The organism is Qingrenia yutianensis (genome assembly GCF_014385105.1).
GTDB lineage: Bacteria > Bacillota > Clostridia > UMGS1810 > UMGS1810 > Qingrenia > Qingrenia yutianensis.
On the sequence record NZ_JACRTE010000007.1, the window covers coordinates 1 to 115,343 of the forward strand.

Here is a 115,343-nt window from a genome sequence, read left to right on the forward strand (position 1 = left end):
CCTGTTGTCTAAATGATTTGATTGTCGTAAGGGGTCTTGGGGTGGAACCCCAAGCCGTTTAGGGGTGCGGGGGAATCGGAACCCCCGCGCTTTTGAGGCACTTTTACTCTAAAAGTGCCCCCGCGGAGCGAAACAGTATAATATCATATTTTATGTTTTTGATATGACACGACAAATCAAAACAACAGATACAACCTTTGGGATTGCAAAGGCGCCCCTTTGCACGCGCCCCCGCAGCGCACGAAAAAAAACGGAGGATAACTCCTCCGTCCGAACACCAAAACAAACCCCTTGCACTCAAGGGGTTCATATAAACAAAATCAATTTTTGCAAAATTCACGCAAAACTACGCGATTTTCGCAAGCTTGCCTGCAAGCTGAGATTTCTTTCTCGATGCTGTGTTTTTGTGCATAACACCTTTTGCAACAGCCTGGTCGAGTTTTTTAACCGCAAGCTTGAAAGCAGCATCGGCATTAGCTTTATCAGCTTCAGCAACATATGCTTCAAAGCTCTTTATGCAAGTTTTGATATTTGTTTTAATCATCTGGTTTCTTAAAGTTTTTGTGTTTATAACTTTAACTCTTTTTTTAGCAGATTTAATATTAGGCAATGTATTTCACCTCCAACCACAATGTAACAAGCTAAAGTATAACACAATTTTTTGCAAAATGCAAGCATTTTTTAAAAAATTTTTTAAATTAGTTTATATTGACACTTTATTGCAAAATTGATACAATAGAAAAGGGTGAGAAAAATGGACGCTTTCGCTTACGATTTACACATTCACACTGCGCTTTCGCCGTGCGGCGACGAAGATATGACGCCCAACAACATTGCAAATATGGCGTATTTAAAAGGTCTTGACGTTATAGCCGTCACCGACCACAACTCCTGCCGAAACGTATCGGCGGTGCAGAAATGCGGTGCAAACGCCGGCGTTACGGTCATTCCGGGTATGGAGGTTGAAACGTCGGAGGAGGTGCATATGGTGTGCCTTTTTAAGTCGCTTGATGACGCGTACGAAATGGAGGAATACGTTCTTTCGCATCTTCCCGAAATAAAAAACAAGCCCGAAATTTTCGGCAGACAGCTTGTTATGGACGAAAACGACCAAATCACCGATATAAAGGAAAATCTTCTCATCACCGCGACTACGCTTTCGGTTTACGACGTTTTCGGCGCGGCGAAACGTATCGGCGCGGTTGTTTTTCCGGCACACATTGACAAGCAGTCGTACAGTATCATTTCAAACCTCGGTTTTATTCCGCCCGAGCTGAAATTTAAGCTTGCGGAAATCAAGGATAAATCGAAAAAAGACGAAATCGTGAAAAAACACCGTCTTGAAAATGTGAAAATTCTGCACAACAGCGACGCGCACTATCTTGAGAACATTGCCGAGCGCGAGAACTTTCTGCACGCAAAAGGCAGGGATTTGCAGTCGTTTTTTGACTGTTTAATATGAAAAACGCATATTTTTAATAAAATTGCATAAAAATTTTAAGTTTTTTAAAAAATATGTAGATTTTTCTGAAATTATATGTTAGAATATATTGTAGATTCATTTTTGATAATTAGGGAAAAGGAGGTCCCACGGCATTGGGAAGGAAAAAAAGACGCAGTGACGCGATAAATATAAGCTCCATAGAAAAGCTGGGCGTTTTTCTGGCTCTTTTAAGCATTGCGGAGCGCATCATAGTTATGATTTTATTTGAAGGCTGATACCTTGCGTTTTCCTTGATACAAATTGAAATATAAGGACTTTACAATTCATATATGTCTGTTTGCCGCCTTTGCTTTTCAGCTTGTTTTTATGCTTTCCGACCTTTCGGAATACGGATTTTTAACATACGGATATTTGACAATTTCCGACATTTTAATCGTCGTGCGGTTTGTCGTGTTTCTTCCGCTCAGCGTTTACGAGGCTTACCTGTCGGCAAAATGCAAGCGTGAGGCAGACGAGGACGACGGTACATCACGGCATCATCACCGCAGACACAAACGCGGTTTAATGTATAAAATCACGCATTTCGGAAAGCCGAAACACAGCAGTCAACATCACCGCCGCGCATACATAAAAGACAGCGACGGCAACGTTATGGACGAGGAATATTCAAAGCGCACGCAGTTTATGGACAAAGAGGCACTGCTCAAAAAGCAGGAGGAAATGCGAAAAAGCCGTGTTCATTGATATAATATTCTGTATAAAATTTAATATTAAAAAATTTCGGGGCGGAGTGAAATTCTCCACCGGCGGTTAAAGCCCGCGAGCCTTTTTGGCAGATTTGGTGCAATTCCAAAGCCGACAGTACAGTCTGGAAGAGAGAAATTTTTGTTTTTGGTGAGATTATTTTCGATTTCATTAAAAAAATTTATTCCGCCTTGGATTTTCATAAATTTAAGGGGGAATTTTTTATGACAAAAACAAGAAGAATTGCAAAAATCGGTATGCTCGCCGCGGCGGCATTTATACTGCAGGTCATCGGCACATACCTCGGAATTAAGGTCGGCGGATTTCTGGACGTTGAAATTTCGGATTTGCCGGCGCTTATCGGCGCGCTTGCGCTCGGGCCGGGCGCAGGCGTTACGATTGAGCTTGTGAAAAATATTTTGCACTGTTTTATGACAAGCACAGGATTTGTGGGCGAGGCGGCAAATTTTATCGTCAACGGAGTTTTTGTTTTCACCGCAGGAATGGTGTATAAATCGAACAAAACAAAGAAAACCGCGCTTATCGGGCTTGTTCTCGGCACACTCGCAATGAGCATTGCAGGGATTTTCGCGAATATGTTTCTTTTGCTTCCGCTCTATGTGCCCGATTGGCCGGCGGCTCAGAGGTTTAAAACCGTTTTCACGCTCATAACGCCGTTTAATATATGCAAAGGCGCGGTTCTCGCGGTTATTACAACCGTAATTTATAAGAAAATTTCGCCGATTTTGAAAGGAAGAAAATAAATAGTTTTTTACGGTTTAACGGGGCGATGCGGGCATCGCCCCCTACAATACAAATTACATTGTAAAATCATACAAAATTTTCTGATACAATTCCATACACAAATTCTCAAAATCTGCACAAAACGCAAAATATACATAAAAAATCCGTCTGCACAAACAGACGGATTTAATTTACATTTTTCTCACAAGCGTATTTTGATACGTCTTAAACACATAATTCACATTGCCGTCGGACTTAAATTCGCTCTCGTCCGCAAGGCGCCACGACGGGTTTTTCGAGATATTGTTAATCGCCCTATCCGCCTCTTTCTCGCCGTCAACCTCGGTGATATAGGCAAATTTGCAATACGGCATAAGCATATTGTAAAGGCTCTCGCCGCCGATTACAAAAATATCGTCGGTGTCGTATGCCTTGATTTTCCCGAAAAGTTCGGGAAACGAACGGCACACTATGCACCCGGGCGCGGAAAAATCCTTATTTGATGACAAAACGATGTTAATCCTGTTTGAAAGCGGTTTTCCGCCGGGCAAAGATTCAAGCGTTTTTCTGCCCATAACCACAACTTTGCCGTCTGTTTTTTCCTTAAAAAACTTCATATCTTCTTTTATGTGATACAAAAGACTGCCTTTGAAGCCAATCGACCAGTTTCTGTCCACTGCAGCAATAAGATTCATATTATGTCCTTTCAATCCCCGTCATTCAGCCACGGGAATTTTTATGTTAAACTCGTGATAATTATAATCTTTCAGCCGCACATTGTCAACAGTAAATTTATAAAAATCGTCAATATCGTCAATTTCAAACGTCGGCGCAGGCAGAGGTTCGCGCTTTATAAGCTCCTCAACAATGGGAATATGGCGGTCGTAAATATGCGCGTCGGCAATGACGTGCACAAGCTCGCCGGCAACAAGTCCCGACACCTTTGCGAACATATGCAGAAGCACAGCATACTGACATACATTCCAGTTGTTGGCAACAAGCATATCCTGCGAACGCTGATTTAATATGCCGTTTAAGCGGTTTCCCGTCACGTTAAACGTCATACTGTACGCGCACGGATACAAATTCATCTCGTGCAAATCCGCGTGATTATAGATATTCGTCATAATTCTTCGGCTTAACGGATTGTGCTTTAAATCGTACAAAACCCTGTCAACCTGGTCAAATTCGCCCTCTTTGTATTTGTGCTTAATGCCCAGCTGATAGCCGTAAGCCTTGCCGATTGAGCCGTTTTCGTCCGCCCACGCGTCCCAGATTTTGCTCTTTAAGTCGTGCGTGTTGTTGGACTTTTTCTGCCAAATCCACAAAAGCTCGTCAACGGCGGATTTAAAAAAGGTTTTCCTCAAAGTTATAACCGGAAATTCCTTTGTCAAATCATATCGGTTAACAATGCAGAATTTCTTTATCGTATGCGCCTTTTCGCCCGTGTCCGCCCAGGCGGGGCGAACGTCGTAACAAACGTCGGAAAAGCCGTTTTCCAGAATATCCTTGCAGTTTTGTATAAATCTTTCGTCCGCAATGCTCATATTTTTATCTCCTTATCTTTTGTCCGCCAAAAATTTTTTAAGCTCGCCGAGCGCCTTTGAACGGTGGCTGACAGTGTTTTTTGTGTCAAGCGGAACGTTTGCCAGCGTGGTTTTGAACTCGGGGAAATAAAACAGCGGGTCATAGCCGAAACCGCCGCCGCCGATTTCCTTTTCGAGAATGTATCCCTCGCACGTTTTTGTGAAAATGTGCTTTTCTCCGCTCGGGTAAACAATGGCAATGGAGCAGACATAACGCGCTGTGCGCTTGTCAAAAGGCACGCCCTCAAGCATAGACAAAAGCTTTGCGTTTCTGTCTTTATCTGTCGCGCCCTCGCCTGCAAAACGCGCGGAATATATTCCCGGCGCGCCGTCCAGAAAATCCACTTCAAGACCCGAATCGTCCGCGATTGTAACCTCGCCGAGGCGGTCACACACATATTTTGCCTTGATGTATGCGTTTTCCTCAAACGTTGTGCCGTTTTCCTCTATTTCGTCGTGTATTCCTGCCTCGGACATCGTTACAATATCGTATTCGGGCAGAATTTCTCTGACCTCTTTGAGCTTGCCTTTATTTGACGTTGCAAGAATAAGTTTCATTTTACTTCGTGTCCCCCGTCACCGATTTCAGATATGTAAAACGACGGTGTAAGCCCTGTTTTTGCGGTGTAGTTTTTGCCGACTTCCTCAATAAATTTATCCACCGCGCCTTCCTCGACAATGCTGACCGTACAGCCTCCGAAGCCTGCGCCCGTCATACGCGAACCGAGAACGCCGTCTATTTTGCGCGCCTCGTATGCAAGCGTGTCAAGCTCATCACCGGTAACTTCATACAGATTTTTGAGCGAATCGTGCGACTCGTTCATAAGCTTGCCGAATTTTACAATATCGCCTTTTTCCAGCGCGTCAACCGACTTTAACACCCTGTCGCACTCGCATATAACGTGTTCCACTCTTTTCTCGACAATCGGGTCGGTGATGAGATTTTTGTGCTGTATAAATTCGTCATACGAAATCTCGCCCAGGCACGTTTTTTCGGGCATTGCTTTTTTGAGCATTTCAAGCCCTCTTTCGCACTCTTCTCTGCGCTCGTTGTATTTCGACGCGCCGAGAGCGTGTTTTTTGTTTGTGTTGGTGAGAATGAGCTTTTTGCCCTCAAAATTTATGGGCGCATATTTGTAATCGAGCGTTTTGCAGTCGAGGAAAATTGCGTGGTCCTTTTTGCCCATTGCAGAGGCAAACTGGTCCATAATTCCGCATTTTACGCCGATGAAATTGTGCTCCGCCTTTTGGCTGATTTTCGCCATTTTTATCATATCAATTTCTTCGTTTATGCCGTTTTTCTCGTTTGAAAACGTTGTAAACATAACGGCTGTGGATACTTCTATCGCCGCCGACGACGAAAGTCCGCCTCCGTGGGGAACGGTGTCGTCATACAAAAGGTCTGCGCCGACAATTTCGTAACCCTCTTTTTTGAGTTCGTCCGCAACGCCGAGCTGATAGTCGCCCCATTTTATGCCCTTGTAATCCTCCAGACGGTCAATATCCGCCTCAACCACAACGTCAAGGTCGGTGGCGCGCATAACAATTTTGCTGTCATTTCTTTTGCGCGCAACGATTGTAGTTTTCATAGTGAGCGCCGCCGGGAAAACATATCCGCCGTTATAGTCGGTATGCTCGCCGATAAGGTTAACGCGCCCGGGCGATGTGAAAATTCTCAAATCGTCCTTTGTACCGCCGTAAATTTCTATAAATTTATCAATAATTTTGCAAAGTTCCATATTTTACTCCTTTGTAGGCATTATATAAATATATTATAAACCAACTTTAAGAATTTTTCAACAAAAATTTATTTATTGTCGTTTTCTGTGTATTTTTTGTGTGCCTCGCGAAGCTCTTTCGCCTTTTCCTCGGGCGCGGTGGGGTTGCAGTGCGCCCACGCACCCGTTTCGCTCGACGCGTTGAATTTCTGCTTGTCGGCACTGCGCATCGGGGGATAAAATTCAATGTGGAAGTGGCAGAAATCCGACATATCACCGCTGTTTACGGGCGACTGCTGAATACACATCATATACGGGAAAGTGTAGCCGAAAAGGTTATCCAGCGTACCTGCCGCCTCACGCACTGCCTTTGCAAGGTTTGTGCGTTCAGTATCGGTGAACTGCGAAATATTGTGTTTATGCGATTTTGACGCGATGTTTATTCCGTACGGATATGCGGAATAGAACGGCAAAAATACAACGAAATCGTCGTTTTCAAAAATAATTCTGTCTTTTGCGGAATACTCGTCCTTTAACATATCGCAGAAAAGGCAGTGACCTGTTTTGTCAAAATGCTCTTTTGACGAATTTACCTCAAGCTCGATTTTCTTGGGGATAAACGAATATCCGTAAATCTGACCGTGAGGGTGAGGCATTGTAACGCCCACAACCTCGCCTCTGTTTTCGAAAATGAAAACGTATTTGATTTTTTCGTCCGCTTTCATAGCCTCATATCGCTCGCACCAGAGGTCTACAAGCTTTCTCACGTGGTCAACCGAAAGTTCGGGCAGTGTCACGGTGTGCTCGGGCGAATACAAAATTACCTCGCATTTGCCGTAGGACGGCGCGGTTTTGTAAATTTCGGTTGCAACGTCGTCGGGCACGGGCGGATTTTGTGAAAGCGCAGGAAAATCGTTGTCGTATTCGTACACGTCGAAGCGGTCGGGCACCTTTCCCGAACCGGGGCAGAACGGACACCAGTCTTTAGGCATCTGCGGTCTGTTCTGACGGTGCGACGCAATCATTACCCAGTCTTTTGTAAGGGGGTTAAATCTTAATTCAGCCATTTTTAAAAACTCCTTTATAACATAAAATATTTTTAAAGTTATTATATCCCACATAATTATATACCTTTTTTATTATACAGCAAATAGAATTATTGAGCGTATTATTGTTAAAAATATGTCACATAATAACATATTTTTGCATATTTGACAAATCGGGCGGAATAAAATATAATATTAGTATAATTTTGATTAGGAGATTTTTATGAATATACAATGGTTTCCGGGGCATATGACAAAAACTATGCGCCTTATCGAAGAAAACATAAAATCGGTGGATATTGTGGTCGAAATTCTCGACGCGCGGATACCGAGAAGCAGTAAAAATCCGCAGATTGACGCGCTTATCGGCGATAAAAAACGGCTTGTGGTGCTCAACAAATCCGACATTGCGGACAGATTAGAAACCGAAAAATGGCTGAAATATTTTGAGAAAAACGGCATTTCGGCTATGGCGGTAAGCTCGGTTCAGGGCAAAAATTTGAACAGCGTTTTGGAAAAATGCCGTGATATTTTGTCCGACAAAATCGAGGCGTGGAAATCGCGCGGAATTGTGAACCGTTCGCTTAAAATGATGATTGTCGGCGTGCCGAACGTCGGAAAATCGTCGTTCATCAACAAGCTTGCCAACAAAAAAAGCGCAAAAACGGGCGACAAACCGGGCATTACGCGCGGAAAACAGTGGGTGCGCATTGCGAGCGGATTTGAGCTTTTGGACACCCCGGGCGTTTTGTGGCCAAAATTCGACGACCAAACCGTGGGTATGCGGCTTGCGTTCACCGGCGCGGTGAAGGATGAAATTATGGACGTTGAGGAACTTGCAATGCACCTCTTGGAACTTTTGCGCGAAAATTATCCCAATTCGCTCACCGAGCGTTACAAAATGACAGATTTTGAAAATCTCGGCGGTTATGAAATGCTTGAACTTTTGGGAAGAAAGCGCGGATTTGTGGTGTCGGGCGGAGAAATCGATACACTGCGCGCGGCGAATGTGCTTTTGGACGAATTCCGCGCGGCAACGCTCGGAAAAATAACGCTGGACAAAGTGGGTGAACAGGAATGAAAACCGAAAAAATGTGCGGTTTTGATAATCTTGAATACGAAAAAAAATACTGGGAAAACGGCTTTGTATACGTCGCGGGCGCGGACGAGGCAGGCAGAGGTCCGCTTGCCGGACCTGTTTATGCGGCGGCGGTGATTTTTCCCAAAGACATACAAATCGACGGTTTGACCGACTCGAAAAAGCTTTCGGAAAAAAAGCGCGATTACTATTTCGACGTGATAAAAGAGAAGGCAACCGCATATTCAATCGCGTCGGTCGACGAGAAAATTATCGACGAAATAAACATCTTGAACGCGGCGCATCTTGCCTTTAAAAAGGCAGTTGAGGGGCTCAACCCCGCGCCCGAGCTTGCGCTTATCGACGGCAACAGTATGAAAAATCTGCCCTGCCCGTTTGAGCTTATCGTAAAGGGCGACCAAAAGAGCCTCACCGTTGCGGCGGCGTCGGTTCTGGCAAAGGTTTCGCGTGACAGATTTATGGACAAAATTGACAAAGAATATCCGCAGTATATGTTTTCAAAGCACAAGGGCTACGGCACAAAACTGCACTACGAAATGCTTGAAAAATACGGTGCCTGCCCGTATCACAGGCAGAGTTTCAGGCTTTTTAAAAATCAGTGACAGAGGGTTTTAAACTTGAACAATATTGACATTTTGGATAAAAACAAATCGGACAAATCCAGCTCGGACAAATTCAGCAAAAAAGCATTCGGCAAATTCGGCGAGGATACGGCGTCGCACTATCTGACGCTTCGTTTTTACAAAATTCTCGAGCGCAACTACCGCAAGCGGAATGCGGAGGTGGACATTATTGCGCAAAAGGGCAAAACGCTCTGTTTTGTCGAGGTGAAAACGCGCTCAAACGACAAATTCGGCACACCTGGCGAGGCGGTGGATTTCAAAAAACAGCAGAAAATCATTCTCGGCGCGCAAAACTATCTTGCACAAACAAACTGGCAGGGCGAGGTTCGTTTTGACGTTGCGGAGGTGTATGCGCGCAAGACGAAATTCGGCTTTAAAACGCACAAAATCAACTACATAAAAAACGCGTTTGACAATTCCGATTAAAATTTTTGCAAAAATTTTTATGATTTTTATAAGGTTGTGATTATTATGAAATATGAAATTTTCGACGCACACTGCGACACCGCATTAAAGCTTTATTTTGACGGCAAAAACCTTTATGACAGTGACTGTATGGTGAGCGCAAAAAAGTGCGAAAATTATAAAAAAGCAACATACACAATGGCAATTTTCAACGATAAAAGCTTAAAATGCGCTGATATTTTTGCGATTATCGAAAAAATCAAAGCCGAAACAAAAGCTTTAAAACACACAAATTTTGACACCGTTATTGCAGTTGAGGGACTGGGAAACACACCCGATTTGGCGCTTGCTGACGTTGAAAAGCTTGCAAAATCGGGCGTCAGAATTATGAGCCTCACCTGGAACGACGACACACCGTTGTGCGGAGGAGTCGGCTATCCGAAAGGCGAGGGCGCGGAGGGCAACACAAAGGGTCTTACCGCGCTCGGCAAAGAATATTTGAAAGAATTTGAGAAAAACGGCATAATTCTTGACACGTCGCACATCAGCGACAAAGGATTTTATGACATTCTGGAAAATTTCGGCGGAAAAGTGTGCACCACGCACTCAAATTCGCGCGCGGTTTGTTCGTACAAACGGAATTTAACCGACGATATGTTTATAAACCTCAAAAACCGCGGAGGCGTTGCCGGCATAAACCTCTGCCCCGATTTTTTGAATGACACGGGGGTTGCGTCAAGCGACGACGCGGTGCGCCACATTGAGCATTTTATGGCGCTCGGCGGTGAGAACAACATCGGTATCGGCGCGGATTTTGACGGCATCGACTCAACTCCTTCCGACATTCCGGACTGCGGATTTCTTTACGTTTTGTTCGACAAGCTCCTTGCCCTCAATTACAGTGAGGATATTATCAACAAAATTTCACATCAAAACTTTGAAAAAATGTTGAAAATATAATAAATTTGCAAAATTTTGAATTTTATCATCAAAAAACTTGCATTTTTCGTGTGTTTATGATAGGATAAAACAGTAATGCAACGCAAAAATGAAATTTTTGCAATAAAAATTATTCAGTATTATAAACGGAGGCAGGTTAAAAATGTATCTTTCCGAGAAGTTTTTGAGCATTTCGCCGTCACCGACACTGTCGATTGACGCGAAATTCAAGCAGATGAAAAAGGACGGTCTTGACGTTGTGGGTTTCGGTGCGGGCGAACCCGATTTTGACACGCCCAAGCACATAAAAGACGCGGCTATCAAGGCAATTTTGGATGGCAAAACAAAATACACGCCGGCTTCCGGTATGCCCGAACTGAAAAAAGCGGTCTGTCAGAAATTTATGCGCGACAATTCGCTTTATTACGAGCCTAATCAGATTGTGGTTTCAAACGGCGCGAAACACTCGCTTGTAAACGTTTTCGGCGCAATTTTAAACGAGGGCGACGAGGTTATTATCCCTGCGCCTTACTGGGTGAGCTACCCCGAAATTGTGAAAATCAATTCGGGCGTTCCCGTCACGGTTTACGCGTCGGAGGACAACGATTTTAAGGTTACTCCCGAGCAGATTGAGGAGAAAATCACCGAAAAAACGCGCGCAATCGTGCTGAACAGTCCGAGCAATCCGACGGGTATGGTTTATACAAAGGAAGAACTTGAAAAAATCGCGGAAATCGCATTAAAGCACAGCTTGTATATCGTTTCGGACGAGATTTACGAGCATCTTATATATGAAGGAAAACATTTTTCAATCGCGCAGATAAGCGACGAGGTGAAAGACATCACGATTATCGTGAACGGCGTATCAAAAACCTACGCTATGACGGGCTGGAGAATAGGCTACACCGCGTCAAATCCGACCATTGCAAAGGTTATGTCAAACGTGCAGAGCCACGCGACGTCCAACCCCAACACAATCGCGCAGATTGCCGCAATAGAGGCGCTTAACGGTCCGCAGGAGGAGCTTGGCGCTATGGTTGCGGAGTTTGCAAAAAGGCGCAATTATATGGCGGACAGAATTAACAAAATCGAGGGCGTTTCGTGCATAAAACCTCACGGTTCGTTCTATATAATGATGAATATCAAAAACATTCTCGGCAAAAAGCTGAACGGAAAAACCATTCATTCGGCGGACGAATTTGCCGAAATGCTCTTGGACGACAAGCTGGTTGCGGTTGTTCCCGGCACAGGTTTTGAGGCGCCCGATTATGTGAGATGGTCGTATGCAACGAGTATGGAAAACATCAAAGAGGGTCTTGACAGGCTGGAGAAATTTTTGTCCGAATTGGAATAAATTTTTGAAAAAAGGCGGGACGGTGTGGTCACCGTCCCCTGCAACATATTACGCAAAAAAACATTCACGGTTGTTAAAAATACATATGAGGTGATATTTTGAATAACATTTACGAAAGTCCGCTCAACACGCGCTACGCAAGCGATGAAATGAAAGAAATTTTTTCGCCCGACAGAAAATTCAAAACGTGGCGCAGGCTTTGGATTGCACTTGCAAAATCGGAAAAAGCGCTCGGTTTGAACATCACCGACGAGCAGATTGCCGAAATGGAAAAATTTAAAGACGATATAAACTACGACGTTGCAAAGGCGCGCGAAAAAGAGGTTCGCCACGACGTTATGTCGCACGTGTATGCGTACGGCGTGCAATGCCCCAAGGCAAAGGCGATTATCCATCTCGGCGCAACAAGCTGTTACGTCGGCGACAACACCGATATTATCATTATGACGGAGGGTTTAAAGCTTATCCGCAAAAAGCTTGTCAACGTTATTTACCGTCTTAAAATTTTTGCGGACGAATACAAAAATCTCCCCACGCTCGGCTTTACGCATTTTCAGCCGGCACAGCTCACCACCGTCGGCAAGCGCGCGTGTCTATGGATTCAGGAGCTTTTGATGGACTTGGAGGACGTGGAATATCAGCTTTCAAAGGCGAAACTTTTAGGCTCGAAAGGCACGACCGGTACACAAGCAAGCTTTTTGGAGCTTTTTGACGGCGACCACGAAAAGGTTAAAAAACTTGACGAAATGATAACGAAAGAAATGGGGTTTGACGCGTATTTTCCCGTTTCGGGACAGACGTATTCAAGAAAACTCGATTCGCAGTTTTTAAACGTTTTAAGCTCAATCGCGCAGAGTGCGTATAAATTCAGCAACGACTTGAGGCTTCTCCAGCATCTCAAAGAGGTGGAGGAACCGTTTGAAAAGAGTCAAATCGGCTCGTCGGCAATGGCATACAAACGCAATCCTATGCGTTCGGAAAGAATTTCGTCGCTCGCGCGTTACGTCATCGCAAACAGTATAAATCCTGCCATTACCGCGTCAACGCAGTGGTTTGAAAGAACACTCGACGACTCGGCGAACAAGCGCATTTCCGTTCCCGAAAGTTTTCTTGCGGCGGACGCGATTTTGAACATTTATCTCAACGTTGCGGCGGGAATGGTGGCTTATCCGAAAGTTATCGAACAGCACATTTTGAAGGAACTTCCGTTTATGGCGACCGAAAACATTATGATGCAGGCGGTTAAAAACGGCGGTGACAGACAGGAACTGCACGAAAAAATAAGAATACATTCAATGGCGGCGGCGAGAGTTGTCAAAGAAGAGGGCAAAGAAAACGACCTTATCGAGAGAATTGTTAAGGACGAAAGTTTCAACCTCAATCTCGACGACATAAACGCGGTTCTCAAACCCGAAAATTTCATCGGCAGAGCGAAAGAGCAGACCGAAGAATTTTTGAGAGATTACGTTTCGCCCGTTTTGGATAAATATAAAGACGTTCTCGGCGAAGAAGCGGAATTATCGGTGTGATGGGAAAAAGACGGTGTTAGCCGCTCCTCAATAAGAAAGCATTGGTTTTGAAGCCGTATTTTAAATTCATACTACGTCAAAAACCTGCCATATGCGTCAGCATAACGGCAGGTTTTATTTCTTGTCTGAATTGTAAAATCCGATATTCAAAACTGCTCCGCACCTTAAAAACAAGATTTTTTGATGAATTTCAAGGCAAAAAAGTGAGTAATCCTGACGGATTGCGAGCTTTTTTAACGCAGAAAGGCGCGAAAAATATGTTTTTAAGGCAATGTTGTCTTATCGAGGAGTGGCTTTAGCCGTCTTTTTTGTTTTTCGGCAACAAAACAAAACGGGGCGATGCAGGTATCGCCCGCGACCCGTGAAATAAATTTCTTCACAATACGGCAAAAAATAAATAAAAAATATCTTGAAAAATGAAAGAATTTATAGTATAATAAAAATCGGTCGTACAACCGGGGCGGTAGCGGTGCCCTGTACTTGCAATCCGCTATAGCAAGGGTTATGTCTTTTATGAGGGTTATTCTTTGTGCGGTCTTGCGCATTGCAAGTGGTGTTGAGAGCAAGGTCTTACGCAATACACAGCTGTGAACCCGGTCAGGTGGGGAACCAAGCAGCCGTAAGCAGTTTTGCTGTATGTGCCGTAAGCGCTCCTTGTTTGAGCTAACTGCAATGCAGCGCGCGGAAAGATAATTCGAATTTAAGACGTACGGCCTTTATTTTTGCATTTTTATTGTTTTTTATAATAAAAAAGGAGGTTTTCACGTGGCATACAAGGCATTATACAGAAAATGGCGTCCGCTCACCTTTGACGACGTTATCGGTCAGACGCACATAACAAAAACTCTCAAAAACGAGATTGCCGAAAACCGTCTTGCTCACGCGTACCTCTTTACCGGCACGCGCGGAACGGGCAAAACGTCTACGGCAAAAATTTTAAGCCGTGCCATAAACTGCGAGCACCCTGTTGACAGCAACCCGTGCAACGAATGTGAAATCTGCAAGGGAATTTTAAACGAAACTGTGATGGATATTATCGAAATCGACGCCGCGTCAAACACGGGCGTTGACAATATCCGTTCGATTATAGAACAGGTGCAGTATACCCCGACGGTGGCAAAATACAAGGTTTATATCATTGACGAGGTGCATATGCTTTCACAGGGCGCGTTCAACGCACTTTTGAAAACGCTTGAAGAACCGCCCAAACACGTTGTTTTTATTCTTGCAACGACGGAAGTTCACAAAATCCCGGCTACGATTTTGTCGCGGTGTCAGCGGTTCGATTTCAAAACCATTTCGCCGTCCGACATAACAAGCCGAATTAAAACCATTCTCGAGGGCGAAAACGTGACCGCGGAGGACTCGGCAATCGAATATGTGGCGTATCTTGCAAACGGCTCAATGCGCGATTCTTTGAGTATTCTCGACCAGTGCCTTGCGTTTAAGCACGACAATCTCACCTATGACGACACGGTGGAAATTCTCGGCGGTCTTGATGACGCGTCGCTGCTTGACATTGCCGATTTTGTCGGCAAAAGCGACGCAAAAGGCGCAATCGGCGCGTTTTATAAAATTCTCGACACGGGCAAAAACATTGACGATTTTGCCGTGCGCGCGCTGGATATTTTTGCGCAGATTATGGTTTGTTCGGTAACGGGCGCGCCGAGCGGCGACGGAAACGCCGAACGGAACGGCAGAATTTTGTCGATTTCAAAAAATTTCACGCACGAACATATTATGTTTTGCATAAATGTTTTGAATGAGCTTGTGAGCAATTTAAAATTTACCAAAAACGCGAAAACGCTTATAGAAGTTGCAATCACGCGTATGAGCGAGCCGGACTTATGCACAGGCGCCGACGCACTTTTGGACAGGATAAAACGTCTTGAAGAAAAGGTCGCGTCTATATCGTCGGGAAATTTTGTGCCCGTTTCAGACACGCAAAGTTTGACGTCACAGGACGGAAAATCGACTGAAAGCACGGAAGTTAAACCCGAAAACCATTCCCGTCCGTCCGACCTCCCTCCGTGGGAGGACGCACCGCAAAACAGTGCAAATTTGCAAGATGAATTTTCCGAAAATTCAAATTCACCCGATTTTGAACCTGCGAAACTAACGGAAAACGCGCAAATTCCGAGCGAGGCAAGCGAACCTGAAAACAGCGGGGAAATTCCCGGGGAAAAGGCGCAAAATCAGACAAACAAAAACGCGTCGCTCAAAAAAATCTCCGCGTCGTGGGGCGAGGTTATAAACCGCGCGATAAAAGACGGTGAGCTGACGGTGTATTTTGCGCTAAAAGACACCTCCGTGCTGGACGGCAACGGCATTTTGACGATAAAAGTCCAGGACGAGGAAAAACGCGCGACAATTCTTACAAACAAAGAAAAAATAAGAGAATTTATTATAAAAATTTTCGGCACAAAAGTTGATATAAAAGCCGAGGTTTCGGGCAAAACGCCCACAAAAAAGGACACCACGGCAGAAGTTTTTGACAAATTGGACGAATTTTCAAAAAAATTTCCACAAAATTTTACCTCCGAACGGCAATAATATTGTTGTTGTTTTAGGCTCTTAAAATTTGACATTTGACGCATTGTATGATATAATTTTGCAATTAAAAAGAGTAAAACTTGCAAAAGAAAAAATTTGCAAAATTCAAATTAACGGAGGCAAGAGATGGTTGGTATAGCAATTTTAGGTTACGGCGTGGTCGGTTCGGGCGTTTACGAAGTTATCAGAAAGAATTCCGACGGCATAACCCGACGCGCAGGAACAAAAATCGACATTAAGCATATACTGGACATAAGAGAATTTAATTCTCACCCTGAAAAAGAGCTTTTCACAAAAAATTATGACGATATACTGACCGACACCGACGTTAGTGTTGTTGTTGAGGTTATGGGCGGAGTAAACCCTGCTTATGAGTTTACAAAACGTGCGCTCATGGCGAAAAAGAGCGTTGTAACCTCAAATAAAGAACTTGTCGCAAAGCACGGGTGCGAGCTTTTGAAGCTTGCGTCCGAAAACAGGGTTCACTACCTTTTTGAGGCGAGCGTCGGGGGCGGTATTCCCATTATAAGACCGCTCAAGCTTTGCCTTGCGGCGAACGAAATTTCCGAAATCACGGGAATTTTGAACGGCACGACAAACTACATCTTAACGCAGATGATAAACAAAGACGAAACTATGGAAAATGCGCTAAAAAAGGCGCAGGACAAGGGATATGCCGAGAAAAATCCGTCGGCGGATATTGACGGAATCGACGCGGTGAGAAAAATTGCAATTCTCACGTCGCTTGCGTTCGGCAAATATGTTGACAGCACAAAAATCCCCGTTACGGGAATAAGAAACGTAACCCTTACCGACGTGGAATACGCAAAAAAGTCGGGTTGCGTAATAAAACTTTGCGGTCATTGCAGAGCGCTTGAAAACGGCAAGCTTGACGTGTACGTTTCGCCCTGCTTTGTGCCGGACGAAAGTCCGCTTGCGAGCGTTGACGGCGTGTTTAACGCGATTTTGGTCAAGGGCAATGCGGTGGGCGACGCGCTTTTCTACGGCAGAGGCGCAGGCAAACTTCCCACGGCAAGCGCAGTTGTATCCGACGTTATAGAAATTGCAAAAAGCGGTGAAAACACCGATTCGCCCGTTTGGGAGGACGTCGGCGGCGGCATTTTGGAAAACAGCGAAAATTCGGTATCAAAGCATTTTGCGCGCGTTAAAGCAGACGATAAAGAAAGCGTTAAAGCGGAGATTGAAAAAATCTTTGACGGCGCACAGATTATCGACGCGGAAGACGGCGAGATCGGCTTTGTAACCGACGAAATGACGGCAAAAGATTTTGAAAATAAATTAAATGAGCTTAACAAAGACATTATAAGTACATTTTTGGTATTATCATAAAAAGGGGGAATGCAAGGTGAGTTTAATCGTTCAGAAATTCGGCGGAAGCTCGGTTGCAGATAAGGAAAGAGTTTTTAATGTTGCTAAAAGAATTATCGAAACCTACAAAAAAGGCAACTCGGTTGTTGTGGTTGTTTCGGCACAGGGCGACACCACCGACGATTTGATTGAAAAAGCGGCGGAAATTTCAAAAAATCCGTCCAAACGCGAAATGGATATGCTTCTTTCCACAGGCGAGCAGATTTCGATTTCTCTGCTTGCAATGGCGATACACGAGCTGGGTTATCCGGCAATTTCGCTCACGGGCTGGCAGGTGGGGCTTACCACCGACACAAGCTATTCAAACGCGAGAATAAGCAAAATCAGCGCGGACAGAATTAAAAAAGAACTGGAACACAAAAACATTGTTGTTGTTGCGGGATTTCAGGGAATTAACAAATATGAGGACATCACAACCCTCGGACGCGGCGGCTCGGACACTTCGGCGGTTGCGCTTGCGGCGGCGCTGGGTGCGGACCTTTGCGAAATTTACACCGACGTTGACGGAGTTTACACCGCAGACCCGAGAATTGTGAAAAATGCCAAGAAAATGGACGTTATTTCGTTTGACGAAATGCTTGAACTTGCAAGTATGGGCGCAAACGTTCTGCACAACCGCTCGGTTGAGATGGCGAAAAAATACAATGTAAACCTTTGCGTAAGGTCGTCGCTTAATAATAATGAAGGAACTGTCGTTAAGGAGGTAAACAATATGGAAAAAATGTTGGTTAAAGGTGTTGCGCACGATTTGGACGTTGCGAGAATTTCGCTTTGCGATATTGAGGATAAACCCGGCGTTGCGTTTAAGGTGTTCTCACTGCTTGCGAAAAACGGCATAAACGTTGATATAATCCTCCAGTCAATCGGCAGAGAAAACAAAAAAGACATCAGCTTTACGGTATCGAAATCGAATATGCAGAAGGCGGTTGAGCTTCTTTGCGCAAACAAAGAGGTTATCGGCTTTGAGGACCTTAAAGCGGCGGACTCGTTCGCCAAGGTTTCAATCGTCGGCGCAGGTATGGTAAACAACCCCGGCGTTGCGTCGTCAATGTTTGAGGCGCTGTGCGAGGCAGGAATTAACATTCATATGATTTCAACATCGGAAATTAAAGTTTCGGTGCTCATCAGCGAGAAAAACGCGGAAAAAGCGGTTAACGCAATCTGCGACAAATTCAATCTCGCGGAATAAAATTTAATAATATTGCAGGCAAGGGGGTCGCGTATGTTGGTTATGCGGTTCCCTTTTAAGCTTAATTTTTGAGGTATTTATAATGAACGAATTTGAAAAAACGTCCAAAATCGAGGGCAGAAATCCCGTGCTGGAAGCTCTCAAATCGGGACGTCAGATTGACAAAATATACATAAAAAAGGGCGAAATCCAAGGCTCGGCAAAAAAAATCTTTGCTCTTGCACGTGCAAACAAAATCATCATATCCGAGGTTGACAAACAAAAACTCGATATGATGAGCGAAACGAAATCGCATCAGGGAGTTATCGCAATCGCGCCCGTGAAAGACTACGCGAGCGTTGACGAAATTCTTGCCGCGGCGGACAAAAAACAAAAACCGCATTTTATCGTCATCGCGGACAGAATTACCGACCCTCACAATCTCGGCGCGATAATAAGGACGGCAAATGCGGCAGGCGCGGACGGCGTTATAATTTCAAAACACAGCAGTGCGTCGCTCACGCCGGTATGCGAAAAATCATCGGCTGGCGCAGTGGAATACACCCCCGTTGCAAAGGTTACAAACCTTGTGCAGACCATTGAAAAATTAAAAAAACAAAACATTTGGGTTATCGGCGCGGATATGGACGGCGAAAACACAATTTACACACAGGATTTTTCGGGAAATATTGCAATAGTTATCGGCAGTGAGGGCGAGGGAATTTCGCCTCTTATCAAGAAAACGTGCGATTTTCTGGTGAAAATCCCGATGTACGGCGAGGTGACGTCGCTCAACGCGTCGGTTGCCGGTGCATTGATGATTTACGAGGCGGTGCGCAAACGTCATGAAATGTAAAAACGGGACGGGTGCCAAAACCGAAACGGGACGATATAGGCATCGTCCCCTACGGGAACACGGTTTGTTTTAATAAATTGTAGGGTGCGATGCCCACAAAAGCACCGCTGAAAATGCACAAACATCTACACAAAAACAAAAAGGAGAAAAATATGAACGCGATTATCACGGTTGTAGGAAAAGACAAGGTCGGCATCATATGCGGTGTCACCACGGTTTTATCGGAATTAAACGTTAATATTCTCGATATTTCACAAACGATTATGGGCGACGTTTTCACAATGGTTATGTCGGTGAGCCTTAAAGATATGAAAGAAAACTTCTCAAATCTTTCGGAATGTCTTACAAAAAAAGGCAAAGAACTTGGCGTTGTGATAAACATTCAGCACGAGGATATTTTCAACTCGATGCACAAAATTTAATAACGAGAGGACAGCGTTATGATAAATCAGAAAGAAATTCTTGAAACCATAAATATGATTGAAAAAGAGAACCTTGACATACGCACAATCACGATGGGAATTTCGCTTCTCGACTGCGCGTCGGAAAGTATTGACAAACTCACATCAAAGTTGTATGATAAGGTGACAAAAAAAGCAGAGAACCTTGTAAAGGTGGGTAAGCAGATTGAGGCGGAATACGGTATTCCCATTATAAACAAGCGTATTTCGGTAACTCCCGTTTCGCTTATCGGGCAGGGACATTCGCCGTCCGATTTTGTTAAAATCGCAAAAACTCTCGACAAGGCGGCGCACACTGTGGGCGTCAACTTTATCGGCGGTTTTTCGGCGCTGGTTCACAAGGGCTTTACCGTCGGCGATACGTCGCTTATTTACGCAATCCCCGAGGCGCTTTCCGAAACCGAGCTTGTTTGCTCGTCGGTAAACATCGGCTCGACAAAAGCCGGCATAAATATGGACGCGGTGAAAAAAATGGGCGAGGTTATAAAGGAAACGGCTAAGCTTACAAAAGACAGCGACGGGTTCGGGTGCGCAAAACTTGTTGTTTTTGCAAACGCGGTTGAGGACAATCCGTTTATGGCAGGCGCGTTCCACGGCGCCGGCGAGGCGGAATGTGTGATAAACGTCGGAGTAAGCGGTCCGGGAGTTGTAAAATGCGCGCTTGAAAAGGTTAAAGGACGCGATTTTCAAACCGTTGCGGAAACCGTCAAAAAAACGGCTTTCAAAATCACGCGTATGGGAAATCTCGTTGCGAAAGAGGCATCAAAACGGCTTAACGTGCCGTTCGGAATAGTGGATTTATCGCTTGCGCCGACACCCGCGGTGGGCGACAGCGTTGCATATATTTTGGAGGAAATGGGTCTTGAAAAATGCGGTGCGCACGGCACAACCGCAGCGCTTGCACTGCTCAACGACGCAGTTAAAAAAGGCGGAATTTTCGCCGCGTCGAACGTGGGCGGATTATCGGGCGCATTTATCCCCGTAAGCGAAGACGCAGGAATGATTGACGCTGTTAAAACGGGCGCGCTCTCGATTGAAAAACTCGAGGCAATGACCTGTGTCTGCTCGGTCGGTCTTGATATGATTGTTATCCCCGGCGACACAAGTGCATCGACCATTTCGGCAATCATCGCGGACGAGGCGGCAATCGGTATGATAAACAACAAAACCACTGCGGTGAGGGTTATCCCGGCGCCCGGCAAAAAGGTGGGCGACATAGTGGAATTCGGCGGACTTCTGGGAACAGGGCCCGTTATGAAAGTAAGCAATCTCGACTCCTCGGAGTTTATCGCGCGCGGAGGAAGAATTCCGGCGCCGATACACAGCTTGAGGAATTAGATAAAAATATTTTTGTTTTTCGTCAGGAAGGTGAGAATATGGCATATGACGCAATCAACGCAATAATCGGCATTGAGAAAAAAGCGCAGGAAATTATCGCGCCGGCATCAAAGGCACAGGCTGAATTTGATGAAAGTTTAAAAGCGGAGAAAGAAAAAATCTATGCGGCAAAAAATGCCGAGTATGAAGAAAGTATTTCCGCTTTCAAAAAAGCCGGGGAGGAAGAAGCCGAAAAGCTTATAAAAGACGCCGATAAATCGGCCGCCGCGGCAAAAGAAAAGCTCGACAAAATGTATGAGCAAAACTGCGGAAAATGGCTTGACGGTTTGCTTAAAAAAGTTTTGGGGCAGGTGTGATTAAAAAATGGCAGTCACGGTTAAACACGCCGCAATGGGCACAAAAATCCGGTCTATGCAAGGCAAAATGCTCGCCAAAAGCGATTATGACCGTCTTTTGAAAATGTCCACCGTTTCGGCGGCGGCGCATTTTTTAAAGGAATTTGAGTCGCTTGACCTTGTGCTTTCGGGCATAAACGACAAAGAGGCGCACCGCGGCGATTTGGAAAAACGGCTCGGCACGCAGATGATTTTGGAGTTTAAAAAGCTTTACAACTTTGCAGACTCGGGCACAAAAAAGTTTTTGAGCATTTATTTTATGCAGTTTGAGCTGGGGCTTTTAAAGCGCATCGCACGTGCGGTAAACGCGGGCGAACAGCAAAAACACGCTGAAAATTCGGACGAATTTTTGAAAAAGCATTTGCATTTCGACTTAAACGAAGCCTACAATTCGCAAAGCATAAAAGACCTTATCGGCTATATTTCAACAGTAAAATGTTTCAGCGTTTTATCGTCTATGCTTAAAGCAAAAGACAAATGCGACGTTTTTACGTTTGAAATGACGCTTGATGTGTATTTTTACAATCTGGTTGCAAAGTCGATAAAACACATTTCGGACAAAACCGAAAAGGAAATTTTCTTAAAATACTTCGGCACAAAGGTTGACCTTTTGAATTTGGAGTGGATTTACCGGTGCAAAGTAAACTTTGAAACCGATAACGAAACAATTTTCAGCTACATCATTCCGATTTACTACAAAATCGGCAAAAAAGACGTGGCAAGCCTTGTAAACGCACGGAAAGACGAATTTTTAAGCCTCGCAAAAAAAACGCGCTACGGCAAAATTTTTAACGGCGGTGAGCTTGAATTTGAAATTCAGGTCTTTTTAAAGGATTTTTACAGAAAACTAAAGGCAAATTATCCTTACAGCGCAACCGCAATTTTGTGTTATCTTCAGCTGCGGCGCATTGAAGCAGGCAACATAATTTCGGTAATCGAGGGCATCAGATACTCGCTCACCGAGGAGGAAACAAGGAAATTTCTTGTAATTTAAAACATATTAAAAAGCGTGGTGTTATAATTGAGCATTGAAAAATTAAGTTTAGTAAGCATCGTCGGTCCCGTTGAACAGTTCGACGACGCGGTTTCGTACATTGTGACAGGCTCTGATATTCACCTTGAAAACGCGCTTAACGTTTTGGAGGGAAACAAGGCGTTAAAGCCGTTTGAGGACGAAAACCCGTATATCGGCGTTCTCGAAAAATTGAGGAGCATCATAAGCACGCACCATCTTGTGCGCGGCACGTCCGTGAAAGATGAAAATTCATACAGCGCCGATGACGCGGACACGCTCATTCAGAAAATCCGGAGCGAAAAAAAGACGCTCACCGAGGAGATAAGAGCGCTGGAGGACAAAAAAGCGCACAACGACGAAATTATCGAGCAGTTGAAACCGCTTTTGGAAATTAACGTAAATCTTGAAGATTTGCTGAGTTTTAAGTTTACCGCACTTCGGTTCGGCAAACTCCCGAAAGCAAGCTATGCAAAGCTTGAAGAATATTTGCAGGAGCTTGAGGCGTTTTTCTTCAAGGGCAGTGAGGACAAAGACTATGTCTGGGGAGTTTATTTCACGCCCCGAACGCTCGCCGAAAAAGTAGACAGAATTTTCTCGTCGCTTTATTTTGAGCGCACAATCATATCAAACGAGGCAAGCGGAACGCCGAAAGACGCGATTTTTAAGCTTGAAAGCGAAAATGACGAGCTTACAGCAAAAATCACAAAGGCGAAGAAAAAACTTGAAGAAATTTACGAAAGCCACAAAGCCGAGATTTTCGGTATGCTTTCGCTTTTGGAAGAAAAAGAAACGGTTTACAAATACCGAAAATTCGGCGCGTTTGCGAAAAATTCTTTCTACATAATCGGCTGGGCAAATAAAAAAACCATTGCCGATTTGAACAAAAAGGTTGAACGGCACAAGGATATTTCGCTGGTAATCGAGGACGCGAAGGACGTTGAAAACTATGTCACACCGCCTACTCTGCTTAAAAACAACGCATTTTTTAAGCCGTTTGAGTTTTTCGTTAAAATGTACGGCTTGCCGTCTTACAACGAAATTGACCCGACTCCGCTCGTTGCACTTTCTTACATACTTATGTTCGGCATAATGTTCGGAGATTTGGGACAGGGCGCGGTTCTTGCAATCGGCGGATTTTTGCTTTACAAATTCAAGAAAATCGACCTTGCGGCGATAATTTCGCTCGCCGGCGTAAGCTCAATGATATTCGGCTGTGTATTCGGCAGTGTGTTCGGCTACGAGGACATTATAAACCTCCCGTTCACCGTCCACCCGATGGAAAACATTATGCCGGTGCTTCTTGCAACTGTGTCGCTCGGCTGTGTTATAATCACAATCGCAATGATTTACAACATTGCAAACGGCATAAAAACCAAGAAATACGGCAAGGTATTTTTTGAGCAGAACGGTCTTGCGGGACTTGTGTTCTACTGGGCGGTTATAATCGGAATTGTGCTTTTGTTTATAAAAGGCATAAACCCGTTCACGGTTGTTTATAACACAATATTTATTGTAATTCCGCTTATACTTGTATTTGCGAAGGAGCCTCTCACAAGGTTTATCCGCAAAAAACGACCCTATCTTACAGGCACAAAGGGCGAGTTTGTTCTGGAAAACTTCTTTGAGCTGTTTGAGATAATTTTGAGCTTTGTCACAAACACGGTATCGTTTGTCAGAGTTGGTGCGTTCGCGCTCAACCACGTCGGAATGATGGGCGTTGTGTTTGTGTTCTCAAAGATGGCGTCGGGCGGTGCAAGCATTGTTGTTGTAATCCTCGGCAATATGCTTGTTATGGGACTTGAAGGTCTTATCGTCGGCATACAGGTTCTGCGTCTTGAATTCTACGAAATATTCAGCAGATTTTTCGAGGGAAGCGGACGCGAGTTTCGAAGTGCAAAAAAAATTAACGCGTAAGTTTATAATGTTTAAAAATTCGGAGGTAAAAAATTATGACTACTTTAATCAGTGTTTTGTTGGTACTTTCAATCGTTGTTCCTTTCGGCATTTATTTTAAGAGCGAAAAAAGCAAAAAAAGCGGAAAAACAGCGCTTTTGTCAAACATCTTCTCGTTCTTCTCAATTCTTGTGGTTTCCACCGTTTGCGTGTTCGCGTCGGCATCTGCGGCACCTGCGGACGCATCTAACACGGCAGGTCTTGCATACATAGCGGCGGCGCTTGTTACAGGTATGGCAACAATCGGTGCAGGTATCGCGGTTGCGTCGGCATCGAGCGCGGCGCTCGGCGCTATCAGCGAAGACCCGAAGGTTATGGGTAAAGCGCTTATCTTCGTTGCTCTTGCAGAAGGTATCGCACTTTACGGACTTCTCGTTTCATTCACAATCTTGAGTAAATTCTAATAATTTGGGGCGTTCTTTATGAAAATGTATTTAATCAGCGACAACGTCGATACCGCCACGGGACTGCGTCTTGCAGGCATTGACGGAGTTGTTGCGCATACCGAGGACGAGGTAAAAAAAGCGCTCGGCTATGCCGTAAACGACGGGGAAATTGCAATACTTCTCATCACGGAAAAACTTACAAAAAGCTTTCCCGAATTTATAAAAGAAGTAAAGCTTGAGCATTACAAACCGCTCATAGTTGAAATTCCCGACCGTCACGGCTCGGGACGCGGAAAAGATTTTATTACAAACTATGTCAGCGAAGCAATAGGCTTAAAGCTTTAGGAGGCTTAACGATATGGCGGATTTTGATGTAAAAATCGAAACCTTTACAAATCTCACCTTAACCCAGGCGGCAAAGGCGAGAGATAAAATATTGGAAAAATGCGAAAACGACAAAAAAACCGCACTTGACGAATATTCAAAAAAATGCGGTGAAAAGTTTTCAAAAATGCTTAAAGAAAATCAGACGAAAATCAGCACCGAAAACCACCGAAACGTTTCAAAAGAAATCACCGAATGCAAAAAGGCGGTTTTCTCGCACCGCGAAATGCTTATAGAAAAGCTTTTTGCCGATTTGAAAGGCAAAATTGCGGATTATAAAAAAAGCGGTGAATACAAAGACTATCTTGAAAAATGCGCCAAAAAAGGCATAGACGAGGTGGGCGGAAAAAACATCACTCTCACTTTCGATACGTCGGACAAAGAAACCGGCGGAGAAATCGCAGAAAAATTAAACGCGAAAGCGGAGTTTAAAGACGGTCTTAGCGGCGGTGTTATCGTATCGGGCGAGGGCAATATTGCGTGCAATATGTCGTTCTCGTCGTGCATTGAAAATTTAAGGGAAACCTTCCTTGAAAACAGCGGTTTTTCAATAGATGTTATATAAGGCAGGTGCGAATAAATGAAAAACGGTTATATTTACGGAATAAACGGTCCTGTCGTTGCGGTTAAAGGCACCGACGAGCTTAAAATGATGGAAATGGTAAAAGTCGGAAAAGATAAGCTTATCGGCGAGGTTATCGGGCTTGAAAGCGACCGCGCGATTGTGCAGGTTTACGAGGAAACGACCTCCGTTGCCGCAGGCGAAGAGGTTGTTGGACTTAAAAATCCTATGAGCGCGCTGTTGGGACCCGGTCTTATCGGCTCAATTTTCGACGGTATTCAGCGTCCTCTCCTTGTTATGGAACAGCAGAGCGGTGCGTTTATCGAGCGCGGAATGGACGTTTCGTCGCTTGACACCGAGAAAAAATGGGACGTACGCATAAGCGCAAAGGTCGGCGACAAGCTTAAAGCCGGCGACATTGTTGCGGAAACCGACGAAACGGAATCCATTGTTCACAAAATTATGGTTCCGCCCGGTTTGAACGGCGAAGTTACATTTGCCGAAAAAGACGGCTCATACACCATAAACGACGTTATTATAAAAATCAAAGACGAAACGGGCGCAGAGCACGATGTTACGCTCTGCCAGAAATGGCCGATACGAAAGGCGCGCCCGTATGCCGAGCGAAAAACTCCCACCGAACCGCTTATCACCGGTCAGAGGGTTATCGACGCGCTTTTCCCCATTGCAAAGGGCGGTGCGGCGGCAATCCCGGGCGGTTTCGGAACGGGAAAAACTATGACACAGCATCAGCTTGCAAAATGGTGCGACGCCGATATTATCGTATATATCGGATGCGGTGAGCGCGGAAACGAAATGACACAGGTGCTTGAAGATTTCACCGCGCTGATTGACCCCCGAACGGGAAAATCGCTTATGAACAGAACAATCCTTATCGCGAACACGTCGAATATGCCTGTTGCGGCGCGTGAGGCGTGCATTTACACAGGCGTTACGCTTGCGGAATACTACCGCGATATGGGTTACAACGTTGCAATTATGGCAGACTCCACCTCGCGATGGGCGGAGGCACTGCGTGAAATTTCGGGACGTTTGGAGGAAATGCCTGCCGAAGAAGGCTTCCCGGCATATCTTCCGTCGCGTCTTTCCACATTCTACGAAAGAGCCGGAATGGTGGACAATTTAAACGGCACAAAAGGCTCGATTTCCATAATCGGCGCGGTTTCGCCCCAGGGCGGCGACTTCTCCGAGCCGGTCACACAGAACACAAAGCGTTTTATACGCTGTTTCTGGGCGCTCGACCGCTCGCTTGCTTATCAGAGGCACTACCCGGCGATAAACTGGCTTACAAGCTATTCGGAATATTCGGACGACTTAAAAGACTGGTTTGACCAAAACGTCAGCGAGGATTTTGACAGCGTTGTTTTGCAGATTAAAAAAATCCTCACCGAAGAAAGTTCGCTTATGGAAATTGTAAAGCTTATCGGTTCGGACGTTCTGCCCGACTCGCAAAGGCTGGTTCTGGAGGTTGCAAAAATCGTCCGTCTGGGATTTTTACAGCAGAATGCTTTCAACCCGACAGATACATACGTACCGCTCAAAAAGCAGTACCTTATGCTGAAAACCTGCCTTACCTACTACGAGGAGGCGAAAAAGCTCATTGCAATGGGCGTTCCCGTTTCGCAAATTCATCAGACGGGACTCACCGAAAAGCTTGTTTCTGTAAAATATGACGTTAAAAACGACGATTTTGCCGCGTTTGACAGATATGCAGACGAAATCAAAACCGAATTTGACAAAATCGGCGCACGATATGCTCCAAAAAAGGCGGTGCAGTAAATGGCAATAGAATATTTGGGTGTTAAAGAAATTTCGGGCCCTTTGGTTGTTTTGGAAAACGTAAAGGGCGCGTCATATGAAGAAATCGTCGAAATCGACGTCGGCGGAAAAGAAAAACGAATGGGACAGATTATCTCAATCGACGGCGACAAGGCGGTTGTTCAGGTTTTCGAGGGCACAGAGGGCATCTCGAAAATAAACACAAAAACACATCTTACGGGCGAGCCGTTAAAACTGCCGTTGTCAAAAGAAATACTCGGCAGAGTGTTCAGCGGTGTGGGAAAACCGATTGACGGACTCGGAAACATTTATCCCGACATCAAGGCAGACGTAAACGGCAAGCCGATAAACCCCGTATCGCGGGAATATCCGCGTAACTACATTGAAACGGGAATTTCGTCAATCGACGCGCTGACAACGCTTATCCGCGGACAGAAACTGCCTATTTTCTCGGGCAACGGACTTCCGCACGACGCGCTTGCGGTGCAGATTGCACGACAGGCGAAAATCGCAGATGACAAAGGCAGTGATTTTGCCATAGTTTTCGCGGCAATCGGTGTTAAAAACGACGTTGCTAACTACTTTAAAAAGGCGTTTTCGGACAGCGGTGTGCTCGAAAAGGTTGTTATGTTTTTAAACCTTTCAAACGACCCCGTTACCGAAAGAATTATCACTCCGCGTGCGGCGCTCACCGCGGCGGAATATTTGGCATTCACGCATAATATGCACATTCTGGTTATTATGACCGATATTTCGTCATATGCCGAGGCACTGCGTGAGGTTTCGTCGTCAAAGGGCGAAATCCCGTCAAGAAAAGGCTACCCGGGCTATCTCTATTCCGACCTTGCGTCACTCTACGAACGCGCAGGTATGGTAAAGGGCAAAAACGGCTCGGTTACGCAGATACCTATTCTTACAATGCCGAATGACGACATAACACACCCTATCCCCGACCTTACGGGCTACATCACAGAGGGTCAGATTGTTATGGACAGAGGACTTTTCCAGCGCGGAATTTATCCGCCGATAAGTGTTCTGCCGTCGCTTTCGCGTCTTATGAAGGACGGTATCGGCGAAGGCTACACGCGCGCCGACCATAACGACGTCGCAAACCAGCTTTTCGCGGCATACGCAAACGTTGCCGAGGTTAAAGCGCTCGCGTCGGTTATCGGCGAGGACGAACTTTCAAAAATCGACAAGCTTTATATAGAATTCGGCAAGCAGTTTGAGGAGAAATTCTTAAGTCAGCAAAAAGACGAGGAGCGAAGCATTACCGAAACGCTCGACCTCGGCTGGGAGCTTTTGAGAATTCTGCCCCGTGAAGAGCTTAACCGAATAGATACCAAAATTCTTGACGAATATTACGATAAAAATTAGCGCGGAGGTGAGAATATGGACGTTACGCTGTTTGCCACAAAAGGCAATCTTATCGCCGCAAAAAATTCGTTAAAGCTTTCAAAACAAGGCTACGATTTGCTCGACAAAAAGAGAAATATTCTCATTAAAGAAATGATGTCGCTCATCGAAAAAGCGCAGAGTATTCAGGGCGAAATTGACGGAAAATACCGCGAGGCTTATGCGTCGCTCCAGCGCGCAAACATCTCAATCGGCATTTCGGAGGTTGAAAAAATCAGCCGATGTACACACATTGAGGACGGAATTGACCTAAAATTCCGCAGTGTTATGGGCGTTGAAATCCCGTCAATCGACTACGAGGAGAAAAAGGCGGCAACCGAATACGACTTTTTCACCACGCCGTCAAGCCTTGATGACGCGTTTTTGAAATTCAACGAGGTGAAAAACCTCACAATCCGTCTTGCGGAAATCGAAAATTCGGTTTACCGTCTTGCGAGCAACATCAAAAAAACGCAGAAAAGGGCAAATTCGCTTAAAAATATTATGATTCCGCGCTACGAAAAAATTTCGTCCGACATTCAGAATGTGCTGGAGGAAAAAGAGCGCGAGGAATTTACACGGCTTAAGGTTATAAAAAACGGCAAAAACAAACAAAAGAATTAACGGAGTTTTTATGAAAACGCTGGGCATTGTGTGCGAATACAACCCGTTTCACAACGGGCACAAATATCACATCGCGGAGTCGAAAAGGCTCCTCGGGTGCGACACGGCGGTTTGCGCAATGAGCGGAAGCCTGGTTCAGCGCGGAGAAATTGCCGTTTTTGATAAATGGACGCGTGCGAAAAACGCAGTGGAAAACGGCGCCGATTTGGTGCTGGAAATCCCTGCGTTTTTTTGCTTGCAGTCGGGTGAAAAATACGCTTACGGCGCGGTGAGCGTACTCAATCTTTTGGGAAACGTCGATTATTTAAGCTTCGGCAGTGAGTGCGGTGATATAGATTTTCTGCAAAAAATCGCCGAAATCAAGCGAAAAAAAAGCTTTAACGATACGGTTAAAACCCTTATGCAAAGCGGAATGAGCTATCCTTCCGCAACCGAAAAGGCAATCGGTAAGTTTTTGGATAATTCATTCGGGGAACGGATTTTCTCACCCAACGACCTTTTGGGGGTTGAGTACATCAGCGCGGTTTACAAAACGAAAAGCAAAATGCGCCCCGTCACGGTAAAGCGTCATTTAACCGAACATTCGGGCGGAAAACCCGTCGGAAATTTCGCGTCGGCAAGCGAAATCCGCAAAATGATTTTTGAAGGTGCGGATTTTGACAAATTTTTGCCGTACTGCGCAAAAAATTACGAAATTTTTGACGAAAACAACGCGGAGAGCCTTATTCTCGGCTATTTCCGCTTAAAATGCGCGGAGAAAAACATTCTCGGCGGTGAACCCGGAATGGCGAACAGGCTTATCAAAAGTGCAAAAATTTCAAACAGTCTTGATGAATTTTACAAAAATGCGCTGTCCAAAAGATACACCGAAAGCAGAATTAAACGTATGTCAAAATGTGCGTTTTTTGATATTAAGAAAAATTCGGTTTTGGATTATATCCGTCCGCTTGCAATGAACGAGCGCGGACGAAAACTTTTGAAAAATTCGCCCGGCAAAAATTTAATCGTCACCAAAACCGCCGACTTTAACGGCAGTAAAAATTCGATGTTTAAATATGATATTCTCGCAACCGACTTTGCGTATCTTTGTGCAAACGATAAGACAAAAAGAATGAGCGGCGCAGATTTTTATACACCGCCCGTTTATATTAAAAATTAGTTTTATGTCAAAATATAACTATTTACAAAAGACAGTTTTGCCGTCTTTCGCCGATTTGTACATCAAATCCATAATGTAATTCACATATGCGCCGTCCGAAAAATTCGGGGTGCATTTTTTGTTTTCGTAAACACAGTTTAAAAAATTGTAAAGACAGTGAACGTGACCGCGGAGCCAGCCGATACTGCTTTTTGAGCTGGGGAAAAGTCCGCCCGGCGCGTCAAAACGCTGAACGCACTCAATTTGTTTAAAACCTCGCTCGCCCCCGAAAACGTCCTCTTTCTGCGTGTTGTCGAAATAATAAAGATAGTTCGCGTCCATAAGATTAAACCGCAGAGCGCCCTTGTCGCCGTAAATTTCAAACGAAAGCTCGTCGTTGGTGCCTGTTGAAATTTTGGAAATCGTCATAACTCCGTTAGCGCCGTTTTTCATCGTCACAAGCGCGTGTGCCTCGTCCTCGGCGGCGATTTTCACCGTATTTCCGTCCTTGTCGGGGCGCTCGGGATAGAGAATTTTCGTCTTGCAGAAAATGTCCGCGTAGTTGCCCAAAAGGTAACGCATAAGGTCGATAACGTGCGAGCCGAGGTCGACAATCACGCCTCCGCCCCCCTTTTCGCCGTCCTGTTTCCAGCCAATCGGCTTGTTTTTGTCAATCGAACCCGAGTGCAGAAACTTTGCCTCAAACGTTAAAATTTTGCCGATTTTGCCCTCGTCAATCATCTTTTTTGCAAGCATTGTTGCAGGGAAAAATCGGTTTTGAAAGGTAATCTGCGTGCATTTTTCGTAATTTTTCTCCAAATCCGCAATTTTTTCCGCGTCCGCAAGCTTCGACACCAGCGGTTTGTCGCAATAAATGTGCTTTTTTGCTTTCACAGCGGAAAAAATCTCGTCCGCGTGCAGATAATTCGGCGTGCAGATGTCCACAATGTCGATACTCTCGTCGTTTATAATATCGTCAAAATTGTCGGTGTAATTTTCGTAACCCATTCGTTCCGCCGCGTTTTTCGCGCTCTCTTTGCCTGACGCGCACACGGTTTTCAAGTTTATTTTAAACGGCAGATTTTCGTAATAAAGCGGAATTGTTTTATAGCCGAAAGTGTGAGTTTTTCCCATAAAACCGCATCCTACAAGCCCTATGTTAAACGTTTTCATAAAAAATCTCTCCCAAATTTTTAAAATTTTTCAACTAAATTATACCCCTTTTTTCGCAATTTGTCTACATAACTCTTGCAAATTTTTATAAATAGTGTTATTATGATTATAATTTGTGAGAAAGGGGGAGCGTTTTTGGACGAAAAATCAATAATTCTTCGCGCGCAGGACGGCGACGACGAAAGTTTTTCCCTGCTCGTCGAAAAATATAATGACGCGGTTTTTACCGTTTGCTATGCGGTTTTGAAAGATTATCACAACGCGAACGACGCCGCCCAGGACACATTTATCAAGGCATATAAAAACATTAAAAAGTTCAAGTTCGACTCCTCGTTTCAGACCTACATAACGAGAATTGCAATAAACACCTGCAAGGACGAATTCAGAAAAATGTCGCGCCAAAACGGGAATTTGAGCATTGACTCGGACGAAAACTTGTGTGAAATAAAGGATACGTCCGACACGCCCGAAAAGGCACTTGAGAAAAAGGAAAGGCGCGATGCCGTGCGGAATGCGATTGCAAGTCTGCCTCAAAAATACCGCGAGGTAATTGTTCTCCGCGATATAAACGGCATATCGTACGAGGAAATCGCAAAAATTCTGAAATCGTCGCAGGGCACGGTAAAATCGCGCATTAACCGCGCCCGGAGCGCATTAAAAGAAATTTTGCAAAAAGACGGAACTTTTTTGTAACTTGAAACGTCTAATAGGTGTAACAGGATAAAAACACGAAAGGAGGGCGCGGTTTATGGACTGCAAAAAGGCAAAAAATTTAATGTCGGCATATGTTGACGGTATGCTTGAAAACGCCGAAAAATCGGCATTTGAGGCGCACATACACACCTGTAAAGACTGCAAACGCGAACTTGATTTGTTAAAAAACACGCTTATTCTTCTCGCCGATGCAAAATACTCTGCGCCCGAAAATTTCACATATGAGGTGCGCGAAAAATTGAAATCCGCTGTTCCCGAAAAAAGACGCGCGTTTGCGCGTTTCGGAAAATTTTCCGCTTGGGCGGCGGCATTTGTCATTCTTGCCGCGGTTGCAATCGGAAACCCCGTCTGGAAAGAATTTAACGACAGAACCGTGAAGAACGCCGTTGAAAAATCCGATAAATTTGTGCAAAACAAAGATGACGGATTTATGGAAAAATCAAGCGCTGATATTACGGAAAATGCCGAAAAAGAAACCGCGGACGAAAAAGAAACGGAAAGCACAAAAAAGACAGACAATCAGGAAAAGTCATTTGACGAAAATAAAATTTACGGTAAACCGACCGAAAAATATAGCGCAAATACGGAAAAAATTCAGCCCGAAACAGGCGGGAAACAGGAAATTCCGCAAGAATCCGGCACCTTAAAAACCGAGGAAACCGAAAAGGCGCAAAACAAAATACAAGCCGGCAACGGCGATACGGCAAGCAAAATTTCGCGGTCGACGGCAGACGAAGCCGACACAATGCCGATTAGCATTTATTCTGACTACACCGCCGAAAACTCTGATACAGACCGGGAATCCGCACCTGACCGGGGAACGTTTAAAATGGCGTCGGGCGCCTCAAACTTTGCATATGAACCCGCAAAAATTACCGTAAATTCCAAGCTTAATTTAGCCGAAACGGAAAAGAAAATCGGCGAAATTCTCGGCTTTGAAATTATGGGTGAAAACGGCGAAATTACCCTTACCGTCACCGCCGAACAGTACCGTCTGCTCGCCAAAAAGCTTGGCAATGACCCCGATTTTGACGGTTTTGATGATATAAATACGGAAAATATTACAGAAATTTCAATTTTTATAAAATAAACCTTTTATTTTTAATAATTTTATGATAAAATATAAGCGTAATAATGCTTATATTTTATTTTTTAGGAGAAAATTATGTCTGCAAAAAACGTACTTTTATCGCTGAACAAATTCTTCCCGCTCCCCGTTCACCCGTTTAACTTACAAAACGAGGGCAAAATGAGTTATGCCGAATGGCAGTTTTTAAAGGGCGCGGACACCATAAAAAACTACACCGCGTTCACCTCGCCCAAGGATATGTTTGAGGGCAAAACGGTTCTCGACATCGGCTGCGGTGCGGCAGGAAAATCGCTTTATTATGCGTCGATGGGCGCAAATAAGGTGTACGGCGTGGACGTTGTGGCGCATTATAAGGAGGAGTCGGAAAAGCTTGCCGAGCAAAAAGGTCTTTCGGACAAGTTTGAATTCCGTCTCTGCGACGCGAAAGAGCTTGCGTTTGACGATAAAACCTTTGACACAATTATTATGAACGACTCGATGGAGCACGTTGCCGAGCCCGAAAAGGTGCTTGCCGAGTGTTACCGCGTGCTCAAAGACAACGGCAGACTGTTTATAAATTTCTGTCCTTATTTCCACCCGTACGGCGCGCATTTATCCGACGTAATCGGCATACCGTGGGTGCATATGATGTTTTCGCAGAAAACTATGATAAGCGCATACAAAGACCTTATTTCCGATATGCCCGACAAGGATATGCGCATAAAATTCCGCTTTTCAAAAGACGAAAACGGCAGCGAAACAATTTCGTACATCAACAAAATGACCATAAAACGTTTCAACCGCATTTTGAAAAGTTCGCCGTTTAAGGTGGTATACCGACGCGAAATTCCGCTTCGCACCGCGTTTGTTCCGCTTGCAAAATGCCCCGGAGCGAAAGAAATGTTTGTGAAAATGGTCGCGGCGGTTCTGGAAAAATAGCAAAATCAAAGGAGCGTTTGTCCGATGGTAAACATTATGATTGTTGACGACGAAACGCCGTCAAGACGGCAGGTTTTGAGCGAGCTTACAAAGCTCGGATACGAGCGGAAAAACATCTGCGAGGCGCAAAACAGCACGGCGGCGCTGAAGCTTATGCAGAATTTCAAGCCCGACATTTTAATCAGCGACATAAGTATGCCCAAAATGCTCGGCACAGACCTTGCACAGAGGGTTTTGGAGATTTATCCGAAATGTAAAATTATATTTTTCACGGGTTACTCCGACAAAGCGTATATGAAAGCGGCAATCAGGCTCAACGTTGTGGATTACCTTGAAAAACCGCTTGACTCCGCGGAATTTGCCGCGGCGGTGAAAAAAGCCGAGGACGAGGCGAAAGAGCTTGCAACGCAGGATATATTTGCCGATGAAACGGGCGCGCGTCTTTTGGAGTATATGTTCAAAAACCAGAGCGTTCCCGATGAACTTAAAAATCTTCCGCAGTACAAGGCGGTGACAAACTCGCGCGTGCTTGCCGCGATTATCGTTCCCGAGGGCGAATACGACCTTGCGTCGGTGGCGAAAAGCCTTATAAACAACGCAAAACAGACGTCGGTGAACGTTATAAACCGCTACAAAAATAACGGCGTGATTGAGGTTTTGTTCTACTCAAACACCATAAATTTAAAACAAGACACAGAAAAAATTTTCCGCGCGCTTTTTTCAAATCTCAAGGACGGCGAAACAGTGAAATGCGCCGCCGGCAGTGTGGAAATGAGCGGAAAAGATACCTACATATCGTACGAAAACGCGGTCTGCGCACTGGACAACGCGTTTTTCCACCAGCCGAACAAGGCAATTTTTTATTCCGAGCAGACGGGCAAAAACGACATTGATAACGACAAAATCACAAAGGAATTTTACAATCTTCTCACCGAGGAAAAGTATGCCGAGGCGAAAACTCTCGCCGAAAATTTATACAAGCATTTATACAAAAGCAACATTATGATGAGCTCGGCGGCAAAAAAGCTTTACTACAACATTTCCGAGATGATTTACAAGTTTTTCAAGAATTATTTTTTCGCCTACAACAACGAATACAGCCTTTTTGACAACGCGTTTGACATTCTCGAGGCAAAGTCGCTGGACGATTTGCACAATCATCTTCTCGGAACGCTCACGCGCATTGAAAAGCTGGTTAACACCGCGGATTTCAACAGCCTTGTGAAATCTGCACTTCTTTATATGGAAAGAAATTTTCAAAATCCAAACCTTTCCATTGTGGATATTGCCACAGGGTGCAGCGTCAACGCGAACTATCTTTGCGGTACGTTTAAGTCGATAACCGGCGAAACAATCAACCATTACGTCAACAATCTGCGCGTTAACAAGGCGAAAAATCTCATTCTCGACACCAACAAAAGCATTGCCGAAATATCCTCGCTGTGCGGTTTTAACGACGCGAAATATTTCTGCAAGGTTTTTGCAAAATACACAAATCACACACCGACAAGCTTTAAGAAAAAATTCAAATAGAGGTGACTTCTTTTGATTATCGGCATTGACATCGGAGGCACGAAATGCGCCGTTATAAAGGGAAATTTGGACGAAAACGGCAAAATTGAAATTATAAAAAAAATTAAAACCGACACAAAAAACATAAAACCCGAAAAGGCGCTTGACCTTTTCTGCAAGCAGATTGACGAGATTGCGGACGGCGAAAAAATCGACGCAATCGGCGTGAGCTGCGGAGGCCCGCTGGACGAAAAAAGGGGCGTTATTATGTCGCCTCCCAATCTGCCAGGCTGGGACGACGTGGAAATTAAAAAATTTTTGGAAAACAAATATCACGTCAGCGTTTCGGTGCGCAACGACGCGAACGCGTGCGCGCTTGCCGAGTGGAAATTCGGCGCGGCGAGAGGATATTCCAACGTTGTTTTTCTCACGTTCGGCACGGGTATGGGCGCCGGTTTGATACTTGACGGCAAGCTTTATTCCGGAACAAACGGTATGGCAGGCGAGGCGGGGCACATTCGTCTTGCGTCCGACGGTCCGCGGGGATTCGGCAAAAACGGCTCGTTTGAGGGTTTTTGCAGCGGCGGCGGAATTGCAAAAATGGGAAAATCCGAGGCGGAAAACGCGCTTAAAAACGGCAAAAGCCTGTCGTACTGCAAAAACATCGGCGAAATTGACGATATAAGCGCGAAAAAAATTGCGGAATGTGCAAACGAGGGTTTTGACGACGCAAAGGAAATTTACCGAAAATGCGCGCAGAAACTCGGTATGGGGCTGTCGATTTTGATTGACGTTTTAAATCCCGAAATTATTGTTATCGGCTCGGTTTTCAAGCGTGCGTACGGTCTTTTGGCGGACGAGATGCAAAAAGTTCTCGAAAAAGAGGCGCTTTCGTATTCGCTGGACGTTTGCAAAATTGTGCCGGCTGAATTTGACGAAAACCTGGGCGACCTTGCCGCGCTCGCGGCGGCGCTTGACAAATAGACAAACATAAGAGAAAGGACAGATGTTATGAAAAATGAATTTTACGAAAGATACCCTATGCTTAAAGAAAACGAGGATAAAATCGAGAAAGTTATCGAGGCGATTATAAATACATACAACAGCGGCGGAACAGTGCTTTTGTGCGGAAACGGCGGTTCAGAGAGCGACTGTGACCACATTGTGGGCGAATTTATGAAAGGTTTTATGCTCAAAAGACCGTTTAAGGGCGAGGACAGGAACGCGATTGTGAAAGCGTTCGGCACGGAGGACGCGGTGAAAAATTTTCAGTACGCGGTGCCTGCCATTTCGCTTCCGTCACTTTCGGCGGTTAACACGGCGTTTATCAACGACGTTGCGCCCGATTTTGTGTATGCACAGCTTATGTACGGCTACGGCAAAAAAGGTGACGTTGCGATAGGAATTTCGACGTCGGGCAACTCGAAAAACGTGGTTAACGCGCTTATCGCGGCAAAGGCAAAAGGAATGTTCACCGTTGCGCTCACGGGCGCAAAACCCAACCGTTCGGAGGAAATCGCCGACGTTTCAATAAAAGTGTGTGAAACCGAAACGTATAAGGTTCAGGAGTTGCATTTGCCGACGTATCATTATATTTGCGCCGAGGTTGAGCGACGTTTGTTTGAGTAAAAAAATTTGTGTTTGTTTGGGCAAAATTCACGAAATAAATATGTACGGGACGATGCCTGCATCGTCCCGTACAACAAAAATCACATATGTTATAATATAAAATTTAACAACACAAAAACCGCTTAAAACGTATGTTTTAAGCGGTTTTACACATCATAAAATAAATTTTAACCGTATAACGGAAAAATTACTTCATCATACTTGCAACTTCGTCAGCGAAATTTTCTTCTTTCTTTTCAAGACCCTCGCCTTTTTCAAATCTAACGAAATCAACAAGTTTAATGCCTTTTTCTGCAAGGTATTTTTCAACTTTGTAGTTGGAATCTTTAACAAATTCCTGCTGATTTAAGCAGTTGAGCTCATAGAATTTGTTAACCTTGCCTGTGAGCATTTTTTCAAGAATGTTTTCGGGTTTGCCGGCATTCTTGGGATCTTCTTTCATCTGCGCAAGAATGATATGCTTTTCTTTTTCAAGGTCTTCAGCCGGAACTGTTGTCTTGTCAAGATAAAGCGGATTCATAGCGGCAATCTGCATTGCAGCGTCTTTAGCGGCAGCTTTTGCGTCGTCTGTGAGGTCGCCCTCAACTTTAACCATAACGCCTATTCTGCCCTCGCCGTGGATATAAGTTACAACGTTTCCTTCAAAACGTGCAAATCTTCTGATTTTCATATTCTCGCCGATTGTGAGGATTTTCTCGCGGAGTTCCTCCTCAACAGTCTTTGTATCGTCGAATTTGAGAGCGTTAAGAGCCTCAAGGTCAGCAGGATTGCTGTCTGCAACAATTTTTGCAAGAGCGCCTACAAACGCTTTAAAATCAGCGTTTTTGCCGACAAAGTCGGTTTCGGAGTTAACCTCGATAATAGCGCCCACGGAAGCGTCGTCGCTTGTGTACGAGCTTACAATACCTTCAGCGGCAATTCTGCCTGCTTTTTTTGTAGCCGCCGCAAGACCTTTTTCTCTCAAAAGCTCCATAGCTTTTTCCATATCGCCGTCAGACTCGGTAAGCGCTTTTTTGCAGTCCATCATACCGCAGCCTGTTTTTTCTCTTAATTCTTTAACGTCTTTAGCTGTAAACATTAAAATTTCTCCTTTCGCAATCCGATATTATTCTTCAGCCGCTTCTTCTTTTTCAGCCTCGGGAGCGAGCTGTTCGCCCTGTCTGCCCTCGATAACCGCGTTAGCGATTGTAGCAGTGATAAGTTTTACGGCTCTGATTGCGTCGTCGTTGCCGGGGATTACATAGTCAACTTCGTCGGGATCGCAGTTTGTATCAACGATAGCAACAACGGGGATACCGAGTTTTTTAGCCTCCGCAACCGCGATTTTCTCTTTTCTCGGGTCAACGATAAAGAGCGCGCCGGGGAGTTTTTTCATATCTTTAATACCGCCGAGGTATTTGTCGAGTTTTTCGATTTCAAGGTTTAATTTGATAACTTCTTTTTTGGGAAGAAGGTCAAATGTGCCGTCCTCCTCCATTTTGCGGAGCTGATTTAATCTTTCAATTCTCTGCTTGATGGTTTTGAAGTTTGTCATCATACCGCCGAGCCATCTTGCGTTAACGTAGTACATACCTACTCTTTCGGCTTCTTCTTTAATAGAATCCTGCGCCTGTTTTTTAGTACCTACGAACAAAATGTCCTGACCGCTTTCTGCGACTTCTTTAACAAACGCATAAGCTTCTTCGATTTTTTTAACGGTTTTCTGAAGATTGATGATGTAGATACCGTTTCTTTCGGTGTAGATGTACTCTGCCATCTTCGGGTTCCATCTTCTCGTCTGGTGACCGAAGTGAACACCTGCTTCGAGAAGCTGTTTCATAGAAATTACTGACATTATAAAATTCCTCCTTTTGTTGTACCTCCGCACAAAATATCAGCCCTGACAAACAAGGCCACACGATTGGAATTTTTTGTGCGTGCGTAATCGTACGGATAATATGTTACCACAAATTACATCAAAAATCAAGAGTTTTTTTAAATTTTTTCAAACCGCAAAACACACAGGATTTTCACCGTGCCGATTTTCCTTTTTATGACGGGAATTTTACGCATCTTATGCTTTTATTTTACATATTTTTACAATTTCCGAGCATTCGGGGGTTATGTAAACCTCAAACTTTTCAACAGATAAATTATGCAAAATTTATGTAAAACTGTGGATAACTTATGTTTAAACCTCAAAATAAGGCTTGTTTTTGTGGATAACTTTGTGGATATGTGGATTATTTGCCTGATTTTATTCAAATATTACATTTGTGTTTCAAGAATTTGCGCATAAAAATTATGTCACCTTTCCGTCAATTCCGATTTCAAAATTTTTATCGCAAAACTGTTGATTTTTGACGCGATTTTTACTATACTGTTCATATCGGCTCAAAATTTTTAATAAAATTTACTGAAAATATTAAAAATGAGGGCGGATTTATGGAATTTATAAAAAGATATTTCAAGCATTTTTGTTTTGCGTTTATTGTGCTTATCGGGCTTTCTGCGGTGATTTTCAATCCCGTCGGACGGCTTGACGCAGACACCGACGCAGGACGGATTAAATTTATTGAAAAATACGGCTGGAAAGTGGAAAAAGTGCCGTATTTATGCGAAAAAGTGCAAATTCCCGTAACGTTTGACAGCGCGCTTGAAAATTATGCGCAAATTCAAAAAAGGTCGGGATTTGACCTTTCAAAGTACCGCGGTGCGGTTGCCGAGCGCTGGTCCTACCGCGTTTTAAACCACGCCGGCGACGAAAAATATGCCTATGCAAATGTTTTTGTGTATCAGGGCAAAATTATAGCCGCGGACATCGTAAGCCCGAAAATCGACGGGTTTATCACGTCGGTAAACGACACCGAATACATTAAAAAGGAGTAAAAAATGCGTCTGGACAAATTTCTGGCGGACTGCGGACAGGGCAGCCGAAAGGACATAAAAAAGATGATTACAAACGGTCTTGTGACGCTTGACGGCGCGGTTTGCAAATCGGCGCAGACGGCGGTTGACGAAAACAGCGACGTTGCGCTTTGCGGAAAAAAGATTGTTTACGAAAAATTTATCTATCTTATGATGAACAAACCGCAGGGATACATCAGCGCAACCGAAGATACGCGCAAAAAGACGGTTTTGGACCTTTTGGGCGATGAATACAAATACTTTTCGCTTTTTCCCGCGGGCAGGCTAGACATCGACACCGAGGGTTTTTTGCTCCTCACCAACGACGGAAATTTTGCGCACAATATTCTCTCGCCCAAAAAGCACGTGGACAAGACGTATTTTGCGAAAATCGACGGGCAAATCACCGATGAACACATAAAAATGTTTGCGGACGGGATTGTACTTGACGACGGCTACAAAACGCTCCCGTCGCGTCTTAAAATTTTAAAATCGGACGAAAATTCGAGCGAAATCGAAATTACCGTCCGCGAGGGCAAATTTCATCAAATAAAGCGTATGTTTGATGCCGTCGGCACGCACGTTGCGTATCTCAAACGCATTGCAATGGGCGGTCTTTATCTTGACGAAAGCCTTGGAAAAGGCGAAGTGAAAAAGCTTACAAAAGAAGAAACCGAAAAAATTACCGGAGGACAAAATGGACATAATCAAAACGCTTTGCAGTGAATTAAACATAAAAAAGGAGCAGGCGGAAAACACAATAAAACTGCTCGACGAGGGTAACACAATCGCGTTTATAGCGCGTTACCGAAAAGAAGTGACAGGCTCTTTGGACGACAAAATTCTGCGCACATTTTACGACCGTCTTAACTATCTTCGGTCGTTTAACGAGCGCAGTGACGAGATTATCCGACTCATAACCGAACAGGGCAAAATGACGGACGAAATTCTCACTGCCGTAAACAACGCGAAAATTTTGCAGGAACTTGAGGACATTTACCGTCCGTATAAGCAGAAAAAGCGCACAAGGGCGACAATCGCAAAAGAAAAAGGGCTTGAACCGCTTGCAAATATCATACTTCTTCAAAAGGAAAATTCGGGCGATTTAAACGAAATTGCGTCGCCGTTTATAAATCCCGAAAAGGGTACGGAAAGCGCGGAGGAGGCGATTTCGGGCGCGTGTGACATCATTGCCGAAATGCTGTCCGACAACGCGGACTGCCGAAAATTTATACGTAATTTCACACAGCGCGAGGGTATTCTGCGCACAAAAAATACAAAGGACGAAGACTCGGTTTACCGTATGTATTACGACTTTTCCGAACCGCTCAAAAAGGTTGCCGACCACCGCATTTTAGCCATAAACCGCGGTGAAAAAGAGGAATTTTTAAGCGTGTCCGTTGAGGTTGACGAGGACAAAATTTTTGCGCGCCTTGAAAAGGAAATTATCAAAAACGAAAATTCGATATACACCGATATTTTGAAAGAAACGGTGCGCGACGCATACAAGCGTCTTATCGCGCCGTCAATCGAGCGCGAGGTGAGGGGATTTTTCACCGAAAACGCGTCGGAAAACGCAATAAAACTGTTTTCAAAAAATCTGGACAGGCTCCTTATGCAGCCGCCGATTAAGGGCAAAACCGTTCTCGGCGTTGACCCCGGATACAGGACAGGCTGTAAGGTCGCTGTTATCGACAAAACGGGAAAGGTGTGCGACACCGGCATAATTTTCTGCACACTTGCGCATCACGATAAGGAAAAATCAAAAAAATACGTGCTTTCGCTCATTGAAAAATACGGCGTTGACCTCATTGCAATCGGCAACGGAACCGCGTCGAAAGAGAGCGAAATGTTCATTGCCGACGTTATAAAAGATGCGGACAGGAAAGTTTATTACCTTATTGTCAACGAGGCGGGCGCGTCGGTTTATTCCGCGTCGAAAGAGGGCGAGGAGGAGTTTCCCGATTTCACGGTTGAACAGCGCAGTGCGGTGTCAATCGCACGCCGCTGCCAGGACCCTCTGGTGGAATTTGTCAAAATCGACCCGAAATCAATCGGCGTGGGACAGTATCAGCACGATATGAACCAAAAACGCTTGAAAGAGGCACTCACGGGCGTTGTGGAAAACTGCGTTAACACCGTCGGCGTTGACCTTAACACCGCATCGTATGCGCTTTTGAGCTACGTTTCGGGCATAAATCAGACAGCGGCGAAAAATATCGTTAAATACCGCGAGGAAAACGGCGAATTTTCGTCGCGCAAAGAACTTTTGAAAGTTGACAAGATCGGGCCGAAAGCATTTTTGCAGTGCGCAGGATTTCTGCGCATTCCCGACGGCGGTGAAATTCTCGACAACACGGGCGTTCACCCCGAATCGTACAAAGCGGCGCGCGCACTTTTGAAAACGCTCGGCTACACCGAAAGCGACGTTGCAAACCGCGCGGTCGGCGACATTAAAGAGCGTATGAAAACCATTGATTTACAGCATTTCTGCGCAGACAACAACGTCGGCGAAATCACCGTTTCGGACATTGCCGATTCGCTTTTAAAGCCGGGCAGAGACGTCCGCGACACATTGCCGAAACCGCTTTTGCTCACCGACGTTTTGAGCATTTCCGACCTTAAAGAAGGTATGATTTTGACCGGCACGGTGCGCAATGTCACCGACTTCGGCGCGTTTGTTGACATCGGCGTTCACCAGGACGGACTTGTGCACATTTCGCAAATCTGCGACCGCTACATCAAAAACCCCACCGAGGTGCTATCGGTCGGCGACATTGTGAAAGTCAAGGTTTTGGAGGCGGACGAGGCGAAAAAGCGCATTTCGCTGTCTATAAAAGAAGCGAAATAGTGTAGCATATGCACAATAATCACAAAAAACAAGCAACGGTTTTTTGCGTTTTCACCAAAAATATTGACAAGTAAAAATCGGCAATATCCAACATAACCAAACAGGGTGCCGAAAATCGCTTTAACCGTTGTGCAAAACCCACTAAAGGCGCGGTGCAAAGGGCAAAAATTTGCCTTAAAAACAGCCTTTTTATGCAATGTTGCTAAATATCTTTTCGGATTTTTGTGCAATTACCTAATTCCATTAAATTGAAATTTGTGGTATCATATTACCGTAAACTGATATAGTGTATTTAAATGCAAAAAATTTTTTTGCAATATAAAATAACTGCCACGGTTGCAAATAATTCATCACACGGGAGGTAATAAAATGGCAAGTCTTAAATTGGATCACATTTATAAAAAATACGCAGGCGGCGTTGTTGCCGTTTCAGATTTCTGCCTCGAAATTGCCGACAAAGAATTTATCGTTCTTGTTGGACCTTCGGGCTGCGGTAAATCCACAACATTGAGAATGATTGCAGGTCTTGAAGAAATTTCGGAAGGTGAACTTTACATAGGCGACAAGCTTATGAACGACGTCGCTCCGAAAGACAGAGATATTGCAATGGTTTTCCAGAACTACGCTTTGTATCCGCATATGACGGTTTACGAAAATATGGCGTTCGGTCTTAAGCTCCGCAAAACACCGAAAGACGAAATTAACAGACGTGTTACCGAAGCTGCAAAAATCCTCGATATCGAACATCTTCTCGACAGAAAGCCGAAGGCTCTCTCAGGCGGACAGAGACAGAGGGTTGCGCTCGGCCGTGCTATCGTTCGTGAGCCTAAAGTATTCCTTATGGACGAACCGCTCTCCAACCTCGACGCGAAACTTCGTGTTCAGATGAGAACGGAAATCGGCAAACTGCATCACAGATTGCAGACAACATTTATCTATGTAACCCACGACCAGACAGAGGCTATGACAATGGGTTCGAGAATTGTTGTTATGAAAGACGGTCTTATGCAGCAGGTTGATTCGCCGATTAACCTTTACAACTATCCTTGCAATATGTTCGTTGCAGGCTTTATCGGAAGCCCGCAGATGAACTTTATCGACGCAGAGGTTGTTTCTAAAGACGGCGGAATTTATCTTACATTCGGCGACCACAGCGTTAAGCTTGAAGAAACAAAAGCTAAAGCTGTTGAAGAAAAAGGCTATGTCGGCAAAACAGTTGTTATGGGCATCCGCCCCGAAGATTTGCACGACGAAGAAGCATTTATCTCGATTGCTAAAGACTGCGTAGTTAAAGCAAACGTAGACCTTACAGAGGTTATGGGTGCTGAAACATATCTGTACCTTACAATCGCAGGAACACCGTTCGTTGCAAGAGTAAGCCCCAGAAGCACAGCACAGAAAGATGACGTTATCGACATCGCGTTCGACGCGCATAAGATACACGTATTCGACAAGGAAACACAGCTTACAATCGTTAACTGATAAACAAGCGTTGTGTTATTAAAACCAACGGAACAGCGTGAGCATCGTTCTATTACAAACATTAAAATCAAAACCTCGGTCATACGGCCGAGGTTTTTTCGTTCTTATGTGTTTTGATAATTATGCAGAAATGTGTCCATTTCTGCAATATATAATTCTATCATAAAATATTGTAGGGGACGATGCGCACATCGTCCCGTTTTGTTTTACGAAATCTATGTTGTATATCGAAATCTATGTTTGTATATTTATAACCTTATGTTTTGCGGTTTATGTTTGCATAACATTGCGGAAATTTTTGTTTTGTATGGATTTTATATATGCGGGACGATGTGGGCATCGTCCCCTGCAATGTAAATTGCACATTTCTCACAAATCGAAATTTAATCATTAAACAATATAATGATTGATATACGAGGGAATGTTTGCAAATACGCAAATAAACACGTACGGTAAATAAGCGCAAAATAAACAAACACGCGGTGCAATAAATAAACATACAAAAAAAGAACCGCTCGAAATGAGCGGTTCTTTTAATTTGCTTATATTTAACTCTGTTAAGAATTAAAGGTCAGCGTCGTCAGCTTTTACAACTGTGTCAGCTGTTTTAACTTCATCTTTGATTTCAGCGCCTACAGTGCCACCAGCAACAACTTTAACTTTGAATGTCAAAGTTTTTATATCTTTGCCATCAACTTTAACTGCAATCTTGTAAACTTTTACAGTTGCATCTGTGTTAGTTGTATCTTCCACAGCATCGCCAAATGTAATACCAGTTGTAACTTCTTTAGCATCTTCATCGTTTACTTTTTTTGTTACTTTGATAGCAGCTTTCGCAGCATCAACATCATCGTAAGTTTTGTCTTCGATTGTTGCATCATAAACGATTTTGTCTTCGCCGCCGAACAATTTAGCGGGTTTAGCCTGTGCTTTACCGTCGAACGAGATGATATCGATCTCATCATCTTCGTATGTTCTGATAAGAACGTAGTAAGCAGCATCTTTGTCAGCATCGTATTTGTCTATATCGCCGTATGTGTAAGAACCAATCGAGAGCGATGTGTTCTTTGCATTACCTGTAACTGTGTACTGGTTAGCTTTAGAAACTGTGAACTGGTCACCGTTCTTGTCAGCTTTGTAGCCTTTGCCTGCAACAGCAGCAGTTACACCAACTGTAACAGTAGCGTCGTTCGATGTCTTATCCATAATGTAACCAAGATAGAATGCGTCACCGTCTTTAACGCTTACTTTGTCACCGTCAGCAGTGTAGTTTTTAGCGAATTTAGCATTGAATGCAAATGTCTTTGTGTTGTTGCTTGCAACAGTTGTCTGACCAACTACTGCGTATTTAGAAACAAGACCTTCTGCATTTGCAGTATACATAAATACTGTACCGATTGCGAAATCTTCAGGAGCTACATCACTGTATTTCTGTGTATACTCATCATCATCGAAGATAAGTTCAACTTTTTCGCCGTCTTTGTATGCAACAACTTTAGTTACTTCTTTGTCGTCAACCATTGTGTCTCTCTTAGATTCAACGATTGCAAGACCTGCGCCGTCTTCAAATACAGCGTCAGCTGCAACGATTGCAACTGCACCGTAATATCCGTCATCATCTTTGTTGTAAAGAAGTGCGGTGTAATCATTATCGTCAACGAAGTAAGATACATCGCTTACTTTTGTGCTCGACGGATTGTCGAAGTCTACATCAAAGATAACTGCATCGTCAGCCAAGAGGTATTTACCAAGTTTCTGACCGTTAGCTTTGTATGTTTCTTTTGTAGCAGTTGTGCTTGCAATACCGAAATCTACATCTTCAGTTGTAACTTTGTCTGTAGAAGCAGGTGTTACTTCAACGATTTCATTGCTCGAGTTGAGTTTGAAAGTGATAAGTCTCTTTGCAACTTCAGCTGAACGATTAGCTTCAGTGATCTCATCAAGCTCATCTGTGAAAGCATCATTAAAGCTGTTTCTGATTTCTTTCGATGTAGACAATACATCTTTCCAAGTTGTTTTTTCGAGGCTCGATACCAAATCGGAAGAAGCTTTGTCTTTTGTATTTTCTTTGATGTATTTGCCTGTGTTCGGGTTAACAAATCTTACAGAAGAAGCGAAGTCATATGTAACCTCTTTGCCTTCTTTTGTCATAATTGTAACCTGAGGAGCAGTAGATTTGTTAGAAGATGTGTAAGCCGAGAGGATTAAGCCATAGTTGTCAGATGTAAGTTTGTCACCCTCAAAACCTACGATATCACCGTTGATACCAATGTAGAAAGTACCTTCAGCCTGAAGATCGATTTTGCTCTTGTTGTATATACCAGCATCGCCTGTAGCAACATCATAGTCTTTACCGTCAACGCTGATTGTAAGGTCAGAACCGTCTGCGTCGTACTCTTTAACTGCGCCTGTTACAGTGCTGTCTTTAAGAACAACGATATCCAAAGCTTCATAGTTAGCTTTTGCATAGTTAAGTTTCGGTCTTACTGCTTTCTCATCTTTAGAAGTGATGAGCAATGCGAGAACGTCGCCGTTAGCGATGTCTGTCATTTCAAGTGCTTTACCGTTTGCATCTTTGATAGAAACGATAGCGTCGTCGTTGTCGATATCAAGGTCAATCTTTGTGCCCTGGAGCGTTTCGATAATACCTTTCTTTTCGTCAACTTTGTCAGCAATCAAGTGCATATACTCGGAAACTTTAACGATATCATATTTGTTATCGTTATCCCAGTCAATGAACTCAACTGTTGCAGAAACGTCAGATGTCAAAGCAGTAAGGTCAGCAATGTTGTTGTTCCAAGCTGCAACGTAGTTACCGTTGAGGTTAACTTTTGTGCCGTCACCGCTTGTAACGCCGTCTTTGTAGTATCTGATGTACGGTTTTGCTTTATCACCCTTTGTCAAATCTTTTTCTGTGTCGTTAAGATCACCAGCTTTGATTACGAGTGTGTTTGTGTTGTCACCGTCGATTTCAGCAGCCTGAACAGTCCATTTGCCCGATACTTTAGAAACGTAAAGGATAACAGATGTAGCAACTAAATCTTCAGCGTCTGTAAGACCAGCCTCAAATGTGTGGTTTCTAACTGTCTGATTGTCGTTTTTGAAAGCAAGTGCGCTTTCGGGGCAATCATAGTCGTCGTCCATTGCAAAGTAGATTTTGCCGGCGTCTGTTTTGTTATTAGAACCGCTGTAGTCTACTTTAGAGTTAGCAAGGATTGTACCGCCTAATTTGTAGATACCCATTTTTGTCAAGAGAGTAGATTTGTCATGGTCATCATTTTTCTTCATGATTTCGTAAGAGATTTCTGTACCGAAACCAACCTGCTCCATAACGGGGATATCAAGTGCGTTGTAAGTCATTGTAGCAACAATGTTTCTTGCAGCGCCTGTGCCCTGTGCAGCGCCGGATACACCGTCAAGAAGACCAATCTGCGAAGCAACTGCGATATAACCTGTGGGGTAACCGCCTTTAGATGTTGCCATCGGCTCATAGCCTAATGCGCAAACGAGCATTTTAACAGCTTCTTCGTATTTAACTGCGTCGTCGGGACCGAAGTTGCCGTCGCCGTAGCCTTTAACGATACCGTACTGGTTAGCCATTTTTATGTAGCCTGTTGCCCAGTGATCAGCAGCGTCTGTGAAGTCGCATTTTCCTGTTGCAGAACCTTCAATACCTAAAAGTCTGCAAACGATTACAGCATATTCTGCTCTTGTGATTGTAGCATCGGGATTAAAGTTGCCGTTGTCGTCACCTTTAAAGAATCCCATTGCTGCGAGTGTTTCGATTGCACTTGCATAATCAGCGTCATCTGCAACGTCCGGGAAAGAACCTGCAAAAGCAACTGTGGAGAGCATCATAGCGAATACTACAACAAGTGCCAAAACCTTTTTGAGATTTTTCATAGTCTCAAATCCTCCTTATAAAATATTTGTTTTGAAAGAGATTAACTTAAGTCGTGCTTAAGCCGCCTCTTTCATTTACAGCTTAATCACTTTATCGGAAAAGGATCTTCATATACATTCAAAATACATTTAATATGTACTTAAAGGCACACTAAAGACACCTTCACCAAGCTTGTGTTCATTATAGCACCCGTTTAAAATGCCGTCAAGAACAATTTATTGTTGTAACAAAAATGTAAAAATAGCGAAATATTAGTTACATTTTTGATAAACACTTTGTAACATTTCTATTATTTTTTACGCTTTTTTAAGCTATTTTTATTTATTTTTCACTGCCGCCTCGATAAAGCTTGCAAAGAGCGGGTGAGGTTTGTTCGGTCTGGACTTAAACTCGGGGTGGAACTGCACTCCGATATGCCATTTATTCTGCGGAAGCTCAACTATTTCGACAAGTTTTTCGTCGGGCGAAAGTCCCGAAATAAGCATACCGCCGTTTTTGAAGTCCTCACGGAACGCATTGCCGAACTCATAGCGGTGGCGGTGGCGCTCGTAGATTAAATCTTCATTATATAATGCACGGCATTTTCCGTTTTCGTTAAGCTTGCAGGGATAAAGTCCCAAACGCATTGTGCCGCCCATATCCGAAATTTCTTTCTGCTCGTCCATAATGTCGATTACGGGGTGGGCTGTGTCCGGTGCAAACTCGGTTGAATGCGCGTCGGCATAGCCTAAAACGTTTCGCGCGTATTCAACAACGGCGAGCTGCATTCCGAGGCAAATGCCGAAGAACGGAACGTCATTTTTTCTTGCATATTCAATCGCCGCGATTTTGCCGTCAATTCCTCTGTCGCCGAAACCGCCCGGAACCAAAATTCCGTTTGCGTTTTTAAGCTTTTCCGCCGCGTTTTCTCGCGTTACTTCTTCGGAATCAATCCAGTCTATTTCAACATTTACGTCGTTTGCAATTCCGCCGTGTTTAAGCGACTCGGCAACGCTGATATATGCGTCGTGCAGGGCAACATATTTGCCGACAAGCGCGATGCGCACACTGCCTTTCAAATTTTTAATTTTATCGACCATTGCTTTCCATTTTGTGAGGTCGGGTTCTTTATCTGTAAGTTTTAATCTGTCGCACACAACGCGCGCAAGGCCTGCTTCTTCAAGCATAAGCGGAACTTCGTAAATTACCGATGCGTTTTTGTTTTCTATAACCGCGTCGGGGCGGATATTGCAGAAAAGGCTGATTTTGTTTTTAACCTCTTCGTCAATGCCGATTTCGGTTCTGCACACGATAATATCGGGCTGGATACCAAGGCCGAGAAGCTCTTTTACGCTGTGCTGCGTGGGTTTTGACTTCTGCTCGCCCGACTGCGAAAGGTAGGGAAGAAGCGTGAGATGAATGTAAAGACAGTTTTCTTTGCCCACTTCAACCGCAACCTGACGGATTGCCTCAAGATAAGGAAGGCTTTCGATATCGCCCACCGTTCCGCCGATTTCGGTAATTACCACGTCGACGTTTTTGTTTTTTGCAACTCTGTATACTTTTTCTTTAATTTCGTTTGTGATGTGCGGAATAACCTGCACCGTTCCGCCGAGGAAATCCCCTCTGCGCTCTTTTGTGATTACCGACCAGTAAATTTTACCCGTGGTAACGTTGCTGTCAACGCTCAAATTTTCGTTGACAAATCTCTCGTAATGACCGAGGTCAAGGTCTGTTTCGGCGCCGTCGTCGGTAACGAAAACCTCGCCGTGCTGATACGGACTCATTGTGCCGGGGTCAACATTTATATAAGGGTCGAATTTCTGAATTGTCACCTTTAACCCTCTCGATTTTAACAATCTGCCGAGCGACGCGGCGGTAATTCCTTTACCTAAACCCGATACTACTCCGCCGGTTACAAAGATATATTTAACTGCCATTTTTCCACCCCTTATTCTAATCTTTTGTCGAACATAAAACACATACCTATTTATTTTATTATTTTATCGGTCAAATGTCAAGATTATTTGCGCTTATTTTTTAAAATTTTATATTTTTATACATTTTTTATCAAAAAACTGTAAAAATTTACAATCGTTTTGAAAAATCTGCAATTTTTTCTTCTTTGAATTTTGCAAATCTGCCCTCTTCGATTGCGGTGCGGATATCCTCCATAAGATGATTGTAAAAATAGAGGTTGTGCAGTACGCAAAGGCGCATTGCAAGCATTTCTTTCGCCTTGAAAAGGTGTCTGATGTAGGCGCGCGAGTAGTTTCTGCACGCGGGACACCCGCAGTTTTCGTCAATCGGGCGCATATCGCGCTCGTATTTTGCGTTGTTGAGGTTCATATAGCCGTTATTCGTGAACAAATTTGCGTGGCGCGCGTTGCGCGACGCGATAACGCAGTCGAAAAAGTCAATTCCGCGGTCAACCGCCTCAAGAATGTTAACCGGCGTGCCGACGCCCATAAGATAGCGCGGTTTGTCCTCGGGCGCAAAGGGGAGAGTAACATCCAGAATATGATACATTTCCTCGTGCGTTTCGCCCACCGCAAGACCGCCTATCGCATAGCCGTCAAGGTCAAGCTTTGCGATTTCTTTCATATTGTTTATGCGCAGATCGTCAAACGTTGCGCCCTGGTTTATGCCGAAAAGCATTTGTTTTTTGTTGATTGTGCGCTCGGACGCGTTTAACTTTTTCATTTCGTCTTTGCACCTTACAAGCCAGCGCGCGGTACGCTCCGCCGACTGCTTTGCATAGCCGTATTCCGCAGGGAGAGCCACACATTCGTCAAATGCCATTGCGATTGTGGACGCAAGATTTGACTGAATTTGCATACTTTCCTCGGGCCCCATAAAAATTTTTCTGCCGTCTATGTGCGACGCGAAATATACGCCTTCTTCTTTGATTTTACGGAGCTGTGCGAGAGAAAACACCTGAAATCCGCCCGAGTCGGTGAGAATGGGTCTGTCCCAGTTCATAAACTTGTGAAGTCCGCCCAAATCGTGAACAACCCCGTCGCCCGGACGAAGATGCAGATGGTATGTGTTTGAAAGTTCCACCTGACAGCCGACTTCCTTTAAATCCATTGTCGAAACCGCGCCTTTTATCGCGCCGAGAGTGCCGACATTCATAAAAACGGGCGTCTGCACCGTGCCGTGAATTGTGGCAAATTCACCGCGCCTTGCCCTGTTTTCGGTTGCTTTTATTTTAAACATCAAAAAATTCCTTTCATTATAAAAGAGGTTTATTCTATAAACATTGCGTCGCCGAAACTGAAAAATCGGTATTTCATCTCCACCGCCTGTTTATATGCCCTGGCGATATTTTCCTTGCCGGCAAGCGCGCTCACAAGCATAAGGAGCGTCGATTCGGGAAGATGAAAATTCGTAATCAGCGCGTCCACGATTTTATATTTATAGGGCGGATAGATGAAAATTTTCGTTTCGCCCGATTTCGCCGTCATATGCCCGTTTTCGTCCGCGACGGTTTCAAGCACGCGCGTTGACGTTGTGCCGACCGAAATAATCCGTCCGCCGTTTTTCTTCGCATTGTTGATAATTTCGGCGTTTTCTTCGTCTATTTTGTAATACTCCGAGTGCATAACGTGCGACTCCACGTCGTCAACCTTTACGGGACGGAACGTGCCCAGTCCGACGTGCAGAGTAAGCTCTGCGATATACACACCCATTTCCTTGATTTCCGTCAAAAGTTCTTTCGTAAAATGCAGTCCGGCGGTGGGCGCGGCGGCTGAACCGTCGTTTTTCGCATACACCGTCTGATAGCGGTTTTTGTCCTTTAACGCGTGGGTGATATACGGAGGCAAGGGCATTTGACCGAGCTTGTCAAGCACATTTTCAAACACGCCGTCGTAGAAAAATTTCACAATTCTGTTGCCGTCGGGCAGAACCTCAATAACCTCGGCGGTCAAAAGTCCGCCGCCGAACGACACACGCGCACCCCCGCGCGCTTTTTTGCCCGGTTTTACGATGATTTCCCACGTGTCGAGCGAGATTTTTTTCAGCAGAAGAAATTCAACTTTTCCTCCGCTCCCCTCTTTTTCGCCGATAAGACGCGCCGGAATAACTTTTGTATTGTTAATTACAAGGCAGTCGCCCTTTTTAAGGTGATTTTTAATGTTTTTAAATATCGTATGCTCGATTTCGCCCGTTTTTTTGTTCAGCACCAAAAGGCGCGACGACGCTCTGTCCTCGAGAGGGTCCTGTGCGATAAGCTCCTCGGGCAAATCGTAGTAAAAATCGCTTGTTTTCATAAAAAAGTTCCTTTCAAATATATCGGAATACGCAGTTTATTATTCAACCACCGTACCCGTATAGTAAAAATCGAGAATTTTGTACGCGCTGAAGCCCATAAGCGCCATATCGCGCGCACCGCACTGGCTCATTCCGACCCTGTGGCCGTATCCGCGCCCGCTGAACGTAAAACTTCCTGCGGACGGCAGACCGTCGGCAAAAATGCCGAAATCGCCGTTTACATAATATTCATACGCATTTTTTCTGAACAAACTCCAGTTTTCCGCGATAGTTCCCGAATTTCCGCCCTTTGCATCTATGGTAAAATACTGGCTTTTCAATCCGAAAACGGTACGTACGCTGTCGTTTTTGACACTGTATGTTCCGTTGTCGCCGATAATTTCAACCTCGTAAACGGTGTGATTGTCCTCGCCCGTCACTCTTACGTTTTTAATTCTTCCTATATTTATGCTCCTGTCAAGCAGTTTCTGCGCAACCTCCTCCGCAGAAAGCGTCACCGTCCACGTTCCGTACGACGCGGTTGAATTGACCTCGTAGGGGTCCTCTTTCGCGGTGAGATAAGGCACACTTCCGCCCCAAACGTATTTTGCGTCCGCGGTATAACCGCCGTCCGACGCGAAGAAAAGCGCCTCGGCAACCTGACCGTTGTATTTCAAAAGCTGACCGCGCGTCTGATTTACCGCGTCTATCGTGCGCTCCGATTCGGTTGCAATTCCGCCGTAAACCTGGCTTACTGTGGTGGTGCAGAGGTTAAATCCGTAGGACGAAAACTTATTCCAGTTGCGCACCGCATATGTGCGCGCACATATTGCCTGTGCCTTGAGTGCCTCGATAGGCCAGGACGGGCTCATCTCCTTGCCGAGAACCGAATACAAATATTCCTCGGTGGGAAGTTTATTTATAACCGTCATTTTTCCGTCCTTCAAAACAAGCTGACAGTCACCGCGGTAGGCATTGCCCTCGATTTTCAAAAATCCCGCGCCCGGCTTTATTGTCATATCTCCCTCAAACGCCGAAACGCCTTCGATTTCAATTTGACCGTCGCCGTTTACAAACGCTCTCACCGACGGAAGCTCAACCGCCATTGTTTGAATAAATTCGCCGTTTTGCTCGTATCCCACAAAAAAACCGCCGTCACACGAAAGGTTGACGCTGTTTTTTGCGGTTTGTCCGAAAAACAATCCGAGTTTTATTGTGTCAAACGCGCCGTTTGACGCATAGCATATGGTAGAAAAGGATATAAAAATTATGACAAAGCATATCAAACATACGATTTTTTTCAAAACTAACACCTTCAATTTATGTAAAAATTTAATTTCCGATAATATGCAATATATATTAAGCATAAAATAATACGCAAAATAAGTCAAGCATTTTCACAAAATTTTAATATAAATGTTGACTTATCTTCTTTAAAATGGTATGATATGCTAAAGACATATAAGATTTTTTAATACAATTTCAAGAGGTGTTTAAAAATTATGAAAAAGTACAAAATCGCAGTTGTCGGCGCAACGGGTATGGTAGGCAGAACGTTCTTAAAAGTGCTTGAAGAAGTAAAGCTTCCGGCTGAAAGCTACACACTTTTCTCGTCGGCTCGCTCGGCAGGCACACATCTCACCTTTATGGGCAAAGATTACGTTGTAAAAGAGCTTACCGAAACCTCGTTTGACGAAGGCTTTGACATTGCGCTTTTCTCGGCAGGCGGTTCGACAAGCGAAAAATTTGCACCTATCGCCGCAAAAAAAGGCTGTGTTGTTATAGATAATTCCAGCGCGTGGAGAATGGACGACAATGTTCCGCTGGTTGTTCCCGAGGTTAACCCCGACGATATTAAATGGAACAAGGGCATTATCGCAAACCCCAACTGCTCCACAATTCAGGCAATGGTTGCGTTAAAACCTTTGCACGACAAATATAAAATCAAACGTGTGGTTTACTCCACATATCAGGCAGTGTCGGGCGCGGGTCTTGCCGGCTACAAAGACCTTGAAAACGGCTTAAAAGGCGAGGCTCCCAAGAAATTTCCGCATCAGATTGCCGGAAACTGTCTGCCTCATATAGACGTATTTCTTCCCAACGGTTACACCAAAGAAGAAATGAAAATGGTCAACGAAACACGCAAAATTCTCGGCGACCAAAGCATAAAAATCACCGCGACAACCGTTCGCGTGCCTGTGTTTAACAGTCACTCCGAGTCTATCAACGTTGAATTTTACAATCAGTTTGATTTGGACGATTTGCGCAAAACGCTTGAAAACGCACCCGGCGTTGTCGTTCAGGACGACGTTGAGCACGACGTTTATCCTCTCGCGCTCGACGCGGCAGGCAAAAACGAAACGTTTGTCGGCAGAATAAGACGCGACGAAAGCGTTGAGTCGGGCGTAAACCTCTGGGTTGTTGCCGACAACATAAGAAAAGGCGCGGCGACAAACGCGGTTCAGATTGCTCAAAAGCTTATCGAGCAGTGGGAAAATAAATAAATTTTAATTTTAATGGAGGGGTTTTAAGTGAAAAAACCGATTTTCACCGGCTCGGGAGTTGCCATTATAACTCCGTTTGCAAAAGACGGCTCAATAGATTTTGAAGAACTCGGAAAAATTCTGGAATTTCAGATAGAAAACGAAACCGACGCAATAATCATCTGCGGTACGACGGGCGAAAGCGCGGCAATGCCCGACAGCGAGCATTTGTCGGTTATCGACTATACGGTTAAAAAGGTTAACGGCAGAATACCCGTTATTGCAGGCACGGGAAGCAACGACACCGCGCACGGCATAAACCTTTGCAAAGCCGCGGAAAAACTCGGCGTTGACGGACTTTTGACAGTTACGCCTTACTACAACAAAACAACACAGCGCGGACTTGTAAAGCATTTTACGGCGCTTGCAAATTCCGTTAAAATTCCGCTTATTTTATACAACGTTCCGTCGAGAACAGGGCTTAACATCAAGCCCGACACGCTTTTGGAGCTGTCGAAAGTTGAAAACATCATCGGCATAAAAGAAGCGAGCGGAAACATCACACAGGTTGCGCATATGGCGGCAAAATGCCCCGATATGGTTATTTATTCGGGCAACGACGACCAGATTATCCCCATTATGTCGGTGGGCGGACTGGGCGTTATTTCGGTGCTTGCAAACATCGAGCCGAAAAAAACGCACGATATGTGCCAAAAATTCCTCGACAAAGACACCGAGGGCGCTATGAAACTTCAGCTTGAGGCAATGGAGGTTATCGACGCACTTTTCTGCGAAGTCAACCCCATTCCCGTAAAAAAAGCTATGAGCCTTATGGGCTACAATACCGACACTTTAAGACTTCCGCTTTGCGAAATCTCGCCCGAAAACGAGAAATATCTGCGTCGGGCGCTTGTAAATTACGGTATAAAATTAGTTAAATAACAGGAGTTTTTACAAATGATTAACGTTATTTTAAGCGGCTGCAACGGCAAAATGGGAAAGGTTATTTCAAACGCCGTCAAAGACGGCGGAACGGTGAAAATCGTTGCCGGATTTGACATAAACACCGAGAAAAATTTCGATTATCCCGTTTTTGACGATTTTGACAAAATAACCGTTCCGGCAAATGTTGTGATAGATTTTTCGCACCCGGCAAACCTTGAAAAAGTGCTTTGTTACTGCACGAAAAACAACGTTTCGGCGGTGATTGCCACAACAGGTTTTGACGGTGCGCAGACCGAAAAAATATTTGACGCGGCGAAAAAAATTCCCGTTTTTTACACGGCGAATATGTCGATCGGCGTAAATCTCATCACTGCGCTTGCACGTCAGGCGGCAAGAGTTTTGCAGGGCAATTTTGATATTGAAATCATCGAAAAGCACCATAATCAGAAAATCGACGCGCCCAGCGGAACGGCGCTGATGATTGCGGATGAGATTAAAAAGGAGCTTGACGAAACGCCCGAATACGTTTACGACCGTCATTCGGTGCGCAAAAAGCGTGATAAAAACGAAATCGGTTTACATTCGGTGCGCGGAGGAAATATTGTCGGCGAGCACACCGTTATTTTTGCCGGCAATGACGAGGTTGTGGAAATCACACACAAAGCTGCGAGCAAGGAGATTTTCGCGCTCGGCAGCATCAAAGCGGCAAAATTTTTGTCGGGCAAAAGCGCCGGATTATACAATATGCAAGACATTATGAATATGTAAATTTTTGAAAAATACCAATGAGAACCGCTCAAATGAGCGGTTCTTTTTTTGCGGAAAATTAGAACGGACGATTGGGCAAACAAAACGGGACGATGCGGACATCTTTCCCTACGATTTGCGAAATATTAACAAACAAAAAATGTTGTCAATCACAAATCGTCAGCAAACAAAAATCAAAACGGGAGGTTAATATGGAAACAACGGTAATAAACAAAATCACCGTCACCGACAACGTGGCGCTTGCCGCGCTTTTACCGCCTCGAAAAATGCCTCACCTTGCGTACACCGTCATAAACACGCTCGCCGAGAACAAAATCCGCCTGCTTATGATGGGCGCGACGCACTCTGACGGCGGTATTATGCTTGCGGTGAGCGAAGATGCAATTCCCAAAATTCTAAAAATCACGGGCGCGGAAAAGGGCATTTTAACCGCCGTATACGGCGAAAATTCAAAAATTTCACTTCTCGGCGCAAACCTCGACAACACAGAGTTTATCATTAAAAACATTCTCGACCCGCTGTCGGAATACAACGCGGACGTGCGCCTTATCACCGCGTCGCTGTACGAAATTTCGCTTGTTATGCCGTCGTGCAAAACCGCGCCGTTTCTTTTTGAAATTACAAAATTTGCGCACGGCATTTGAATTTTTTTGAATTTTATCATTGTTTTTTGCGTTTTCTCCTTGTTTTATGCCAAAAAAGGGCGAAAGATTATATCGTTTTGCGCCCTTTTTTTGACATATTTTTTTGCAATTTTTCCATTATAATAAAGCAAGGCTACCAAGGAGGAATAAATATGCAAAAACTAAATTTTTTAACGTCCGCAAAAGCACTGCGGTTAAATTTCCCGTCGGCAAAGGAATTTTCACCGCACAGGGACGAAATTTTAACCGTAATTTTCGGCGCGCTCTGCTCGTTTTCAACAGTTTTCGGCAGTTGTATACCGTTTTGCGCGTCATTTTATGCAAGCGGAGAATTTTCGCAAAACACCGTTTTGAAATTTTTGACCCTTGCCGTGTCCGCGGTAATGTCGCTCGGATTTAAACAGGGCATAAAATACATAGCGCCGATGCTGATTTTTACCGCGGTAAACCTCACGTTTCCGCTGAAACGGACAAGCGCAAAGGCAGGAGTGATGAGCTCGCTTTTGCTTTTGTCGGGCGTCGCCGCGGCGTATTTCGACTCGTTTCTTTTGTACGATTTGGTGCTGTGCGTAACCGAAGCGTTCGTCGCATTTGTGGGCGTTTTCGTGCTGGACAAGGCGCTTCCGCTGATTAAAGAATACAAAAAACGCACCGCCGTGTCGCAGGACGAATTTGTGTGCATAACCGCATTTTTCGCCGTTTGCGTGTTTGCATTTTCGCGTATTCCGCCTGTTTTCGGCATAAGATTGAGCAACATTTTGTGCATACTTTTAATTCTCGTCACCGACAAAAGCGGTGAAATGGGAATAGGCGCGGCAATCGGCGTAATTTGCGGAGTTGCCGGCGGTATGAACAATTTCAATTTGAGCGCGACGGTGGGCGCGTTTGCGTTTTCGTCTATGGTTGCCGGATTTTTCAAAAATTACGGCAAAATCGGCGTGAGCCTCGGGTTTATCCTCGCAAACACCGTGATAACAATATTTCTAAACTCGTCGGGCGAGGTGCTTATAAGCATTTACGAAATTTTAGCCGCTGTACTTCTTCTTTTTGCTCTGCCGAACAAGGTTTTTGACGCTGCATATGCGTTTTCGGGCAAAATTTCGGCGGCGGACGTAAACGAAAAAGCGCGCGCAGCGCAGTTTAAAACGGTGGTGAAATCCAAAATTTACGCAATGGCAATGTCGCTCGAGCATCTTGCGAATATGTATTTTACGTCGGAAAAGGTGAGCGCCGACCTGGAGAAAAAAGACCTTATCGCGTTTTTTGACACCGCGTCGAAAAAGGTGTGCGCCGACTGCTCGATGCGTTTCAACTGCTGGCAGCACAACTATCAGACCACCTATCAGCATATGCTGAAAATGTTTTCAATCGCCAAACTGAACGGAAAAATTCTTGAAAAACAGCTTCCCGACGGTTTCAAAGAAACGTGCGTCCGTCAGGAGGAATTTTGCACTGCATTCAACAATATGTACGAGCTTTTTTCGATGTCAAAATTCTGGAAGGGCAAAATTGTTGAGAGCAAAAACGCCGCGGCAATGCAGCTTAAAGACTTGTCAAAAATAATCAAAAGCACGCTCGACACCACGGACATTGCCATAGACCCGTCCACGCAGAGCGAAATTAAAGTTGCGCTTGACAAGCGCGGTATCAGCTCAAAATACGTGTGGGCGGTGACGGGAATGAAGAATGACAATTTTGAAATTACCGTCTGCCTTAAAGGAAATGCCGAGATTTCGGCAGTGAAAGAGAGCGTGGAGGAGGTTTTGTGCAAAAAGGTGCGCCTCGGCAGAATTTTGAGCGACAACGGCGATATGATGATTAAATTCTATCCGTCAATGAAATATTCGGTCACGTCGGCGTCGGCGTCAATACCCAAAGACGGCGAGGAAATCTGCGGTGACGCGTGCGTGTCGGTACCGCTTTGCGGAGGGCATATGCTCGCAGTGAGCGACGGAATGGGCTCGGGCGAGAATGCATCAAATATGAGCACAAGCGCTGTCAGCCTGTTAAAGCGGTTTTTCGAGGCGGGCTTTGACGCAGGGGCGGCGCTCAACATCATAAACTCGGCGCTTATGCTCAAAAGCAACTCCGAAATTTTTGCTACGCTCGACCTTTGCGCCGTTGATATGGAACGCGGAATTGCGCATTTTATAAAAGTCGGCGGTTCGGCAAGCTACATTAAAAACGGCAAAAATGTGGAAAAAGTGGAATTTTCGTCACTGCCCGTCGGCATTCTGATGAACGTTGAAAAGAAAGCGTGCGTGAAAAATCTTAACCGTCAAAGCGCTGTGATTATGCTTACCGACGGGGTTTCCGACGCGTTTGAAAGCGAGGAAAAACTCATCTCGGCGATAAAAGATGCGGACGGCTCCGACGCAAAAGAGCTTGCGCAGACGATTTTAAAATCGGCGCTTAATAAACAAAACGGCGCACCAAAAGACGATATGACGGTTTTGTGCGCGCTGGTTAGCTGAAAAAGTATAAATAGTAAAAATTTGGTTATTATAATTATATAGAAAATTATGTAATTATATGTTACGGGAGGATAAAATATGCCGTTTAACAATCAAGCGGATTTCGGGAAATTTAATGTACCGAAAAGCAAAAAGAACAGCGCAAAACAGCGCAAAACCGCCGATATAATTTCGCAGGCGGAGGAAATTGTAAACGCGTTTGCGTTAAAAAGTGAAAATTTATATAAAAAAGACAAACGGCGGATTTTCCCGTTTGCCGTCGGCGCGCTTGTTATTTTCGGCATAACGGCGCTGATTATGAAGTTTTTGTAAATTTAAAAGGCACTTGCTTTTGCAAGTGCCTTTTGTGCTATTCTCTATTGTTTCAGTGCTTCCGCGAACACGCCGAGAGTTGTGGCGGGATTGTTTTTTTCGGGCCAATAGAAATTATTGCCCATAAATGTCATAACCTTCACGCTGTAATCGCCCGAACCGAGGTTAAATTCCTCCTCGCACCGCAAATTCGCGCCTGCATTAAATGCCGAATTAACATAGAAATAATCAAGCATAAAGTTATTTACGCGGACATCTTTAAGCTCGCCGTTATCCTTATCGTAAACCGAGAAAACAACCGAAACGGGGAGTTTATTCTGCGCGTTGTCATTGGTATTAACGCCGTTTTCAAATATTATTCTGTCAATGCTCTCGATATAATATTCAACCGTGAATTTTCCGTCAACGGGAGGCTCGGAAACAAGTTTTTTGTTTTTGTCGAGCACATTCACGCCGTACGTGCAAAGGCGTGCGTCGTAGCTTTTGTTCTGCGCCGCGTTGACGTTTATGTTTTCACTGCGCAAAATTCCGCCGGCAACCGTGAGCAGACCGCCGTTAAATTCCATAACGTGCGAAAGGGGCGCGTCATAGGTTTTGACGGGCGAATACGTTCCGCCCTCCGCTATGAGATAAAGCGTGTTTCCGCCTCCGAAGCCGACAAGACACCTTTCACTGCCGATTGTGATAACGCTGATATTTTTAATAAATCTTCCGTCTATATCGGCATATTTTACATATGTTCCGCTTGCCGGTTCGTCCGACCGTCTGCCTGTTTTAACGCGGTAAACCGCCTTGTTTGTGAGAAGATACACATACTGTCCCTCGGCAAAAAGCTTTACATATTCCTCACCGCTTGCAAGCGCGGGCGGAGCAGGTTCCTGCAAAAACTTAAAACTGCCGTCGGACTCCTTTTTCATCTCCGAAAAATAAATATACTGCGCGCCCTGCGTGTCACGTCCGACAAAAGCGTAATATTTACACTTTTCGTGCGGAATGTAAACCGCGTCGGTGACAAAAACGGTTTTTTTGTCTGCGTTTATAATTTTTGTATTCTCAAAACCGGCGTGCGCCTGTGCACTTGCCGGCGGAGTAATATATGTAATATTTCCGGTGGACGAACATATTACGGCATTTTTTCCGTCAACCGCAGCCGCGGTATACGTCGGATTGTACTCGTCGGTGTCCGGATTGTAATAAGCATTTTTCATCTCGGGACCGTCTGTATAATAAAATTTATGGTCAAATTTTCTCGCAAGAACATACGTACAACCGCCGGCATTTGCACTGCTTGCGTTCTGCCAAAGATACTCGCAAAACTCGTAAGGCAGACCCACACTCCGCGCCGCACTTACAACCGTTTCGCCCGACGTATTCTTTTTGACGCTCCAGATTTTGCCGTCCGCATACATTGCAAACTCGCCGTTTGAAGTATTGCGCGGAAACGTTGCACTGCCGATATTTTCTTCAATTTTACCGTCCGGCTCAATTCCCGGCGCAACAACCACACTGCAATAAAACGGATTTCCGTCCGCGTCGGTTGTAAACGACGGGTCAAAATCGGCTGTGATTAAAATTTTAACCGTGCCGGGCGACACGCCGAACACAACGCCGTTGTTTGACACAGTTGCAACGCTCTCGTCGGCAGACTCGAATTTCAAAATTTTATTATTCGTGTTCTTCGGCAGAATTACCGTTTGAATTTGCGTATATTCGCCTACGTTTAAATTAAGATTTTTGCTGTATTCAAGGCTTGTCATTTCAATATACGCATCCTCGGCGCTTTTTACCGCCGCCGCAAGGTCGAGCGCACCGAAGCCGTAAAACAAATCGTATCCGCTCTTGCCCAAATCGCTTGCCGTGTTTTTGATGACGTTTGATGCCTGAACCGCGCTGATTTTGGGATTTGCAATTCTCAAAAGCGCCGCCGCGGCAGACACTATCGGCGCGGAAAACGACGTTCCGCTTGACGAAACGCAGTTGAAACTTCCGTTTGTATAATGAGTCGGGAGCACTATGCTCTGACCGGGCGCGGTGACGTCAACATAGTCGTTATACTGCGAAAAACCCGCCCTCTCGCGCGGCGTATTGTATGCCCCCACCGAAATTACGTTGTCGTAGCTTGCCGGATAAAGCGGAAAGTTTGAATAATAGTTTCCTGCCGACGCAACCACAATGCACCCTGCCTTGGTTGCCTTGTTGATTGCCTCCTGCATAGTTTCGATTTTCCCGTCCGTACCCGACGCGTTCTGCTCGGCATAGCTTGTGAGCGACATATTTATAACGTCGGCTTTATGCTCAACCGCCTTGTTTATCGCGCTTATCAGAACAGATGCCGACGGGTTATTATTTGAAAACACCTTTAAGGGCAGAATTTTAACGTCAAACCCGCCCGAAACACCGCATATTCCGACACCGTTGTCCGCCTGTGCCGAAATAACCGACGCAACACGCGTGCCGTGGTATGAGTTGTGTGAATCGTCCTCAAAGCTTGACGGCGACTTATCTATAAGATTGTAACCTACCATCTCGCCGGCGGAATTTTTGTAAATTCTGTCTGCAAGGTCGGGATTTTTCGTGTCAATTCCGCTGTCGATAACCGCGACGAGCGCACTGTTTTTGTCCGCGCCGTCGTATTCTTTCAGCGCGTCCCAGGCGTCTGGCGCGTTTATATCGTCAAGATACCAGCTGTTTTTATAAAGATTATAATCGTTGTAATAATCAGCCGTTTCGGCGTCGGCAGGCGATATTCCGCCTTCGTCCGCCTCGGTGACAACCTCCTCATTTTCGGGTATGCCGAGGTCAAATTCCTGAACGGTGTCATAATCAGCCGTGCGCGCGTTTTCGTCTTTTTTAAGCTTTATAAAAGCATTTTCCGCACTTTGCGCGTCGGTGAAATCAATTCTCCAAATTCCCTCCATAAGCATTTCTTTTCCGCTTACGTTTGCAAGGGTTGCAATGGTTTTTTCCGCATTGTTTCCGAAACTTGCAACGAGTGACTTAACTCCGCTTTTGTTTCTGTAACTGTCCGGCACCGTTTCCTCCGCCGCGGTAGTTATTTTCGGAATATCGTCCTCCAGGGTCTTTGCAAATTCGGTTTTTGAGGGGATTGTTTTTATTGTCCCCGTAATTTCGTGTGCGTCAGCGCCGCCGAGGCTTTCTGCAAACGCAAAATTCGGCAAAAGAGAAAATATCAGAAGCACACAAAGAAGTTTTTTCATAATTCTATCAACTCCGTTTTACTGTTTTACCGCCGCAAGCGCCGAGTCAACGTCGTCGGAAACCGCGATATATTCGCCTTTTCCGCTCACTCTTGCAAGCAGTCTGCGCGGCTCCAGCGTGAAAAATTCAACGCGCAAATCCGAGCCGCCGTTCATATGGTAAACAATTTCGCATATTTTTTCGTTTCCGTTTCTGCCGAACGCGAAATCGTCCGATTTTACCGCGATAATTTTTTGGTACATATCCTTAAATTTCTCGCTTGTAACCTCAACGCCGTCTTTTTTATACGTTTCGTTATCGCCGTTACGCTCAATCGTGAGTTTATACGTTTTGCCGTTTTTAACGTCGGTAATGTCAAGTCCCGTGATGTCTTTTATGTTTGTAAGGCACACAAAACCGTCGGTGAAATTCACCGCCTTAAGATTTATATACGAAAGCGAATCGTAGGGCGCGGTGTAAACATTTTTACTGTTTTCCGTCATAATGTAGTAATTTTCGCCGTTTTTCGCACCCACGAAAATCTTTTGTTTTTTGCCGTCCGAGTCCTCAAAATAAACGTATTTTCCGCTTGAAAATCCGTATTTTGCGGTATCCTCCGCATTGTCCTCAACAAAATCGGCAATGCTGATGTTGCCTGCTTTTGCAAGAATATTTTCGCTCACCGAGCCGAGATAAGCGTCGGCATTGACGGGGGAGGTGATTTTCCATTCCTCGCCGTTTTTAACAAGAGTAACCGTGTCGTTGTCGCCCGAAAATGCGATATGCGTAAGTTTTTCAGTGTCAACGTTCAAAATTTTTGTATTTCTGTAATACGAAAGCGGATTTGCAAACAGTTCGCCCTTTGACGTGCTGACGATATAAACGTCGCTGTCAACCGAGAAAAAGTACGAACCCGCGGACGTTTGACCGCCCGTTTTAAAGGTGACGTCGCCGTCCGAAAAATGCGCAACCGCGGTGCATTTCGGGGTGTTTAAACTGTATTTCGACAAATCCTCCGCATTTTTTTCGACCTCTTTTTCGGCAGTCACCGAGCAGATTTCGTCAAACAAAAAGCTTACGCGCGTTTTGCTGATTTCAATGCCTTTATCGCCGTTTGCGATGTATTCGTCGCCTGATTTTTCCAGCGTAAACGTGCCGTTTTCGTTGGTGATTTCCACGCTCTCAAGAAGCGAAACGTCTTTTTCAAACGCGGTGACGATATTGCTTTCGCCCGTATTTTCGGTTTCGTCGTCCGTTTTGTTAAACGTGAGCGCAAAATATATGCCTGCGCAAAGCACCAAAACAACGGCGACAAGCGCGATAATCGTCTTTTTTCCGGTTATCATAAGCTCCTCCTTTTGCGCCATACGAAAAATCCTGCCGCAAGAATGATGAGCGGAAGAACAACCACCGTAAGCGCAATTACAATTCTCACCTGCGACGCGGGAATGTCAAGATACGTCGGCGACAAATCTTTCGGGCCGATTGAAATTACACCGCCGTTCTGCGCGAGATATTTTATTGAATTTTTGGTAAAATCTTTGTTGCCGAAGCCCGAACCGTCCATATAATAAGCCGAGAAAATATCCTTTGTGCCAAAAAACATTACCTTGCCTTTTTCGCCTATTTCGCTGATAACGGCAACGTTCTGCGTGCCGTTTTCAATAGTCTGACCGCTCGGCGCGTCCATAAGAAAGCCTTTGTCCGACGTGGTGAGCACGGGTTTTGCATAGTTTTCGTTTGTGATTTCTATTGCAAGCGACAAAGGCGACGCTACGCGCGCACCGCCCGACACAAGCTTTGCGTCGTCGGCAAACTGCGCCGTTTTTGCAATGAGATAAAACGGGTTCTGGCTGAAATAGTTGTCGGAATTTGAGTCCGCCGCAATGCCGTTTTTATAGGCAACTCCGCGCTCGGCAAAATATGCGTTGAGCTTTTCAAACGACGCAATGCCGTTTTGCGCGTCGGGCAAAAACATCACACTTCCGCCTTTTAAAAGATACGCGTTAAGGTTTGCGATTTCCTCGTCGGTGAAATCGGTCTGCGGTGCGAAAATCATAAGCGCCGACGCGTCGTCGGGAACGGCGGAATTCATAAGGTTTACGCCCTCATACGAAAAATATTCGCCGGGGAAAATTTTAGGCATATAGTCGCCGAGCGCAAACTCGCCGCTGCCGTAGATATACATTTTTTCGCCGTGATTTTCGGTGTAATAAATTTTTGTGGTTTTTCCGCTTGTCAGGTTTTCAAGCGCCGCGGTAATTTTCTGCTCCGCGGAAAGGAAAGTGTATTTGTCGCTCATCGACACCATATCGTTTAAATCAACAACGCGGTAGTCGTTTGCGTTTTCAACAAAAACATAGTAATCGGACGTTATCGCCGAGCCGTCGGAAAGCTTGTACTTCTGCGTGAAAGCAGGGTTTTTCGCCGTGTCAACAACGGTGTATTTGATTTTGTCCGACTCGGTATCGTATTTTTTTAGTATCATACGAAGCGACGACATAACGCCGTAAGAATCGTTAACGCTTTCGGGGACGATTGAAATTATGTTTACGTCCTCTTTAAGATTTTTTATAACCTCCTCGGTGAGCGGAGAAAACTGCAAAACCTTATCCTGCGTTAAATCTATGGTAAAATCGGTTTTGGACGCGATAATTCCCGAAAGAACGTTTACCGCGATTATCGCGATTATAACAAGCACCGCCGACGCGGACGCGGTGATTTTTTGAGTTGTTCGTATGTTTTTCATAAAATTTCCTTCCCTCCTACTTTTTAAATCTGCGTTTTTCAAGCTGATTGCAGGTTAAAAATACAAACAGCGCCGAAACGCTCAAATAATAGATTACCGAATCAATCCGCACAATACCGTCGGTGAAATCCGCATAACGGTTTGTGATGGAGAGGTAGGATATAATTTTTGTGATTATCGGGTTTGTGATAACGGCAGAAAGCATATCAATAAGATTGAGCACAAAGAGAATTGCAAAGGTTGCAACCGCCGAAATAATTTGATTTTCGGTGAGCGACGATATGAAAACGCCGATTGAGATATAGGAAATTCCCATAAGGAAAAAGCCGATATAAACCGCAAAAAGCTCGCTTACGGGCGGTTTTGAGTAAATCGAAACGATTATCGGATAAACCAGCGACAGAACAAGCGTAATCAAAAACACGCAGAACGCGGAAAAAACTTTTCCGAGCACGATTTTCGATATGCCTATCGGCGCGGTGAGCAAAAGCTGGTCGGTTTTTGTATTTTTTTCCTCCGAAATGAGCCTCATTGTGAGAACGGGCACCAAAAACATAAACACTATGGTTAAATTTCCGAAAAGCGACGACAAATCTCCGCTTGCCGAAAATATGTTTGTATAGGAAAAAATCCACGACGTGAGGAACATAAAAAATCCCACAAAAACGTAGCCTATCGGTGTGTAGAAATATTCTTTAAGTTCACGCTTTAATATTGCGGTCATCGTCATTTTCCCCCTTTTCTTCGGTTTCGTCCGTTTCGGACGGCTCTGCCGTTACGTCGGTTTCCGGCTTAGCCGCGTCCATTGCTTTTATAGCGTTTTCGCGTTTTTTCTCCTGCTTTTTCTGCATTGCCAAAAACGCCTCTTCGCTTGTGAGTTTTAAGAAAATCTGTTCAAGCGTAAGCTTGTTTGATTTTAATTCCAAAATCGGCATACCTGCCTCGGACAATGCGAAAAACATATCTTTTCTGACGTCAATGCCGTCGTCAAACGTAACCTTGAAATCGTACGCGCCGTTTTCGGTGCTCGACACCGCCTCCGCGCTTGTTATACCGTCGATTTTCATAAGTTCTTCTTTTATTTCGGGCAGGCTTCCCATAATGCGCACCGAAAGCGTATTCGCCGCCGAAAGCTTTTCGGAAAGCTCCTCTTTCGTGCCCTGCGCCATAAGTTTGCCTCGGTTTATGATGATAACTTTTTTGCAGATTGCCTCGATTTCGGCGAGAATGTGCGAGCTTACGATAACCGTTCTGTCTTTGCCGAGTTTTGCTATAACACTGCGGATTTCTTTAATCTGTTTCGGGTCGAGTCCTACCGTCGGCTCGTCCAGGATGAGAATTTCGGGGTCGCCGACAAGCGCCTGCGCAATGCCGACTCTCTGCCTGTATCCTTTGGAAAGGTTTTTTATAAGTCTGTCTTTCACGTCGTCGATTTTGACAAGTTCCATAATTTCTGCCAAATGCTCTTTTTTGGGCAGTTTAACACTCTTGATTTCATACACGAAATCAAGGTATTCTTCAACCGTCATATCAAGATAAAGAGGCGGTTTTTCGGGAAGATAGCCGATTTTTTTCTTCACCTTGTCCGGCTCTTTTGAAATGTCAATTCCATCCACAGTAACCGTTCCGAGCGTTGACGATATGTATCCCGTTATGATGTTCATAGTTGTGGTTTTTCCTGCGCCGTTGGGTCCCAAAAAGCCTACAACGTCGCCTTTTTCTATGGTCAGCGAAATATTATCGACCGCTCTTTTTGTGCCGTAAAGCTTAAAAAGATTTTTTATTTCTATCATTTTTAAAGTTCCTTTCAAAACTTTTCACATATTTTTATGCGTATTTTAATGACATTTTATCATATATTTATAAATAATGTGTTAATAATTTGTGAATTTAAATAGGCGCGGAAAAACGACCGCGCCTTTTCGGCATCGGGTGTTATCTCCCTAATGCCTTTAATTTAGTTTTCTTCTTTTTCGTCCTTTTTAACAAGCTCAATGCCGAGTTCTTCAAGCTGCTTTGCGTCTACAACGTCGGGTGCGTTTGTCATAAGCTCCGACGCATTCTGCACTTTCGGGAACGCGATAACGTCCCTTATGCTTGCGCTCTTTGTGAGGAGCATAACAAACCTGTCAAAGCCGTACGCCATACCGCCGTGCGGAGGCGCGCCGTATTTAAACGCCTCAACGAGAAATCCGAATTTGCTCTCCGCCTCTTCTTTTGTAAGACCGAGAACCTCAAACATTTTCTCCTGCAAATCGCTGTTGTAAATTCTTATGCTTCCGCCGCCAAGCTCTACGCCGTTCAAGATGATGTCATACGCCTTTGCGCGGACATTCTGCGGTTCGGTGTCAAGCTTGTCCAAATCCTCGTCGGCAGGGTGAGTAAACGGGTGGTGCATTGCAACATAGCGTCCCTCCTCCTCGCTGTATTCAAGGAGCGGAAAATCGGTAACCCACAAAAGGTTGAATTTATTTTCGTCTATAAGGTCATAACGTTTTGCAACCTCACAGCGGAGTGCGCCGAGAGTGTCGAAAACAACCTTATTTTTATCCGCAACAAAAAGCAAAACGTCGTTTTCTTCGCAGTTTGCGCGTTCCAGAATTTTGTTCATTTCATCTTCGGAGAAGAATTTTGCGATAGGCGACTGAATACCCTCCGCGGTGTGTTTCACCCACGCAAGACCTTTCGCCTTGTAGGTTTTCGCAAATTCGCCGAGCGCGTCTATATTTTTACGCGAAATTTTATCCGCAAGATTTTTTGCGTTGATTAAGCGAACGCTTCCGCCGTTTGCAACCGCGTCGGAAAACACCTTAAATCCGCAGTCTTTCACAAGGTCGGAAACGTCGGTAAGTTCCATACCGAAACGCGTGTCGGGCTTATCCGAACCGTAGCGCGACATTGCCTCGGAATAAGGCATACGCAAAAACGGGGTTTTAACCTCAACGCCGAGAATTTCTTTAAACACGCGCGCAATGAATTTTTCGTTCACGTTCATAACGTCGTCCTGCTCAACGAACGACATTTCTATGTCAATCTGCGTAAATTCGGGCTGTCTGTCGGCACGAAGGTCCTCGTCCCTGAAACAGCGCGCAATCTGGAAATATCTGTCCATACCCGAAAGCATAAGAAGCTGTTTGTAGAGCTGGGGCGACTGCGGAAGTGCATAGAAACAACCGTTTTTCACACGGCTGGGAACGAGATAATCTCTCGCGCCCTCGGGTGTGCTTTTGTTGAGCATAGGCGTTTCAATTTCCAAAAATCCGTTTTCGTCAAAGAAATCGCGTGCGATTTTCGCAACTTTATGCCTTAAAATAAGCTTTCTCTGCATATCGGGACGGCGGAGGTCGAGGTAGCGGTATTTTAAGCGCAGTTCCTCTTTAACGTCGCTGTTTTCCACAATGTAGAACGGCGGAGTTTTCGCCTTGTTGAGTATGCGCAGTTCGCTCACGTTTATCTCAATTTCGCCGGTGGGCATATTTTTATTTACCGCGCCCTCACCGCGTGCGCACACAACACCGCGCGCCGCAAGCACAAATTCGCTTCTCACCGTTGACGCTTTTTTAACAAGCTCCTCGTTCGCGGTGTCGAAAAAAAGCTGAACAATGCCCGAAATATCGCGCAAATTCACAAAAAGCAGACCGCCGAGGTTTCGCTCGGAATCGACAAATCCCATAACGGTGACCTCTCTGCCAATATCTTTCGCGGAAAGCGTTCCGCATCTGTCGGTTCTTTTTAAGCCGTGCAAATTTTCAAATTTTTCTAACATTTTATAAAAAATCTCCCTTATTCAGCCGAAAGAAAACAATCCGAACTCCGATTTTGAGAGGCGGATTTTCGCTTTCGGCTATGTTTTGTCGTTCGTTAAATTTTAAGCGCGTTTTTAATGCTCTGCGCGTCAAGACTGCACTCTGTCTGGGTGCCGTCCGCCATATTTTTGATGTGCGCCCTGTTTTCGTTCATCTCGTTTTCGCCCACGATAACCGAGTTTTTCGCGCCTATCTTGTTTGCGAATTTCATCTGCGCCTTAACGCTCCTCGAAAGGTGGTCGATTTCGCATTTCACGCCGTTTTCGCGCAGTTTAAACGCAAGCCCCTGCACAAACGTACTCGCTTTGTCGCCCATCGAACCGATAAAAATATCGGGAACGTCCGCATCGGGGAATTTTATGCCCTGTTCCTCCATTGTGAGGATAAGCCTTTCAATTCCGAGCGCAAATCCGCTTGCCGGAGTGGGCGTATGACCGAGCTGTTCAACCAGTCCGTCGTAGCGTCCGCCGCCGCAGATTGTGCTGTTTGAATTTTTGTTGTCCGCTATAATTTCAAACACGGTTTTTGTGTAATAATCAAGTCCGCGCACGATATACGGGTCGATAAAATATTCAATTCCCATATTTTCAAGCGCGCTTTTAACCGCGTCAAAATGCTCTCTGCACTCGCCGCAGATACAGTCCAAAAACATAGGCGCGCCCTTTGAAAGCTCCTTGCACACTTTCGACTTGCAGTCGAGAATACGAAGCGGATTTTTTTCAAATCTGCTTTTGCAGGTGTCACAAAGTTCGTCATACTTCGGACGCAGAAAATCCCTTAATTTTTCGTTATATTCCTTACGGCATTTCGGACAGCCGATACTGTTGATGTTAAGCTTTAAATTCGTAAGCCCGAGCCTTTTATACAAAAGCATCGGAAGGCTCATAAGCTCCGCGTCGACGCTCGGATTTTTACTGCCGATAACCTCCGCGCCGAACTGGTGAAATTCGCGGTATCTGCCGGCCTGGTTTTTCTCGTAGCGGTAGCAGGTGATGTTATAAAAAAGCTTGGACGGCTGAGGAGTGTTGAAAAGTCCGTTTTCAATATAGCTTCTCGATGCCGACGCGGTGCCCTCGGGGCGCAGGGTAATACTTCGTCCGCCCTTGTCCTCAAAGGTATACATTTCCTTTTCCACAACGTCGGTAGTGTCGCCCACACCGCGCTCAAACAGTTCTGTATGTTCAAAAACGGGAGTTCTTATTTCTTTAAAATTGTATTCATCGCAGATTTTTAAAATTTCTCTTTCGATATACTGCCAAATATGCGCTTTTTCGGGCAGAATATCGTTTGTGCCTTTCGGCGCTCTCGTTAGCATTAAATCACTTCCCAAAACGATAATTTCATACATATATTACTCTTTATTGTAAAATATTAAGACTGTGTTTGTCAAGCGTTTTGCAATATTTTTTGAAATTTTTGTCAGAGGCATATTTTTACCAAAATGATGTCACAGCTTATTTTTGTGATGCAGTTCCACGGTATGCATACTTTTTCGCATTTTGAAAAAATTCCGAATTTAGACCTTCCCGGCACGACGATTGCGAGAATCTGCCCCGAACACTCGTCAATTTCGAGGTCGCAAACGTAGCCGAGCCTCTCGCCCGTGACGAGGTTTATCACCTCACGGCATTTGAAATCCGACGCTCTGAACATATAATTTCCCCCTTTTTTTGAGTTTATGACGCGGTGAAAAATTTATGTGTATTTTTTATAAAAACGGCAAACAATAAGACAAAAAGGAAAGGGTGATTTTTGATGATGAAAGGTTTTTCGTGCGGACTCATTGCAGGTGCGCTGATAGGCGCGGCGGCAGGTATGCTTGCCGACCCGATAAAAGACCGCCAGCACGCAAAGATGTCGCGAAAAAAACGCGAGATGTTCAAAGCCGTCGGCAATGTTATCGACAACGTGATGGATATGTTTTAAGGGCGCAGGGGTTGCAAGGGACGTTTCCCTTACAATCCCTCTTTTTTTGTTTTCAAAATTAACCTATCATATCAAAAACAGGTTATCGTAATTTTTCCTTTGCTCCGCAGGCACCGCTTTTACTCTAAAAGTGCCATAAGCGGAGCGAAACAGTAAGATAACAAATTTTATGTTTTTGATATGACACAGCAAACCCAAACTCGGCAAAAAGGTCAAAAATTGTAACAAAAATGTCGTTTTTATGTATTGAAAACTTGCAAAAAATACTATATAATGGAATAAATCAAACCACTCTTACAAGGAGAAAAGCTATGACTAATCCTATTGCGAACAAAAACGCGGTGATACGCGGTGACAAATACCGTTTCACCGTTTTGACCGACCGTCTTTTGCGTCTTGAATACGACGAGGACGGAATTTTTGAAGACCGCGCGACACAATGCGTTGTAAACCGCAATTTCCCCGTCCCCGAATTTTCGGTTAAGGAAAAGGACGGCGTTCTCACCATAGAAACCAACTGTCTGCGCCTTGAATACCGAGGCGGAAAATTCACGCGAAACACGCTTAACATTACATACTGCGGACGTATGGGAAAAATCGTCGGCACGGGCGGTGCGTACTACTTCGGCGACGAAAACATCACGCCGTTTCGCGGAACAATCCGCACGCTCGACGGCGTAAACGGCGCAAAAGAGCTTCCGCCGAGCATTATGTCAAACCGCCGTATGACGCATTTTGACGACAGCGAAAGCCTCGCGCTCACCGACGATTTTGTAAAGGTGCGCAAAAAGGGCATTGTCGATACATACGTTTTCGGATATTCAAACGCGCTGACCGACTGCCTTGACGCGTACTATGAGCTGACGGGCAAAACTCCGCTCTTACCGCGTTTTGCACTCGGTAACTGGTGGAGCAAATATTTCAAATACACCGAAAAAACCTATCTTGACCTTATGAACCGTTTTAAAGAGGAAAATATTCCGATTTCGGTTGCGGTTATAGATATGGACTGGCACAAGGTTGACATCGACCCGAAATACGGTTCGGGCTGGACGGGCTTCAGCTGGAACACCGACTTTTTCCCCGACCCCAAGAGGTTTTTGGACGCTCTGCATGCTCTCAACACAAAAACTTCGCTCAACCTGCATCCTGCCGGCGGAATTTCCGCACACGAGGACTGCTATGAGGAAACCGCAAAAGCTATGGGCGTTGACCCCAAAACCGAGGAAAATATTCCGTTTGACATTGCGGAGAAGAAATTTATCGACGTGTATTTTGACAAGGTTTTGAAACCGCTTGAGGATATGGGCGTCGATTTTTGGTGGATGGACTGGCAGCAGGGCAACACCAGCAAAACCGAGGGGCTCGACCCCCTTTGGATGCTCAATCACTATCATTATAATTACGCGCGCAAAGACGGCAAACGCGGAATTTTGTTCTCGCGTTTTTCGGGTTACGGCTCACAGCGCTATCCCGTCGGATTTTCGGGCGACACACACGTTACGTGGGAAAGCCTTGATTTTCAGCCGTATTTCACAAGCAGTGCGACAAACGTCGGATACGGCTGGTGGAGCCACGACATAGGCGGTCATATGATGGGTGTTCGCGACGACGACCTTATGAACCGCTGGACACAGCTGGGCGTATTTTCGCCGATTATGCGTCTGCACTCGTCAAACAGCGAATTTATCTCGCGCGAACCGTGGAATTTCTCGTACGAAACGCATCAGAGTATGCGCAAATTTATGCGTCTGCGATGCGAGATGATACCGTATCTTTACACAATGAACTACCGCGCAAGTGCACTGAACCGTCCGCTTGTTATGCCGCTTTACTATTTTTATAACAATGCGGAATCGCAGGAAATCAAAAACGAATATTTCTTCGGCACCGAGCTTATCGTAAGCCCGGTTACTCACCCGAAAGACGGCGTTACAAATATGGGAAAAGCGAAGGTTTATCTGCCCGAAGGCGAATGGTTTGACTTTTTTAATAAGTACAGATATTCGGGCAACCGCACATTTACGGCATACAGAAAATACGACGAAATGCCTGTTTTTGCAAAGGCGGGCGCGATTATCCCGATGAGTGCGGCGGAGGTTAACCCCGACAAAAACCCAGACGAGATTATTTTGAACATTTTCCCCGGCGCGGACAACACGTTCACGCTCTACGAAGACGACAACCTTACGGAAAGCTATCTTGACGGAAAATTTGCGAAAACCGAAATTAAACTCGACTGGACGGGCAAAAAAATCACAATCGGCGCGCCGACGGGCGATTTGAGCGTTATTCCCGAAAACAGACGTTACAAAATTGTGCTCAACTGTGTTGACGACTGCAATGTTTCGGTTAACGGCAAATTTGAAAAACGTTACGAAAACGGCGCGGTTATCGTTGAAATCAGCGGTGCGGACGGAGCGGAAATTTCGTTTGACAGCCTTAATATCACCGAAAACGATTATGTTAAAAAGGTGTTTGACATAATTTATCCCGCAACCGCGGAACATAATCTCAAAGCGAGAATTATTAAATCGGTGCGCGAAAAATCCAAAGCCGAGGCATTGTCCGACGTTATCGCAACCGATATGGACGAAAACCTCAAATCAGCAGTTATCGAAGTTTTAATGTAGGAATTTTAATTTGACGGAAACGTTGAATTGATACGAAATTGTTGATTTATTTTAACGGGGCGATGTGGGCATCGCCCCGTATATTTTATCCGAAAACACACAAACCCCCGATACAAAAAACGTATCGGGGTTTAAATTTACTGTAAACATCGGCGAATTTGCTCACCGTCGGGAAAATTAGTCCCGAACATTTAATCAATAAAAAATCCTAATCATCGAGGTGCAATTTCACACCGTTCTGCGTTAATTTTTCCTGCAATTTTGAAACGTCGAGCGACGCAAAATCGTCCGACATTGCCGCGGCACACCCTGCCGCCTCACCGCTCACCGCGCAGACGGGAATAACACGCGACAAATCCCACAGATTATCTTTAACGCCGAAACATCTGCCGGCAACGGCGAGGTTTTTCACTTTGCCGTTATAGAGCGAACGGAACGGAATTTCAAAAACAGGCCCTGCCTTGCGCCAGCTTGAAAACATTCCCACGCTGTCGTCAAACTTTTTGTGGTCGTCCGCAAGGTCGAGGTCATATTCCGCAGCAATTCTGCGCGTCATTCTCACCTGCGGAATTGTCGCGAGCGACGTTAACGCATACGACTTATCTTTCTCCCAATGTTTTACGAAATCCGAATAAATCGAACCGTGCGAAAGGTATGTCATTTCGCAAAGCTCGTCGTTTTCCACCGCCTCAAACGTTTTATCCACAAGTTTTTCGACGGGATTATCCGCTTCGTCCGCCACACCGCGCATTTTAAGGTGAAAACCGCCGTTTTTATCGGTATAATAATACCACGCCGCAAGGATATTTTTATAACTGTATTTTGCACACTCCGCGCCGGCAAGATATGCAACGTCCGCGTCGCCCGTGCAGTCGACAACGCTTTTTACTTCAACCGCACTTCTGCCCGATTTATTTTCAATCACGATATTTTTAATTTTTCCGCCGTCACACACCGCACTGCACGCCGACGTGCCGTACATAATTTCGACGCCCTCTTTTAAAAGAAGTTTTTCTGCCAGAATTGCAAAAAGATACGGATTATACTGCACCTCAAAGCGTCTTTTCGCCTTTTCCTCTTTTGTGCCGTTCTCCAGCCACGGTTTGGGATATTTTGCGTCCGCGCCGTGCTTTATCGACATCAGCAAAAGCTCCTCGGCAATGCCGAAACTCACCTGATTTCCGAGTCCGTCGCAAAGCGGAAGATAAATTGTAACAAGTCCGCAGGTGCCGAGTCCTCCGAGCATAAACTGCTTTTCCAAAAGTATGGTTTTTGCGCCCGAACGAGCCGCCGCAAGCGCTGCGCTTATGCCTGCAATTCCGCCTCCGGCAACCAAAACATCACACTTTTTCGCAATCGGAGTTTTAAGATTTTCGCTGATATATTCCATAACGTCCCCCAAAATTAAAAATACTTATTTTCCACTATTTTAGCACATCTTTCTATGTATTTCAACCCGAAAAGCTTTAATTTTTATGCTTTTTCAAAAAAATTTTAAAAAAACTATTGACAAACAAAAAATTATGCGTTATTATGTAACCACAGCGTACTAATGCACAATAGTACACAATAGTAAGGGGTGATACAATGCTGGGTATAAGCTTAAACAATTCGGCGCCGATTTACGAACAGCTTATTAACAAAATCGAAAATCTGGTGCTGGCAGGACTGCTCGAACCCAACGAGAGCCTTCCGTCGGTGCGCGAGCTTGCAACGAGCCTTGCGGTAAATCCGAACACCGTTCAGAAAGCGTATACATATCTCGAGCAGATAGGCGTGACGTATTCCGTGAGCGGAAAGGGAAGATTTGTGACGGGCGACGTTGAGGTTTTAAGGCAGAGAAAGGTCACCGACGCGTATTTTGAACTGCAAAAAACGGTGGAAAAATTAAAGGATCTCGGCGAGGACGAAAAAAACGTGTCGGAAAAAGTTAACTCTTTTTATAAGGAGGACAAAAAATGATAGCAATAGAAAATCTAACAAAAACGTTTGACGGAAATATTATTCTCGATCATATAACGTCAAACATCAAAAAGGGCAGTATTTACGGACTTATCGGCACAAACGGCGCAGGAAAATCCACGCTTTTGAACCTTATTTCGGGCATATATTTTCCCGACGGCGGAAAGGTTTTCATAGCCGACGAAGATTTATCGGAAAACGTTGCGTTAAAAGACAAAATTTCCTACATAAGCGACGAGCCGTTTTTCTTTAATTCGTACACAATGACCGATATGGCAAAATACTACGAAAAGGCTTATCCGTCGTTTTCAATGGAAAAATTCATTGAGATTTCGTCGTATTTTCCGCTGGACGTAAACAAAAAGCTCAACACATTTTCAAAGGGTATGAAACGTCAGGCGGCGATTGTTACGGCGCTTTCGAGAAATCCCGAAATTCTTTTGTGCGACGAAAGTTTTGACGGACTTGACCCCGTGATAAGACAGCTTGTGAAAAGGATTATTATAAAGGAAGTTACCGAGCGCGGAATGACGGTTATAGTGTCGTCGCACAACCTCGGCGAGCTTGAAAATTTCTGCGATGTTATCGGCATACTCCACGAAAACAAGATTATTATCGAAAAAAATCTTGATGACATAAAAGAAAACATACACAAAATCCAGGTTGCGTTCAAACCTATGATTGACGTGTCGTGCTTAAATGGCATAGACATTGTGAAATCGACGGTGAGAAAAAGCATTATGGAAATCGTGGCACGCGGACGTCTTGACGATGTTTTGAGAAAAATAGAGGAGAAAAATCCTATTCTCATCGACGTTATAGACATCTCGCTTGAAGATATTTTCATTTACGAAATGGAGGTTACAGGCTATGATGCATCAAAAATCCTTATTTAACCCGAAACTCGCGTTTGAGGATATGAAACAAAACAAGCACGTTATAATTTTATACACGGTTGCTTTGCTTTTATGCACGCTTTTCCCTGCGTCGCTTGAATATTCAAACTACTTTAACGATACGGTGAACAACGCATACTCTCTGCGAAGCGCCGCGGAAATTCTCGCGCTTTCAAATCCGTTTGTTATGATGCTCACCTTTGCGGCGGCGTTTATAATTGTTATTTTGCAGTTTAACTATCTGTATAAGCAAAGCTCGGTGATTTTTGTTCACTCAATGCCGTACACGCGCGCAAACATTATTGTGACAAAATACATATCGGGGCTTTTGGCGGCAGTTCTGCCGATTTTGCTGGTTGGAATCATAAATATGTTCGCCGCAAAAACTATGGGTATCGACTATCTTATGTCATACACCGATTACAACAAGGTTATGATATACTGCATACTTTCGACCGCTTTTTGTTACAGCGTTATGGTTATGGCGCAAACCGTTTCATCGGGCATATTTTCACTGCTTATCGCAACATCTTTCGTGTTTTTGCTCTACCCCATAACAAAGGGTGTTCTTGCGGGAATGGTATCAACATATCTTAGAACCTACAATATCGAAACGCTTTTCAGCCGCGAGATTGACTATATCTTCCCGTTCTGGAAAATTGCTTCGGCCGAGGATGCGTCGGAGGCGCTCACTTGGGGATTTTCGGCATACCTTGTCATTTCGTCAATCGTTATGCTCGCAATCTCCGCGCTTGTTTACTCGAAACGCAAAAGTGAAAATTCAAACAAATTCTTTGCGTTCAATACTGTTAACAAGTTTTTAAAATACTATATCACAATCGTTTTATCGCTCGGCGTGGGTGCGCTTACGGGTATGGCGGCATACGGCAGCTTCGGCATTTCGTATGTTATGTATATCGTTTCGGCAATAATCATTTTTGCGGTTTTGCAGGCGATTTTCGACAAAAACATCAAAAATATGTTTGCAAACAAATTAAGCCTCGGTGCGGTTCTTCTTGTTATCACCGCAGTTGTGTGTATGTTTAAATTTGATGTTTTTAAACTTAACGACCGCATCCCCGACGCAGCCGACACAAAAAGCATCGGAATTACGCTTCCGCTGCGCTACGAAAACTATGTTTCGGCGGACGGCAGCTACAATTTTACCGACAAGAAAACTATTGAAAAAGCAATTCTGCTTATGAAAAATTCCGAGCCGGCATATGACCGCGGCTGGACGACCGACGACAATTCATATTCCGTTACGTTCATAACCGACAAATACAAAAAACTCGGCATTTCGCGCCGTGCGCTTGTGAAAAAAACCGATTTGGAAGAATTTTCGAAGGCAGTTTTCGAAACCGCCGAGTTTAAAAAACAACTCACGCCCGACGAAAGTCAGGTAGAGGCAATTTACTGGACATATGTTAATTACGGCGACAACGAGAGCTTTAACGTTCAGACAAAGGCGCAGATAGAAAAATTGCTTAAAACATATTCGGCAGAGGTGAATAACATAAGTGCGGACGAATTTGTACACGGCAAGGTTTTGGGTTCGATAGAATATGAAATTCCGATTCAGAAAAATGATAATTTTGCGCGTCCCACCCGTTCGTTTTCTTACCGCCGCGCTCCCGTTTTTGAAAGCTGCACCGAAACACTTAAGCTGATGGAGCAATACCGCGCGGAATTTGAGGAGTCGGTAAAAAACGCGGACAACGGCGATGAAAAGTCCGAAGATAACGCGGATAATGCAGAAAATGCGGAAACAACCATAGCACAGGAATAGATAAATCTCCCCCGTTTTGAAATTCTTTTTGAAAACCTTCCTTCTTATTAAGGGAGGTTTTTGTTTTGGTTCGGGGCAACTCGGACATCGTCCCGTCACGCACATAAAAAATAATCACCAAAACAAACGTCAAAAATATAAAAAATCCCACAAAAAACAAAATTTTTGTTGACTACAGCCCAAAATGGTTATATAATAATCCTATGTATGCTAACAAGGAGGAAAAACTATGAAATCAAAAAGCATAGTAAAGTTCGCTATCGTTATTTTGATAATCGCAACGCTCGGCTACATTGCGGCGTACGGTCTTACAATCGGCGACTATCACATAGCAAGCGTAACAGATGAAGAAAACGGTATTAAAAAAGGTATGGATTTGGCAGGCGGCGCAACAATTTTGTTTGAAGCCGATACCGATAATGTGGCTGACGGCGATATGGCGGCAGTCGTTGAGGTTTTGAGAACCCGTCTTGACTCGGCAGGTCAGTTTGAAGCGACCGTTGCTCAGCAGGGCAAAAAAAGAGTCAGAGTTGAAATACCGGCAGTTATGGACACACAGGAAGCTATCGACCTTTTGGGTACAACCGCAAAACTCGAGTTCCGCGACAAGGACGGAAACGTTGTTTTGAAAGGCGAGCAGGTTAAAAAGGCTCAGTCGGTTTACGATACACTCGATTCGTCGGGCAAAAAAGGCTATCAGGTAAGACTTGAGCTTACAAGCGAGGGCAGAAAAGCTTTTGCCGAGGCTACCGAAAGAGTTGCCGGCTACAGCTCGGACAACACAAACTATATCGCAATTTATCTTGACGATACAGTTGTTTCAAGCCCCAGAGTTCAGGAGAAAATCGACAGCGAAACCTGTGTAATCAACGGCGATTTCACCGCTGAGGACTCCAAAACTCTCGCAAGCCAAATTCAGTCGGGTAAACTTCCGTTCTCGATTAAGGTTGTTGAAAGCAGAACAATCGGCGCATCGCTCGGCGAGGACGCTTTGGCACGCAGTGTAAAAGCAGGCGCAATCGGCTTTGTTTTGGTTGTTTTGTATATGATTATAATGTACAGACTTTGCGGATTTATCTCGGGCATTTCGCTCGCGGGCTACATCACGCTTGTTCTTATGATTTTAAGCTGGCTCAAAATCAACCTCACACTCCCCGGTATCGCAGGTATTATCCTCACAATCGGTACTGCGGTGGACGCGAACGTTATTATTTTCGAGCGTGTTAAAGAGGAGCTCCGTCTCGGAAAAACACTGCGCGCCTCGGTTGACGCAGGCTTTAAAAGAGCGTTTACGGCTATTTTGGACGCAAACGTTACAACTCTTATCGCGGCTGTTGTTTTGTACTTCTTCGGTACGGGCAGCATAAAAGGCTTTGCGGTTACACTCTTTATCGGTACACCGGTAAGTATGTTCACCGCTATCGTTGTAACCAGATTTTTGCTGCAGCAGCTTATCGGCTTTAACATTAAAAATTCAAAACTTTACAGTGCGTGAGAGGAGGAGCAAATATGTTTAATATTGTAGAAAAGAAAAAAATATTTATGTCTGGTTCCGCACTCGTAATTGTTGCCGGTCTTATTGCATTCTTTGCAATGGGCTTTAATGCCGACGTTGATTTTACAGGCGGATACACAATGAGCGTCAAGGTTGTTACCGAGGGCGACGCTGACCTTACGGCGGACGCTGCGGATACAAAAGACGACACATCTAAAGACGAAAACAAAACGGACGCTGATGCTGACACAAAAGCGGATGACACGAACAAAGACGCTAATACAGATGCAAACAAAGATACGTCTGCCGACACTGACAAAACAGCGGATACAACCGCAAAAGCAGACGGCACAACGACTGACACAGCTAAATCGGCTGACACAACCGATGATGCAGAAGACAACGGTCTTATTAAAACACAGCTTGTAAAAAGCGAAAAAACCGCTCCTTTGAAAACCTATGAATTTTCCGAGGATGACGTAAGAAAAACCGTTGACGCGGTTGCAAAAGTTAAAGCTTCGAGCGTTGTAAAAAGCGAGGACGGATTTGTTATAAAAACAAACGAGCTTGACGCAAAACAGGCGTCGGACGTTAAACAGGCGCTCGCTGACAAATACGGCGTAATCAAAGTTATTTCGGAGGACAAAGTAAGCGCGACGGTCGGCAGTGAGCTTCTCGGAAGTTCGCTCCAGGCACTCTTAATCGCGGCAGTTTTAATGCTCATCTACATTTCATTCAGATTTGAGCTTTTGTCGGGACTTTCGGCAGTGCTTGCGCTTGTTCACGACGTACTTATTATGCTTTCGATGTATGCAATTTTCAGACTTCCCGTAAACACTTCATTTATCGCGGCAATGCTCACAATTATCGGTTACTCAATCAACGCGACAATCGTTATTTTTGACAGAATTAGGGAAAACACGAAATATCTTAAGAAAGAAACTTTCTCAAATATCGTAAACACAAGTATCTGGCAGTCGATGGGCAGATCCATCAACACCACCGTTACAACCCTTTTAACAATCGTTATGGTTTACATTTTGGGTGTAACCTCGGTTAGAGAATTTGCTCTCCCGATTATCATCGGTCTTTTGTGCGGTACTTATTCGTCAATCTTCCTCGCAGGCTCGTTCTGGTGCTTGTTCAGAGGCAAAAAGGCTGACGCAAAAGTTAAATAAAATAACCGAACACGATTTTCAAAACGGCAGAATTTTAACATTCTGCCGTTTTTTGCGTTTTACATTCTGTTTTTATAATCCGAACTCCGTGTGGCTTAAATAGGCAAATTTATTGAACAATATTGACCTTTTATTATAATATTTTGCCGAATTTGCATTTTTGTATTGCAAAAAATTTTTTATGTGGTACAATATAGCGGAAGATAAAAATTATAACACAAAAGGGTGTTTTATTATGAAAAAAACATACAATCTCGGCATCGTGGGCTACGGCGGAATGGGAAAATGGCACCATCTTAATATGGACAGAATTGACAGAGTTAATCCCGTTGCGGTGTGCGATATTGCAAAGTCTGCGCGTGACAGAGCGGAAAGCTACGGACTTAAAACGTATGACAACATAAACAAAATTTTAAAGGACGACTCGATTGACATTATTGTTATCGCGACTCCGAACCATTTTCACTGCCCGTACGCGATTAAGGCAATGCAGGCAGGAAAGCACGTTATCACCGAAAAGCCGATTACCACGTCGAGCGCAAATCTTCAGAAAATGATTGACGCTTCCGTTTTGTATGACCGCAAACTTTCGGTGCATCAAAACAGACGCTGGGACAAAGACTACCTCACAATCAAAAAAATTGTTGACGATAAAATGATAGGCGATGTGTTCACCGTTTCGTCGCGCGTTATGGGTTCGCGCGGTATTCCGGGCGACTGGCGCGCAAAAAAGGCGTTCGGCGGCGGTATGATGCTTGACTGGGGCGTTCACCTTATCGACCAGGCGCTTCATATGTTCAATTCGCCCGTGCGCGAGGTTTACGTTCGTATGCAGCACGTACATTACAGTGAGGTTGACGACGGTTTTTCGCTTGTTCTCACGTTTGAAAACGGCGTTGTTTACACAATCGACGTGTTCACTTCGTGCTACATAAATCTTCCCAGATGGCACGTTTGCGGTTACGAGGGCACGGCGGTTATCAACGACTGGAGCTGTGACGGCAAAATCGTGAACATTCAAAAGGGCAAGGAAAACGAGGACGCAACTCCCATTGAGGCAGGCGCAGGTCTTACAAAAACAATGGCGCCGAGAACCGACAAATCGACGGTTGAGCATAGTCTTCCGCATATCGAGTGCGACGAGTGGGTAGAATATTACGGAAATTATGTAAACGCGATTGAGGGCAAAGAGGAGCTTTTGGTTCAGCCGAGCGAGGCAATGCGCGTTATGCGCGTTATGGAGGCGGCGTTTAAGTCGGAAAAACAGAACAGGTCGATAAACGTTAATATTTAATTGGTTTTGAAAATTTTAATATTTATGTTTGTTTCGGGGGATTTTATATAAAAATCCCCCGTTTGTTTTTTGTGAAACATTTGGAGAATATTCGGGGCGATGCAGGCATAGTCCCGTTCAAAAATTCACATTACTACTGTGCGTTTTTCACCATTGTTTCCATAAAAATTCCGTATCCCTTTGCCGGGTTGTTGACAAAAACGTGCGTAACCGCGCCGATTAAAAGGTCGTTTTGGATAATCGGACTTCCGCTCATACCCTGAACAATTCCGCCCGTTTTTTCGAGCAGACGCTTGTCGGTGACCTTTATCACCATACCTTTTGTGGAATTTTCGTTGTACCGCATAACTTTCAAAATTTCAATTTCGTATTTTTCCGTCGTATCGCCCGAAATGTTGCTCAAAATATATGCTTTTCCCTCGGTGATTTTGTCCGCCGTGCCGACAAAATATTCCTCGCCGTGAATGTTTTCCTTGTCCGCCGTGCCGAAAATTCCGTATTTGATGTTTTTGCCGATTGTGCCGATTTTTGAATTTCCTCCGGCAAAAACTCCCTGCAATTCGCCCGGACTTCCCGACACGCCTTTTTTCACGTCGATAATGTTCGCGCGCACAACCGAACCGTTTTTCACCGACAAAACATTACCGCCGTCGCCGCCCGAAATACCGTGCCCGAGCGCGCCGAAAGTGTTTGTTTCGGGGTCGAAATACGTCAGCGTACCTATGCCTGCCGTGCTGTCTTTCGCCCAAAATCCCAGCCTCCAAACACCGCTGTTTTTCTCCTGTTTCGGCTCGATTTCCGTTTCGCGCTCCTTTGAATTGCGCAAAAATTTAATCTTCATTTTTTTGTTTTTGTGCTTTTCGGTCTGCGCTTTAAGCTCTTTTACGCCGGTGATTTTTTCACCGCCGGCATAGGTGATGAAATCGCCCGGCTTAAGCCCTGCACCGCGCGCCGGCGACACATTTCCGCCGTCCTTTTGCTCAAATTCCGTCAAATCTGCAACCAGCACGCCGTCGGTGTATAATTTCACGCCGATTGCATTTCCGCACGCGATGAGTTTTTTGTTTTTTACAACCTCAGCTTCTGCCCTCTTTACGTCCAAAATCCCCGGCATTTTTATGTCCGCGTCAAAGTTTTTGCCGTCATTTTTGCCCGTGTAAACCCCGTTTTTTAAAATTCCCTCGTCGCTCGCGTCTTTAATATGTGCGGAAAAAAAGCGTCCGTACTGCGCCTTTTCGCCCTCCATAACGATAAATTTATCGGGAATTTTTAAAAATTCAGCCGTCATATATGCCGAAAAAACGGCAAATACGGCAATCAAAACAAAAATTATTGATTTTTTGAATTTCAATTTTTTCACCTCGAAAACTTTTTATCGTTTTTAAGTTAACCTTGCTTTTGATGTTATATCCTGATAAAAAATTTGAAATATTTCAAAAAATTTTTTTAAAAGAATGAAAATTGAACAAAATTGCAAAAACTGCTTGATTATATGGTAAAAATATGTTAGAATAGTAGATGTGAATTTTTGAATTTTTGTCAGGAAGGTAGATAAATTGCACAGATTTTATACCGAAAACGTTTATCAGAGCGAAAATAAAGCAGTTATTTCGGGCGATGACGTGAAACACATGAAAAAAGTTCTGCGCCTTAAAGAGGGCGACAGGGTGACGGTGTGCGATTTTAAATGCATCGATTACATCTGCGAAATTGTTTCGCTTTGCGAAAACGAGGCGGTATTAAAAATCGAATCGTCGCATAAAAATGCGTTTGAACCGCCGGTTAACGTTACGATTTATCAGGGCTTGCCGAAGTCGGATAAGCTTGAATACATCATACAAAAGTGCATTGAGCTGGGCGCGGTGAAAATTGTGCCGACGGTTACGAAACGCGCGGTTGTGAAAATTTCGGACGGCGAAAAAAAGAGGGCGCGCTGGCAGAAAATTGCGGACGAGGCGGCAAAGCAATGCGGACGCGGTGTGCGCATTGAGGTTAATTTGCCCGTTTTGTTTGAAAAAGCCGTTTTGTCGGCAAACGGCAGTCTTAAAATTATGCCGTATGAAAACGAAGAAAAGAACACGATTAAAAGCGTGCTTAAAAATTCAGATGAAAAAAATATTTCAATTTTTATAGGTCCCGAGGGCGGATTTGACCAATCGGAGGTCGATTTTGCCAAGGAAAACGGCGTCTTTACAGTCACGCTCGGTCCGCGCATTATGCGCACCGAAACCGCGCCGATTGCGGTTTTGTCGGCTTGTATGTATGAAAAAGACGGCTGGGAGAGATAAAACAAATAAAATTTTAATTTTCAACACATATTTAATATGTAAGGAGAAAAAAATGGATAATACAAGAAGAAGTGTTATTGAAGAAAAACATTCCAACGCGATGCTGTTGTCTACTGTGGTAAGCATGGCGCTTTTGACGTTTATATTTTTCGTTTACACCCGTCTTTTCGGGCAAATGGGCGCAATTCTGCCTCTTTACAACACGCTGTTGATTTTAAGCTTTGCAAGCTTTGCGTGCGCGGCGGTTTTTGCGGTTATCGCCATCAAAAAAAGCGAATTTTTCGTTGAATACTCGCTTTTGTGCTCGGTTTTGACGGTCTGCTTTTTTGCAATGCGCGGAATACCGTTTATCCCTGCAAAACACGCGGCAATCGTTGCAATCGCGCTGATTGTGCTTTACTGGGTTTTGAGTTTTGCGTATCATTCGTTCTGGCAGAAAATTTCGGTTTCCAAAACGGTGCAGAACATTGTTATAATCGCATTTTTGGTGATTGCGGCAGCACTTATCGCGCTGTTTATCGTGTCGCTTGCAAAAATGCCGTTCTTTAACCTGTGGTACACAGACACACTTTATTGATAATATTTGATTTCCCGGCATAGAAATTTTTTAAAATTTCTATGCCTGAAATATATATTTACAAAGGAGAGATTTAAGGTATGAAAGTAGTATGCTTCGGTGAAATTATGGGACGTTTAAACCCTCCCGGATATCAGAGATTTGTTCAGGCACGTGAATTTGAAATTTCGTATGCCGGCGGTGAGGCTAACGTTGCGGTATCGCTCGCAAATTACGGCGTTGACGCGTCGTACGTTACAAAAGTGCCTGCAAACGACATTGCAAAATCGGCTTTAAGAGAGCTTAAAGCTCACGACGTTGACACCTCCGACGTTGTCATCGGCGGTGAAAGACTCGGTCTTTATTTCTGCGAAAAAGGCGCGTCGCAGAGAGCGTCGAAGGTTATTTACGACAGAAAATACTCGGCTATTTCGATGGCTGAACAGTCTGATTTTGACTGGAATAAAATTTTGGACGGCGCGGACTGGTTCCACTTTACGGGAATTACACCGGCGCTTTCGGACAACTGCGCGGCTATCTGCCTCGACGCGGTTAAAGCGGCAAAAGCTAAAAACATCACAGTAAGCTGTGACCTCAACTTCAGAAAAAATCTTTGGACAAGCGAAAAAGCCGGCAAGGTTATGGCAGGTCTTATGGAATATGTTGACGTTGCAATCGCAAACGAGGAGGACTGTGAAAAGGTATTCGGCATAAAGGCTGAAAACACCGACATCACAGGCGGTACTCTTTCAAAAGACGGCTACATAAAAGTTGCGGAAACACTTTCCAAAAAATTCAATATCCCCACAGTTGCAATCACACTCCGCGGAAGTATTTCGGCGAGCGACAACAACTGGGCTGCTATGCTCTATCAGAACGGTGATGTGTTCTTCTCGAAGAACTATCTTATCCGCATTGTTGACAGAGTGGGCGGCGGCGACAGTTTCGGCGGCGGCTTGATTTACGCTCTCAGAGAGGGTTACAACGGTCAGGATGCTATCGAATTTGCGGTTGCGGCATCGTGCCTCAAACACACAATCGAGCACGACTTCAACGAGGCTACCCTTGACGAAGTTAAAAACCTTATGGGCGGCGACGGAAGCGGACGCGTACAGAGATAAATTTCACATTTTAAAAACGTCAAAAACGGCATAGAAATCTATGCCGTTTTATTTTGCGTAAAAACCCCCGTTTTTGCAATGTGCAAAACAGGGGTTTTCTTATGATTTTTTACGGCGCGAACGCGAAAAATTCTTCGCTTGAGCGTCCGTCCGCGCGGTTATAACGCTTTAATTTATACAGACAATCCTTGTCGCGCGTGATGAAATTTATGCCCTCCTCGCACGACAGACTGCCTTTGTATCCGAGCCTTTCTTTCACCACCGTGTGCGCGTCGGTGCACATCGACCCGAACGGAAATGTGAAAACATCAACGTCTATACCCGTTTTTTCCTTTATAAGCTGTTGGTTTTTCATCAAATCGGCATAAAGCATTTTCTGATACGCCTCACTGCCCTCACCCTTTTGCTTTTTCGCACCGCTCCGCGATTTGTCAAAGCTGTGCAGATTGTACGAATGATTTTGAATTTCAAAAACGTCACTGCTCGTTTTTATATCGTCCCACGTCATATGCGAATAATACTTGCTCCGCTCGCCGTTTTGCGAATATTTCTCGCTCTGTATGCCGATAACCGACAGCACCGCCTTAAACCCGAACTCCTTCAAAATGGGATAGGCAAACAGATAATTGTTGTAATATCCGTCGTCAAACGTGAGCATAATCGGCTTTTCGGGCAAGGGCGCGCCGTTTTCAACATAGTTAACAAGGTCGGCAAAAACGACCGTCGTATAGCCTTTATCCTTTAAATACTGCATATCGCGCCGAAGTTCATCGGGCGAAACGATAAACTTTCCGAGCCGTTTGTCGTCGTCCAAAACTAGGTGATACATCACAATCGGAAGCCGTATTCCGTCACGCTCGGCAACGGTCAAAACTTCCTTTTGCGAAACGTAAGCGCAAAGGGAATAGCAAACCAGCATAATTGCACACAAAAGCGACAAAACCACATTTTTACTCGACATATTTTCAACCGCCCCCGCCGTTTTCCGTTAATAATCTCTCATAAAACTCGGTTTTCCGCCTGTAATTTTTATCGTCTTTCGGTTTTTCCACCGCCGACTTATTTTTATTCAGAAATTCTGTAATTTCATACACGTCAATCCAGATTTCGTTGTTGCCGTCCTTTTGCACCTCGTCAAAAATTATCTGCATACCAAAGTGCAAATGCGCAATGTTGATGTTGTTGACGTTTTCTTTTGTGCTGTAGCCCGTCATTCCGAGATACCCTATAACCTCGCCGGCGGCAACCGTGTCACCCTCTTTAAGGTGCGTATTAAAGGGAAAATCCTTGCGGAGATGCGCATAATAATAGTAGCGTTTGCGGTCGAAACTGCGTATTCCGACGCGCCAGCCTCCGTATCGGTTCCAGCCCATAGCCTCCACCGTTCCGCTCTCCACGCAGATTATCGGCGTGCCGATACCGCCCATCAGGTCGTTGCCGAGGTGTTTGCGCTTAAATCCGTAGGTGCGGCTGCTGCCGAAATCGCGGTAATGCGAAAATCCGTAGCCGGCGGCAACGGGCGAAAACGCTTTAAGTCCGTAGTTTTCGCACCATTCGCCGTCTTTTTTTATGTAATACGTCCCCACAAATCCGCCCAGCACACCGTCGTAAGCCTCTTTATAATAGTTGAAATATTTAGCGTTTTGACATATTTCCTCCGCCGTTTTGCCCGATTTTAAAAGCTCGGCGCATTTGTCCATATACGATAAATTGAAATTTTTGAAATTTCCTCCGCACTTTTCACCGCAAAGCGCGAGGAGCGTTATCCAGTCGATATGATTGTCATCGCCGGCGGTTTTCACGTCGTATTTGTACGCCTTTGTCATTGCCTCGTTTGTAATTGAAAAATCCACCCATTTTATGTAATCTCCGCCCGTTTCCACCGCGGTTTCGTCACGGTTGAACACGGCGAAAAGCGAAAAGATTGCAAAAAGCGCAAGCGCGCACAGGGTGGCATATTTTCTCCTTAAAAAATGCACCGCAAAAATCACCTGCTTACCACTTAAATAGTAAATATATATGATTTTTTACAGTGCATTATGTTTGTTATTTATTTTTAATTTCGGCTAGGCATCAGAGGATCGAACCCCGTATGCCTTGCATTTTAAAAATTTCATGCCTTTTCGGCTTGTCGTCCTCGAAAGGCTGACGTATAACACAGCTTTTCAACGCGGTATTTTGGAAAATTTGCCTATTTAAACCACACGGGGTTCGATCCTCTGATGCCTATCATCGCAGCGCCGTTTTTCGATACCGTCAGACGTTCGCCGTCGTAGGTGCACCCAACCGAGAAGATAATTCCCGGCTCGTCACAAGTGACAAACAGCGGGTCGTCGTCAACATTTGCGCAGACAAGAATATTTTCGTTTTCGTCCTCGCGCGTAAAGCCGAAATTCGTTCGGTTTTGCCACGTGAACGAAATTTTTCCCGTTTGCAGTGCGGTGTGCGAATTTTTAAGCTTTGCAAGGGTTTTATAATACTCGACAAGGTCGGTATCTTCATTTCCCCACGGGTAAAACGCGCGGTTGAACGGGTCCTCAAAACCCTCCATACCTGCCTCGTCGCCGTAGTAAATGCACGCACAGCCGGGGAGTGCAAACTGAAGTGCGGCGCACAGTTTTTCCCTTGACAGCGCGATTTTTCGGTCCTCGGAATTAAGCTTATACACCGATTTTTCCTCTTTTGAAATATGAGGCATATTCGGCATAAGCGCGTTTAAAATACGGAGCGTATCGTGCGTGGAAAGGCTGGTCATCACGCAGTCGAGAACGGGTTTCGGATAGTTTTCCGCAATGGTCATAACGGTGTCGGCAAACGCAAAACCGTTAACAGTGCCGTTTGCAAAGCCGATAAGCGCGTTCTGATACGGATAATTCATCACCGAGTCAAGCTCGGAATGTGAGAAATATTTGCGCAGAACGCCGTAGCTTTCTTTGTTCGACGCGTCCTCCCACACCTCGCCCATAACGAGAGCGTCGCTTTTTATCTCTTTGACGCGCTTTGTAAGAGATGCGATAAACTCGTCGGGAAGCTCGTCCGCAACGTCAAGACGAACACCGTCCGCGCCGAGATTGAGCCATTTTGCAAGAACCGAATTTTCGTCAAAGATGATATAATTCATAAAATCGGGATTTAATTCATTCACGCACGGGAGGGTGTCAATGCCCCACCAGGACGTATATTTTTCGGGGTATTCCGAGAACGAATACCAGTCGCGGTACGGCGAATTTTCGTTGCTGTACGCGCCGTTTCCGAAGATTTTCTTTTTGTCAAAATAGATACTGTTACTGCCCGTGTGCGAAAACGCACAGTCGATTATAATTTTAATTCCCATTTTGTGCGCACTTTCGCAAAGCTCGGAAAAATCGGAGTCGTCCCCCAGCATAGGGTCGATTTTTTTGTAATCGGCGGTGTCGTATCGGTGGTTTGAATATGCAAAAAATATCGGATTGATGTAGATAACACCCGCGCCGAGCGACTTTATATAGCCGAGTTTTTCGCGTATACCGCACAAATTTCCGCCGAAGAAATCGTTGTTTAAAATTTCGCCGTTTTCGTCGGGCAAAAATACGGGAACGTCGGATTTTGACATATGAACCGTGTACGGCTCAAGCTTGCCGGTTACCGGAGATTTTCGCTTGCCTTCAAAAAATCTGTCGGGAAAAATTTGATAATACACCTTTCCTTTAAAAAATTCGGGCGTATCGCAGGACGCGTCATAGCAGGTGACCTGCCATTTTGAGCCCTCGGAAATGTTCGTGTCGCCCGTGCCGTATTTGAAAAGGTTAAACGACGAAGTGCGCGTTTCTATTTTGAAATAATAGCGGTAAAGTCCGCAGAACGCGAGCGCAAATTCGCCCGAAAAAATTTCATATGCGCCGCCGTCTTTTTTATCCGAGAGAGGCTGCTGCATAAAAAATCCGTCGTTTCGCTCCAAAATGAGGAAGCATTTCTGCGTTTCGCAGTTTTTTGGGATTTTTATGCGTATTGTGCATTTTTCGTCGGTTTTAAGCGAGCCGAACGGCGATTTGTAAAATTCGTTTTTGCTGTCGAATAGTATTCTCATAATTTTTCCTTTGGCGAAAATTTTCAGGGCGGTGCAAACACCGCCCCGTTTAAATTATTTTAAATATGCAACATTATAATTTTATATTCCAGATATTATCCGCATATTCTTTCACTGCGCGGTCTGCCGAGAAAATACCGGCTTTTGCGATATTAACGAGCGACATATCGGTGAATTTATCCCTGTTAAGATACTCTTTGCCGACTCTTTCCTGCGCCTGTCTGTACGACTCGAAATCCGCGATTGTCATATACGCGTCCGCCGTGCCGAACGAATTTGTGAGGAGAGATTTTGAAATATCTTCGAAACGCGTGCCGAGAATACCCGACGTGAGCATATCAAGCACTCTTTTAAGCTCGGGTGTAACAAAGAAATTCGGGTTGTAACCCTTTCTCCAAAGTTCCTCAACCTCGGGCGCCGTCATACCGAAAAGGAAAATGTTGTCCTTTCCGACCTGCTCGCAGATTTCAACGTTCGCGCCGTCCAGCGTACCGAGCGTAACCGCGCCGTTTATCATAAGTTTCATATTTCCCGTGCCCGACGCCTCTTTGCCGGCAATGGAAATCTGCTCCGAAATTTCCGCCGCGGGAATGATGATTTCCGCAAGCGAAACTTTGTAATCTTCAATAAACACAACTTTGATTTTATCGCGCACTGCCGCGTCGGAGTCAACAAGGTCGGCAACCGCCGAGATAAGGCGGATAATCTGTTTCGCCATCATATAACCTGCCGACGCTTTCGCCGCGAAAACAAAGGTTCTCGGCGTGATGTCCGCGTTGGGGTTATCCTTAATCACGTTATACATATGCAAAATCTGCAAAACATTCAAAAGCTGGCGTTTATACTCGTGCAGACGCTTAATCTGCACGTCGAAAATGGACGACGGGTCAACGTTTATGCCGTTTGCGTGCGAGATGTATTTTGCGAGCGCCTGTTTTTTGACAAGCTTGATTTTCTGCAATGACTCAAGCACGTTTTTGTCGCCTTTATACTTCAAAAGTCCTTCAAGCGCGGTTGCGTCGTGAACGAATTTGTCGCCGATAAGGTTCTTTATAAGCGACGCAAGCTCGGGGTTGGACTGGCAAAGCCATCTTCTGTACGCAATGCCGTTTGTAACGTTTGTAAATTTGTCGGGTTCGATATTGTAATAATCTTTAAAAATGCTGTTTATCAGAATATCGCTGTGCAGTTTTGACACGCCGTTGACCTTATGGCACGCCGCAAGGCAGAGGTTTGCCATACGCACTTCGCCGTGCGCAACGGGCGACATATACTCGATTTTCGCAATATCGCCCGGGTAAACTTCGTTGAGTTTCTGCACCAGACGGCGGTTGATTTCGAGCACAATCTGATAAATTCGCGGAAGTTCCGCGGAAAACAGGCTTTCGGGCCAGCGTTCGAGCGCCTCGCTCATAACGGTATGATTTGTGTATGTGAGCGTGCGCGTCACAATATCCCACGCTTTATCCCAGTCATAGCCGTACTCGTCTATGAGAATTCTCGTAAGCTCGGGCACGCAGAGCGCAGGGTGGGTATCGTTGATATGGATTGCAACCTTGTCGGGAAGATTATCCAGCGTTTTATACTTTTTGATATGTTTCAAAAGTATGCTTTGAAGCGACGCGGACACCAAAAGGTACTGCTGTTTTATTCTCAAACGTTTGCCCTCGATATGGTCGTCGGCAGGATAGAGAATTTTTGAAATTACCTCTGCCATTGTGTTTTCCTCGAGCGAACGAACGTATTCACCGCGCGAAAATGCCGTCATATCAAGGTTGTTGGGCGATTTTGCGCTCCACAAAACGAGCTTGTTCACCGCGTCGGTGTCGTAACCCGAAATATACATATCGTACGGCACAGCCATAACGGGCTGATAGTTTTCGTGCGTAACCTTCAATTTTCCGTCGGTCCACTCTTCTTTTAAAGTTCCGCCGAATTTTATGATAAAAGATTCGTCCTCGCGCCTGTTAAGCCAAACGTCGCCCATTTCAAGCCAGTTGTCGGGAAATTCCATCTGCCAGCCGTCAACGATTTTCTGCTTGAAAATACCGAATTCGTAGCGGATAGAAAAGCCCGTGCCCATCATTCCGAGGCTTGTCATAGCGTCCATATAGCAAGATGCCAAACGTCCCAGACCGCCGTTGCCGAGGCCTGCGTCCGGCTCCATTGCATAGAGCGAATTGATGTCAATTTTCTTCTGCTTCAGCGCGCTTTTGAAAACGCTTTCCATTCCGAGGTTATAGAGGTTGTTGCGGAGCGACGTTCCAACAAGGAACTCCATCGACATATAATAAACCTGTTTGCCCTCTTTTTCCTTATACTGTTTTGCAAATTTGCTCCTTTTTTCGGCAAGCAAATCCTTAACGACATAACAAAGCGTCTTATACGCCTGTTTTTCGGTTGCGTCGTCTATTGAGCAGCCGAAAACGTTCATACATTTTGTATTAAGGAGATTTGTTACTTCGTCTTTTTTGTAGTTCATTAAAATTCCCCCTTTATCTGTTGTATTATATGATGCTGCCATAAACATTGATATATTCCGACGCGGCTTTTTTCCAGCTGCAATCGTACTTCATAATATTTTTGACAACTTTTGTATATTTAACCTTATCGTGATAAAAATCCACCGCACGGCGCACCGCGTCGAGCATATCGTGCGCGTTATACACCTTAAACGTAAATCCGCGTCCTTCGAGAGTATCGGTATTGAGCGCCGGAACGGTATCGAAAAGACCGCCCGTTTCGCGCACCACGGGAATTGTGCCGTAGCGCATTGCGATAAGCTGTGAAAGTCCGCACGGCTCGCTCTTTGACGGCATTAAGAAAATGTCAGAACCTGCATAAACCTTGCTTGCAAGCGCGGTGTCAAACTTAATGTTCGCCGAAACTTTTCCGGGGTAAACATATGCCATATGTCGGAAATGGTTTTCATATTTCTCGTCGCCCGTGCCGACAATTACAAACTGCACGCCCAAATCCATAATCTCTTTGGACACGCACTCCACAAGGTCAAGACCTTTATGCGAAACAAGGCGCGTAATCATAGAAACCATAGGAATATCGGGATTTTGCTCAAGTCCCAAATCCTTTTGGAGCGCGAGCTTGTTATCCTGCTTTTTAAGCACCTCGCCGGCTTTATAGTTCACATAAATATTTTTATCCTTATTCGGATTGAAAATATCGGTGTTTATGCCGTTTGTAATTCCGCACAGTTTATATGAATTTTCTTCAAGAATTTTTTCCAGTCCGTGCGCATAATACGCGTATCGGATTTCAAAAGAATAAGTTTTCGACACGGTTGTGATTTTGTCGCAAAGCACAATCGCGCTTTTCAAAAAGTTCAAACAATCGCCGTAGGTAAGCACGTTGCGCATACCCTCGTCCATACCGAGAACATATGACAAAAACTCGTTCGGCACCTTGCCCTGATACTCGATATTATGAATTGTGAGCACCGTTCTTATATGCGAATATTTCTGCATATGGCAATACTGCGCGCGAAGGAATGCCGGAACAAGCGCGGTCTGCCAGTCGTTTATATGGATAATATCGGGCGCAAAGTCGATGTGCATAAGCATTTCCAAAATCGCCTTTGAAAAATATGCAAAACGCTCGCCGTCGTCATAATATCCGTAGCACCCGTCGCGGTAAAAATAAAATTCGTTGTCCACAAGATAGTATGTCACACCCTTATACACCGCGGTGAAAACGCCTACGTGCACTCTCCTCCACGCAAGGTCAACGCCGAAGCTGGTTAAAAAACTAACTTTGAAATTCGGGTTTTCCTTTATGGATTTATAATACGGAATAACCACGCGGACTTCGATATTTTCGTCCTTTTCAAGCTGTTGGGGAAGGGACTGCGCAACGTCGCCCAGTCCTCCCGTCTTTATAAAGGGCGCCGCCTCGGACGCCGCAAATAAAATGTTCAATACCTGATACCCCTTTTCAAAAAGCCTAAATTTTTTCGCCTTTGCTGATGATGAGCGGTGACGTATGCGCGCCTATAAGCGTGCGTTCGCTGCCGATTTCAACGTCTTTATCGAGAATAACATTCTCTATTTTACTGCCTTTTCCGATTTTTACACCCTGCATAATAACCGAATTTTTAACCTCCGCGCCCTCTTCGATTTCAACATCACGGAAGATGACGCACCCCTCGGCATTGCCGTTAATAACACAGCCGTCGGCAACAAGGCAGTCGTCAACAAGCGAATTTTTGCCGTAATAGGTCGGCGCCTCGTCGCGCACCTTTGTATAAATAGGCGCACGCGGATTGAATATATTTTTGCGCACGTCGCAGTCAAGAAGCTTGAAATTGTTTTTAAAATACGACGCAACGCTGGTGTTGCGCAAAACAACGCCTTTGAATTCGTAAACGTTTATGCTCACTTTTCCGCTGTTGAAATTCGGCTGGAGATAGTCGCGCTCAAAGTGATAAAATCCTTTTGCGACGCATCTTTCAACCAAATCTATAAGCATTTTTCTGTCGAGAATAAACATTCCCATACCCACAAAATCGCCGCCTGCCGGTATGCAGTCGATAACAACCTCGGATGCACGGCTGTTTTCGTCGGTTTTAAGAAGAATTTTTCTGTCCTCGCTCGGCTCTTTCTCCTTGCTTGCAACCACCGTAATATCCGCGCCCGATTTAATATGCGACTCCAAAACGTCCTCATAGTCGATATTGCACACGTTAACCGAGTCGGACATAACAACATAGTCACCCTCGGCTTTTTTGAGGAAGGAAAGCGCGCCGTAGAGCGCTTCGATTTTGCCCTTGTAAACCTCGGTGCTTTTATCGGCAAACGGCGGAATGATGAAAAGTCCTCCGTTTTTTCTGTCCAAATCCCACTCGCTCGACGTTCCGAGATGGTCCATAAGCGACTGATAATGATATTTTGTGATAATTCCCGTTGTTGTAATTCCCGAATTTACCATATTCGACAATACAAAGTCTATTTGTCTGTAACGTCCGCCGAACGGCACCGACGCAACAGTTCTCTTTTTTGTAAGCTCGCCTAAGGTGTTGTCGTAAATATTTGAAAAAATAATTCCTACCATTTTCATTGTAAAGACGCCCCCTTATATAATTTCGTCGGGGAGAACCGTTTGTTCTGCCTCGATTGCTTTATCCTTGCCCACAACGCTGATGCCCCATTCGTTTTCAAGGTAATCCTTGGGGTCGCCGCCGATTTTCGCGTTTCCGCCGACAAGCACGTTTTCGCCGATTATGGAATATTTCACCGACGCACCCGACAAAATTTTTGTGTTCGGCATAACCACGCTGTCGGTAACTTCGGCATATTCGTCTATAACACAGCCTGTGAAAATTATGCTGTTTTTAACCTTGCCTTTAATTAAGCAGCCCTCGGCGATATACGAATTTTCAACCTCGGCGCTCTTTGACACAAAGCTCGGGGGCGACGCGTAGTTTCGCGCATAAATACGCGATTTTGAGTCTTTAATTTTAATTCCGCTCTCGGGGTCGAGGAGGTCCATATTTGCCTCCCAAAGGCTTTTAATGGTTCCCACGTCTTTCCAGTAGCCGTCAAACGAATATGCGTACATTTTAGCCTTGTCCGCGAGCATTTTCGGGATAACGTCCTTTCCGAAGTCGTTTGACGATTTGGGGTTTTCCTCATCCTCTATAAGATAGCTTTTCAAAATCTTCCAGTTGAAGATATATATGCCCATCGACGCTTTTGTGCTGTCGGGCTTTTTGGGTTTTTCCTCAAATTTTGTAATTTTGTCCTCTTTGTCCGCCGTCATAATGCCGAAACGCGACGCTTCGGAAAGAGGAACGTCTATAACCGCGATTGTGCAGTCGGCTTTTTTCTCCTTGTGGAAATCAAGCATTTTTGCATAATCCATTTTGTATATATGGTCGCCCGACAAAACAAGCACGTACTCGGGATTGAACAAATCTATAAAATGAATATTCTGATAAATCGCATTTGCCGTGCCCTTATACCATTCGCTCTTTTTGCTCTTTGAATACGGCGGCAAAATGTGCGCGCCGCCGAAGTTTCGGTTAAGTCCCCACGGTCTGCCGTTTCCGATATAACTGTTTAACTCGAGAGGCTGATACTGGGTTAAAATTCCCACCGTATCTATACCCGAATTTACACAGTTTGAAAGCGGAAAATCAATAATTCTGTATTTGCCTCCGAACGGAACCGCAGGTTTTGCGGTCTGCTCGGTTAAAACCTTCAATCTGCTGCCTTGTCCTCCGGCGAGCAGCATTGCGATACATTCTTTTCTCCTGCTCAGCATTTTTAACACCCCACGTTTATAATAATTTTTGAAAATCAAGTTGAATTTTTGCTTTTTCCCCTTTGGGTTTTTAAGATTTCCTTTGTAATCAATTTTGTGAGTGCAATAATAAAATGTCATAAATCAAGTGGTTTTGCATCGGTTTTATTGATTTTTATTTTATTAAAATTTATTTTTTCTTTTTGGTCTTTTTTGCTTTTACCGTCTTTTTAGCCTCGGCTTTAACTTCGGTTTCCGTTTTCGGTTCGGGTTTAATCTCCGCTTTTACTTCGGTTTTCACCTCTTTAACCGCTTTTTCCGCCGTTTTTGCCGTTTTAACTTCAGCTTTGACCTCGTTTTTTTCTTCTTTTTTAACCTCCGCCTTAATCTCCGCTTTTGCCTTTTTGACGCTCTTTACAGTTTCGGCTTTAATCTCGGATTTTTTTGAAGCTTTCTCTTTTATAACTTTCTCTTTGACGGTTTTTTCTTTTTTCGGCTTATGCACCTTTTTCTCAATTTTATAAAACGTCACCGACATAGGCGCGATAGTGAGAACGACACTGTTTTCAAAGCCGTGCATAGGCTCGCTCTCGCTCTTATACGATTTAAGACGCGCGGTTTCGCCGCCGTATTTTCTCGCGTCGGACGAGAACACCTGCGTATATTTGCCCTCATACGGCACGCCGATACGGTAGTTTGTCCTCTCTACGGGGCAGAAATTGCACACAACAACAAGTTCATTGCCGTTTTTGTCAATTCGTCTGAACGACACGATACTTTTTTCGTAGTCGTCGCACGCAATCCACGAAAATCCCGACCAGTCGGTATCGTTTTCCCATAACGGCGCATTGTCAAGATAGAATTTATTCAAATCCTTAACGTAATTCTGCATTTTTTTATGCAAATCGTAATCGAGAATGAACCAGTCAAGTTCTTTCGCGAAATCCCATTCTATAAACTGCGCAAATTCGTCGCCCATAAACATCAGCTTTTTGCCGGGGTGCGCAATCATATATGCGTAAAACGCCCTCAAATTGCTGAATTTATCCTCATACTCACCCGGCATTTTGTTTATCATCGAGCATTTTCCGTGCACAACCTCGTCGTGCGAAAGCGGAAGTATGAAATTCTCGGAAAACGCATAAGTAAGCGAAAAAGTGAGGTTATTATGGTTGTTTTTCCTAAAGAGCGGGTCGAGCGACATATAACGGAGCATATCGTTCATCCAGCCCATATTCCACTTGAAATTAAAGCCCAATCCGCCGTCGTAGCCGGGCTTTGTAACCATCGGAAACGCCGTGGATTCCTCTGCTATTGTAAGTACGCTTTTGTTCTTTTTAAACACCGCGGCGTTAAACTTTTTAAGAAATTCCACCGCCTCAAGATTGATGTTTTCGCCGTGGATATTCGGCTGCCAAGCGCCGCCGCGTCTGCCGTAGTCAAGGTAGAGCATAGACGCAACCGCGTCAACTCTTATGCCGTCGACGTGGAATTTATCCACCCAGAAAACCGCATTTGACATAAGGAACGACACAACCTCGCCCCTGCCGTAATCGAAAATACGCGTATTCCAGTCGGGGTGCTCGTTTTTAAGGTCGCTCTGATATTCGTAGCATCTTGTGCCGTCAAATTCGTACAAACCGTTTTCGTCTTTCGGGAAATGCGCGCCCACCCAGTCGAGAATTACGCCTATTCCCTCGGCGTGGCACTTGTCCACAAACGCCATAAAATCTTTAGGTGTGCCGTAGCGCGGAGTAACCGCATAATAGCCTGTAACCTGATAACCCCACGACGGGTCGAACGGATATTCCGAAACGGGCATAAGCTCAATGTGCGTGTAGCCCATTTTTTTAACGTACGGAACAAGCTCTTTTGAAAGCTCGTCAAAGGTTAAAAAACTGCCGTCCGCGTGACGTTTCCACGAGCCGAGATGAACCTCGTAAATGTTAACCGGCTCCTCCAGAATATTTTTTTTCGCCGCTTCTTTTCTGTAGGACTCGTCCTTCCAGTTATATCCCTCAAGGTCGTAAACCTTGCTTGCCGTACCGGGACGCACCTCGGTATGATAACCGTACGGGTCGCTTTTGTAAACCGTGTCGCCGTTCGGTTTTTCGATAAGGTATTTATAAGAATCGTACTGCTTTGCGCTGTCCGAAAAACCCTCCCAAATACCGTATCCTATTTTTTCCATTTTGACGGGGTTTTCTCCCCAGCCGGTGAACTCGCCGGCAATGCTCACGCTGTTTGCATTGGGCGCCCACACTCTGAAAACATAACCTTCTTTTTTGTTCTTTATCTCTTTGTGACAGCCTAAAAACTCATACGCAAAATCACAGTTGCCTGACGAGAAAAGTTTTAGATTATCACTTGTAATTTTGTCAGCCACCTCTTTAGTCCCCTTTCTTATTAAAATTTATGCGCAGTATATTACGTTATGCATTTCAAGCGTCAATTTAAAAGTATATCACATCGGGCGGTTATATTTTGACATATTTTGTAACATATCAAATTACCCCCGATTCTATAACACAATTATATAGCTTAAACCGCATTGTGTCAAGAATTTTGGCATATATTTACGTAAAATCCAAATATATATCAAAATATTTGTGCAACTTTTATACAAAACCGGCATTTTTGGCAATATACGGGGATATATCGCATAAATTTATTACTAAAATTGTAAAAACTTTTTATAGGAAGTGTAAAGCCGTGAAAAAATATAAATTACTGCTTTTTTCAAACGAGTTGTCCCTTGCCGAAAATGCGGAAAATTTTTTGTGCAGAGGCAAAGACGAAGTTAAAAAAGGTGAAATATCATACTTTTGCGAATTTCATTCGTTTTTCCCGTCGGCAAAGGACACGGCAAGCTTTTTTGCGTCACAAAACGGCGGTGAAACGCTGTACGTCTGCCCGATTGTGCGCAGTGAAAATTTTTATGACGACATTTTGTGCGCGCTTAAAATTCTGCCGTTTTGCGAAAACGCGTTTGTTTTTCTTTCGGGAAACGAAAAAAATCTTTGCAAAAACGCGCCCGAAATCCTTTCGCAGACGCTTTTTACAAGCGTTTTGCACACCGATTTCAAGCACCGCGGAAGAAAAATAAAATCGCGGATATTTTCGCTTTTGGACGAAGAAAACAAAAGCGGTTTTCAAAATTTTTATTTAAACAGCATTTTGGGATTTTCAAAGGGCACGGGGCGCGCGCTGTACGAAAAAAATCCGTGTCTTATGCCTCTCGCGCCGTATCTTATCGCGTCGGATAAGGCGAATATCGAGATTTTGAGCAGTGCGGCGGGAGTTGACCTGTTGGACAATATCAAAATTTTAAAAGAATTGTGCGTTGCGCTGGAATTGTTAAAGTCGGGCGGTTCGGAAAAAAGATACGTTTTGTCGGAGGTTGACGCAAAAACCGAGGCGTTCGCGCGCAGAATTTGCGAAAACGTTTTGGAATGATGCAGGAATTTTGCGATATATTGACTTTATCTTCAATTTGTGTTATAATTCGGTGTTAAAATAAATTGGAGGACAAAAACAATGCCGCAAACCTTAACGGCGGAAAAAACCGCCGCGGAAAATAAAAATACAACGGCTGAAATATTAGTAAAAACCGGCAGAAAAAAGGCGGATTTTGAAAAGATTTACTTCTTTTTAAGCCCGTTTATCACCGTGTTAATTCTTCATATTCTTCAGCTTCCGTATCACCACATCACTAAGGAAACCTTTGTGTTTTTCACCGCAAAGGTGCTTTTGTCGTGCGTATTTTTCGGCTCGGCGCTGTTCTTTTTCGCCTCGCTTTTTTCAAACAGACTTATAGGTTTTTACGTTTCAAATTTTGTTTTCGTGTTCCTCGCCGCCGCGTCGTCGGTTATGATGAGCATAACAAACTCGCCCCTTTTGCCGATTGACTTTGTTATGGCGTCGCAGCTCGGCAAAATTTCGGGATTTGTAAAACTCCCGATAAAACCGTATCTGTCGCTCGGAATTACCCTTTTTGCACTGCACGCAATCATTTACACGAGCGCGTTTTTGTATCTTCGCAGAAAGAAAAAATTTAATATAAAAAGATACTTCCGCAGCCTTGTTCTCGCATCGGTATTTTTCAGCGCAATGTTTCATCTTGTGTGCTATGACAAATATTTCAAATACACAATTCTCCCCAAAATCGACTGCAAAATTTCGGGGTTCGACTCGGCAAACAACTATTTTTCAAACGGATTTATTCTGACGTTTTTCCCGAGAATAGGGGAACTTACGGTGGAAAAACCCGACGGATATTCAAAAGAAACGCTCGCAAATCTTGCCGATACCTACGCGGTTATGGACGTAAACGCGGCGAAGGACAAAACGAAGGTCAACGTCATTGCCATACAGTGCGAAAGCTGGTGGGACCCGACAAAACTTGAAAACGTCACAATGAGCGAGGACCCGATGAAAAATATCCGCGCACTGGGCGAAAAATACTATTTCGGCGATATGGTGTCGCCGTCGTTCGGGTGCAACACCTGTATTCCCGAATTTGAATATTTGACGTTTTTATCGACAAATCTTTTGCCCGAGGGCGGTTATCCCTACAGTCAGTACGTGCGAAAACCCATATATTCGCTCGCGCGCATTTTTAAGGACAACGGCTACAACGCGCTTGCAATCCACACTTACGACAAAAATTTCTACAACCGAAGCAAGGCTTATCCGCTTATGGGATTTGACCGTCTTTTGGGTTACACCGACCTTGAAAATCCCGTTAAAAAGGGAACGTACATTTCGGATATGTACTTATCCGAGCAGATTATAGAAAAATACGAGCAGAGCATTGACAAACCGCTGTTTTTGTATGCGGTGAGTATGCAGAACCACGGAAATTATCTCGTTCCGCGCTACGGAAGCTACGACGTCGAGGTGAACAGCGACGCGCTTTCCGCCGAGGATTTGTCGGGACTGCGCGAGGCGGTGCAGGGAATTTACGACATTGACAAAGCGTTTATGCACCTTGTCGATTATTTTAAAAAGCAAAAAGAGCCTGTGCTTATCGTTATGTACGGCGACCATCTGCCGTTTTTGGGAATTAACAGCTCAACCTTTAAGTCGCTCGGATTTATGAAAGGCGACAGCACCGAGCAAAACCCGAATATGTACGAAACACCGTACATTGTGTGGGCAAATTTCGACATCTCACAGTTTGACCTGAAAAAACGCGTCGGTCCGCAGTATCTCGGCGTGAACACCGTGAAAATGGCAAATTTAAAAAATGTGCCGTGGCATTTTTCGTTTTTTGACGAATTTTACACCAAGCACACGGTTTATCAGCATACAAGCGTCTGCGACGAAAACGGCGACTATGCGCCGTACGAAAGCATTACGGACGAGGAAATCGCAAACTACAAAATACTTCAGTACAACTGCCTGTTCGGAAAGGAAAATTTCGTTTCGGACAAGTCTGAAAAATAAATTTATCGGGTGTTTTTATGAAAAAACTTACAAATACTTTCGTTTATATTTTCGCGGCGTTTCTCGCGGTTATTTTGGTGATGAACGTCATAAACCTGTGGTCGGGCGCGTCGGTCACCGGCGTTTCCGACGTTATCATCGGCATTTTGTATTCACTTTTGATGCTCGCGCTCGCACTCTGCATCAAAAACGCGAAAAACATAGGCGGAAAAAGCAAAATTTTTATACTTCTTGCGATAATTTTCGCCGGCACGGCGGTGCGGATTTGGTACGTCACGTTTGCAAAAACGGTGCCGATAAGCGACTACGAAACAATGTTTAACGGTGCAAAATCCGTCGCGTCGGGCGACTATTCGTGTTTTGACAAATTTACATATTTTCACCGTTTTGTGCATATGACAACATTCACGTTCGTGTGCGGTATTCTGTTTAAAATTTTCGGCGTGTCGGTGCTTAACATTCAGCTTGCGAGCGCGGTTTTGTCGGGGGTTTGCATTTTTATAATTTACCTTATCGGCAAAAAAATCAGCGGTGAAAAACTCGGACTTATCGCAGCGCTGTTTTATTCGGGATTTATCCCGTCAATCGCCTACTGCGCGGTGTTTACGAGCGAAAATTTTGCAATGCCGTTTCTTTTGCTGTCGCTCCTTTTTGTGATTTCGGCATACAAAAGCGCGCACATAGGCAAAAGCGCGGTGAATATGCTCATTTCGGGCGCACTTCTCGCGGTCGGCTGTCTTTTCCGCGGTGTCGCGCCCTTCTACCTTTCGGCTTACATCATAGGCGCACTCACGGTTTTTGCAAAAAAGACAAAAATAATCTCCTGCGCGTCGCTCGCGCTTGCGTTTTTTATCGTTTTCGGAAGCGTAAGCAGTATTTACTACAAAACGGGAATTACAAAATACCGCCTCACAAACGGCGGTGTGCCGTTCACCGTTTATATGCTTGTCGGATTTAATTTTGAAACGGGCGGAATGTTTTCGGCGGACGACCAGAACATTTATTTTGAAGTCAACAAAGACAAAGACAAAATGGCGGAGGTTGTGAAAGAGCGCCTTATAAAGCGAATTTCGGACAACAAAGAAAAGATTGTTCCGCTTTTGTTTAAAAAGACGAACACCATTTTCGGTTACGGTGAGTTTAACTCGGTTTACTGGTCGTACGGCAACAACGGAACAGAGGGCGCAAAGCCGTATTTATACACGCTTTACCGCACCGCGTCGGTATATTACATAATGCTCATTCTGCTGTGCCTTTACTACGCGGTTTTCACCAAATACAAAAGCCTTTTGTGCCTTTTATGCCTTATGATTTTGGGATTTGAGGGCGGACTTATGCTTATGGAGGTGCAGTCGCGCTACACATATTCGGTTGCATACGTTTTTGTGATAATCGGCGCAATGTCGGTTTATTACTTGGGCGAGAGGTCAAAAAACAGGAGATGAAACTATGAAAGAATACATAAAGCTTGCGCGGTTTAAGCACTGCATTAAAAATGTTTTTATACTTTTGCCTCTGTTTTTCGGGCACAAGCTTTTTGACGCCGGCGCGGTTTTAAAATGCGCGCTCGGATTTTTGGCATTCACGCTTTTGTCGAGCGTTATTTACATCATCAACGATATAAACGATAAAGAAAGCGACCGAAAGCACCCGAAAAAACGTCTGCGTCCCATTGCGTCGGGCAAAATCAGCGTAAAGAGCGGAATTATTTACGCGTGCGTTTTGGGAGTTTTTGCGGTAATCTGCGCGTGCTTTGCGTGCGCTCAAAAGCCCGTTTCGGCGGTGTTTTTGGTGATTTACTTCGCGCTCAACTGCCTTTACAGCTTCGGACTTAAAAACTATCCCATTGTGGACGTCGCGATTTTGGCGTCGGGATTTTTACTGCGCGTTTTGTTCGGCGCGTCGGTGGTGGAAATCGAGGTTTCAAGCTGGCTTTATTTAACGGTTTTGTCGCTTTCATTCTACCTCGGACTCGGAAAAAGGCGCAACGAATTAAAACGTCAGTCCGACACGTCGCGCAAGGTTTTGAAATATTACAGCTACGAATTTTTGGACAAGATGATGTATATGTTTATGGCGATTGCACTGGTGTTTTATTCGCTCTGGTGCGCCGACCCCCTCACGGTGTCGGAAATTTCGCCCAACCGCCTTGTGTGGACGGTTCCCGTGATAATTTTGATTTTAATGCGGTACGGATACATTGTTGAGGGCGACTCGGACGGCGACCCGGCAGAGGTCGTTCTGCACGACAAACCCCTTATTTTGTTAAGTTTGTTTTATGCCGTTCTGATGACGCTGTTGGTGTATATAAAAGGATAAAACCGCATAGTATAAGGAGAAAAATATGAACGCATACGATTTTGACGAAACCATATACGACGGCGACAGCACGCGTGATTTTTATTTTTACTGCGTCAAAAAATTCCCGTCGGTTTTAAAATTTCTGCCGTATCAGGCTTTTTATTTCGCGCTTTTCGTGTTTGGACTTATCACCAAAACGCAGTTTAAAGAGAAATTTTACATATTTTTCACCGCGGTGAAAGACATTGACGGCGCGGCTGCGGATTTTTGGAAATCGCACAAATCGGGCATTAAAAAGTTTTATCTCGAAGCAAAAAAAGATGACGACGTGATAATTTCCGCGTCGCCGTATTTTCTGCTTGCACCGATTTGCAAAAACTTGGGAATTAAACATCTTATCGCGTCCGACGCCGACAAACTGACCGGAAAATACAACGGCGAAAACTGCTGGGGTGAGGAAAAGGTTAAACGTCTTAAGGCATATGACGAAACATTTGAAATTGAAAATTTTTATTCCGACTCTCTTTCGGACACTCCGCTTGCGCGTCTTTCAAAAAAGGCTTATATCGTTGAGGGCGAAAAGCTCACCGACTGGAACGAATACGAAAAGACGCACAAAAAAAGTTTTTTGAAAACATTCTTAACCCCCGAGTTTATGGCATTTCTCATTATCGGGTGCATAAACGTTTCGACGGGAGTGGGATTTTCGTCGCTGTTTTCAATCTTTCTTCCGGCGAATTTTGCATTTGTTTTCGGGTACGCGGTGTCGCTCACAATTTCGTATTTTTTAAACACATTTTTGGCGTTTAAAGAAAAAATATCGTTTGCAAAATACATAAAATTCTGCATTTCGTATCTGCCGAATTTCATAATTCAAAACATTTTTGTGGTCGTTTTATACAATCACCTCGGCATAAACAAATACCTTGTATTTTTGCTCGCCGCGCTTATCGGCGTGCCGGTAACGTTTTTGTTTCTGAGGTTTTTCGCGTTTGCAAAAAAAGACAAAAAATAAAATTTCACCTTGTTTTCGCGCATTTTTCACAATGTTAAGGTAAAATATGGATTGATAAATTTTTTGGAGGTTAAAAGTGGAAAAAGGTTTAAGCAAGTTTTTGATTGATGAATCGCCCCTGCCTCTCGACGAGGGCAAAATTTTTGATAAATTACAGGATTTTCAGGAATTTATGATGATGTATAATTGCGCGATTAAGGAGGTCCGCACGAAATTTGAGGTGCTCAACGACGACCTTGCGACCGCGCACAACCGAAATCCTATTGAGATGATAAAGTCGCGCATCAAAAAGCCGGAAAGCATTTTTAAAAAGCTTTTGCGCAAAAATTACGAGGTTTCTATGGCGTCAATTCTCGAAAACATCAACGACGTTGCCGGTATCCGCGTAATCTGCTCGTTTGTCGACGACATTTACGAGGTTGCGAAGATGTTCATTTCGCAGGACGACGTGACGCTCCTTTCGGTGAAGGACTACATAAAAACGCCGAAAGAAAACGGCTACCGAAGTTTTCACATTATCGTTTCGATACCCGTTTTTTTCGCGAACAGAAAGGAAAATATCAAGGTTGAGGTTCAGTTCCGCACCATTGCAATGGATTTTTGGGCGAGCCTCGAGCACACTATGAAATACAAAAAGGACATTGACGATGCAGACTCCATTATGCGCGAGCTTAAAGAGTGCGCCGACGTTATCGCGTCCACCGACATACGTATGCAGGAAATCAACAAAAAACTGCATTACGCCAAGCCGTCGGAATAAAATTTTCCGTTTTTAAGACAAAATAAATCCCCGAATTTTATAAAAAATCGGGGATTTTTGTTATTCTTCTTTTTCGCAGTACAGTTTTTTTCTCTCGCTCATACTCACAAATTCCTTGCCGTTTTTGCAAACGCTCTTGTATGCCGGGCGCAGAATTCGTCCGCCCGAAATAAGCTCTTCAAGCCTGTGCGAACACCAGCCTGCCATACGCGCAATGGCAAAAAGCGGAGTGTAAAGCTCGTTGGGAATGTCAAGCATACTGTAAACAAATCCCGAATAAAAATCGACATTTGCGCTGATGACTTTTTTGTCGCCCTTAAACTCGGCAAACGCTTTGGGTGCGAGCCTTTCGACCGTTTCGTAAAGCTCGAATTTTTCGCCGAAACCGTTTTTGTTTGCAAGATATTCCGCCTGTGCACGCAGAATTTCGGTTCGGGGGTCGGACTTGGTGTAAACCGCGTGGCCCATTCCGTACACAAGACCCGACCTGTCGCCTGCCTTGCGCTTGATGATTTTGCCGAGATACGAATAAATTTCACCCTCGTCGTGAAGATTTTCGACGTGTTTTTCAATATCGTTCATCATTTTTACAACCTGGAGGTTTGCGCCGCCGTGTTTCGGGCCTTTGAGCGCGTTTATCGCACCCGAAATCGCGGAATATGTATCGGTTCCCGACGACGTGAGCACACGGCAGGTGAACGCGGAGTTGTTTCCGCCGCCGTGCTCCGCGTGGAGAAGCAGTGCAAGATCCAAAATGCGCGCCTCTTCGGGAGTGAATTTTGAATTTTCCCTAATCATATGCAAAATATTTTCCGCAATCGAATATTCTTTCTGGGGCTGATGAAGAATAAGGCTTTTTCTGTCGAAATAGTGCGCCTTTGCCCAGTAGCCGTATGCCGCAAGGGTGGGCATTTTCGCAATAAGGCTGATTGACTGGCGGATAACGTTTTTGGGTGTGGTGCTGTCAGCGTTGCGGTCGTAGGAATAAAGCGTAAGCACCGAACGCGAAAGCTTGTTCATAATGTCTTTGCTGGGCGCTTTCAAAATCATATCCTCGGTGAAACTTTCGGGGAGCGCGCGGTTTTGCCTGAGCGCCTCCAAAAATGCGGAAAATTGCGTGTCGTTCGGCAAAAATCCGCAAAGGAGCAGATAACAGGCTTCTTCAAATGCAAATCTGCCGTCCCATCCGCAGTGTTCTGCAAGGTCGGCAATGTCGTATCCGCGGTATGAAAGCGAACCGTAGTCCGCGGTTTTTTCGCCCTCGTAAACGACGTATCCGTGCACCTCACTGATGCCGGTGAGTCCCGCAAGAACGCCCGAACCGTCGAGGTTTCGCAGTCCGCGTTTTACGTCGTAATTTTTATATAAATCGGGAGAAATTTTATATACCTCCGGTGAAAATCCTATAATTTCGCCGATATTTTTATTGTCTGTCATCAAAATTACCCCCTGTTTTTTTATCGCGAATTTTATTTTACCATATTTTTTTGCAAATAGCAACAGTTTTTGAAATATTTTTTATCAAATATTGCAAATTTTTATAAAATATGCCGTGATTTTGTAAAAACCGACAATAAAATGAATTTTTTTGTGACGTAATATGCAAAACATGTTCTAATATTTTGAAAATTTTTATAAAATATACAAAGGAATGGTCATATGAAAAAATTTTTGCTGTGGGTTATAACTCTCTGGCTGATTATTTTTGCACTGCCGTTTTTGGCGGTGAGCGTAAAAAAAAGCGCGGACGCATCTGAAAAGGGGCAGAAAAATCGGGCGGACATTGATATGGGAAAAGAAATTTCGGTATATCTTGCAGATAGCGGAAAGTGCGTCACAATGCCGTTTGAGGAATACATAACGGGCGTCGTGTGCGCCGAAATGCCGGCGCTTTTCGAGGTTGAGGCAATCAAGGCACAGGCGGTGGCGGCACGGACGTACACGGTGTCAAAAATCAACGCGAACGCAAACGATTTACAGGACGCGCACAAAGGCGCGTCAATCTGCACAAGCCCGGCGCACTGCCAGGCATACGTCCCGAAAGAAGAAATTTCAAAAAAATGGGGAAACAATGCGGAGGAATTTTACAAAAAAATCAAATCGGCGGTTTTAGACACAAAAGGTGAAATTTTGACATATCAAAACGAGCCTATCCGCGCGGTTTTTCATTCGTCAAACAACGGACGAACCGAAAACGCGTCGGATGTGTGGGGCGGTGATTTTCCGTATCTTAAAAGCGTTGAAAGCTTGGGGGAGGATTTGTCGCCGAAATTTTTAACCGAATACACAGTCGATTACAAGGTGTTTTGCGACACCGTAAAAAAAGAATATCCCGACGCAGATTTATCAAAATTTGTCGGTGACATATCGCGCACCGAGGGCGGTGCGGTGGACACAATCGAAATTTTCGGTATAAAAATAAAAGGTACGAAAATGCGGTCGATGTTTATGTTAAAATCCGCAAATTTTGACATAAAAAAGGACGGCGAAACCGTGATTTTCACCGTTCACGGCTACGGCCACGGCGTGGGAATGAGTCAATACGGCGCAAACTATATGGCGTCACAGGGCAAAAACTACGCTGAAATTCTCGCCGTATACTATAACGGCGCGCAAATTTCAATGTATAATTCTTGAGTGAATTGTAAAAAATTTACTTGAGGTGAATAATTATGAAAAAGTTTAACGTTGCAAAAAGCGTTGAAAACGAGAAAAAGAAGTCACAGCCCGAGAAAAAAATATTTTACTCACTTTTGATGTGCGTGTTTGCGGCCGCACTGTTCACAAGCTTTTTTTCGGGAAAATCCGCGAAAAATCTTCGTGACGCAGCCGAAGATAAAACCGCGCAGAGCAAGCAGACGAGCGTCACTGAAAGCACTCCGTACGTTCCGCCCGAAAACGCGGTGAAGACCGATGTTAAAAAAGAGGAAACTCCCGAAAAGGAGGACAGCACGGAGCAGAAAACCGAGGTGGAAATTCCGAGCGCGTCACCCGAGGTTGAGATGCCGAAAACGCCCGAAGTTACGGGAATTATCAAGCCCGTCAACGGCGAGATTTTAAAGCTTTTTTCGGATAAAACGCCAGTCTATTCAAAAACTATGGACGACTGGCGCGTGCACGACGGCATTGACATTTCCGCAAAGGTGGGCGACAGCGTTTTTGCGTGCGCGGACGGTATTGTTGAGGACATTTTCGACGACAAAAAGATGGGTACGACGGTGATTATCGACCACAGCGGGATAAAATCGAAATATCAAAATCTCTCGCCGAACGTTGCGGTGCAAAAGGGCGACGAGGTCGCGGAGGGCTCGGTTATCGGCGTTGTGGGCGACAGTGCGTCATACGAAATCGCCGATGCCCCGCATCTGCACTTTGAACTTACCGACGGCAATGTGCAGGTAAACCCCGAAAAATTGTTTAAATAAAAAATTTATTGCACAAAAAAATCCCTCATTAAATGAGGGATTTTTTCATTTATGCCGCCTCGTCATCACACTTCGGCTTTTTCTTTCACTTCAACCGCAAGCTTACCGTCAACCGCTTTAACGGTGCATTTGTCGCCTTTTTTGAGGTTGCCGGAGAGCATTTCGTCCGAAATGAGATCCTCAACCTGCGACTGTATTGCACGGCGGAGCGGTCGTGCGCCGTAGTTGATGTCAAAGCCTGCCTCGGCAAGATGTGCGACACAGCTTTCGTCGAAGTCTATATCGATGCCGAGTCCTGCCATTCTCGCTTTGAGAGAATTAAGCATAAGCGAAGTAATCTTTTCGATATCGGGTTTTTCGAGCTGATGGAACACGATTATTTCATCAATTCTGTTGAGCAGTTCGGGACGGAATACATTTTTAAGCTCGCCCAAAACTTCTTCTTTAATTTTGTCGTAGCCTTTTTCTTTTTCCGCCTTGTCGCCGAATCCGAGCGCTTTATTCTCGCTTGTGATAAGGCGCGCGCCGATATTCGAGGTCATAATTACAACGGTATTTTTAAAGTCTATTTTTCTGCCCTGCGAGTCGGTAACGGTGCCCTCGTCGAGAATTTGCAGAAGAATGTTGAAAACGTCGGGGTGCGCTTTTTCGATTTCATCAAAAAGCACTACCGAATACGGTTTTCTTCTTACTTTTTCGGTGAGCTGACCGCCCTCCTCAAAGCCTACATATCCCGGAGGCGAACCGATGAGTTTCGACACGTTGAATTTGTCCATATATTCGCTCATATCAACTCTGATAATCGCGTTTTCGTCGCCGAACACCGCCTCGGCAAGCGCTTTGCAAAGCTCGGTTTTACCTACGCCGGTAGGTCCCAAAAAGATAAACGAACCTGTCGGACGTTTGGGGTCTTTAAGACCTATTCTGCCTCGTCTTATTGCCTTTGCAACCGCGGTAACGGCTTCGTCCTGACCAATTACGCGCTCGTGCAGAATGTTTTCAAGATTTTTAAGTTTTTCCGCGTCGGACTCCGCAAGTTTTTTAACGGGGATTGACGTCCACTGCGAAATAACGTCGCAGATTTCCTCCTCGCCCACAACGGGTGTGTTTTTCTCGGAGTCGGCTTTTCGCGCGCTCTTTTTCTCGTCCAAAAGCTGTTTAGCCTTTGTTTCGTCGTCACGGAGCGACGCCGCCTTTTCAAAATTCTGCTCTTTTATTGCTTCCTGTTTTTCTTTGGTTATTTTAACGAGGTTGTCCTCAAGCGCCTTGATTTCGGGGGTTGCGCCGTACGAAACCATACGGATTTTGGACGCCGCCTCGTCGATTAAGTCAATCGCCTTATCGGGCAGATACCTGTCGGTGATATATCTTGCCGAAAGTTTTGCCGCCGCGGTAACGGCTTCGTCCTGACCAATTACGCGCTCGTGCAGAATGTTTTCAAGATTTTTAAGTTTTTCCGCGTCGGACTCCGCAAGTTTTTTAACGGGGATTGACGTCCACTGCGAAATAACGTCGCAGATTTCCTCCTCGCCCACAACGGGTGTGTTTTTCTCGGAGTCGGCTTTTCGCGCGCTCTTTTTCTCGTCCAAAAGCTGTTTAGCCTTTGTTTCGTCGTCACGGAGCGACGCCGCCTTTTCAAAATTCTGCTCTTTTATTGCTTCCTGTTTTTCTTTGGTTATTTTAACGAGGTTGTCCTCAAGCGCCTTGATTTCGGGGGTTGCGCCGTACGAAACCATACGGATTTTGGACGCCGCCTCGTCGATTAAGTCAATCGCCTTATCGGGCAGATACCTGTCGGTGATATATCTTGCCGAAAGTTTTGCCGCCGCGGTGAGCGCCTCGTCAAGGATTTTAACCTTGTGATGCTGTTCGTATTTTTCGCGGATACCTTTCAAAATCTGAACCGTTTCATCAATGGTCGGCTCGCCTACGATTATAGGCTGGAAACGTCTTTCAAGCGCCGCGTCTTTCTCGATATTTTTGCGGTACTCTGCAAGCGTTGTCGCACCGATTACCTGAATTTGTCCTCTTGCGAGCATAGGTTTCAAAATGTTTGCCGCGTCCATTGCGCCCTCTGCCGCGCCTGCGCCGACAAGTGTGTGAACTTCGTCTATAAAGAGGATTATATTTTTGCTCTTTTTAACTTCGTCCAGCGCTTTTTTAATTCTTTCCTCAAATTCGCCCCTGTATTTTGTGCCGGCAATCATTGACGACAAATCCAGCGAAAATACTTTCTTTCCGCGCAGAGTTTCAGGAACGTCACCCGACACGATTTTCTGTGCCAAGCCTTCCGCAACCGCAGTTTTGCCGACGCCCGGTTCGCCGATAAGGCACGGATTGTTTTTCGTCCTTCTGGACAAAATCTGAATAACTCTTTCAATTTCTTTGTCCCTGCCGATAATCGGGTCGATACCGCCGTCTGCCGCAACCTTTGTCAAATCGGTGCCGAACTGCGTGAGGTTTTTAAGGCTCTCACTGCCTGTCTGCGCACCTTCTTTGGACGGCACTGCAAACATTTCGTTGACCGCGGTGTTGGGGTCGAAATTCATCTCGGACAAAATTCTCGCAGCGAGGTTATCTCCCTCTTTCAATATTGCCAGAAGAATGTGCTCACAGCCGATATACATTGCGCCGAAACGCGCCGACTCGGAGTAGCTCATCTCAAGAATTTGTTTTGTTTTGGGCGAAAGCGGAAGATTTGTGGAATAACTCGTGTTGTAGCCCCCGCTTTGTGAGGGCGGTGCAATTTCGGTTATCTTTTCGCAAAAGTCCGCATAGGTGATGCCCTGATTTTCAAGCGCTTTTGCCGCGCCCGAAGTGCCTTCTTTTATAATGCCGGCGAGGATATGCTCGGTGCCGACATATTTATATCCCAAATTATAAGCTGTTGTGTGAGCGTTTTTAAGCGCCGCTCTTGCTCTTTCGCTGAATCTGCTTTCCATAATAAATTCCTCCTTTTATATAAGAAATTTTTGCTTGTTTTTAAAATTATTCTTCTTTTTTATTGTCGCCCTTTTCGATTTCTTTTATTTCATCTCTGATTTTCGCGGCGTCCTCAAATCTTTCCTGCTCAATCGCCTTTTTAAGACCCGCGCGCAGGTTTTCAATTTTTCCGCCGTCCGATTTTTCGTTTTTCTCCTTATTTTCGCCGTTTGCCTTTGCCGCTTCCTCGCCGAAACCGGTGAACATTTTGTCCAGCTCGCTTTCAAACTCGTTGCGGTAAATTTTGTCACCGTCTATTTTGAACATTCGCGGACGGTTAAAAGCACTCTCAAGGGTGTTGAAGATACTTGACGTACCTCTCGGCGAGAAAAACGAATTTAAAAGGGAATTAAATCCGAAGTCGTCGTCAAAACCCATTGACAAGCCTTTTGTAAGTCCCATTTTTTCGGCACATTCCGAACACAGCCTTACTTCGGCTTTAACGTTGTTTACCATTTGTGTATAATGAAAATTAGCTTCTCTTTTTCCGCATTTCTGACATAACATAAAAATTACCTCCTTAAAATCTTATACAAGATTTATCAAAACATTTTTGAATATCGACGCTCTCACTCTCGCCCTGCCGCTTGCCGAGGGGATAAGCGAAAGTGCTTTGTCGGTCACCGCCGACATAATAATTTTTGCCGTTTTTTTGTCGGTGAAACCGTCAGCAACAAGATTTTTCAAAATTGCCGCCGTGCTTTGCGCGTCTATCTGTGTGCCGATTGAATTTATGATGTGCATCATAACGTCGCCCTCGGGCACCACCACACGGCTGATTTTTATAAATCCGCCGCCTCCGCGCCGGCTCTCTACAACGTAGCCTCTCTCTGTTGTGAACCGAGTGGAAATAACGTAGTTAATTTGAGAAGGAACACAGCCGAGCGTGTTTGCAAGCTCGTTTCTTTTCAGCTCGACATCATTTTCACCGCTCATTTTGTCTACGATAAAACTCTCGATTACATCACTGATATTCATTTTCTTTCCCTCTCAATCCTTTTTATATTAAACTCACAAAGGTTTGAACAAGTTTTGGTTTGCTTTTTGTCTTTTGACTTTGACTATCTTTGACCTTTGTTGTGAACACATTATAATCCCGAAGTTTCGTTTTGTCAATATGTTTTTTAAAAATTTTTTAATTTTTATAAGTATTGCATAATTTATTTTTGAATATTCACATAGTAATTGTGCAATAATATCAAATAACGAATAAAAATTTTTAAAAATATAATAATAATGGCAGGTGTTAAAAATGAAATATACAATAGCAATCGCGGCGGCGGCAATATCCGCGGCGGTGATACTCGGCATTATGAAGAAAAATTTACCCGAAAAAGAATATTCAAGGAGTGACGCGGTATGGGTTCTCTGACCAAAAATCAGTATGACGAAATGGTGAAAAAAGCGTCGCCCAACTCGAAAATCGCGAAAGACTGCATTTTTGCGTTTTTGATAGGCGGTGCGATTTGCGCGGTCGGACAAGTGATTTTGGACTTTATCAAATCGTTTGGATTTTCAAAGGAATTTTCGTCCA

98 protein-coding genes, 1 other RNA gene and 1 riboswitch (1 of these 100 running past the window's edge) are annotated in these 115,343 nt (G+C 44.7%); of the genes, 63 read left to right on the forward strand and 36 right to left on the reverse strand.

The genetic code is table 11. The features are described 5' to 3' along the window. Nucleotides 1–346: 346 nt before the first annotated feature. Nucleotides 347–610: a 30S ribosomal protein S20 gene (gene rpsT, locus H8706_RS07125; RefSeq protein ID WP_178347919.1), complete on the reverse strand. Its 264-nt coding sequence runs from the start codon at nt 608–610 to the stop codon at nt 347–349. 144 nt (nt 611–754) lie between these two features. Between rpsT and H8706_RS07130 the strand changes: the two genes are divergently transcribed. The 4 genes from H8706_RS07130 (at nt 755) to H8706_RS07145 (ending at nt 2,952) form a co-directional block, all read left to right on the forward strand. Next, a complete protein-coding gene (locus H8706_RS07130) occupies nt 755–1,462 on the forward strand; it encodes a PHP domain-containing protein (RefSeq protein WP_262432078.1) in 708 nt (235 codons plus the stop codon). A gap of 134 nt (nt 1,463–1,596) precedes the next feature. Beyond that, on the forward strand, nt 1,597–1,719 hold the full coding sequence (locus tag H8706_RS07135; protein ID WP_262432079.1) for a hypothetical protein: 123 nt from the start codon (nt 1,597–1,599) through the stop codon (nt 1,717–1,719). A gap of 91 nt (nt 1,720–1,810) precedes the next feature. Continuing rightward, entirely contained in the window at nt 1,811–2,188 is a 378-nt protein-coding gene (locus H8706_RS07140; RefSeq protein ID WP_262432080.1) for a hypothetical protein, read from the forward strand. A gap of 28 nt (nt 2,189–2,216) precedes the next feature. Next, nucleotides 2,217–2,332, forward strand: a riboswitch (FMN riboswitch). Between the two features lie 80 nt (nt 2,333–2,412). Further along, nucleotides 2,413–2,952 (forward strand): ECF transporter S component, encoded by a 540-nt coding sequence (locus tag H8706_RS07145; protein WP_178347916.1) that lies wholly within the window; start codon nt 2,413–2,415, stop codon nt 2,950–2,952. Nucleotides 2,953–3,123: 171 nt separating this feature from the next. On the opposite strand, the gene H8706_RS07150 is transcribed toward H8706_RS07145, so the two are convergent. The 5 genes from H8706_RS07150 to galT form a co-directional block, all read right to left on the reverse strand. Then, nucleotides 3,124–3,627 carry a dihydrofolate reductase gene (locus H8706_RS07150; protein ID WP_262432081.1) on the reverse strand — a complete coding sequence of 168 codons (504 nt, stop codon included), beginning with the start codon at nt 3,625–3,627 and terminating at the stop codon, nt 3,124–3,126. Between the two features lie 21 nt (nt 3,628–3,648). Continuing rightward, a complete protein-coding gene (gene thyA, locus H8706_RS07155) occupies nt 3,649–4,479 on the reverse strand; it encodes a thymidylate synthase (RefSeq protein WP_262432082.1) in 831 nt (276 codons plus the stop codon). Nucleotides 4,480–4,491: 12 nt separating this feature from the next. Next, a complete protein-coding gene (locus tag H8706_RS07160) occupies nt 4,492–5,076 on the reverse strand; it encodes an XTP/dITP diphosphatase (protein ID WP_178347913.1) in 585 nt (194 codons plus the stop codon). After that, nucleotides 5,073–6,257: a galactokinase gene (locus H8706_RS07165; protein WP_178347912.1), complete on the reverse strand. Its 1,185-nt coding sequence runs from the start codon at nt 6,255–6,257 to the stop codon at nt 5,073–5,075. The genes H8706_RS07160 and H8706_RS07165 overlap by 4 nt, the downstream gene beginning before the upstream one ends. Nucleotides 6,258–6,325: 68 nt before the next feature. Beyond that, nucleotides 6,326–7,303 carry a galactose-1-phosphate uridylyltransferase gene (gene galT / locus H8706_RS07170; protein WP_262432083.1) on the reverse strand — a complete coding sequence of 326 codons (978 nt, stop codon included), beginning with the start codon at nt 7,301–7,303 and terminating at the stop codon, nt 6,326–6,328. Between the two features lie 202 nt (nt 7,304–7,505). On the opposite strand from galT, the gene ylqF reads away from it, so the two are divergent. The 23 genes from ylqF (at nt 7,506) to H8706_RS07285 (ending at nt 30,669) form a co-directional block, all read left to right on the forward strand. Then, nucleotides 7,506–8,363, forward strand: a complete 858-nt coding sequence (gene ylqF / locus H8706_RS07175) for a ribosome biogenesis GTPase YlqF (RefSeq protein WP_178347910.1) — start codon at nt 7,506–7,508, stop codon at nt 8,361–8,363. Further along, a complete protein-coding gene (locus H8706_RS07180; RefSeq protein WP_262432084.1) occupies nt 8,360–8,983 on the forward strand; it encodes a ribonuclease HII in 624 nt (207 codons plus the stop codon). Before ylqF ends, H8706_RS07180 begins: the two co-directional genes overlap by 4 nt. Before the next feature lie 15 nt (nt 8,984–8,998). Beyond that, nucleotides 8,999–9,430 (forward strand): YraN family protein, encoded by a 432-nt coding sequence (locus H8706_RS07185; protein WP_262432085.1) that lies wholly within the window; start codon nt 8,999–9,001, stop codon nt 9,428–9,430. A 45-nt stretch (nt 9,431–9,475) separates the two neighbouring features. Beyond that, nucleotides 9,476–10,369, forward strand: coding sequence for a dipeptidase (locus tag H8706_RS07190; RefSeq protein ID WP_262432086.1), 894 nt, complete (start codon nt 9,476–9,478; stop codon nt 10,367–10,369). 142 nt (nt 10,370–10,511) lie between these two features. Next, on the forward strand, nt 10,512–11,702 hold the full coding sequence (locus tag H8706_RS07195; protein ID WP_262432087.1) for a pyridoxal phosphate-dependent aminotransferase: 1,191 nt from the start codon (nt 10,512–10,514) through the stop codon (nt 11,700–11,702). 98 nt (nt 11,703–11,800) lie between these two features. Beyond that, nucleotides 11,801–13,231: an adenylosuccinate lyase gene (purB, locus tag H8706_RS07200; protein ID WP_262432088.1), complete on the forward strand. Its 1,431-nt coding sequence runs from the start codon at nt 11,801–11,803 to the stop codon at nt 13,229–13,231. Nucleotides 13,232–13,678: 447 nt separating this feature from the next. Next, nucleotides 13,679–13,944, forward strand: an RNA gene (ffs, locus tag H8706_RS07205) — signal recognition particle sRNA large type. A 52-nt stretch (nt 13,945–13,996) separates the two neighbouring features. Next, nucleotides 13,997–15,784: a DNA polymerase III subunit gamma/tau gene (gene dnaX, locus H8706_RS07210; protein WP_262432089.1), complete on the forward strand. Its 1,788-nt coding sequence runs from the start codon at nt 13,997–13,999 to the stop codon at nt 15,782–15,784. A 126-nt stretch (nt 15,785–15,910) separates the two neighbouring features. Further along, complete coding sequence (locus tag H8706_RS07215; protein ID WP_262432090.1) at nt 15,911–17,134, forward strand: homoserine dehydrogenase; 1,224 nt, start codon at nt 15,911–15,913, stop codon at nt 17,132–17,134. A 16-nt stretch (nt 17,135–17,150) separates the two neighbouring features. After that, nucleotides 17,151–18,362, forward strand: coding sequence for an aspartate kinase (locus H8706_RS07220; protein ID WP_178348620.1), 1,212 nt, complete (start codon nt 17,151–17,153; stop codon nt 18,360–18,362). A gap of 82 nt (nt 18,363–18,444) precedes the next feature. Continuing rightward, nucleotides 18,445–19,197, forward strand: coding sequence for a 23S rRNA (guanosine(2251)-2'-O)-methyltransferase RlmB (gene rlmB / locus H8706_RS07225; RefSeq protein WP_262432091.1), 753 nt, complete (start codon nt 18,445–18,447; stop codon nt 19,195–19,197). A 152-nt stretch (nt 19,198–19,349) separates the two neighbouring features. Then, nucleotides 19,350–19,619, forward strand: coding sequence for an ACT domain-containing protein (locus H8706_RS07230; RefSeq protein WP_178348622.1), 270 nt, complete (start codon nt 19,350–19,352; stop codon nt 19,617–19,619). Between the two features lie 18 nt (nt 19,620–19,637). Further along, the gene (locus H8706_RS07235; protein ID WP_262432092.1) at nt 19,638–20,996 is read left to right on the forward strand and encodes a PFL family protein; all 1,359 of its coding nucleotides are present in this window, start codon (nt 19,638–19,640) and stop codon (nt 20,994–20,996) included. A gap of 38 nt (nt 20,997–21,034) precedes the next feature. Then, nucleotides 21,035–21,352, forward strand: a complete 318-nt coding sequence (locus tag H8706_RS07240) for a hypothetical protein (RefSeq protein ID WP_178348624.1) — start codon at nt 21,035–21,037, stop codon at nt 21,350–21,352. A 7-nt stretch (nt 21,353–21,359) separates the two neighbouring features. Further along, nucleotides 21,360–22,385 carry a V-type ATPase subunit gene (locus tag H8706_RS07245; protein ID WP_262432093.1) on the forward strand — a complete coding sequence of 342 codons (1,026 nt, stop codon included), beginning with the start codon at nt 21,360–21,362 and terminating at the stop codon, nt 22,383–22,385. Between the two features lie 27 nt (nt 22,386–22,412). Then, on the forward strand, nt 22,413–24,320 hold the full coding sequence (locus H8706_RS07250; protein ID WP_262432094.1) for a V-type ATP synthase subunit I: 1,908 nt from the start codon (nt 22,413–22,415) through the stop codon (nt 24,318–24,320). 35 nt (nt 24,321–24,355) lie between these two features. Further along, nucleotides 24,356–24,763, forward strand: a complete 408-nt coding sequence (locus tag H8706_RS07255) for an ATP synthase subunit C (RefSeq protein ID WP_262432095.1) — start codon at nt 24,356–24,358, stop codon at nt 24,761–24,763. An 18-nt stretch (nt 24,764–24,781) separates the two neighbouring features. Beyond that, on the forward strand, nt 24,782–25,090 hold the full coding sequence (locus H8706_RS07260; protein ID WP_178348628.1) for a V-type ATP synthase subunit F: 309 nt from the start codon (nt 24,782–24,784) through the stop codon (nt 25,088–25,090). A 13-nt stretch (nt 25,091–25,103) separates the two neighbouring features. Further along, a complete protein-coding gene (locus H8706_RS07265; protein ID WP_262432096.1) occupies nt 25,104–25,694 on the forward strand; it encodes a V-type ATP synthase subunit E in 591 nt (196 codons plus the stop codon). A gap of 15 nt (nt 25,695–25,709) precedes the next feature. Further along, entirely contained in the window at nt 25,710–27,491 is a 1,782-nt protein-coding gene (locus tag H8706_RS07270; RefSeq protein ID WP_262432097.1) for a V-type ATP synthase subunit A, read from the forward strand. Beyond that, a complete protein-coding gene (locus tag H8706_RS07275; RefSeq protein ID WP_178348631.1) occupies nt 27,492–28,868 on the forward strand; it encodes a V-type ATP synthase subunit B in 1,377 nt (458 codons plus the stop codon). It begins immediately after the preceding gene. A gap of 15 nt (nt 28,869–28,883) precedes the next feature. Further along, the gene (locus tag H8706_RS07280) at nt 28,884–29,510 is read left to right on the forward strand and encodes a V-type ATP synthase subunit D (protein WP_178348632.1); all 627 of its coding nucleotides are present in this window, start codon (nt 28,884–28,886) and stop codon (nt 29,508–29,510) included. A 10-nt stretch (nt 29,511–29,520) separates the two neighbouring features. Then, nucleotides 29,521–30,669 (forward strand): tRNA(Met) cytidine acetate ligase, encoded by a 1,149-nt coding sequence (locus tag H8706_RS07285; RefSeq protein ID WP_262432098.1) that lies wholly within the window; start codon nt 29,521–29,523, stop codon nt 30,667–30,669. A gap of 18 nt (nt 30,670–30,687) precedes the next feature. Here H8706_RS07285 and H8706_RS07290 read toward each other — a convergent pair whose 3' ends face one another. Further along, nucleotides 30,688–31,821 carry a Gfo/Idh/MocA family protein gene (locus H8706_RS07290; protein ID WP_262432099.1) on the reverse strand — a complete coding sequence of 378 codons (1,134 nt, stop codon included), beginning with the start codon at nt 31,819–31,821 and terminating at the stop codon, nt 30,688–30,690. Between the two features lie 135 nt (nt 31,822–31,956). On the opposite strand from H8706_RS07290, the gene H8706_RS07295 reads away from it, so the two are divergent. The 6 genes from H8706_RS07295 to H8706_RS07320 all read left to right on the forward strand — a co-directional run bounded on the left by H8706_RS07295 (nt 31,957) and on the right by H8706_RS07320 (nt 37,684). Beyond that, on the forward strand, nt 31,957–32,514 hold the full coding sequence (locus H8706_RS07295) for an RNA polymerase sigma factor (protein ID WP_262432100.1): 558 nt from the start codon (nt 31,957–31,959) through the stop codon (nt 32,512–32,514). A gap of 55 nt (nt 32,515–32,569) precedes the next feature. Next, nucleotides 32,570–33,625 (forward strand): anti-sigma factor family protein, encoded by a 1,056-nt coding sequence (locus H8706_RS07300; RefSeq protein WP_262432101.1) that lies wholly within the window; start codon nt 32,570–32,572, stop codon nt 33,623–33,625. A gap of 75 nt (nt 33,626–33,700) precedes the next feature. Next, a complete protein-coding gene (locus H8706_RS07305; RefSeq protein WP_262432102.1) occupies nt 33,701–34,543 on the forward strand; it encodes a class I SAM-dependent methyltransferase in 843 nt (280 codons plus the stop codon). 24 nt (nt 34,544–34,567) lie between these two features. Beyond that, entirely contained in the window at nt 34,568–36,076 is a 1,509-nt protein-coding gene (locus H8706_RS07310; RefSeq protein ID WP_262432103.1) for a response regulator transcription factor, read from the forward strand. A gap of 12 nt (nt 36,077–36,088) precedes the next feature. Further along, nucleotides 36,089–37,039, forward strand: a complete 951-nt coding sequence (locus tag H8706_RS07315) for an ROK family protein (RefSeq protein WP_262432104.1) — start codon at nt 36,089–36,091, stop codon at nt 37,037–37,039. Between the two features lie 27 nt (nt 37,040–37,066). Beyond that, nucleotides 37,067–37,684: a D-sedoheptulose-7-phosphate isomerase gene (locus H8706_RS07320; RefSeq protein WP_178348640.1), complete on the forward strand. Its 618-nt coding sequence runs from the start codon at nt 37,067–37,069 to the stop codon at nt 37,682–37,684. A gap of 187 nt (nt 37,685–37,871) precedes the next feature. Here the strand turns inward: H8706_RS07320 and tsf are convergent, their stop codons facing one another. Continuing rightward, nucleotides 37,872–38,762, reverse strand: coding sequence for a translation elongation factor Ts (gene tsf, locus H8706_RS07325; RefSeq protein ID WP_178348641.1), 891 nt, complete (start codon nt 38,760–38,762; stop codon nt 37,872–37,874). A gap of 27 nt (nt 38,763–38,789) precedes the next feature. Further along, the gene (rpsB, locus tag H8706_RS07330; RefSeq protein ID WP_178348642.1) at nt 38,790–39,518 is read right to left on the reverse strand and encodes a 30S ribosomal protein S2; all 729 of its coding nucleotides are present in this window, start codon (nt 39,516–39,518) and stop codon (nt 38,790–38,792) included. A 590-nt stretch (nt 39,519–40,108) separates the two neighbouring features. On the opposite strand from rpsB, the gene H8706_RS07335 reads away from it, so the two are divergent. From H8706_RS07335 to H8706_RS07350, 4 genes are all read left to right on the forward strand, one after another. Then, a complete protein-coding gene (locus H8706_RS07335; protein ID WP_178348643.1) occupies nt 40,109–40,552 on the forward strand; it encodes a DUF4830 domain-containing protein in 444 nt (147 codons plus the stop codon). Between the two features lie 3 nt (nt 40,553–40,555). Beyond that, nucleotides 40,556–41,296, forward strand: coding sequence for a pseudouridine synthase (locus tag H8706_RS07340; RefSeq protein WP_262432105.1), 741 nt, complete (start codon nt 40,556–40,558; stop codon nt 41,294–41,296). Next, a complete protein-coding gene (locus H8706_RS07345) occupies nt 41,268–43,421 on the forward strand; it encodes a Tex family protein (RefSeq protein WP_262432106.1) in 2,154 nt (717 codons plus the stop codon). The genes H8706_RS07340 and H8706_RS07345 overlap by 29 nt, the downstream gene beginning before the upstream one ends. Before the next feature lie 369 nt (nt 43,422–43,790). Next, the gene (locus H8706_RS07350; RefSeq protein ID WP_262432107.1) at nt 43,791–44,903 is read left to right on the forward strand and encodes an ABC transporter ATP-binding protein; all 1,113 of its coding nucleotides are present in this window, start codon (nt 43,791–43,793) and stop codon (nt 44,901–44,903) included. 564 nt (nt 44,904–45,467) lie between these two features. On the opposite strand, the gene H8706_RS07355 is transcribed toward H8706_RS07350, so the two are convergent. From H8706_RS07355 to H8706_RS07375, 5 genes are all read right to left on the reverse strand, one after another. Beyond that, on the reverse strand, nt 45,468–48,806 hold the full coding sequence (locus H8706_RS07355) for an S-layer homology domain-containing protein (RefSeq protein WP_262432108.1): 3,339 nt from the start codon (nt 48,804–48,806) through the stop codon (nt 45,468–45,470). Between the two features lie 318 nt (nt 48,807–49,124). Beyond that, nucleotides 49,125–50,726 (reverse strand): CTP synthase, encoded by a 1,602-nt coding sequence (locus tag H8706_RS07360; RefSeq protein WP_178348648.1) that lies wholly within the window; start codon nt 50,724–50,726, stop codon nt 49,125–49,127. Nucleotides 50,727–50,874: 148 nt separating this feature from the next. Beyond that, the gene (tgt, locus tag H8706_RS07365; RefSeq protein WP_262432109.1) at nt 50,875–52,005 is read right to left on the reverse strand and encodes a tRNA guanosine(34) transglycosylase Tgt; all 1,131 of its coding nucleotides are present in this window, start codon (nt 52,003–52,005) and stop codon (nt 50,875–50,877) included. Nucleotides 52,006–52,034: 29 nt separating this feature from the next. Further along, entirely contained in the window at nt 52,035–53,060 is a 1,026-nt protein-coding gene (queA, locus tag H8706_RS07370; protein WP_262432110.1) for a tRNA preQ1(34) S-adenosylmethionine ribosyltransferase-isomerase QueA, read from the reverse strand. 39 nt (nt 53,061–53,099) lie between these two features. Beyond that, a complete protein-coding gene (locus H8706_RS07375; protein WP_262432111.1) occupies nt 53,100–54,344 on the reverse strand; it encodes a SpoIID/LytB domain-containing protein in 1,245 nt (414 codons plus the stop codon). 198 nt (nt 54,345–54,542) lie between these two features. Between H8706_RS07375 and H8706_RS07380 the strand changes: the two genes are divergently transcribed. From H8706_RS07380 to H8706_RS07405, 6 genes are all read left to right on the forward strand, one after another. Continuing rightward, a complete protein-coding gene (locus H8706_RS07380; RefSeq protein ID WP_178348652.1) occupies nt 54,543–55,544 on the forward strand; it encodes an aspartate-semialdehyde dehydrogenase in 1,002 nt (333 codons plus the stop codon). A gap of 27 nt (nt 55,545–55,571) precedes the next feature. Beyond that, nucleotides 55,572–56,465, forward strand: a complete 894-nt coding sequence (gene dapA, locus H8706_RS07385; protein WP_178348653.1) for a 4-hydroxy-tetrahydrodipicolinate synthase — start codon at nt 55,572–55,574, stop codon at nt 56,463–56,465. A gap of 15 nt (nt 56,466–56,480) precedes the next feature. Further along, a complete protein-coding gene (dapB, locus tag H8706_RS07390; protein WP_262432112.1) occupies nt 56,481–57,236 on the forward strand; it encodes a 4-hydroxy-tetrahydrodipicolinate reductase in 756 nt (251 codons plus the stop codon). A gap of 191 nt (nt 57,237–57,427) precedes the next feature. Next, nucleotides 57,428–57,880 (forward strand): hypothetical protein, encoded by a 453-nt coding sequence (locus tag H8706_RS07395; protein ID WP_262432113.1) that lies wholly within the window; start codon nt 57,428–57,430, stop codon nt 57,878–57,880. Nucleotides 57,881–58,032: 152 nt separating this feature from the next. Beyond that, the gene (locus H8706_RS07400) at nt 58,033–60,354 is read left to right on the forward strand and encodes a SpoIIE family protein phosphatase (protein ID WP_178348656.1); all 2,322 of its coding nucleotides are present in this window, start codon (nt 58,033–58,035) and stop codon (nt 60,352–60,354) included. Between the two features lie 78 nt (nt 60,355–60,432). After that, nucleotides 60,433–60,666, forward strand: coding sequence for a hypothetical protein (locus tag H8706_RS07405; RefSeq protein WP_262432114.1), 234 nt, complete (start codon nt 60,433–60,435; stop codon nt 60,664–60,666). Nucleotides 60,667–60,710: 44 nt separating this feature from the next. Here the strand turns inward: H8706_RS07405 and H8706_RS07410 are convergent, their stop codons facing one another. The 8 genes from H8706_RS07410 to H8706_RS07445 all read right to left on the reverse strand — a co-directional run bounded on the left by H8706_RS07410 (nt 60,711) and on the right by H8706_RS07445 (nt 72,072). After that, complete coding sequence (locus H8706_RS07410) at nt 60,711–63,884, reverse strand: S8 family peptidase (RefSeq protein WP_262432115.1); 3,174 nt, start codon at nt 63,882–63,884, stop codon at nt 60,711–60,713. An 18-nt stretch (nt 63,885–63,902) separates the two neighbouring features. Then, on the reverse strand, nt 63,903–65,210 hold the full coding sequence (locus H8706_RS07415; protein WP_262432116.1) for a DUF4340 domain-containing protein: 1,308 nt from the start codon (nt 65,208–65,210) through the stop codon (nt 63,903–63,905). Beyond that, nucleotides 65,207–66,613 carry a GldG family protein gene (locus tag H8706_RS07420; protein WP_262432117.1) on the reverse strand — a complete coding sequence of 469 codons (1,407 nt, stop codon included), beginning with the start codon at nt 66,611–66,613 and terminating at the stop codon, nt 65,207–65,209. The genes H8706_RS07415 and H8706_RS07420 overlap by 4 nt, the downstream gene beginning before the upstream one ends. 16 nt (nt 66,614–66,629) lie before the next feature. Next, the gene (locus H8706_RS07425; RefSeq protein ID WP_178348661.1) at nt 66,630–67,337 is read right to left on the reverse strand and encodes an ABC transporter permease; all 708 of its coding nucleotides are present in this window, start codon (nt 67,335–67,337) and stop codon (nt 66,630–66,632) included. After that, the gene (locus H8706_RS07430; RefSeq protein WP_262432118.1) at nt 67,315–68,406 is read right to left on the reverse strand and encodes an ABC transporter ATP-binding protein; all 1,092 of its coding nucleotides are present in this window, start codon (nt 68,404–68,406) and stop codon (nt 67,315–67,317) included. Before H8706_RS07430 ends, H8706_RS07425 begins: the two co-directional genes overlap by 23 nt. 164 nt (nt 68,407–68,570) lie before the next feature. Continuing rightward, nucleotides 68,571–70,379: an aspartate--tRNA ligase gene (aspS, locus tag H8706_RS07435; RefSeq protein WP_178348663.1), complete on the reverse strand. Its 1,809-nt coding sequence runs from the start codon at nt 70,377–70,379 to the stop codon at nt 68,571–68,573. A 95-nt stretch (nt 70,380–70,474) separates the two neighbouring features. Continuing rightward, on the reverse strand, nt 70,475–71,734 hold the full coding sequence (hisS, locus tag H8706_RS07440) for a histidine--tRNA ligase (protein WP_262432144.1): 1,260 nt from the start codon (nt 71,732–71,734) through the stop codon (nt 70,475–70,477). 104 nt (nt 71,735–71,838) lie between these two features. Further along, nucleotides 71,839–72,072 (reverse strand): YlmC/YmxH family sporulation protein, encoded by a 234-nt coding sequence (locus H8706_RS07445; RefSeq protein WP_262432119.1) that lies wholly within the window; start codon nt 72,070–72,072, stop codon nt 71,839–71,841. A gap of 102 nt (nt 72,073–72,174) precedes the next feature. Between H8706_RS07445 and H8706_RS07450 the strand changes: the two genes are divergently transcribed. Together H8706_RS07450 and H8706_RS07455 are read left to right on the forward strand one after the other, a co-directional pair. Beyond that, on the forward strand, nt 72,175–72,345 hold the full coding sequence (locus tag H8706_RS07450) for a YtxH domain-containing protein (protein ID WP_262432120.1): 171 nt from the start codon (nt 72,175–72,177) through the stop codon (nt 72,343–72,345). Nucleotides 72,346–72,656: 311 nt separating this feature from the next. Beyond that, on the forward strand, nt 72,657–74,978 hold the full coding sequence (locus H8706_RS07455) for a glycoside hydrolase family 31 protein (protein WP_262432121.1): 2,322 nt from the start codon (nt 72,657–72,659) through the stop codon (nt 74,976–74,978). Nucleotides 74,979–75,186: 208 nt separating this feature from the next. Here H8706_RS07455 and H8706_RS07460 read toward each other — a convergent pair whose 3' ends face one another. Further along, nucleotides 75,187–76,368 (reverse strand): FAD-dependent oxidoreductase, encoded by a 1,182-nt coding sequence (locus H8706_RS07460; protein WP_262432122.1) that lies wholly within the window; start codon nt 76,366–76,368, stop codon nt 75,187–75,189. Nucleotides 76,369–76,565: 197 nt separating this feature from the next. Between H8706_RS07460 and H8706_RS07465 the strand changes: the two genes are divergently transcribed. The 6 genes from H8706_RS07465 (at nt 76,566) to H8706_RS07490 (ending at nt 83,592) form a co-directional block, all read left to right on the forward strand. After that, a complete protein-coding gene (locus H8706_RS07465; protein ID WP_178348668.1) occupies nt 76,566–76,940 on the forward strand; it encodes a GntR family transcriptional regulator in 375 nt (124 codons plus the stop codon). Next, on the forward strand, nt 76,937–77,836 hold the full coding sequence (locus H8706_RS07470; protein WP_178348669.1) for an ABC transporter ATP-binding protein: 900 nt from the start codon (nt 76,937–76,939) through the stop codon (nt 77,834–77,836). The genes H8706_RS07465 and H8706_RS07470 overlap by 4 nt, the downstream gene beginning before the upstream one ends. Beyond that, nucleotides 77,811–79,625: a hypothetical protein gene (locus tag H8706_RS07475; protein WP_262432123.1), complete on the forward strand. Its 1,815-nt coding sequence runs from the start codon at nt 77,811–77,813 to the stop codon at nt 79,623–79,625. The genes H8706_RS07470 and H8706_RS07475 overlap by 26 nt, the downstream gene beginning before the upstream one ends. Nucleotides 79,626–79,854: 229 nt before the next feature. Further along, nucleotides 79,855–81,120: a protein translocase subunit SecD gene (gene secD, locus H8706_RS07480; RefSeq protein WP_262432124.1), complete on the forward strand. Its 1,266-nt coding sequence runs from the start codon at nt 79,855–79,857 to the stop codon at nt 81,118–81,120. A gap of 14 nt (nt 81,121–81,134) precedes the next feature. Beyond that, nucleotides 81,135–82,298 (forward strand): protein translocase subunit SecF, encoded by a 1,164-nt coding sequence (gene secF, locus H8706_RS07485; RefSeq protein ID WP_262432125.1) that lies wholly within the window; start codon nt 81,135–81,137, stop codon nt 82,296–82,298. A gap of 235 nt (nt 82,299–82,533) precedes the next feature. Further along, nucleotides 82,534–83,592 (forward strand): Gfo/Idh/MocA family protein, encoded by a 1,059-nt coding sequence (locus H8706_RS07490; RefSeq protein WP_178348673.1) that lies wholly within the window; start codon nt 82,534–82,536, stop codon nt 83,590–83,592. 133 nt (nt 83,593–83,725) lie between these two features. Here the strand turns inward: H8706_RS07490 and spoIVB are convergent, their stop codons facing one another. Continuing rightward, complete coding sequence (spoIVB, locus tag H8706_RS07495; RefSeq protein ID WP_262432126.1) at nt 83,726–84,943, reverse strand: SpoIVB peptidase; 1,218 nt, start codon at nt 84,941–84,943, stop codon at nt 83,726–83,728. 205 nt (nt 84,944–85,148) lie between these two features. Here spoIVB and H8706_RS07500 point away from each other — a divergent pair, with 205 nt between their 5' ends. The 3 genes from H8706_RS07500 (at nt 85,149) to H8706_RS07510 (ending at nt 87,557) form a co-directional block, all read left to right on the forward strand. Next, entirely contained in the window at nt 85,149–85,880 is a 732-nt protein-coding gene (locus H8706_RS07500) for a 16S rRNA (uracil(1498)-N(3))-methyltransferase (protein WP_262432127.1), read from the forward strand. Between the two features lie 52 nt (nt 85,881–85,932). Continuing rightward, nucleotides 85,933–86,457, forward strand: coding sequence for a hypothetical protein (locus H8706_RS07505; RefSeq protein WP_178348676.1), 525 nt, complete (start codon nt 85,933–85,935; stop codon nt 86,455–86,457). A gap of 80 nt (nt 86,458–86,537) precedes the next feature. Next, nucleotides 86,538–87,557 carry a sugar kinase gene (locus H8706_RS07510; RefSeq protein ID WP_178348677.1) on the forward strand — a complete coding sequence of 340 codons (1,020 nt, stop codon included), beginning with the start codon at nt 86,538–86,540 and terminating at the stop codon, nt 87,555–87,557. Nucleotides 87,558–87,666: 109 nt separating this feature from the next. Here the strand turns inward: H8706_RS07510 and H8706_RS07515 are convergent, their stop codons facing one another. From H8706_RS07515 to glgB, 8 genes are all read right to left on the reverse strand, one after another. Continuing rightward, entirely contained in the window at nt 87,667–88,518 is an 852-nt protein-coding gene (locus H8706_RS07515) for a polysaccharide deacetylase family protein (protein ID WP_262432128.1), read from the reverse strand. A 4-nt stretch (nt 88,519–88,522) separates the two neighbouring features. Next, entirely contained in the window at nt 88,523–89,536 is a 1,014-nt protein-coding gene (locus H8706_RS07520; protein WP_316636735.1) for a M23 family metallopeptidase, read from the reverse strand. 212 nt (nt 89,537–89,748) lie between these two features. Further along, nucleotides 89,749–91,623 carry a glycoside hydrolase family 13 protein gene (locus H8706_RS07525; RefSeq protein WP_262432129.1) on the reverse strand — a complete coding sequence of 625 codons (1,875 nt, stop codon included), beginning with the start codon at nt 91,621–91,623 and terminating at the stop codon, nt 89,749–89,751. 73 nt (nt 91,624–91,696) lie between these two features. Then, complete coding sequence (locus H8706_RS07530) at nt 91,697–94,105, reverse strand: glycogen/starch/alpha-glucan phosphorylase (protein WP_262432130.1); 2,409 nt, start codon at nt 94,103–94,105, stop codon at nt 91,697–91,699. A gap of 25 nt (nt 94,106–94,130) precedes the next feature. Then, entirely contained in the window at nt 94,131–95,555 is a 1,425-nt protein-coding gene (gene glgA / locus H8706_RS07535) for a glycogen synthase GlgA (protein ID WP_262432131.1), read from the reverse strand. A 25-nt stretch (nt 95,556–95,580) separates the two neighbouring features. Beyond that, the gene (glgD, locus tag H8706_RS07540; RefSeq protein ID WP_262432132.1) at nt 95,581–96,693 is read right to left on the reverse strand and encodes a glucose-1-phosphate adenylyltransferase subunit GlgD; all 1,113 of its coding nucleotides are present in this window, start codon (nt 96,691–96,693) and stop codon (nt 95,581–95,583) included. Between the two features lie 15 nt (nt 96,694–96,708). Continuing rightward, nucleotides 96,709–97,899 (reverse strand): glucose-1-phosphate adenylyltransferase, encoded by a 1,191-nt coding sequence (locus tag H8706_RS07545; protein ID WP_262432133.1) that lies wholly within the window; start codon nt 97,897–97,899, stop codon nt 96,709–96,711. 169 nt (nt 97,900–98,068) lie between these two features. Next, nucleotides 98,069–100,264 carry a 1,4-alpha-glucan branching protein GlgB gene (gene glgB / locus H8706_RS07550; protein WP_262432134.1) on the reverse strand — a complete coding sequence of 732 codons (2,196 nt, stop codon included), beginning with the start codon at nt 100,262–100,264 and terminating at the stop codon, nt 98,069–98,071. Nucleotides 100,265–100,590: 326 nt separating this feature from the next. On the opposite strand from glgB, the gene H8706_RS07555 reads away from it, so the two are divergent. The 6 genes from H8706_RS07555 (at nt 100,591) to H8706_RS07585 (ending at nt 107,402) form a co-directional block, all read left to right on the forward strand. Beyond that, nucleotides 100,591–101,334 (forward strand): hypothetical protein, encoded by a 744-nt coding sequence (locus H8706_RS07555; RefSeq protein WP_178348685.1) that lies wholly within the window; start codon nt 100,591–100,593, stop codon nt 101,332–101,334. 81 nt (nt 101,335–101,415) lie between these two features. Then, a complete protein-coding gene (locus H8706_RS07560) occupies nt 101,416–103,326 on the forward strand; it encodes an LTA synthase family protein (protein WP_262432135.1) in 1,911 nt (636 codons plus the stop codon). Between the two features lie 17 nt (nt 103,327–103,343). Further along, on the forward strand, nt 103,344–104,771 hold the full coding sequence (locus H8706_RS07565) for an ArnT family glycosyltransferase (protein WP_262432136.1): 1,428 nt from the start codon (nt 103,344–103,346) through the stop codon (nt 104,769–104,771). A gap of 4 nt (nt 104,772–104,775) precedes the next feature. Further along, nucleotides 104,776–105,645 carry a decaprenyl-phosphate phosphoribosyltransferase gene (locus H8706_RS07570; RefSeq protein ID WP_262432137.1) on the forward strand — a complete coding sequence of 290 codons (870 nt, stop codon included), beginning with the start codon at nt 104,776–104,778 and terminating at the stop codon, nt 105,643–105,645. A 25-nt stretch (nt 105,646–105,670) separates the two neighbouring features. Further along, nucleotides 105,671–106,642: a haloacid dehalogenase-like hydrolase gene (locus H8706_RS12370; RefSeq protein WP_316636741.1), complete on the forward strand. Its 972-nt coding sequence runs from the start codon at nt 105,671–105,673 to the stop codon at nt 106,640–106,642. 76 nt (nt 106,643–106,718) lie between these two features. After that, a complete protein-coding gene (locus tag H8706_RS07585; protein ID WP_394354543.1) occupies nt 106,719–107,402 on the forward strand; it encodes a GTP pyrophosphokinase in 684 nt (227 codons plus the stop codon). Nucleotides 107,403–107,462: 60 nt separating this feature from the next. Here H8706_RS07585 and H8706_RS07590 read toward each other — a convergent pair whose 3' ends face one another. Continuing rightward, complete coding sequence (locus H8706_RS07590; RefSeq protein WP_262432138.1) at nt 107,463–108,839, reverse strand: citrate/2-methylcitrate synthase; 1,377 nt, start codon at nt 108,837–108,839, stop codon at nt 107,463–107,465. A gap of 222 nt (nt 108,840–109,061) precedes the next feature. On the opposite strand from H8706_RS07590, the gene spoIID reads away from it, so the two are divergent. Next, a complete protein-coding gene (gene spoIID, locus H8706_RS07595; RefSeq protein ID WP_262432139.1) occupies nt 109,062–110,039 on the forward strand; it encodes a stage II sporulation protein D in 978 nt (325 codons plus the stop codon). A 35-nt stretch (nt 110,040–110,074) separates the two neighbouring features. Further along, nucleotides 110,075–110,827, forward strand: coding sequence for a M23 family metallopeptidase (locus H8706_RS07600; RefSeq protein ID WP_262432140.1), 753 nt, complete (start codon nt 110,075–110,077; stop codon nt 110,825–110,827). 65 nt (nt 110,828–110,892) lie between these two features. Here the strand turns inward: H8706_RS07600 and H8706_RS07605 are convergent, their stop codons facing one another. Genes H8706_RS07605 through H8706_RS07615 form a run of 3 tightly spaced genes read right to left on the reverse strand, consistent with a single transcriptional unit; the run spans nt 110,893 to nt 114,787 of the window. Next, on the reverse strand, nt 110,893–113,769 hold the full coding sequence (locus H8706_RS07605) for an AAA family ATPase (RefSeq protein ID WP_262432141.1): 2,877 nt from the start codon (nt 113,767–113,769) through the stop codon (nt 110,893–110,895). Nucleotides 113,770–113,815: 46 nt separating this feature from the next. Further along, the gene (locus tag H8706_RS07610) at nt 113,816–114,316 is read right to left on the reverse strand and encodes a UvrB/UvrC motif-containing protein (RefSeq protein WP_262432142.1); all 501 of its coding nucleotides are present in this window, start codon (nt 114,314–114,316) and stop codon (nt 113,816–113,818) included. Between the two features lie 21 nt (nt 114,317–114,337). After that, entirely contained in the window at nt 114,338–114,787 is a 450-nt protein-coding gene (locus H8706_RS07615) for a CtsR family transcriptional regulator (protein ID WP_178348695.1), read from the reverse strand. A gap of 381 nt (nt 114,788–115,168) precedes the next feature. Here H8706_RS07615 and spoVAC point away from each other — a divergent pair, with 381 nt between their 5' ends. Further along, nucleotides 115,169–115,343, forward strand: partial view of a stage V sporulation protein AC gene (gene spoVAC / locus H8706_RS07620; RefSeq protein ID WP_178348696.1) — the 5' end (the start) only. The gene runs 275 nt beyond the window's last position; the window shows 175 of its 450 coding nt (coding positions 1–175); its start codon is at nt 115,169–115,171; its stop codon lies off the right edge, out of view.

Coding starts and splice junctions, on each gene's coding strand:
- H8706_RS07130 (WP_262432078.1), top strand. CDS start 755: ATGGACGCTTTCGCTTACGATTTACACATTCACACTGCGCTTTCGCCG.
- thyA (WP_262432082.1), bottom strand. CDS start 4,479: ATGAGCATTGCGGACGAAAGATTTATACAAAACTGCAAGGATATTCTG.
- H8706_RS07510 (WP_178348677.1), top strand. CDS start 86,538: ATGAAAGTAGTATGCTTCGGTGAAATTATGGGACGTTTAAACCCTCCC.
- H8706_RS07400 (WP_178348656.1), top strand. CDS start 58,033: ATGCAAAAACTAAATTTTTTAACGTCCGCAAAAGCACTGCGGTTAAAT.
- tsf (WP_178348641.1), bottom strand. CDS start 38,762: ATGTTTACAGCTAAAGACGTTAAAGAATTAAGAGAAAAAACAGGCTGC.
- H8706_RS07355 (WP_262432108.1), bottom strand. CDS start 48,806: ATGAAAAATCTCAAAAAGGTTTTGGCACTTGTTGTAGTATTCGCTATG.
- H8706_RS07345 (WP_262432106.1), top strand. CDS start 41,268: ATGGACATAATCAAAACGCTTTGCAGTGAATTAAACATAAAAAAGGAG.
- H8706_RS07350 (WP_262432107.1), top strand. CDS start 43,791: ATGGCAAGTCTTAAATTGGATCACATTTATAAAAAATACGCAGGCGGC.
- H8706_RS07240 (WP_178348624.1), top strand. CDS start 21,035: ATGGCATATGACGCAATCAACGCAATAATCGGCATTGAGAAAAAAGCG.
- H8706_RS07525 (WP_262432129.1), bottom strand. CDS start 91,623: ATGAGAATACTATTCGACAGCAAAAACGAATTTTACAAATCGCCGTTC.
- H8706_RS07285 (WP_262432098.1), top strand. CDS start 29,521: ATGAAAACGCTGGGCATTGTGTGCGAATACAACCCGTTTCACAACGGG.
- H8706_RS07320 (WP_178348640.1), top strand. CDS start 37,067: ATGAAAAATGAATTTTACGAAAGATACCCTATGCTTAAAGAAAACGAG.
- H8706_RS07145 (WP_178347916.1), top strand. CDS start 2,413: ATGACAAAAACAAGAAGAATTGCAAAAATCGGTATGCTCGCCGCGGCG.
- H8706_RS07180 (WP_262432084.1), top strand. CDS start 8,360: ATGAAAACCGAAAAAATGTGCGGTTTTGATAATCTTGAATACGAAAAA.
- H8706_RS07545 (WP_262432133.1), bottom strand. CDS start 97,899: ATGCTGAGCAGGAGAAAAGAATGTATCGCAATGCTGCTCGCCGGAGGA.
- H8706_RS07160 (WP_178347913.1), bottom strand. CDS start 5,076: ATGAAACTTATTCTTGCAACGTCAAATAAAGGCAAGCTCAAAGAGGTC.
- H8706_RS07450 (WP_262432120.1), top strand. CDS start 72,175: ATGATGAAAGGTTTTTCGTGCGGACTCATTGCAGGTGCGCTGATAGGC.
- H8706_RS07530 (WP_262432130.1), bottom strand. CDS start 94,105: ATGAACTACAAAAAAGACGAAGTAACAAATCTCCTTAATACAAAATGT.
- H8706_RS07610 (WP_262432142.1), bottom strand. CDS start 114,316: ATGTTATGTCAGAAATGCGGAAAAAGAGAAGCTAATTTTCATTATACA.
- H8706_RS07340 (WP_262432105.1), top strand. CDS start 40,556: ATGCGTCTGGACAAATTTCTGGCGGACTGCGGACAGGGCAGCCGAAAG.
- queA (WP_262432110.1), bottom strand. CDS start 53,060: ATGAAAACAAGCGATTTTTACTACGATTTGCCCGAGGAGCTTATCGCA.
- H8706_RS07475 (WP_262432123.1), top strand. CDS start 77,811: ATGATGCATCAAAAATCCTTATTTAACCCGAAACTCGCGTTTGAGGAT.
- H8706_RS07235 (WP_262432092.1), top strand. CDS start 19,638: ATGATAAATCAGAAAGAAATTCTTGAAACCATAAATATGATTGAAAAA.
- spoIID (WP_262432139.1), top strand. CDS start 109,062: ATGAAAAAATTTTTGCTGTGGGTTATAACTCTCTGGCTGATTATTTTT.
- H8706_RS07410 (WP_262432115.1), bottom strand. CDS start 63,884: ATGAAAAAACTTCTTTGTGTGCTTCTGATATTTTCTCTTTTGCCGAAT.
- dapB (WP_262432112.1), top strand. CDS start 56,481: ATGATTAACGTTATTTTAAGCGGCTGCAACGGCAAAATGGGAAAGGTT.
- glgD (WP_262432132.1), bottom strand. CDS start 96,693: ATGAAAATGGTAGGAATTATTTTTTCAAATATTTACGACAACACCTTA.
- H8706_RS07570 (WP_262432137.1), top strand. CDS start 104,776: ATGAAAGAATACATAAAGCTTGCGCGGTTTAAGCACTGCATTAAAAAT.
- H8706_RS07395 (WP_262432113.1), top strand. CDS start 57,428: ATGGAAACAACGGTAATAAACAAAATCACCGTCACCGACAACGTGGCG.
- tgt (WP_262432109.1), bottom strand. CDS start 52,005: ATGTTTAAAATAAAAGCAACCGAAAACAGGGCAAGGCGCGGTGAATTT.
- H8706_RS07275 (WP_178348631.1), top strand. CDS start 27,492: ATGGCAATAGAATATTTGGGTGTTAAAGAAATTTCGGGCCCTTTGGTT.
- H8706_RS07470 (WP_178348669.1), top strand. CDS start 76,937: ATGATAGCAATAGAAAATCTAACAAAAACGTTTGACGGAAATATTATT.
- H8706_RS07465 (WP_178348668.1), top strand. CDS start 76,566: ATGCTGGGTATAAGCTTAAACAATTCGGCGCCGATTTACGAACAGCTT.
- H8706_RS07195 (WP_262432087.1), top strand. CDS start 10,512: ATGTATCTTTCCGAGAAGTTTTTGAGCATTTCGCCGTCACCGACACTG.
- rpsB (WP_178348642.1), bottom strand. CDS start 39,518: ATGTCAGTAATTTCTATGAAACAGCTTCTCGAAGCAGGTGTTCACTTC.
- secD (WP_262432124.1), top strand. CDS start 79,855: ATGAAATCAAAAAGCATAGTAAAGTTCGCTATCGTTATTTTGATAATC.
- H8706_RS07425 (WP_178348661.1), bottom strand. CDS start 67,337: ATGACCGCAATATTAAAGCGTGAACTTAAAGAATATTTCTACACACCG.
- H8706_RS07380 (WP_178348652.1), top strand. CDS start 54,543: ATGAAAAAGTACAAAATCGCAGTTGTCGGCGCAACGGGTATGGTAGGC.
- H8706_RS07405 (WP_262432114.1), top strand. CDS start 60,433: ATGCCGTTTAACAATCAAGCGGATTTCGGGAAATTTAATGTACCGAAA.
- H8706_RS07230 (WP_178348622.1), top strand. CDS start 19,350: ATGAACGCGATTATCACGGTTGTAGGAAAAGACAAGGTCGGCATCATA.
- secF (WP_262432125.1), top strand. CDS start 81,135: ATGTTTAATATTGTAGAAAAGAAAAAAATATTTATGTCTGGTTCCGCA.
- H8706_RS07255 (WP_262432095.1), top strand. CDS start 24,356: ATGACTACTTTAATCAGTGTTTTGTTGGTACTTTCAATCGTTGTTCCT.
- H8706_RS07560 (WP_262432135.1), top strand. CDS start 101,416: ATGCCGCAAACCTTAACGGCGGAAAAAACCGCCGCGGAAAATAAAAAT.
- H8706_RS07215 (WP_262432090.1), top strand. CDS start 15,911: ATGGTTGGTATAGCAATTTTAGGTTACGGCGTGGTCGGTTCGGGCGTT.
- H8706_RS07605 (WP_262432141.1), bottom strand. CDS start 113,769: ATGGAAAGCAGATTCAGCGAAAGAGCAAGAGCGGCGCTTAAAAACGCT.
- H8706_RS07140 (WP_262432080.1), top strand. CDS start 1,811: ATGCTTTCCGACCTTTCGGAATACGGATTTTTAACATACGGATATTTG.
- H8706_RS07245 (WP_262432093.1), top strand. CDS start 21,360: ATGGCAGTCACGGTTAAACACGCCGCAATGGGCACAAAAATCCGGTCT.
- aspS (WP_178348663.1), bottom strand. CDS start 70,379: ATGTTAGAAAAATTTGAAAATTTGCACGGCTTAAAAAGAACCGACAGA.
- galT (WP_262432083.1), bottom strand. CDS start 7,303: ATGGCTGAATTAAGATTTAACCCCCTTACAAAAGACTGGGTAATGATT.
- H8706_RS07515 (WP_262432128.1), bottom strand. CDS start 88,518: ATGTCGAGTAAAAATGTGGTTTTGTCGCTTTTGTGTGCAATTATGCTG.
- H8706_RS07420 (WP_262432117.1), bottom strand. CDS start 66,613: ATGAAAAACATACGAACAACTCAAAAAATCACCGCGTCCGCGTCGGCG.
- H8706_RS07460 (WP_262432122.1), bottom strand. CDS start 76,368: ATGGAATATATCAGCGAAAATCTTAAAACTCCGATTGCGAAAAAGTGT.
- H8706_RS07600 (WP_262432140.1), top strand. CDS start 110,075: ATGAAAAAGTTTAACGTTGCAAAAAGCGTTGAAAACGAGAAAAAGAAG.
- H8706_RS07260 (WP_178348628.1), top strand. CDS start 24,782: ATGAAAATGTATTTAATCAGCGACAACGTCGATACCGCCACGGGACTG.
- H8706_RS07505 (WP_178348676.1), top strand. CDS start 85,933: ATGGATAATACAAGAAGAAGTGTTATTGAAGAAAAACATTCCAACGCG.
- H8706_RS07270 (WP_262432097.1), top strand. CDS start 25,710: ATGAAAAACGGTTATATTTACGGAATAAACGGTCCTGTCGTTGCGGTT.
- H8706_RS07305 (WP_262432102.1), top strand. CDS start 33,701: ATGTCTGCAAAAAACGTACTTTTATCGCTGAACAAATTCTTCCCGCTC.
- H8706_RS07290 (WP_262432099.1), bottom strand. CDS start 31,821: ATGAAAACGTTTAACATAGGGCTTGTAGGATGCGGTTTTATGGGAAAA.
- H8706_RS12370 (WP_316636741.1), top strand. CDS start 105,671: ATGAACGCATACGATTTTGACGAAACCATATACGACGGCGACAGCACG.
- H8706_RS07565 (WP_262432136.1), top strand. CDS start 103,344: ATGAAAAAACTTACAAATACTTTCGTTTATATTTTCGCGGCGTTTCTC.
- rlmB (WP_262432091.1), top strand. CDS start 18,445: ATGAACGAATTTGAAAAAACGTCCAAAATCGAGGGCAGAAATCCCGTG.
- H8706_RS07165 (WP_178347912.1), bottom strand. CDS start 6,257: ATGGAACTTTGCAAAATTATTGATAAATTTATAGAAATTTACGGCGGT.
- H8706_RS07490 (WP_178348673.1), top strand. CDS start 82,534: ATGAAAAAAACATACAATCTCGGCATCGTGGGCTACGGCGGAATGGGA.
- H8706_RS07590 (WP_262432138.1), bottom strand. CDS start 108,839: ATGACAGACAATAAAAATATCGGCGAAATTATAGGATTTTCACCGGAG.
- H8706_RS07310 (WP_262432103.1), top strand. CDS start 34,568: ATGGTAAACATTATGATTGTTGACGACGAAACGCCGTCAAGACGGCAG.
- H8706_RS07190 (WP_262432086.1), top strand. CDS start 9,476: ATGAAATATGAAATTTTCGACGCACACTGCGACACCGCATTAAAGCTT.
- ylqF (WP_178347910.1), top strand. CDS start 7,506: ATGAATATACAATGGTTTCCGGGGCATATGACAAAAACTATGCGCCTT.
- H8706_RS07335 (WP_178348643.1), top strand. CDS start 40,109: ATGGAATTTATAAAAAGATATTTCAAGCATTTTTGTTTTGCGTTTATT.
- H8706_RS07280 (WP_178348632.1), top strand. CDS start 28,884: ATGGACGTTACGCTGTTTGCCACAAAAGGCAATCTTATCGCCGCAAAA.
- H8706_RS07445 (WP_262432119.1), bottom strand. CDS start 72,072: ATGTTCAGAGCGTCGGATTTCAAATGCCGTGAGGTGATAAACCTCGTC.
- H8706_RS07615 (WP_178348695.1), bottom strand. CDS start 114,787: ATGAATATCAGTGATGTAATCGAGAGTTTTATCGTAGACAAAATGAGC.
- H8706_RS07415 (WP_262432116.1), bottom strand. CDS start 65,210: ATGATAACCGGAAAAAAGACGATTATCGCGCTTGTCGCCGTTGTTTTG.
- H8706_RS07150 (WP_262432081.1), bottom strand. CDS start 3,627: ATGAATCTTATTGCTGCAGTGGACAGAAACTGGTCGATTGGCTTCAAA.
- hisS (WP_262432144.1), bottom strand. CDS start 71,734: ATGCTAACGAGAGCGCCGAAAGGCACAAACGATATTCTGCCCGAAAAA.
- H8706_RS07430 (WP_262432118.1), bottom strand. CDS start 68,406: ATGATAGAAATAAAAAATCTTTTTAAGCTTTACGGCACAAAAAGAGCG.
- H8706_RS07300 (WP_262432101.1), top strand. CDS start 32,570: ATGGACTGCAAAAAGGCAAAAAATTTAATGTCGGCATATGTTGACGGT.
- H8706_RS07360 (WP_178348648.1), bottom strand. CDS start 50,726: ATGGCAGTTAAATATATCTTTGTAACCGGCGGAGTAGTATCGGGTTTA.
- H8706_RS07265 (WP_262432096.1), top strand. CDS start 25,104: ATGGCGGATTTTGATGTAAAAATCGAAACCTTTACAAATCTCACCTTA.
- H8706_RS07455 (WP_262432121.1), top strand. CDS start 72,657: ATGACTAATCCTATTGCGAACAAAAACGCGGTGATACGCGGTGACAAA.